Here is a 92,325-nt window from a genome sequence, read left to right on the forward strand (position 1 = left end):
CACACGCGTTCCCATACCGAACACGACCGTTAAGCCTTCCAGCGCCGATGGTACTTGGGGTTTTACCCCTGGGAGAGTAGGACGTTGCCGGGCAAACCAAACGACTTCAATTGAGAAGTCGTTTTTTTGTTGGCGAAAACTCTAAGAAGGACGTCCACTCTCGACATTCACTGGGAGAGTATGCGGAACCTGAATCGCAGCAACTCGAGAAGGGCATCCATGATTAGAGGAAGGTTCCGATGCCGACCTCGGAGCGTGGACAGGGGAAGTGTCGCTCGGTGCGGGAGTACGTTGCCGGGCCAACCAAACGACTTCAATTGAGAAGTCGTTTTTTGTTGGCGAAAACTCTAACAAGGACGTCCACTCTCGACATTTACTGAGAGAGTATGCGGAACCTGAGATTAGAATATACATAAAGAAATATTAAGAAAGGGGAAGGAAATTGACTAATAAAAATAGAACATATCTAATATAGAATATATCTAATAAGTAAAATCATATTTTTTAAGAAAATCATATTAATTTCATTTGTTCCACCATTAAACGTAAAGAATTTTCTTGAAAAGTTCAATGAATGACTGAGGAGGGTAAACCAAAATGAATGCATTAATGTACATGATCCCAAAGGAAAAGCTAGAATTAGCCAAACAAACAGACTCAGTAGAAGATATTTTAAAAAGAATGAAGGAAGGATCGTTTAAAACATTACCTGTTATTGATGAGGCCAAACATTTTGTTGGCGTCATTCATGAAAGTAGTATATATGAATCCTTTTTTTATAACGAAGTAAAGAAGGAAGAATTTCTACAAGCTGAAATTAGGCCTTTGGTTAAGGAGAATGTGCTAACTGTTGATAAAGGCACAGACTTTTTTGAAGTTATTTTGAGGATGGAGAAGCTAGACATTCACTTCTTACCGATTGTTGATAGTGCCCAACAGTTTATGGGAATCGTAACTAGAAATAAAATTTTTGAAGCGTTTGAATCCGCTTTTGGACATAATCGTGATGGATATCTGATTGAGGTTGTATCCATTGATGCTAAAGGGCAGCTGGCTCGTTTAGCTAAAGCAATCTCATCCACTCATTCTAATATTGCAAGTATGGTTCACTTTGATGTAAATGTTGCTAGCCTAGAGCGTGTCATTGTAAAAGTAGAGACTGAAAAAATTGAGGAAGTGTTAGAGAACATTTCTAATGAAGGCTTCAGAGTAACAAATCATCGATTTGTTCAAAAAGTGAAGCAGTCTTAAAGTTCCTCTTGAACTATATTCAAAAAAATTTCTTATGTTTGGTATAAAAAAAGCTAAGTTATCAAATATTAAGAATCCACCTGTTAAACAGGAGGAGATCATATTACTACTTACAATGTACGTACTAACGTGATCTAAAAGAATATAGCATTGGAGGAAATAAAGACATGGCTCAAAACAGAAGCAACAACAGTAATCAATTATTAGTTCCTGGTTTTCAACAAGCTCTAGATCAATTAAAGTATGAAATTGCTCAAGAGTTTGGTGTACAATTAGGCCCAGACACTACTTCTCGCGCTAACGGTTCTGTTGGAGGAGAAATTACTAAGCGTCTTGTTCAAATCGCTGAACAACAACTTAGTGGTCGTTACCAATAATCCATAACGCAACAAGCGCAAAAAGTCCTCACTATTGAAATTAGTGAGGACTTTTTGTATGAGCTTTTTCTTAATACTTATAAATAAAATTCCAAGAGGATCAATCGTATGGTAAACTATTGAATAGTACATAGTTGTGTTTGGGGGATAGAGAATGCCGAAGAATAAGTTCTTTTTAGTTTGCTATGGGATTATTTTAATCCTGCTTATTATCTGGTTAATGACGAAGGTAAGCTTTATTTTTTATCCGATCGTCGTGGCCATCCAGAAGTTGTTTTTCCCATTTTTAATTGCGGGAGTCATGTTTTACTTGTTTAGACCGCTAATAGATTTCTTAGTAAGTAAAAAAGTTCCACGAGTGCTTGGAATCTTACTTTTATATGCTTCATTTATTGCTGTTTTAGTTGGAATTGCCTTTATGATTGGACCTATTCTCCAAGCGCAGGTTAATCATTTGATTGAAAACACACCGAATATGGTTAGAGCACTGAGTGCTGAGTGGGATGCATTCCAAAGCAATAGAGATTCTTTTCCTCCTTATGTAGATGATATTATTGATAGTGTTATGAGCTCCGCAGAAATGATTCTTAGCTCAATAGGAAAAAATTTAGCTAATGTCTTTGGTGTCATTGCTAATGTGGTTATTATAGCCGTCATCGTTCCGTTTATCTTGTTCTATCTTCTTTTAGAGGGAAATAAGGCTCCTCAGCAGGTTTTAAGATTCCTTCCAGAGAGAAATGCAAAGGAAGGTAAAACAATCCTTGGAGACATGAATAAAGCGCTAAGCACGTATGTACAAGGTCAATTCCTTGTTTGTCTTTGTGTCGGAATAATGGTGTATATTGGCTACTTGATTATTGGTATTGAATACTCTTTAATTTTAGCTTTGGTTGCCATGATTACAAATGCGATTCCTTTTGTGGGGCCTTTTATAGGGATATTTCCAGCTCTTATTGTGGCGTTTTTAGATTCTCCAAGCATGGTGTTTTGGGTTATTGTGGTCGTAGTGATTGCCCAGCAAATCGAATCTAATCTTGTTACACCACAGATTATGGGGAAAGCGTTAGATGTACATCCCCTAACAATTATTTTGCTCTTGTTAGTGGCAGGTACGTTAGGCGGGATCTTAGCCCTAATTATTGCTGTACCTACGTATGCCATCGTTAAGGTTATTGCCAAGCACAGCTACAGATTATATCAGCTTAGGGGGCAAAATAAGTAGTAACTAATAAGGGTTACTAATAAGTTTAGGTGTAGCATTATGTTAATTGTCTAAAAGAAACCTTCATATATTTCTAAGTCATATAAAAAAAGAGCTGGGAAAAAGCCCAACTCTTTTTTTATTCAAGCCGTTGTTCAACCGTTCCTTTAATCATTGGAAGGATGATTCCATCAAATAAGCTTAAGCAGCAGGAGCCTGGTAAAGTAAGTTCGATACTTAATTCTATGATAGTATATGTGTGCATCTTCATTTGGTGACTATATAAGACATGTAGAAGCAGGATTCGCTTAGTAAGCCTAGAATGTTTAATACATAAGGTTCTTTTTGGGTTAATGCTAAAAATTCGACTAAAGAGGTGAGCAGATATGAGATCTATAAATAGTGAAAAAGAGCTTACAAGCTATCTTGATGAATATGAAGCAAAGCTGGAGAAATTAGCGACACGTATTGGTGAATTGAGCTATCAAAGATTTTTAGATAAAAAACCAAACCCTGCTCTTGTGGAGTTGAAGAAAGAGAGAGGAAGACTTGCGCTAGATCCTACTTTTCATGAAATCATTCAGAAATGGTCAGATAAAGAGATGGACTTACTTCTTCAAAGAAGGGTAGAGGTTTGGAATAGCCTGAATAGACAGGCAAAGGTTTCAGCTCATCCTGAGGTGATGGACTTAGTTCAAGAGCTGGATGAAAAAATAGTGACTCACAAATATAAATATGGGGAAGAAAGAGTTGAGCTAGGAGAAATCCGAAACCACATAAAAGGGAATCACGATACAGAGCTGCGTAAACAGGCTTGGCTTGCTAATCAGGAGTTATCTGAGCAGATTGAACAAAAGATGCTTGCACTGTTTAAGCTAAGAAATCGCCTTTCTCGCGACCTAGGTTATGAAACATATGTGGATTTAATTCTTGATGGTGCAGGGATGACCAAGCAGGAGGTTACGGGGATTCTCACTGAATTAACGGGTGAGACACAAAGGTATTATCAGGACTACTTAAGACAAGGTGCAGATAGCTTAAACATTGAACAGATTCAGCCTTGGGATGTACAATATATCTTAGATCAACAAGCTGGAGATACAACAGTTGCATTTCCACGAGAGAAGATTACGTCATCAGTTTATGATTGGGCCAAAGGAATGGGCTACGATCTTAAAGAGCTTGGATTAGAAATGGTTTTTGTAGATATTCCATATAATGGGCTATGCATGGGGATTGGTCGTCATGCCGTTAAGGTTTTAGGGAATCCTAAGGATGGATACAGCTATTATCGGACATCCTTTCATGAGATGGGACATGCGTTGCACCACTTATTAAATGGACAAGAGCATTTTGGTTTGAGAAGAGAGCCAAGTGTCTTTAACGAAGGAATGGCAGAAACATTTGGATATATTACTCATCATCCAGATTGGATTAAGTCGTTTGGTATACGGGAGCAAGAGGTAAACCAAATCTTAAAAGGTGCAATCGGTCCTCAGTTTCACTATCTAAGACAAAGAACGGCATTTTGTTTATTTGAGTACGCCTGCTACGAAAATCCAGATCAAGACTTAAACAAGCTTCTGGCTGAGATAGAGAGAACAGTTCTAGGAGTCGAGTATGATGAGACACCACGCTGGGCGGCTAACGCTTGGTTTGTGAATTATCCTGTTTATTGGCAGAATTACGTATTAGCGGACGTTATTGCTAGTCAGGTGCATCATGCTATTGAAAAAGATTATGGTGCTTTGTACCAATCGAAGGATGCATTAGAGAAAGTAATTGATACGTATATTAAGCCTGGTGCTTCTATACCTTGGCAGCAAAAAATCCTCCAAGGCACAGGTAGCTATTTAAAGGCAACTGCTCTTATTAAGGATATGACCCCAAGCGTTTAGATGAAATAAATGTTCCTGTTGATTTGTATTTTAAACTTGCTAGTAAAATCGATACTTTTAGCAGGTGATAGCGTGAATAACGAAAAGAGCAAGGAGAACAAGTTGATGAGCAAGCCTATGAGTATTGTCCAATTAAAACAGCAAATTCGTTTAGAGATGATACAGAAAAAAAAACAACTGCCCAATTCTATTTTTGAGCAATATAATAGCCTGCTTCATGAGTGGCTGTATATGAGTGAAGCTTGGAAGAAGGCTCCTCATGTTGCCTTATATTACTCCGTCGAAAAAGAAGTAGATACACTCAAGATTATTAAACAGGCTTGGCTTGAAAATAAGCCAGTGTATTTACCGAAATGCAATAGGGAGGATAAAACTCTTACTTTTTATAGAGTCGATTCCTTTGAGCAGCTGGAAACTGTTTTTTATGGGATTCCCGAGCCTATTCCCGAGCAATGTGAGTCGATTTCTGTTGAGGAGCTTCGTTTCATCATTGTCCCTGGATTAGCATTCGACCATGCAGGGTTTAGAATTGGTTATGGGGCAGGCTACTATGATCGTACCTTGGAACAGACTGATCCAGCGGCGTGCTTGGTTGGCTTAGTTTTTCCGTTTCAGCTTTACCTTAATCGATTGCCCATTGATCAGCACGATAGATCCGTCCAATTGATTTATACGATTGATGGAGTGATCCAATGTGACCATAAGGAAAGCTAGGTGACAAAAATGGAGCAACAGGAATTTGTAAGTGTTCTTTTAGCAGGTGGAGCAAGTAGGAGAATGGGGCAGTCAAAGGCTCGACTTAGGTTGGAGGGAAAGACTCTAGTGGAGAGACAGTTCGAAGTAGTCTCTCCTTTCTCATCTAGTATTGTCATTGTTGTAGCACCTGAGGATTACCCCTTCTTCGTTGAAATGTTTAAGGATTGTTTTAAAGTACTGATCGTTATGGATCAAGCTAATATCCGAGGATTTGGTCCGTTAGCTGGAATCTATACAGCAATGAATAAAATAGAAGCACAAGCTTATTTTGTTTTAGCTTGTGATCTTATTTATTTTCCTAGTGAGTTATTAGCCAAGCTTAAAGCGTATAGCTTGAATCATTTGGCTCACGAAGCGTTTGTTCCTAAAGAGGGTACATATAATCAGCCATTAGCGGCGATTTATCGATGTGGACCTAGTGTTCTGTATACCTTATTACAAAATAACAAAAAGCGTTTAGCAGACCTCCTTGAAGTATTAAAAGTACATGAGATTAAGGAAGATCAGTGGAGGGGCTGGACGGAGGTGAAAGACCCTTTTTATAATTTAAACCATGCTAAGGATTATGAAGAGATGATACGGAAAGAGAATCTTTAACTTTATTAAAGTTTACAGGAAGGAGCTGAAGCTAATGAGTACGAGAACACCCATCCCTGTACCAGAAGCGATTTCCCGGGTTATAGAAAAAAGTAAAGCAGGTGGAACGGAGAGGGTTCAGCTTAAGGATACAATCGGACGTTATTTAGCTGAAGATATTGTGGCAGACCACCCTATTCCACACTTTAATCGTTCAGCCTTTGACGGATTTGCGATCCGATCTGATGATACGCTAGAGGCTAACTTTGAGAATCCAATTGAATTAAAGCTAATTGAGTCTATTGCCGCTGGACAGGTTGCTACTAAAGAGGTTGGAAGTCATGAGGCAACTCGGATTATGACGGGAGCGCAGGTTCCTATTGGAGCAGATGCCATTCTTGCTCTTGAATTAAGTGAGACGTTGGAAAAAGAGGGAGAGGTTTGGGTTAGACTGAATCGCCCAATTCCCAAGGGGACGCATATCTCCGAAAAAGGGGAGGATGTTCAAGAAGGGGCCATCTTAGCACACAAAGGGAGAAGGATTTCTGCTGGTGAGATGGCTATGCTTGCGATGTTTGGCTATCATGAGGTGCAGGTTTATAAGCAGCCTATCGTCGGGATTTTTGTAACCGGTACTGAGCTGTTACCGGTTGAAGCAGAAATTGAACCTGGTAAGATTCGCAATAGCAATTCCTATATGTTAGAAAGCCAGATCAAGGCTCTAGGAGGAATTCCACAATTTTATGGACTATTGCCAGATGATTTTGAGCTTTGCTATAGGGAGATCAATGAAGCTTTAAAGAAAGTGGATTACTTGATAACGACTGGCGGGGCATCTGTAGGTGATTTTGATTATGTACAGGACATTGTAGCTAAGTTAGGGGCTGACACCCTTTTTAATAAAATTGCTATGCGTCCAGGGAGTGTAACAACGGTAGCAACGTTAGGAGATAAATGGATCTTTGGCTTGTCTGGAAATCCGGCAGCCTGTTTTGTAGGATTTGAGTTATTTGCTAGACCTGTTTTACGTACCTTTAGTGGCTCAAAAGCTCCCCATTTACCTCGCTCAAAAGCAAGGCTTAGCCATGCTATAAAAAAACCAAATCCTTTCACTAGATTTACTAGAGCAAAGGCAGAGCTACAAGGCTCACAGGTTGTCGTTAGCTCCATAGGGGTAGACAAATCTGGTATAGCGTCAGCGTTAGTTGAAGCCAATGCATTACTGGTTGTCCCTGGAGGAACACGAGAGCTTAAAGAAGGGGAAGAGCTTGAAATTATTTGGTTAGATCGGTATGAGGAAGGCTATAAGCATGTCTGAAAGTGGGATTAATGCCCCGGACTTCGTAAATGTTTTACAGGTGGTGGGCTATAAAAATAGTGGGAAGACTACATGGGTATCCTTTCTTGTGAACTGGTTAAGTCAAAAGGGGAAAAAGGTAGCAACCATTAAGCATGATGCCCACGGTTTTTCTTTAGATCAACCCAATACGGATACTTGGAGCCATCAACAGGCCGGCGCTGCCTTAACACTTATTCAATCACCTAATGGGATGGGAATTATTTCTAACCATAAACAGGAGCATCCATTACAGCAACTGATCCACTATATTTCTATTATTGATCAGTATGATATGATAATAGTTGAAGGGTATAAGCTAGAGAGCTATCCTAAGATGCTCCTTATCCGTAATCCAGCTGATTTTAAGCTATTGTCTCTTTTAGAAGCTATTGAAGTCGTCCTTTTTTGGAATGAAGAGGACTTAAAGTATTATAATGAGCGAGATAATGAGGATAAAAAGGAGCAAAATGGTTTGCGAGACGAAGAAATAGGATCTTTTTTCCCCACTTGTCCTGCGTTTCTAATTGAGGATGAAGAGGGAATTATGAGCTGGATGGAGAGCTACCTTTCAAAGGAGGGAAAGCATGGATAATCTGTTTACAATAACAGCAGAAGCCATTTCAATTGAACAAGTTATCGATAAGGTTGTTCATCCACATGCTGGTGCAATCAATACATTTATCGGAACAGTAAGAGAGCTAACATATGGCAAACGTACATTATATTTGGAATATCAGACGTATGAAAGCATGGCTGTGAAAAAGCTGAGCCAAATTGGAGCTGAGATTCAGCAGCGTTGGCCGGATACTAGAGTGGCTATTACTCATCGTGTAGGTCAATTGGCTATTTCAGATGTAGCCGTTGTTATTGCCGTATCAACACCTCACAGAGCAGATTCCTATGAGGCGTCTAGATATGCTATAGAGCGAATTAAGGAAATTGTACCTATATGGAAAAAAGAGCATTGGGAGGATGGAGAGGTTTGGGTTGGAAATCAGCTTGAAACGATATCCTATCCAACAGGGAAACCGGAGCTAGACTGGAGGAGGCTATCATGATTCGAGTTTTACTATTTGCTGGAATTCAAGAGAAATTACAAACACATCAGCTTACCGTTCCATTTGAAGAACTGACTGTACAAGAATTAAAGAGCTATCTAATTGAGCAACACCATGGCCTTAAGCTTGACTTAAATCAAGCTTTGTTTGCTGTTAATCAAGAATTTGCTGACGAAGAGCAGCTAATCAAGGCACAGGATGAGGTAGCGATTATCCCACCAGTGAGCGGAGGATAAAGATATGATGCAGAGCAGATATTCAAGACAGATATTGTTCCCACATATCGGAGAAAGCGGTCAGAAAAAGCTTGGAGAAAGTAAGGTTCTGATCGTTGGGATGGGGGCCTTAGGGACCGTATTGGCTAATCATATGGTCAGAGCAGGAGTGGGGTTCGTTCGCTTTGTTGATCGTGATTTCGTCGAAGCGAGTAATTTACAGCGTCAGATGCTCTTTGATGAGGAGGACGTTAAGGAGCGTTTGCCTAAAGCCGTTGCAGCGGAAAGAAAACTTAGGAAGATAAATTCATCCGTACAAATAGAAGGTATTGTTGGAGATGTTACCGCTTTAACCATTGCCAAGTATGCTGAAAATGTTGACCTTATTTTAGATGGGACAGATAATTTTCAGACACGATTTCTTATTAATGATTACTGCTTTAAACATAATATCCCTTTCTTTTATGGAGGGGCAGTCAGTACAAGAGGCATGCAAGCAACGTTTATTCCTCATGAAACCCCTTGTTTACGTTGCTTATTTGAGGATGCAGGAGGGACGTCAGAAACCTGTGATACAGTAGGGGTGCTTGGATCGATCATCGATGTAATTGCTTCCTTGCAGGCTTTAGAAGCGATTAAATGGATGACTGGAAATAAAGCGGCGATTCGCAAAAGTATGCTTTCAATTGATTTGTGGCATACCCATCAGCATTTCATAAAATGGGGCAAGCCGAAGCATGCTTGTATTACGTGTCAGCTTGATCGCTATCCAGCATTAGCCGTACAGGAAGAGGATCAGTTTAGTACTTTATGTGGTAGGGATACGATTCAGATCACCCCTCGTCATGTGGAAAAAAGAGATCTTGTGGAATGGGAAAAAAGGCTAGAAAAAGCGGGCAAGGTAGAGAGAAATCCATTTCTTCTTCGCTTTCAAACGGATCCGTACACGATGGTGCTCTTTTCAGATGGAAGAGTTCTTGTACAAGGGACAGAGGAGCTCGCGACAGCCAAGTCTCTTTATGCGAAGTATATTGGTATGTAGGTGTGCGTAAGTATAAGGTCAATAAGCACTGGAATCAGCTATAAAATAAAGAACCTTGGATCTAAGCTATCTATGGATGTAGTCCATGAAGCAATAGAGCCAAGGTTCTTTTGTTTTTTACAATAATTGCTAAAGACCTTATTACAAGCTTAAAAAATCATCTAAGATGTCTGAAATACTTTGTACTTTAATGCCGTCATATTCTGGATAATCTAGCTCATTTATATCAATAAACACGGTCTTTATTCCCAAACGAAGGGCAGGAGCAATCTCATTAATGAAGTTGTCCCCAATTGATACGCATTGCTCAGGAGAATAGTTGTGTTTTTTTAGCAGGCTAGAAAAGTGATTACTTGTATATTGAGGCTTCCGTGCTTCTGTAATAATTTCGTCGAAAATGCCTTCAAGGTCCAATCTATTTAAAAGTCTTTGTACATCATCCTCTTGGCTGTTAGTTAGTAAGCAAATTTGCTTCTTACCCTTAAGGTGAAGTAATGCCTGGCGAAGTCTTGGGATGCGAGTAAGCTGAAAGTCGCTTCCAGCCATGTATTCTTTTGTTTTCTCATACGCTGAGTAAGTATCCACTACTCCAAAGTGCTTAGCACAAGCGTTTGGCAGCCACCAGCCGTCTCCTATAGCAATCATTGTTTCAAAGTCACATGTAATAGGAGCTGGATAATCTGAACTGATTTGATCTTGATCTAAAGCTTCTCCCTGCCATGTCCACGCCTCTATAACTTTCATACTGCTAGAATCTACTCTGACGATTTGATCTCTAACTACATCATAGATCCTACCAATTGCCACGGCATGATCGCCGGAAATAATGAGATCGTATTCCTTCTCAAAAGCGTCCCAGTGCTGTTTATCGAGCTCATTTTTCAGCTGTTCAGCATAATAGGAAAAATGATTTGTATCCTCATACAAAGTCCCGTCCAAATCAAAAATAAAATACTCATTTTGGTTAAACATGCTAGTACCTCCCTGTGTTCACTAAATCTTAAGCTATAGCAAAAAGAGGATTTAGTCAACATATTCTGTTTAGGATTTATTGAGATGGGATTTGAGTCTCAGTGAGTAAAAAATATAAATAAAGGAAAGACTACTGAAAGAAATCCTATCTGAACTATTGACGAACATTGTTGAATAGTACATAATAATTTTTGTGTTTTAACTTCATTCTTCACTTTATTAGCTGTCTGTTTCCTACATAAGTTGCAGTAGAAAGCGAACATTATACTTGTGAGCTTTACAAAGATTAAGATTTTGTAAATTAAAGACAACTAGTTGAAAAATGTGTTAAAATATCACGTGCAGGACAAGCATGGTTTTTAAAAACAATTAGGGGGAAAAATTGTGAAGAAATCGTTATTAGTTGTGCTTTCTTTAGCTTTTGTATTTGTTTTAGCTGCTTGTGGTAGTAGCTCAGGTGATGGTGATGTAACGTCTCTAACAATGGGTTTTGTTCCTTCACAGGACGCTGATAAAATTGCAGATACTGTTGAACCGTTACAAGAAAGATTAAGTGAGATTCTTGATGTGGACATTGATGCTCGTGTAATGACAGATTTCGTTGGTCTTGTTGAGGCTATGAGAACGGGTCAGGTTGATATTGGTTTCCTACCTCCATTTGGATTTGTTCAAGCAGAGGAAAGAGCAAACGTTGAGGTTATTTTAAAAGCTGTGCGTGACGGTGAAACTTCTTACCGTGCTCAATACAGCATTCGTAATGACGCTGATCTAGAACATATTCAGAGCTTAGAAGACCTTGTAAACGAAGAAGGAATTCGTTGGGCATACGCTGACCCAACTTCTGCTTCAGGATTCTTATTCCCAGCGTCACAATTATTAGGTCTTGGAGTGGAAGACCTAGACGCTCACTTCTCCCAGCTTGTAGTGGGTGGACATGATACAGCTCTTATTGCACTTCTAAATAACGATGCTGATATTGCTACTACGTATGAGGATGCTCGTGACCGTGTAGAGCAGGACTATGCTGATGTAAAAGAAAGAGTTCGTGTTCTTGGATTCACTGATCCAATTCCTAACGATACAATTTCTGTACGTGAAGGCTTAAGCGATGAGTGGACTCAAAAGATCAAAGAAGCTTTCTTAAGCTTCAATGATGATGAAGAAATGATTCAGGTTATGAGTGATGTATATAACTGGACAGGTATCGCAGAAGCAAAATCAGAGGACTACGAAATCGTTCGTGAAACATATAGAAACTTCGAGGAGCAACTTGCAGAATAATCTAATAAAAACTCAATAGAATATTGAGGAAAATTGCAGATTACTGTATCTTTCTTGGAGATTAGCTGATAAAATAAATAAAAATTGCTGTATAGGGGGAGGATTAAAATCTTCTCCCTATTTTAACGAAAGTTGAGGGGTACAATGATTGAGTTTAAGAATGTTTCACTAACTTATCCAAACGGTCACCAAGGCTTAAAAAATGTAAACCTGAAGTTAAATGATGGTGAATTTGTGGTCGTTGTAGGTCTGTCGGGTGCAGGAAAATCAACATTAATCAGAAGTATAAACCAACTGGTCAAACCTAATAGTGGAGAGCTGCTTATTGATGGTGAAAACACCCTTAAATATGGAGAAAGCCAGCTACGAAAGCTTAGAACTCAGATTGGTATGATCTTTCAAAATTATAACTTAGTTAAAAGAGCTTCCGTGCTTAGAAACGTGTTGTCAGGGAGACTTGGCCATACTGGAACGATTCGTAGTTTACTTGGGCTTTTTCCTAGGGAAGATGTTCATCTAGCTATGGAGAGCCTTAGACGAGTGGGAATTGAGGAAAAGGCATACGTTCGTTCAGATCAGCTAAGTGGTGGACAGCAACAGCGTGTAAGTATAGCCAGAGCTTTAACACAAAAGCCTAAGATTATTTTGGCGGACGAGCCTGTAGCGAGTTTAGATCCTCCAACGTCTCACATTGTTATGAAAGATCTTAAGCGAATTAATAAAGAAGATAACATGACAACGATTGTTAACCTGCACTTTATCGATATGGCTATGGAATATGCTGACCGTATCATAGGAATGAGAGCTGGAGAAGTTGTTTATGATGGACCAGCTAGTGCTGTAACGGAGAAAACTTTCGAAGAAATCTATGGTAGACCGATCAAGGAAGATGATATTCGTGGGGGAGTTGAAGAGTAATGTCTAAACACTCTAATTCTCATAACAGCTTAGACAAGATTCCTATTGTAGCTCCTAAAGCAAAGAGAACTTTATTCATTATTTTAACAGTAGTTATCGGGCTATATGTGATATCTGCAATATTCACTGAAGCATATCCTGACAAGATTGTTACTGGATTGCCCATTGCTGTGCAGTTTGTTGTCCAGGACTTATTTCCACCTAATCTTAGTTATTATAAAACAGTTTTTACTAGAGTTCTTGAAACATGGAATATTGCTTTACTGAGTACGACCTTAGCCGTTATTTTCTGTCTACCCTTTAGTTTCTTAGCGGCTTCTAATATTAACAGAAGCAAAACTTTATACAATGTTGTGCGTTTTTTCTTAAACGTCCTACGTACAATTCCAGAATTAATTATGGCCGTTATCCTTGTAGGTATTGTAGGTATTGGAGCACTTCCAGGGATTGGGGCATTATTCATCTTTTCTTTGGGAATTTTGGCCAAGCTAATTAGTGAAACGATAGAAGCGATAGATCCAGGACCACTAGAAGCAATTAAAGCAACGGGAGGTAATACTCTCCAAGTCATTTGGTATGGCGTAATGCCACAAATTCTACCTCATTATGCTTCATATAGCTTGTATGTTCTTGAAATAAATGTCCGTGCGTCCGTTGTTCTAGGTTTTGTTGGAGCTGGTGGAGTTGGACTGATTTTAAAGCAGCAATTAAGTTTATTTAATTACGGAAATGTATCGATGATTATTTTGATTACTTTTGTTGTAGTAACAATTATTGACTTCATTAGTAATCGATTAAGGGAGAGGTTGGTATAATGAGTAGTCAACGAGAGCCGATTGAGCTCCAAAAACCTAATCGATCCAAATATTGGATACGTTTCTTTATCATTGTAGGTATCATGGGTGTCCTTTATTATATCGCTTTAAGTCAAACCAATATTGTACTTAGAAATACAGAGACATCTATTTTAGGGATGTTGGACCGGCTTTTCATCCAACCTTTTCTAACAGAATCGATAACAAGTAGGGTTCCTGATTATATAGGCTATATGATTGAAACTTTAGCTATTGCCTATGCGGGGACACTAATTGGGGCTATCCTTGCGATTCCTTTTGGCTTTTTAGCCGCTAGAAACATGGTTGGAAAAAAAGCTCAAATTGGAAAATCTATATCTAATGCTGTACGAGCTTTCCCAGAAATTATGTTTGCCATTATTTTTGTTATGTCTGTGGGCATGGGACCGTATGCTGGTGTTCTCGCCATTGGTATTAATTCCATAGGGATGCTAAGTAAGCTATACTCAGAGGTCATTGAGTCTATTGATATGAGTGTCGTTGAGGCCCTTAAGGCAAGTGGGGCTAATAAAATTCAAACGATTTGGTATGGTGTTATCCCTCAAATTATTCCTGAGTTTTCATCTTACGCGATTTATCGTTTTGAAATTGATGTTCGTTCTGCAACTGTTCTTGGAATTGTTGGTGCAGGAGGAATTGGAGCACCACTTATCCTAGCTGCTAACCAACGTAACTGGGAAGCTGTAGGAATGATGCTTATTATTATAATTGTTGTGGTTACCTTAATTGATTATTTAAGTGCATTTATTAGACGAAGAATCGTATAGGTTTAGGACTGGACCCTTAGTAATAAGGGTCTTTTCTTTTCTTGATTTTTTGTCCGAGTAGGTTTAAGGGACGTAGAATATTGGGTATATAAAATTTGGGTATATAGACGTATTGAAGAGTGGTTGGAAGACAGGTATTCTTTTAGTATACTTCTTCAACTTTTTTAGTTAAAATGTGTAGTTTTTGTGACATCATGAACTAAAAGATAATGAAAATCATTCTTTGTACTTTTTCTTACTTTTGTTTCATGATAAAATAATAATAAATATAAAAAAGAAGGTGGAGCACGTGATAGAGTTATATACGTTTTCTAGCTGTACCTCTTGTAGAAAAGCACGTGAAATTTTAACAGAACATCACATCCCTTTCAAAGAACGCAACATGAATACTGAACCTTTGTCAAAGGATGAAATTTATCATATTCTAGCGCATACTACAAATGGTACAACTGACATCATGTCTAAGCGCAGTCAAGACGTGAAGGAATTAGAGGTAAATTTCGATGAGATTTCTCTAAATAAGTGGGTTGATTTAGTTCATAATAACCCAGGCATGCTTCGCAGACCTTTGCTGCTAACGAATGATCATTTGATTGTTGGTTATAACAAGGAAGAATACGAGGGTATTGTTAAGAAATCAAAGCTAAAGCAAAAGAAGCATATTGCTCGTAAAGCAATGTGTGTATAATTAAAGTCAACTAGAGCGTCCGATCATGTGAATCAGGCGCTTTTTTTATGGTTTGAATAGTAGTTGTCCGCAATCCAGGTGATTTAAATTATTGAAATATTCATTGATATGTGTATCTTTGCTTTATTGAAATAATCTGGTCAGACGGTTTTTTGGCATCTATAGTAATTTGCATTTGCGCTCTTAGACTATCTGTTATATACTATATATAACAGATAGTTCAAGGGAGGTGTTCTTACGCTCATTCTATTAACTCTCAGCTAAAAACACCAAATTCTGCAACCAAACTAGAAAAGAGTCGTAGAAGTAAATGAAGAACAATAATTGGGAGAGGTGAAGTATGAAGAATAATTTTGGTAAGAAACTAGTTGTAGGTTCATTAGTTGTTGCTCTAGCAGTTCCAGCGGCTACAGGAGTTGCTGCACAGGCGTCTGAGGTTAGTTCACAGGAGAATGTGGACGTTGTTGCAGGGCAAATTGTACCTATTAGGCAGGCGTTACAGTACATAGGAGCAAGCGTAGATTGGACGAATGCAGAGCAAATCGTAAGGGTTCAATATCTAGATAGAACAATGGATATTGATGTACATGCAGGCACAGTTACAGTTAATGATAGGCCAGTTCCTTTTAAAGGAGAAATTGAATATCATTATGACGTCATACACGTTCCTCTTGAGCTAATTAATGAGGCACTTGGTCTACAATTGGGTTGGGATGCTGCTGAGCAAAAACCAGTTATTGCAGAGGATGCGTATGAGGTTAGAGCGACATCCTTTATCTCCCAGTGGAGGAGTGGAAACGAAGAAGAGGCTTATAGCTTCATGAGTGCTCCTTTAAAGAATGTATTTCCAATGGAGCTGCTTCAAGCACAATGGGGAGGTTTTGCTGCATACTATGGTGGGCATATAGGTGACATAATTTCTATAGACCACGATGAGAACAGTGTACATCATAATGTCCATTTGGTGTTTGAAACGGAGCAAGTACCTGCTGCATTAAGCGTTCGTTTCGACCACAACGGTAATGTAAATGACTTGTATACACCAATAGGTGCTCAAGGCATTAATGAGCCACCAGTGTATGACAATCCTCAAAGCTATACAGAACAAGAAGTAACGATTGGCGAAGGAAATCTTGCTCTATCTGGAACATTGACTTTGCCTCAAGGCGAAGGACCATTTCCAGTCGTAGTCCTTGTTCACGGATCTGGACCACATGATAGAGATGAAGCTGTTGGTGGGGTTAAGGTATTCCGTGATTTAGCGGTGGGACTTGCCGACCAAGGAGTAGCGGTTTTGCGTTACAATAAATTGACCTATGAGCATCCAATTAAATCACACACTGTGGCTACTACCATGCAGCGTGAAACGGCTGATGATGCTTTGCTAGCTGTAGAGCTACTACGTGGAATAGACAAAATTGATTCAGGGCATATATATATTGGCGGTCATAGTCAGGGGGGGCATATGATCCCGAAAATGCTGGAGTTAGACACTTCAGGACATATTGCAGGAGGTGTGCTACTAGCTAGTCCAGCTGTAGCGTTACAAGATATCTTATTAGAGCAGCAGCTTTATGTAGTTGAACGTTTAGAGGAATTAGGAATTCCTGTAGGCGACACTTCCGAGTTGGATGTATTGGCTAGACAGGTAGAGATTCTTAACGATCCACAATATGATCATACAAATGTCCCTGCTGATTTCTTTTTGCCTCCTTCGAACTTCTACTGGTTTGAGCAAAGAGATTATGTACCTGTAGAGGAAGCTAAGAAGCACAATGTACCTTTACTTATTTTGCAAGGCGAAAATGATTGGCAGGTAACGATGAATCAATTTGAAATGTGGAAAAAAGATTTTGGATCGAGTAGCCATGTTCAGCTTAAATCATACCCTAATGTGAATCATTTCTTAGTTGAGTATGACGGACTTTCTGTGGGTATGGAGTATGGACAGCCTGCTAACGTTCTTAAAGCTATTATTGATGATATTGCTGAATGGGTAAAAAATAGATAAACTAGATGTTTAATGGCCTTACGTTATCCTGTCGGATGATGTATGGCTTTTTTTATATTCGTTTTTTTAATGGGTCTAAGAAACTATAAATGTAGTTTTGTTTAAATATTGTTCATAAAATGTCTGCAATTTAATACATTTAAAGGATATTTAAGGTAAAATATACATGTCTGAGTAGTTAAAAATGAGGAGTGAGATTCTTGTCGATTATTGAAATTAGTGAATTAAATAAATCGTATGGTCCGAATGATGTACTTGAAAATATTGATCTAAGAATTGATAAGGGAACAATATTCGGGATTTTAGGTCGGAACGGAGTTGGTAAAACTACTTTTTTAGAATGTCTTGTTGGATTACGGAAGCCTGATAGTGGAACGATTAGAATATTGGATTTTGATGTATTAAAAAATAGGAAACAGGTCCTCGAAGAAATTGGTGTACAGCCTCAGGAGGCTTCGTTACTAAATCATTTGACTGTGTATGAGATTTTGAAATTATTTTCAAGTTTCTATAGAAAGTCAAATTCTGCTGATCAAATTTTGTCCCAGATGAGCCTTGAAGATATAGGTGAAAAAAAAATTAATACTCTATCGGTAGGGCAAAAACGAAGACTACTAGTTGGTCTTGCGTTAATACCAGACCCTCAAATTGTGGTTTTAGATGAGCCAACTAGTGGTGTTGATCCTCAAATCAGAGTCCTAATTTGGGAAGCGATAAGAACATTAAAGAACAACGGTAGGACAGTAATTCTTTCTACTCATTTTATGGATGAAGCGAATCAATTATGTGACACAGTAGGGATTCTTCATGAGAAGAAGTTTATCGTTTGTGGCTCACCTGAAGACATTATCAATACATATTCAACAAATGAAAAAACACTTGAAAACGCTTTTATAAATATAACTGGTCATGATCTGAGAGGAGGATTAGACTGACTATGGAAAAAACACTCGAGAAACCGCAAGTTAATAACTATTTCAAGCAGTTAGTACAGTCTTTGCTTTTTGAAATCATACGGAACCCAAAGCTATTATTTCATATTATGATTTTTCCTATAGCCCTGTTAGGACTATTCTGGGGGATGGGTGCCCTAATCCCAAGTTCTGGAGGAATGGATCAATCTTTTAATGAGTTTATATTTCCAGGTATGCTCGTCTTTGCTCTAATGACTATTGGATTGCTAGGTACATCTGTTCCAATCATTGAAATGAGAGAAAAAGGTGTATTGAAGCTATTCCAAGTTACTCCCCTCTCTACCTTTCAATTTATACTTTGTAACATCGTTGTTCGAATTATTTTATCTTTCATCCAAATTGGTATTTTTTTGCTGATAGGATTGGTGTTTGGTATTATTAAAGTAGGTGTTTTTATTCCAGTATTATTATTATGTCTTTTGGGTATTCTTTTGATGTTAACTCTCGGCTTTTTCTTTGGAAGTGTGTTTAGATCAGCAGAAATAGCATCAGGAGTTTTAAGCTTTCTTATTGTACCTATTTTATTTATTAGTGGAGTGTTGCTTCCATTTAGTATAATTCCAGAATTTATTAAGACAGTATCTATGATTCTTCCCTTTGTGTATTTAGGTGATGCTCTACGCCAAGTCATGCTATCAAGCGATGGTGAATTTCCGTTATATTTAAATATATTGATGCTGTTTTCGTTTAGTCTAATCTTTTTATTATTGACAATAAAAGTATTTAAGTTCCACAAGGAATAATCGTTAGATTATATAAAATAGCCACAGTAAATTGTTCTGTCTTCCGATGTGAATAATATTATGAGCAATGCTAGGGAAGTCTAACAGATATCGAAATAATGAAGTAACAGGATTTCCACTCACAAGGAAGGAGAAGTCAAGGTATGGATACAAGATGGAGTAGAATCATCATGATCATTCTAGGGTTTGTAGCTTTGCTCATTCCAGGTGTAAGAAGATTTGTGTTTTATCGTTTGTTAGGGAATCGATTTATTCGAAATACCGGATTAAAGCTGATTCTAGCCACACCGTTCTTACGTCAGCGGATGATTGCCCGCATTTTCCCGGCACAGGAGGATCAGACAGAACCAAGCACGTGACCTGCTTCAAAAACCTCCTCGGGAATAGGGAGAGTCACGCTGAAGGCAAGAATCTATGATATAGCCTATGTGCACCAATTGTTTGGATCAAATGAATGTGAAAGCCAAGCAGCAGAAAATTGGTGCACTTTATGATTTGGTTACTAACCGTCTAAACACGTCTAATTGAATAAATCCATGATTATTAAAGGCGAGAAGACTCCTTCCTAAATGTGGAACTATAGGTGGGGGATGAATCGCTTTTTAATATTCAAAACCACCTTGCAGCTTTGATACAGGTGGTTTAATAGTTAGGCAAGTCTGTTTTCAAAAAATTCTCGATTGTAAAAGCAGAGACCCCTAGGGCAGCTGAATATGTGGATAAGTTTGAGAAAGTAATCTTCAGGTGTTCTTGGTGATAAGGCAATGTACGTTGTTTTATCACTTGATGTAATGAATCTTGCAGAAAATCCTTGGCCATAGCTAGTCGATTGCCAATAATAATTTGCTGCGGATTAAACGTGTTAATGATATTGCTTATCCCGAAGCCAAGGTTTTCTCCGATGTCATTGAATAGTTCTAGTACGCGTTCATCTTTATCCATTGCTAGATTTATCAAATAGCTTAGTTTTTCTTCATTAGCAACAGGTAACGGGATGTTTAATTGCTCAGCCTTTTGAATGACCGCATGCTCAGAGGCATATAGCTCCCAACAGCCATAGCTTCCACATCTGCATTGAATCCCATTCTCTTTGATCATCATATGTCCCATTTCGCCTGAGAAGCCGTCAGTTCCTCGATATAGTTCATTGTTTAGAATAATACCTACACCTATCCCGATCCCTGCACTAACGTAAATTAAATCACTATGCTCCTGTCCCACACCAAAGCGTTTCTCACCATATGCTCCAGCATTTGCTTCATTTTCAATGGTGACAGGGATGTTGAACTCATTTTCTATCTCATCCTTAATTGAAATGTCTTTCCAGCCAAGGTTAGGGGCGAGAAGGATGTTGCCTGAATTATTGACAATACCAGGTACACCAATTCCAATACCAACGACACCATAATGGCTTTTTGGGGTTTTACTTAACAAAGTTGAAATCATTTCCTTAATGAATTTTGTCACTTGACTATAATCGGTTTGATCTAGCAATGTAATTTTTTCTTCAATGATTTCACCCTGCAGGTCTGTCAATAGTCCTAGAATGTAATTCACACCAAGGTCGATGCCGATCGTAAATCCGGCTTTTTGGTTGAATAATAACATCACGGGTCGTCGTCCACCGTTCGATTCACCTGGTCCAACCTCAAGACATAAATGCTCATCTAGCAATTCTTTAACCAAGGAAGAGACGGTACCCTTATTTAATTGGGTTCTTAAAGAAATATCAGCGCGTGAGAGGGGGGCTTCATTGTTGATGATTTGTAGTACTAGTGATTTATTACTTACTTTAACGAAGTGTTGATTCCAAGTCATTTTCATATACTAAAACTCCTCTTACTATAGACAGTAGTATGATATATCAGAAGATAATTGAATTTACAGCTAGTATAGCACAAACGATATTCTAAAAACATTTAGTTTAACCATTAGATAAACAAAGTCGTAAGTATAAAGGAAATAATGACTTAGAAAGGATGTTTTCAAACTATAAATACTTAGTTCGTTCGATAGACAAACAAGGAATTATCTGATATTCTTAAATTGTCAAATTATTAATTATTAGGGGGTTTAAGTATGTTAAAAAAGAAAGCGGTTACAAATTATTTTATTGTAATCATTTCTGCATTGTTGCTGCTTGCTGGCTGTTCAAGTGCTGGGAATAATGAAACGTCTGGTCGTGCGAATGGGGAAGCGGGGGAAGTAGTCATTAATTTTATGCACCTCTGGCCAGAAGGCAGCTCAAAGGATCATTATGAAATTGTAAACAAGATCATTGCTCAGTTTGAAGAAGAAAACCAGGGAACCACAGTAAAGGTAGAGGTACTTGGAAATGAGCAGTACAAGGAAAGGTTAAGAGTGATTTCTTCCGGAAACCAGCTTCCGGATGTTGGGATGACATGGGCAGCAGGATTTTTGACCCCTTATGTTGATGGAAACATGTTTACTCCCTTAAATGACATCTTAGATGCTGGTTTACAAGAGAAATTCGTTTCCGGAACAACAGAAGCCTACGGGATCGATGGGAATATATACGGTCTGCCATTAGAATTGAACATTGCCCCTATTTTCTATAATAAAGAGATCTTTGAAGAATACAATCTCGATGTGCCTACAACTTATGAACAATTCAAACAAGTAATTCAAACGTTAAATGATAACGGTGTAGCTCCAATTGCTTTAGGAAATAGAGATCGCTGGACAGGATCATTGTGGTATATGTATCTTGCGGACCGAATTGCTGGAGCAGAAACGTTAACAAATGCGATTCTTCGTTCAGATTCTTTTGAAAACGTGGCGCTTACCCAAGCGGCTGAAGAAGTTCAAAACCTTGTAGATTTAGGAGCTTTTGCTGCGGGCTACAATGCTTTATCCGATGAAGAGGCTAAGAGCTTGTTTATGAACGGTCAGGCGGCGATGTATTTAATCGGGTCTTGGGATTTACCTAACTACACAACAAATGAAGATGTTCCTCAAGAGTTTCGAGATTCTATTGGTTTTTTTAATTTCCCAACTGTTGATGGAAAGGGAGATTTAAATAGCTGGGTCGGAGGACCGGGCGTTGGCTTATTCGTAGCAGAGAACTCTGATGTGAAGGAGGATGCCAAAGCGTTTGTCACTTACTTTATAGAAAAGTGGGGGCAGCAGGCTGTAAGCGATGCTGGTGTAATACCCGCGACGATCGTCGATACTTCTGCTGTACAGCTTCCAGATCTATATATTGAAGTGTTGGATGAGTTAACACAAGCTAGTAATATTACACTTTTTGCTGACGTGCAGTTGAATCCAGACGTTGCACAAGTACATTTAGATGCCATTCAATCATTATTTGGTGGGCAGATCACACCTCAAGCATATGGACAGCTACATGAAGAAGCCCTTTCCAAATAGGGTGGATAAGAGTGTTCTAGACCTCTTTCTCTATCTCAACGCAGAAAACTCGGCTGTCGTCGAGTTTTCTTTATAGGATAAGATTCAATATACGATAAGAAAGCATTCAATTTGTCACTATGTTTTTTTCAAAGCTAATACTTTCTAATTGCAGGAGATAGGACGTCAACAAAGATTGGAGGTGCTGGTTTGAATAAAGTAATGTCTAACAAGCTCTACATTGCTTTATATACTCTCCCAGCGTTAATCTTTATAGCAGTTATGATTTATATTCCTCTAGTACTGACAGGTTACTATGGACTAATGGACTGGGACGGAATAGGGGCAATGCGTTTTATTGGCTTAGAAAATTATATCAACGTTATACAAGATGGTAAATTTTGGACCAGTGCTCATCATTCTTTTTTACTCGCTATATTTTCTACGCTAAGTTTAGCCATCTATTTAGCCATATCCTTAGTCTTAGCATCAAAAATAAGAGGCGCTGACCTACTTAGAAAAATCTACTTAATTCCAATGCTGCTATCCTCTGTAGCGATTGCCCAGCTGTGGATTAAAATTTATAATCCTGCAAATGGTGTACTAAATAATATACTTAGAGCCATTGGGATTGATAATCCACCAGTTTGGCTAGGTGATCCCAATATTGTTTTATACGCCATTTTCATTCCAATCTTATGGCAATACGCTGGCTTTTACATCCTAATCTACTTCGCAGCGCTGAAGAATATTCCTGAACAAATCGTAGAAGCAGCAAAAATCGATGGTGCCTCAGCCCTGCAAATTGCCTATAAGATTAAGCTTCCGTTGATTATGGGAGTTGTGAAAGTCACCATCGTATTAGCGATCGTTGGTTCTATGAAGTATTTTGACTTAATCTATGTAATGACAGGTGGAGGACCTAGTGGAGCAAGTGAGGTTATGGCTTCTTATATGTATAAAATGGCCTTTTCAAGCTATAACTTTGGCTATGGAAGTGCGATTGGCTTCATGCTTCTGCTCATTACACTTTTTGTGACCATCATTATCCGAAAGATAACATCAAATTCTAAAGAAATCCAATATTAAGGGGGGTTCATGGTGAAGAAAATGGGCTACTTTATCCTTTACATAGGTCTTGGACTTGTAGCACTGCTTCAGATTTTCCCGTTGGTGTGGCTCGTCATCTTTTCTTTAAAAGATACGAGAGAAATATTCTCGTCTCCTCCATTTTCGTTGCCCCAAGAGCTACGCTGGGAAAACTATGTCCGCGTATTGGAGGGTGGAATAGGTACGTATTTCTTTAATAGTGTCTTGTATACAGCTGTTGCTATTATTTTGACTGTATTACTTGCTAGCATGGCTACTTTTGCTATCACGCGAATGCGGTGGAAGCTGAGTGCATTTGTACTAGGATTATTTATGGTTGGTCTTATGATCCCTGTTCATTCGGCCCTAATACCGCTTTTCAAAATGTTTGTAAGTGTAAGTTTGATTGATCATCCACTGTCTATTATTCTGACTTACACGGCGTACAACCTACCCATTACGATGATGATATTGCTTGGCTTCTACTATACCCTGCCTCGGGAAGTAGAGGAAGCGGCCATCATAGACGGTTGCTCCATTAATCAACTATTTTTCCGAATAATTTTGCCCATGACTGTTCCTGTTATGGTGACGACAGTAATCATTAATATGATTTATAACTGGAATGAGTTTGTGTTTGCGAATACTTTTATTAGCTCAGATCATTACAAAACCTTAACACTAGGCATCCAAAATTTTATCGGTCAATACATGACAGATTGGGGGGCCATTGGGGCTACACTAATCATCAGTATTTTACCTATCCTGATAGCATTTTTATTCTTCAGCAATAAAATTGTGGAGGGCCTCTCTGCTAGTGCAGTAAAAGGATAAATGAAAAAATGGAGGTGGATGACTATGTCTATCATACAAAACCCGATATTAACAGGCTTTAACCCAGACCCTAGTATTTGTCGTGCTGGAGAAGATTACTACATTGCCGTTTCAACGTTTGAATGGTTTCCAGGAGTAGGTCTGTATCATTCAAAGGATTTAAAGCACTGGCGACTTGTTTCAAGACCACTCGATAGATTAAGTCAATTAAATATGCTAGGAAATCCGGATTCAGGCGGTATATGGGCCCCTCAGCTCTCCTATAGTGATGGAAGGTTTTGGTTGATTTATACGGACATAAAGGTAACTGAAGGACAGTGGAAGGATGGACATAATTATCTGGTAACCTGTGATGTGATTGATGGTGAATGGTCAGAGCCGATCTATTTAAACAGCTCTGGCTTTGACCCGTCTCTCTTCCATGATGATGATGGAAAAAAATACTTAGTGAATATGCTCTGGGATCATCGGGTCGGAAAGCATAATTTTTATGGGATAGTTCTACAGGAATACAGCCACCAAGAGCAAAAGCTTACTGGTACAGCAGAGATTATTTTTAAAGGTACGGATGTCAAACTTACGGAAGCCCCTCATTTATATAAAATAAATGGCTATTACTTTCTCTTAACAGCTGAGGGAGGTACAAGATACGATCACCAAGCAACGATTGCCCGTTCAAAATCCTTGAAAGGTCCATATGAAGTACATCCAGAGAATCCGTTACTTACATCCATGCTGTATCCCAGAAACCCATTACAGAAAGCCGGGCATGCCTCTATCGTTAAGATGCATACAGAGGAATGGTTTCTCGTCCATCTAATAGGCCGACCACTGCCTAGAGGTGAACATCCCCTGTTAAGTCCCCGTGGATTCTGTCCGCTTGGAAGAGAAACGGCTATTCAGAGATTAGAATGGAAAAATGATTGGCCATACGTGGTAGGTGGGAACCAGCCATCTGTTGAGATCGAAGGGCCAAAGGTCGCTGAAGTACAGTGGGAAAAGGATGTTCCAGAGAAGGATGAGTTCGACTCAGAAAAGCTAAACCTTCATTTTCAAACTCTACGGATTCCATTAGGAGAAGATACCCTTTCACTGAAGGATAATCCAGGGCATTTACGCTTATACGGCAGAGAATCCTTGACCTCAAAGTTTACTCAAGCGTTTGTTGCGAGGCGCTGGCAGCATTTTAATTTTAGTGCAGAGACAAAGGTTGCCTTTAAACCGGAAACATTTCAGCAGTCCGCAGGTATAGTAAACTATTATAATACACAGAATTGGACAGCCTTGCAGATCACTTGGGATGAAGAGAAGGGAAGAATCCTTGGGTTGACAGCTTGTGATCATTTTACATTTACTCAGCCCCTACACGGAAAAGAAATCATTATTCCAGAACATGTTGAATACGTTTATCTCCGCGTACAAATAAGGACAAATCGTTACCAGTACTTCTATTCCTTTGACGGAGAGCAGTGGTTAGAGATACCTGATGTATTTGATTCCTATAAATTGTCTGACGACTATATTCAGAGCGGAGGATTTTTTACTGGTGCCTTCGTTGGTATGCAATGTCAGGATACATCGGGCCAGAGGATTTATGCTGATTTTGATTATTTTCTATATAAAGAGGAGGATCAAGGATAACAGGTCGCACTTCACATAACGTATAGGGTTAATTCAATAAGTGATTGGACGGAACAACGAAGCACATGACCTGCTCAGTGAGCAGGTTTCTTTTTCATTTATTCACTTTTCTTTATTAAATCCGTAAAGAATTGGTATAATGATAGGGAACCGGAAAAAAGGGGTCATTCTTATGTATTGGGAGAGCATCTTTTTTGATTTAGATAATACGTTATACAGCCACGAGTATGCTTTTGAACGAGCGATTCAGGATTGCTATCAGGAGCTAGTGGAGGAGTGGGATGCTGAAGGACTTACGGTTCCGTATGTACCCATGGAGGATTGGTTTGATGTGTTCAAATTCTATAGTGATTACTTTTGGAAGGATTATGAAACGAAAAAGCTAACACAGGTGAAGTACCGACGAAAACGCTATGTATCTACAATGGATCACTTCCAATTACCTTGTAGCCTTGAAGAAGCGGATCGTTTTCATGAGAAGTATTATGAGCAGGCTACGCAGTATGTACAGCCTTACCCTGGTCTGTATCCACTTCTCGAGTATCTCAAGAGTAAGTCCGTAAGACTTGGAGTAATTACAAACGGGAAAACGGACGTACAAATAGCTAAATATAAGAAGCTTAAGCTTTATCGATACATACCGAGGGAACGATTTATTGTTTCGCAGCAGGTAAAGCTGGAAAAGCCTGATCCTGCTATTTTTCAACTGGCGCTAGAGCGTTTAAATCCGAATAAGGCTTTATTTATTGGTGATACATGGGAGCATGATGTTGTAGGTGCATTAGAAGCAGGCTGGGGTGCCATCTATTTGAACACTCAAGGTAGGCCAAGAACGACTCAGCACCAGCCAAATGCTGAATTTTCACAGTTTATACAGTTGAACTCTTTTTTTCTACAGTAAAAGAAGAGTAAAGGTAGGGATAGTATGCAATTGAGGGATAAATGGTTATGGGCTTACGTTTTGAGGCTCATGAAAGAAGAGGATTACCAGCTTATTAAGTTTCCTGTTGAGGAGCAAAAGCAACAGCTACAAAGCAATGAGCAGGAAAATACAGTAACTTCAGCAGTGTTATTGCGTAATGATGGACGTTCCTTTCAAATGTTGCGCTTACAAGCTGTGGATTCCGTTTGGGGAGCAACCTTAAACCGCGATATCCGTTCATTATCTGACCAGGCTAAGGAAATTAAAAAACGTCTAAAAGCTAAAGAGCTTAGCATTTTAAATGTGTATGTTTTCCCCTATGAAAAGGACGCATATCTTCTAGAGCCTATAGAAAAGCTTAACCGATTAACGGAGGACAAAATAACTGTTATCAGTAATGCTGTTTTTATTGATACGGAGCAAAGTTTAACGGAATGGGGGATCCCACAGAATGATCTAGCTTCTTTTGGCTTAAATACTGAACAGGATAAGATCAATCTCCAAAGGCTGGAATGGATTTCGACAGAAGAAATTTTAAAAGAAGTTAAGGCAGAGGAAAAAAAGAAAGAGAAGGAATTCCATTCTACATTTAACTATGGGAAACCTAAGTTTACGTACCTCTTTTTAATAATTAACTTTATTATCTTTGCCTTTATTGAATGGCAGGGCTCTAGTACCGATCCAGAAACATTGATTCAATACGGAGCAAAATGGGCTCCAGCTATTCTTGAGGGGGAATACTGGAGGTTTATCACTCCTGTTTTTCTTCATATTGGATTTATCCATATTCTTATGAATAGTTTGGCACTTTATTTCCTAGGTAATTTAGTAGAGAAAATTTATGGCTCTTTTCGATTTTTATGGATTTATCTGTTTGCTGGTTTTACAGGAACGGTAGCTAGCTTTGTGTTCTCATCCAATATTTCTGCTGGTGCCTCTGGAGCCATTTTCGGTTGCTTTGGTGCGTTGCTTTATTTTGGTTTACAGCGCCGTAATCTATTTTTCAGGACACTAGGGAACGATGTTATTATCATTTTAATCTTTAATCTAGGAATTGGTTTTATTGTTCCCGTGGTAGACAATTATGGTCATATTGGTGGACTAGTTGGTGGATTTTTAGCGGCGATGATTGTTAGTCTTCCGGCACAAAATAAGAAGCGGCTAGAAAAAATAGCTTCAGGATTGGTGGCTATTGTTCTAGTTGTATCGATGCTTGGAATCGGATTTACAAAGGACCATGAGGATGACGTTGCATTACTCATTCAGGCTACGATAGAAATTAATCAGGAAAATTATACGGAAGCTAGGGATTTGTTGGAAAGAGCGATTGAATTAGGTGATCAGCGTCCAGAGGTATTTTTGCAGCTTGGTGCCGTTTATAATCAAGTTGAACAATTTGATGAAGCGATTGAAGTTTTTAATCGTGCACTGGATGGTGGGGCTACTCAGCCTGAGCTGTATTTTCAGCTTGCTTATGCTCAGCTGAAGCTAGGTGATTACGAAAATGGAGAAAAAAACTTACTAGAAACGATTTATCGTGATCCTGATATTGTTGAGGCTTATTATAATTTAACACTCATCTATATCGATCAGGAAGAGTATGAAAAAGCGTTTGAGGTACTTGACCGAGCGGCAGAAAGAGAAATAACAGATGAACGTACTGATGAATTATATGAACGGCTAAATGATTTTTATGAGGAGCTTCAAAACGGAGCTTAAGATATTTGTGGACGATGATATAATTGATGTGGTAAGTTGTATAATCTTGCTAATGTTTACGTATAAAAAATGAAGTAATGAAGTTAAATAATGAAATATTAAATAAAGAGGGGAAGTTGAACGATGGCTGGAGTAAAACAAAAAGTAAATGTAGACCATATGATAGAGCTTATTGAGAAGCTGGTGAACATTCCAAGTCCTTCAGGAAATACAGAGAAGGTTATTCAGTTTGTAGCTGACTATCTAAAGGAGCTAGAGATTCCTTACTATCTAAATCGTAAAGGTGGACTAATTGCCACATTGAAAGGACAGAACGAACAGGAGCACCGGATGCTAACGGCCCATGTGGATACCTTGGGAGCGATGGTCAAGGAAATTAAAAGCAATGGTAGATTAAAGCTCACGCTTATCGGAGGCTTTCGTATGAATGCTGTTGAAGGGGAGTATTGTGAGATTGAAACAAGTACAGGGAAAATGTACACCGGAACCATTTTACATACGAAGGCTTCCGTTCACGTATACAGAGATAAGGATGAAAGAACCGAGGATAATATGGAGGTTCGTATTGATGAGGTTGTCCGCTCAGCGGATGATGTTCGAAAGCTAGGAATTTCAGTAGGAGATTTCGTTTCCTTTGCTCCACGCTTTGAGCAAACTCCTGCTGGCTTTATTAAGTCCAGACATTTAGATGATAAAGCGAGTGTAGCTATTTTATTATCCTTACTAAAAACGCTAAAGGAAGAAAACACGACTCTTCCTTACACCACTCATATTTTGATTAGTAATAATGAAGAGATTGGATATGGTGGAAACTCAAACATTACGCCTGAAACATTTGAGTACCTAGCCGTTGATATGGGTGCAATTGGAACGGGGCAGACAACAGATGAGTATTGTGCTTCAATATGTGCCAAGGATTCCAGTGGGCCGTATCATCCACGCTTGCGCAAAAAGCTTGTTCAGCTTGCTGAGCAGGAGGACGCTTATTATCAGGTGGACATTTATCCGTATTATGGCTCTGACGCAAGTGCAGCGATTCGTTCAGGACATGATATTGTCCATGGTCTGATCGGTCCAGGAATTGATGCTTCTCATAGTCATGAAAGAACTCACCGAGATTCTTTATTGAATACAGGTGCTATTCTTTATGCATATATGTTATCTGAGGCTTAATTAATGGCAAAAGAAGCTACGTCAATGAACTAGAAAATTTACACTTATTAAACCATCTGTATGCTACAGATGGTTTTTTGGTGATCGGTTACTATCGTGAATTCTCATTTTTAAAAGCATTTTTAACTAGCTTTCATATTTCCCTATGCCTGTCATATGTTTTTAATGTAAGGGGGAAGAGGGATGGAGCTTTTAACATGGGTCTTTTATGTGATGCTTTCGGCTTTTCTTGCAGCAGTAGTAGGCTTTGGTCTAATAACTAGAAAGGTACTACTATCATACTCCCACTTTATCGGGCTCTCTTTACTTCTGGCCATTTCTGGCTATGTTAGCTCCTATATGGGAAGCTGGATGGGAGAATTCCTCTCAGCACGTATACTTGAAATCATGCTAGGAATCATTTTAATGGGCTGTGGAATCTATTTGCTTAAAGTAAAGCCTATCTATCCTGGCTATCAGGATATGTTAATCCTGTTTGCTGTGCTTTTTTTAGAGGGGTGCTGGATATCCTATCGATTTGGGAGTCTTCATTCAGGCAGTCTAAGCTTTGTCCTATTTATTATGGTTATGCTATCAGGTGGAATAGCGGTAGGCTTTCTTCTTGGGTTGCGAAGGTGGAATCATTGGCGGCTAACTCTAATTCTCCCTCAGCTATCAGGTGCGCTCTTAGTTGTAGTGGGGTTTATCAAGCTATTTTGACTAATATGTACGGTTTTCATGATATACTACACATAGAAAAGACTTAGACAAAGGAATCGATGATCAGTATGCTAACAACTATTCAATCCATGCAGGACGTTCGAAATTTGCTTAAAAAATACGGTACATTTATTTATACGAAGGACCCTATTGCCGATCTTGAGCTGATGGATGAAGAGTGTCATGAGCTATATCAGATGGGCATGCTAGAGAAGGAACAGTATGTTCGAGCAAAAATGTGCATTATGCAGGAAATAGGAAGACTAAAAAAAGAGAGCTAGAATGGATGGGTACGGATATGAGCTTTATGAACGACGTTTATTTATACCAGCAATTCAAGCAGATTTTTGGAGAAGAAAACCTACAAGTTGAATATAACCACCCGCCAGAAAGTGAGGAGTTCACGTATATTCCAATACGGAGCGGAATCGACTTTTTGGGCTGGATTGGAGTCCGAAATGAGAAGCTAACGGAGGAATCAAAGCAGCTTATTCAGTTGTTTGATGCTTCTTCTGCTATAATGTATTCTCCTGACAAGAAGGAAAACACGTTTTGGCAAAGAGCCATTCAAGAGGAAATGGAAGATTGGATTTCAGCGTGGGAAGGCTTAGAATATTCCGCTGATACGGAGTTTGGTTTAATTTTTATTACTATCGATAGTCAAAAAGAGGACTGGACTTCAGACGTGCACAAGCAGTTTCAAGAAATGATTGAAGCTGTTGTGGAGCAAAGTACATTTTTAATTCCTTTAAAGCAAGGGCACTTTCTTTGGATTCTACCGCATTACTCTGAGATAAAATCGGAATTAATCGAGGTTGTAAAGGGACTTGTGGATACTCTTGCTGCTGAGCTTGTGTTAAAAGCTAACTTCTTCATTGATCAACCAGTCACGATGCCTATGGAACTGAGGGAGTATGTTCAGAATCAGCTTAGTATTGTACAAGCGTGTAATCAGAGTCATGTTCGAGGCGGAGTCGTTTTCATTCGAGATGTCCTTCATCTGTATTTGCTTAAGCAAAGCTCTAACATGGATCGTAAGAAATATGTACATCAAATTATGGGACAAATTTTACATGACTCAGAAGCTATAGAGACGGCCCGTGTTTACTTCCAAGAGAATCTGAACATCTCAGAGGCTGCCAAGAAGCTTTTTATTCATAGAAATAGTATGCAATATCGCTTAGATAAGTTTGCTGAAAAGACAGGATATGATCTACGGAGATTTGAGCATTCAGTGGTTGTTTACTTAGCGATACAGGCTTTGGGCATGTTGAACAAAGAATGAGGTGTTTTTTCTAGCAGTTTGCCTAATAGTTTTTGCCAAATGAAAGCGCTACAATAGATATAACAGAAAAAGAAAGAATTTGAGGAGGAGTAGCGCATGGCAGGTATTAAATTAAATCATATTTTCAAGCGTTATAGTGATACGGTAACAGCGGTTAAGGATTTTAACTTAGATATTGACGATAAGGAGTTTATCGTTTTTGTAGGTCCATCAGGTTGTGGTAAATCTACTACATTACGTATGGTGGCTGGATTAGAAGAAATCTCTGAAGGGGATTTGTATATCGGTGATCGTCGTGTGAATGACGTAGCGCCTAAGGATCGTGATATTGCGATGGTTTTCCAAAACTATGCGTTGTATCCACATATGAATGTGTTTGATAACATGGCTTTTGGTCTTAAGCTCCGTAAGTTCAAAAAGGATGATATCAAAAAGCGTGTTGATGACGCTGCAAAAATCCTAGGAATTGAAAACCTATTAGAAAGAAAACCAAAAGAACTATCTGGGGGACAACGTCAGCGTGTTGCTTTAGGACGTGCTATCGTTCGTGAGCCACAGGTGTTCTTGATGGATGAGCCTTTATCTAACCTTGATGCTAAGCTTCGTGTACAGATGCGTGCTGAAATAACAAAGCTACACCAAAGACTACAAACAACAATTATCTATGTAACACATGACCAAATTGAAGCGATGACGATGGCAGATCGTATCGTTATTATGAAAGACGGTATTATCCAACAAGTGGGTTCACCTAAAGAAGTGTATGATTTTCCTGATAACGTGTTCGTTGGAGGCTTTATTGGATCACCAGCAATGAACTTCCTAAGTGGTAAGCTTGGTGAAGGTAAATTTACGATTGGAGATCAAGAGTTGCATGTTCCAGAAGGAAAAATGAAAGGGTTAAAGGATTATATAGGCAAGGAAGTGATCCTTGGAATTCGTCCTGAGGATATTCACGATGAGCCTGTATTTATCGAATCTTCAAAGGGTACAGTGATTAATGCCCTAATTGAAGTAGCAGAGCTAATGGGTGCGGAAACTTATCTATACAGTAAGATCGCAGGAAATGACTTTATTGCTCGTGTAGATTCTCGTACAGATATTAAGAATGGTCAGAAGCTAGAGCTTGCCTTCGATATGAGTAAGGTACTATTCTTCGACCCTCAAACAGAGGAAAGAATCAGAGGGTAAGTTTAGTTAAAGATAGATAAAGAATGTTTATTTGAATAAAAAGTCACACTGAGATAGCTAAAGGGGCTCCTTTTCTCTCTAGTGTGGCTTTTCTCACGTTATATCTAGCTAATCATGGTATGATATGAGAGAGAAAACATAATGTAAAGGATGATAATCATATGTCACAAACTATGTATGTTGGGATAGATTTAGGTGGAACGGCGATAAAGCTTGCTTTCGTTTCACTAGAAGGTGAAATTGTGCATTTAATGAGTGCCCCTACGAATGTTGAGGACGGTGGGGATGGTATCTTACATACTATGGATCGCTTGATCTCAGAAGGTCTTGAAGAGCTTGGGAGAGCAAAAGGAGATATTAAAGGTGTTGGAATTGGAGCTCCTGGATTTATCGAAATGTCCACAGGGTTTGTTCATGAAGCTGTTAATTTGGGGTGGAAGAACTATCCCTTGAAGGAAAAGCTAGAGGGAATGACGGGGCTACCAGTTTATGTAGATAATGATGCTAATATCGCAGCACTTGGAGAGATGTGGAAGGGTGCTGGTGAAGGAGCAAAGGATCTACTTTGTATTACATTAGGTACAGGTGTAGGTGGTGGGGTGATCATTAATGGAACCATTCATCATGGGGCAAAGGGTACAGCTGGGGAAATCGGCCATACAACTGTTATCGCAGATGGGGGCTACCGCTGTAACTGTGGGAAGCTAGGCTGTCTAGAAACGCTTGCCTCTGCTACAGGAATTGTACGCTTAGCTAAGGAAGCCCTTATAAGTGACTCGCAGCATACGAGCTCATTAGCTAAGGTATTGAAGGAGAATGGAAATGTTGAAGCGAAGGATGTTTTGGATGCTGCTAGAGAAGGGGATCAGCTAGGGAAAGAGATACTAGGACAGGTTGCCCACTACTTAGGAGTAACACTAGGAAACTATGCCGTATTAATGAATCCTGAGAAAATTGTAATCGGTGGAGGAGTTTCTAAAGCGGGGGATGTGTTGTTTGAGCCTATTCGAGCACAATATCAGAAATATGCTCTTCCTCACTTAACGGGGAATGTAGAAATTGCTCCAGCTACTCTAGGAAATGATGCAGGAGTGATTGGTGCGGCATGGCTCGTGCATCAGGGTGAACAAAATCACTAGATCACAGGCATAGGTTTTTTACTGGACCTCTGCTATAATAGTACAGACAAAAAAGAACTAGATCAAATGAGAAAGGGCTGTTAGATGTGGCAGGGAAAAGCAGAGAAGAGCTTCAAGACGTTTCTCGCGAAAATATAGAATACATCTTTGACTATATGAAATCTAAGCTACAGGTCGTCAATACGGCTGCTGTTAGTGCGAAAAGCTTTGATACGGATCAATACGAGGAGCTTTTGGATTTATATGAGTTTCTATGTATGAAGGAATCCTTCTCCATGAGTGAGATGCAATCGATTGTTTCCGAGCTAGGTAAACTCAGAAAAAAATCATAGCGTTGACGTATAATCTAGAGCGTTTGGAGCTAATCCAAGCGCTTTTTTCATTAAGTTACAGCTCCCGTTATTTACCAGCCACAGCTCCTACTATATACTTCTTCCAAGTTTTTCTTGTACGTCAATTATGTGAATTCTTCTTCAATAGCTTGTGACAATTTCTCACGCATGATAGAATGTAAAAATATAATTTTCTGAAAAATAGGATAGTAGGAAGTGGAGGAGTTTACATGTCTGAGAAACAAAAAGACTTAAGAATTAGAAGTATTGTCATTAGTGAAGGAGAAAATAGAGCCCCAAATAGAGCCATGCTTCGAGCCGTTGGCTTTAGGGATGAGGATTTTAAGAAGCCAATGATTGGAGTAGCCAGTACGTGGAGTGAAGTAACACCATGTAATATTCACATCAATCACCTAGCTGAAAAAGCAAAGGAAGGTGTTAAGCAGGGTGGAGGTGCCCCGTTAATTTTTAATACGATTACCGTGTCTGACGGAATTTCTATGGGAACAGAGGGAATGAATTATTCACTTCCTAGTAGAGAGGTTATTGCGGATTCCATTGAGACGGTAGTGGGAGCAGAAAGGCTTGACGGAGTTGTGGCTATTGGTGGCTGTGATAAGAATATGCCTGGTTGTATGATGGCACTTGGCCGGTTAAACCTACCTTCTGTGTTTGTGTATGGGGGAACGATTCAGCCAGGGAAACTAAATGGAAAGGATATTGATATTGTTTCTGCCTTTGAAGGAGTAGGAAAACATAATCAAGGGAATATCGATGATGAACAGCTTCATCAAATAGAATGTCACGCCTGTCCGGGACCTGGCTCCTGTGGAGGAATGTACACCGCTAACACGATGGCCTCAGCGATTGAAGCGATGGGAATGAGTCTACCGGGTAGCTCCTCAAATCCAGCGATTAGCTCCTTGAAGCTAGAGGACTGTGACACAGCAGGACAAGCCGTTGTTGAGCTATTAAAGAAAGAGATTTATCCGAAGGACATTATGACCAAGGAAGCGTTTGAGAATGCGATAACGGTTGTAATGGCTTTAGGAGGCTCAACTAACGCAATTCTTCACCTTCTAGCGATTGCCCATTCCGTTGATGTAGAGCTTACTCTTGATGATTTCGAAAAAATCCGTGAAAGAGTTCCTCACATTGCTGACCTTAAGCCTAGTGGTAAATATGTGATGCAAAACCTGCATGAGGTTGGTGGTGTACCAGCTGTAATGCGTCTATTGCTGAAAAAAGGTTTACTGCACAAGGACTGCTTAACGGTGACGGGTAAAACTATCGAAGAGAACCTAGCAGAGTTTCCAGATCTCTTAGAGGGGCAGGATGTAATCAGATCGTTTGATCAAGCGTTAAAGGAAACAGGTCCATTGGTTATCTTGAAAGGAAACCTAGCACCAGAAGGGGCCGTAGCGAAAATGTCTGGTCTTAAGGTGAAAAATATAACAGGTCCAGCTCGTGTGTTTGATTCTGAGGAGGAAGCCACTGATGCCGTAATTAAGGATAAAATTAATCCTGGGGATGTACTTGTGATTCGCTATGAAGGTCCTAAGGGAGGACCAGGAATGCCAGAGATGCTATCTATTTCAGCTATTATTGTCGGTAAAGGGCTGGGAGAGCAGGTAGGGCTACTGACAGATGGTAGATTTTCTGGTGGGACACATGGCTTGGTTGTTGGACATGTGTCACCTGAGGCTCAAATTGGTGGGCCAATAGGTTTGCTACAGGAGGGAGACCTTGTTACAATTGATAGTGAGACGCAGGAGCTAACGATGCATGTTTCTGATGAAGAATTAGAGAATCGTAGGAAACATTGGCAGGCTCCACCACTAAAATATACAAAGGGCGTATTGTATAAGTACGCCAAGCAAGTATCCTCAGCGTCAAAAGGAGCGGTTACAGATTGAAAGCACTAATTATTAGTGATACACATGGATTGACGAAGGAAGTCAATCAGGTGGTAAAAAGGGAAGCGTATAAAAAAGGGTTTCATTGCGGGGACTATTGCACCGATCCTACACAGTATCCGTTTAATAAGCTGGAGCTAGTACGAGGAAACAATGATTTTCAAAAAGACGTCCCTAATGATAAGCTAATAAAATGGCAAGGCTCTACCTTTTTTTTAACACATGGACATTTATATCAGGTAGATTATTCCTTACTTAAATTGAGATACAAAGCGGAGGAAGTAGGGGCAGACATTGTTCTTTTTGGACATACACATTATCCCGTCTGCTTTGAAGAGGACGGCATGATTTTCTGTAATCCAGGAAGTCTTAGACAGCCCCGGGGTTTCTCTACACCGACCTATGTTACTCTAGATATTTCAAAGGGAAAAAACTCTGCTGATAAGACCAAGCTTGCTTTTACTTACTATGATCCAAAAGGGAAACAAGTAGATTCCTTAAGTCAGACATTTTCAAGGTGAGTAGCAGTATAGTAGTAGTAAGGTGATAGAGTAAGATAGCCAAGAAGTTACTAGTTAACAGGAATATGAAAAAGCTCTTAGCGAACGCTAGGAGCTTTTTTAAGTTCAAATTAAATGGCAACTTTTTTAGATTACATATGAACTTTCGTATCGGTATCCTGCTGAATGCGAAACCAGAGGTTAAGATCATTAATGGTGCTTGCTAGATCAGCAATCTCATGATTTAATTCACAGGAACGAATGAAGTTTTCCTCAATGTTAAGCTTTTCCTGCTTGGCATTAATGATGGCTTCAATCTGTTTAATTCTTTCTGGAATGTCTGAACGATGGGCTTCCCATTCGACTAAGATCGTTGCTTGTTCACGTAAGCTATACTCTTCCCAATCTCGATCTAGGACAGGGAGAGCGATCCCTAAACGATTGTCATATTTGAATTCATAACTCATGTTTACTCATCCCCTCATATCTATTGTATTATAGGTAGAGGATAGAGACAAATTTAATTTTGTACCCATATTTAAAACAGGTACTTGTCCCCGTAATAACATAGGAAAAGGAGGGCGGGCATGGAGTGGCTTATCGCTTTATTTTGTAGCACATTGCTTGCATTAATCGCTTATTTTAAAAGGAAATTATCTTTTAGTGGTTTATTTGCTGCTATAGCTGTTGGAACATCCATTTTCGGTGCAACCGGGATTTACGGATTTATTGTACTCTTTTTCTTTTTCGTATCCTCTACCTTGTTAGGCATGATTAAGCGTGTAAGTCATTCGGCTGTAGAACGTGTTGTAGAAAAGGGGGATCGTAGAGACTACCTTCAGGTTTTCGCTAATGGTGGGCTGGCTGCTGCTAGTGCTTTGGCTTACGCGCTATTAAATGACGCTGTTTTTCTTGTTGTCATGTGTGCCTCTTTAGCAGCCGCTACAGCAGATACCTGGGCATCAGAGCTAGGGCGATGGAGCAAAGCAAGACCTATACATATTCTAACTAGAGAGAAAGTAGAGCCTGGAACATCAGGGGCTATAACAACATTAGGAACGTTGGCTAGTGTAAGTGGTGCTGTATTCCTTGCCCTTGTTTCTATTCCATTAATCCTTCAGGGTAAGGGGAATCTAGGCTTTGAGAGCTATATGGCAATCATGTTAATTGTTGTTGCAGGTTGGTTAGGGAATTGGATGGATACTTATGTAGGAGCGAAATGGCAGGTTCGTTACCAATGTCCTGATTGCTTAGCTTTTACAGAAAAAACGGTTTGTCATACTCAGACGGTACAGGTGGCAGGGATACGCTGGATGAACAATGATATGGTCAATGCGATCTGCACCGTTTCTGCTGGTTTTTTTGCTGTATTCCTTACCTTGATGTTTCGTTTTTTATAGGCTAGATTATTTTGTCTGCACCAGTCTAGAGCTATATTTTTGGCAGAGCAGAGGGAACATGGTATGATGAAAGCAAAGGAGGGAGTTTCAGTGGATTCATCTGTACATAATGACATTATTCATAAAATTAGGCAGCATCAATCTATTCGGAAGTTCACTTCTGAAATTGTTCCAGAAGAGCACATTAGACAAATTGTAGCTTCGGCGCAAATGGCTTCTACATCAAGCAATATGCAGGCTTTTTCTATTATCGGTGTTACGGATAAGGAAAAGAAGAGGGTGCTTGCAGAGCTGGCAGGGAATCAAGCGTATATAGAGGAATGCTCACATTTTCTTGTGTTCTGTGCCGACACGCATCGCTTAAAGCACTCAGCAGAGCAGGAAGGGGTAGATATTACTCCTGCCCTAGAGCATGTAGAAATGTTTCTCGTCTCTACAATTGATGCAGCGTTAGCTGCTCAGAATGCGGCTTTAGCCTCGGAAGCATTAGGATTGGGGATTGTTTATATTGGAGGAATTCGTAGCCGTATTGCGGAGGTAAGTGAGGTCCTTAATTTACCTGACCATGTTTATCCTGTGTTCGGGATGTGTATTGGCTATCCAGATCAAAGTCCAGGTGTAAAGCCTCGCTTACCCTTGGAGGCTGTTTATTTTGAAAATGAGTATCAGCCATTTGAGCAGGTAAAGGACAAGGTAGCGGCCTATGATCAAACAATGAGCCAGTATTATGAAGCTAGAACAGCTGGAAAACGAACAGACACATGGTCTGAAATGATGAGCAGAAGCCTAAAGGATCCGAAACGAACTCATTTAAAGGATTTCTTGGCGGAGCGAGGCTTTTTATTAAAATAAGAGCTAATAAAGTTGAGTAGCTTTTTATGAAAAAATTGTACTAACTAGCTGTAACTTTCATGTATAATAAATAATGAAAATCTAAACGTAGAGATGAGTGAAACCAATGCTTTAAAATTACGTAGAACATACGTAGATAGGTGAAAGGATTGGCAGATAAAAAATATCTTTCATCTCATAGCATTAAGAATGAAGGTAGGAGGCAGGATACATGTTTAGACGAGTTGGTTTATTTATCTTAACAAACATTTTAGTTATTGCTACAATTTCAATCGTCCTTACGATTCTTCCGATTGGTAGTTATATAACAGAGAGTGGGAATTTAAATCTAGTCACATTATTAATTTTTAGTGCTGTTATTGGTTTTACGGGAGCATTTGTTTCCTTAGCTATGTCCCGTTGGATGGCTAAAATGGCGATGAAAGTACAGGTGCTAAAGCCTGAAGATCCGAATTTAAGTCCTTTTGAAAGAGATCTAGTTGACAAAGTACATCGCTTATCTCAAAGTGCTGGATTAACCGTTATGCCAGAGGTAGGAATTTATCATTCTAAAGAGGTAAATGCCTTTGCTACAGGTCCATCTAGAAGACGTTCACTAGTTGCTGTTTCTACTGGATTACTAGAAACGATGGATGCAGATGCCGTTGAAGGGGTTCTGGCTCATGAGGTTGCCCATGTCGCTAATGGAGATATGGTCACAATGACTCTTTTACAGGGTGTTGTAAATACGTTCGTTGTATTCTTTGCTCGTATCGTTGCGTTTGCCGCTTCTCGTTTAGTTAGATCTGAGCTACAGGGAATTGTTCATTTTATAGCAGTTATCGTATTCCAAATCCTATTCTCTATCCTTGGAAGCATCGTAGTTATGGCGTATTCTCGTTACCGTGAGTACCATGCGGATAATGGAGCAGCGGATTTAGCAGGAAAAGATAAAATGATTCATGCTCTTCAATCCTTAAAGCAGTATGTAAATCGTGTTGATGATGAGCAGAAGTCCTTATCTACTTTGAAAATTAATGGTAAAAGTAACTTTTCTCGACTGTTCTCCAGTCACCCTGAATTGGATGATCGTATCAAACGTTTACAGTCTAGATAATAAGAATAAATATGATTAAATAAAGACGAAGGATTAAGTCATAGTCGATGACCTAACCCCTCGTCTTTTTCTTTAGAGAATTTCTAAACGGTGGTGTAAGATTTCTTTAATTTTAAACAATGATGGAATATTAAAATACGACCTAGGGCTTGTAGGAAGGTCTATAAAGAAATACCCTTACGTTCACGGAAATCTATTCCCCGATAATACGTATCGGCAACTATAATATTTGGACCAACACAGCTAGACTGTGGACAGTAGCAGTTAAACGGCTGAAACAGAGAGTGCTTTTGCCAGCGTTCAAAGCAATCATCTAGTCGATCTGTTCTGAGATTTCCTAATGGCTCCACATCACCAAAATCTGTAACGATGACTTCGCCAGTGAAGATGTTTGTGTTTAAACGATTATGCCCATCTGGGTCGTTTCTAACAGTCACATTGTGGCTGTCCTTCATTCTCTTAACTAGAGCCAGGTCTTCTTCACTGCTGTTACACGCGTAGAAGGGTAGAGTACCAAATAGAATCCAAAGGTCGGGATCGCGTTCATCTAGAAGACGATTGTACACGCCTCTCAGCTCTGCTAGAGATAAGATTTTCATATGCCTAGCAAAGTCACTTGGATAAAGTGGATGAACCTCATGTCTCTGACAGCCTAATTCTTTAATGATATGGTGAATACGTGAAAGCTTGCCTGCTGTATGCTCAGAAATTAAAGATTCTGCAGAGACAAAAACGCCTCTTTTTGCTAATTCTATTGTATTTTCAACCATTGTGTTGAATGTCTTTTCCGCTTGGCTAAAGGAAACGGGGTGCATTTTATGGACATAAGCCGTTCGATAAAAATCCTGGGCATCCACATAGTTAAAGGAAATATGCAGAACATCCAAATAAGGTAGGATAGCCTCGTAACGATCTAAATCTAACGTTAAATTAGAATTGATTTGTGTCTTGGCTCCTCGTTCATGAGCATAACGTAGTAATGGAACGATATAATCGGTAATAATCTGTTGATTAAACATCGGCTCTCCACCTGTAATGCTCAATGTATCTAAGTGTTCGATCTCATCTAAGCGTTGGAAAATGAGAGGAAGTGGAATTCTCTCCTCTGAATCCTTCATGGTAAGCACGTCTCCTACAGCACAGTGCTCACAGCGTAAATTACATAAATTTGTTACAGTAAACTCTATACTAGTTAACTTGTTTGATCCAAATTGTTTCCGACGATCTATCGCTTCCCATGGGTCATTTTGTGGACTCATAGGTGATTTAAGCTGAGTAAGCATATAACTTAATCCTCCTTTAGTTCAATCCTTACTATAGCTCTATGGGGAAAGCTTCGTCAATGAGATTGTTCATATTTCTTGTATAAATTTTTATATATTTGATTATGGACGAAGGCTCTTATCCTAAGCAGACGATGGCTATAGAAATTACGGTTCTAAAGTAATGTTCTTTATAGATGGTTTAGTAGATGTTCTAATAGATGTGACCTTTCAATGACATCACTATATAAACGTTACAGGTACGGAATCAGACAGCGTAATTAGTTTTCTTTACGTGATTTCATATGTTATACTAGTACCAAGAAGATCGTTGAATTCTATTGTTCATAAATCATTTTAATGAAATGACTAGGGGTGCCTTTTGGCTGAGAGAAATTTTTCAACCCTTAACCTGATCTGGGTCATGCCAGCGTAGGGAAGTCACAGATGAATAGATAAGTCTGGCTTCCTTTCCTGAGTGAAAAGGGAGTTTTTTATGTTTAATCAGAGGCTTTTAAGGCTACACGGAATAGGAGGATGAAAGATGTTTAAGGAGTTTCATTTATATGTGATTACGGGTGAGCAGTTTTACCCGAACAAAAACTATTTAGATGTCATCGAGCAAGCGATATTAGGAGGAGCTGATATTGTTCAGCTGCGTGAAAAGAATAAATCGAAAAAAGAGCTGTTAGAAATGGCTAAGGAGCTTAAAGCGCTAACGGCAAAATACAACGTTCCGTTTATTGTGAATGATCATATGGATATTGCTTTAGCGGTGGATGCTGACGGCATTCACTTAGGACAAGATGATCTACCTTTAGAAGAAGCGAGAAAAATTTTGGGGCCAGATAAAATCATTGGCATCTCTACACATGCTTTAGAGGAGGCATTGGAAGCAGAACGCAATGGTGCTGATTATATAGGAGTAGGACCAGTTTTTGAAACAAAGAGTAAGGTTGATGTAGTGGACCCGGTTGGACTAGAGTATGTACAGGAAGTGGTTGCGAACACGACCATTCCATTTGTGGCTATTGGTGGAATCAAGCAGCATAATGTACAGCAGGTATTAGATGCAGGAGCAAAAAGAATTTGTGTGATTAGTGCAATTGTGGGTGCTGAGGATGTTCAGGAAGCAGCTAGAGCACTCAGTGTAACGATTCAAAAAAGCTAGGAGTGAAGCAAGCACCATGAAGACATTACTGATTAATGGTAGGGAAGAGGAATTAGAGGTCACTACGTTAGACGAAGTAATTCAGCATTTTCAGCTTAAGCCTGAGCATGTGGTTGCAGAGGTTGATGGACAGATTGTTGATCGCTCTGAGTGGGCTAACTATGAGCTGAATACGGGAATGAAATTAGAGCTTGTTCATTTCGTAGGAGGTGGCTGATATGCTAGGACAGGATCGTTTAGAGATCGGGGGGAAATCCTTTTCCTCTCGTTTTATGATAGGGACGGGAAGATACCCGAACCCATATATTCAGCAGGAAGCGATTAAAGCTTCTGAAGCAGAAATACTAACGTTTGCCATTCGAAGAGTGAATCTAGATGCGCCTGATGAGGATGCTATTCTACAGCATTTGGATGGAATGAACTTTACGTATCTACCGAATACAAGTGGAGCGAAAACAGCGGATGAGGCGGTACGTATTGCTCGGTTAGCTAAGGCTTCCGGAATTTCAAACTGGATTAAGGTGGAGATCAGTGTTAATGAAAAGACACTACTTCCTGATCCGATTGAAACGCTTAAGGCAACAGAGATTCTGGCTAAGGAAGGCTTTGTAGTGCTTCCATATACATCAGATGACCCTGTTTTGTGTAAAAGGCTAGAGGAAGCAGGAGCTGCTGCTGTTATGCCAGGTGGAGCACCGATTGGTACAGGGCTTGGCATTCTTAACCCATACAATCTAGGTTTAATTGTGGAAGAGGCGAATGTGCCGATTATCGTGGATGCTGGGTTAGGATCGGCGATGGATATTGCTCAAGCGATGGAGCTTGGAGCTTCTGGGGTACTAATGAATACTCCTGTGGCTAAGGCGAAGGACCCGATTAAGATGGCTAGAGCGATGAAATTAGCGATTGAAGCGGGACGCTTGTCTTATCTAGCTGGAAGAATTCCAAAGAAAAAATATGCAACGGCAAGCAGTAAGCTAGAAAATCTTTCAAGCAAGTAGGGATGTCCATTGAATACCCAAAAGAAACAAGTACCGATTGCTGTGCTTGGCGGTGGAGTGATTGGATTAGCGATTGCGTTTGAATTAGCCAAAAGAAAGCATAAGGTTACCGTGATAGAAAAGGGACTATGTGGTGGTCAGGCAACGGGAGCAGCTGCTGGGATGCTGGCTCCCTACTCTGAAATCGGTGAGGATCCTGACGATTTTTTTTCGATGTGCCATGAGAGCTTGCTGCTATATCCAGAGTGGCAGGCTGATGTTAAAGAGGTATCAGAGTTAGATTTTGAATACAATACGTCTGGAAGCTTACATGCGGTGTTTCATGAGGCGGATGAATTAGCCCTTGAAACAAGATTACAGTGGCAAAAAGGCTGGCAGGTACAATCTGAAATTGTAAAGGGTCAAGCCCTTCGTCATTTAGAGCCACACCTCACAGATGATGTTATTGCTGCCATGTATTATCCAGGTGAGCATCATGTCTACTCTCCAGATTATGTTGTAGCTTTAAAAGAGGCTTGTCTCCGCTTAGGTGTAGGGATTATTGAGAATGCTGGAGCAGTCAGCTTTGCTGATATAAGGCAGGATGGAGTAGCAATCGCTACGGAGCAGCAAGGAAATATTGATGCAGATACATGTATCGTGGCAACCGGAGCTTGGACCTCTGAGTATGAAGAAGCTCTCCAGATTCGATTACCGATCTACCCTATTAGAGGACAGATTTGTGCTTTTGAGCAAGGTATGGAAGAGGTTAAGCATATGGTATTTTCCAGCCAGGGGTATGTTCTTTCCAAAAGAAATGGAAGTATTGTATGTGGAGCATCAGAGGATGTAGCTGGATTTGATACGTCCGTGACCGATAAAGGGATTAACCGATTGTTGAAATGGAGTCATAAGCTGTTTCCTTTTACAGAGATCATGGAGCCCTTTCATAAATGGGCTGGACTGCGTCCAGCAACACAGGATGGGTATCCGTTAATAGGTAGATTAGGGCATTGTCCTTCTATTATTGTTTCCAGTGGGCATTATCGTAATGGAATTTTACTAAGTCCGAGAAACGCAAGGCTAGTGGCAGATATCTATGAAAACAAACCTGCAGGTTTGGATATGAATTTATTTAATCCGGTTAGGTTTTCATAATAGTATAAGGAGAAATGCTTCATTAGATGTGGGTTAGGCTTTGTTTGTTTTGTTTCTTAATAAAGTGATGAAGGGTTGGGAGCTAAAATGATTTATCGTGCCTTAACGATTGCTGGCTCAGATAGTGGTGGTGGAGCTGGAATTCAAGCAGATCTAAAGACATTCCAAGAGCTAGGAACGTTCGGGATGTCAGTCATTACAGCATTGACTGCCCAAAATACGCAGGGCGTTCATGGCGTTTATCCTCAAAGTATTGAGGCTGTAGAGGCTCAATTGGAAGCGGTTCTTAGTGATATTGGGGTAGATGCGGTTAAAACAGGAATGCTCTTTAATGCGGAAATTATTGAAGCTGTATCGAAATGTCTAAAGAAATATGGGGTAGAGAGAATCGTTGTCGATCCGGTTATGGTGGCAAAAGGTGGTCATGCTCTTTTACATCCAGAGGCTGTTGAAGCGGTTCGTAAACACTTAATTCCATTATCTATGGTGATTACTCCAAATATTCCAGAGGCTGAGGTGATTATTGGCGAGGAAGGTATCTCATCCTTAGCTGATATGAAGGAAGCCGCTAAAAAGATCTACAATCTTGGAGCGAAGAATGTAGTCCTTAAAGGTGGTCATTTGTCAGAGGAAGAATCGACAGATGTACTCTATGATGGCAACGAATTCACCTATTTTCCTGTTCAACGTATTCAGACCAAGCATACTCATGGGACAGGCTGTACCTTTGCTTCAGCTATTGCAGCAGGTTTAGCAAAAGGACTATCTGTTGTCGAAGCTACGAAGGTGGCAAAAGAGTTTATTACATGTGCTATTGAGGAATCCTTGGAGCTTGGAAAGGGCATTGGTCCGACGAATCATAGTGCTTATCGTTTGAGACAGGGTTCATAAATTCATATTGTGAATGAGGAGCAGACCTAAAAGTCAGGATAATGACTAAGGCTTCTCCTTTTTTATTTTAAGACTTCTTTAATTGAAGAGATAACTGATTACGTATTTCCTGAAGCCTAGTTAATGCATTTTCCTCTAAGACTGGCATCACTTTTTCGATAAGTTTACATAACAGTATGATTATTATATACTTTACTTGGAAATTTAACTAGAGGATGTGATTAAAATAGAAAAACTACCTAATATGGAACCAGTAATAGTAGAGCATGATGAATTGAAGTTGATAGGTATACCTTGTATAAGCTTAAAAGATATGAAGAATAAGTTTGTGCTTGCGAAGGAATCCCTTCTTTCATCAACTAAACATTTTCCTCAAGTGGTCAATCACAATATTCATTATGGAATATGGCCAATGGAAGAGTCTCAGAATAATCCTGAAACACATGCGTATATTCTTTGTGTGGAGGTAAGTACCTTTGAGCAGATACCTGAATGGTTTGTTAAAATTACGCTACCCAAACAACGTAATGTAGTCGTAGCCAATGAAGAAGGGAATTTTGACGCAGCTGGTGAAGTCATCCTTTCGTACATCCAAGATCATCACATAAAGCTATCCTCAGATAATCTTACTTATCGAATATGCGAAAAGTATAATTATGATGCCGAGGGCTTCTCACGATATTCGCTGCCAATTGCTTCTCATTCTATAGTATAGTCAATTCATCTGTACATCTGTACATCTGTATTGCTGATTCTTTAGTATAATTGAAGAAAGAACTAAATTGGTCGGCAAAAAAATTATAGATAGGAGTAGTTTTATGGAGTGTAAAGACACAAACCTTACATATCAAATTATTGGAACTAAGTATACAGGTCGATTTAATGACTATCCTGTTTTTATTCCTAATGCGTCAGAAGAATTTAAAACGAAGTATAAAGAAGCGTTCGGGGACGAATCGTTTTTAAGAGCTATCGTGTACGAACCGAAGAGAGAAGAGAGTCAAGAAACGGGATATTTTTATATTGGCGCAGTGGTTGAAGAAACCCCAAATCACATCCCCGAAGGTATGGAGCGATTACAGATACAAGGGAGCTATGGCTCAATTAGAGCAGAGTTAGACTTTAGTAAAATGGGTGAGTATTATAATACACTTATCAATTGGATTACAAATAAAGGTTTGAAGATGCATCCTACTGAGCATTTGATAGAGCTTTATCATCCAAATACAAATTACGAAACAGAGCTTGAAATCTACATTCCTCTAATGGATGAAGAAAAATAAGAAGAGAAGTAAGAAGAGAAACAAAAGAAAGCTAGAGGCGGAACCGAATGGTTATCCGAGTCTTAGTAAACTCATAGAATCAAAAAAGACAAGCAATTATTCGCTAACGGCTTGTCTTTTTTTATTTTCTTCTCATTTAGAACATGAATCAAGAAAAATTAGTCAATAATACGTCCAGCCCCTTTATAGCGCTTGGAGTAGTAATCACTACCTTCAAAATCCGTTACGGCTACACCGTTAGAGGTTGCGTGAAGAAGCTTGTCCTCCCCAATATAAATAGCAACATGACCAATTTGGTTTGGATTGCCTAGAGAGAAGAACACTAAATCTCCCTTACGGATCTCATTTCTTTCTATCTTTGTAGTAGCTTGATATTGTGAACGAGAATCTCTAGGTAGGTCAATACCATGGGCTTCAAATACGGTTTGTGTAAAAAGGGAGCAATCAAAGGAGCCTGATCCTTTCGTTGCCGCGTATTTATACGGTGAACCTACGTATGTATGACCTGTTTCAATAATTTCATCTATTAGCTCACTTCCAGCTAAGTTGGAAACGGCTGCCGGATTAATCACTCTTATGTATTCGGATGCTACATAGCCTACTTGATCTCCTGCTTTAACCTTCAGCCACTCACTATCTACTGTTTCAAGAATATCAACTTGGGTGTTATGTGGAATCACTTTATAACGTTCATGGTTGGTCGAAGGGCCCTTACGCAAATTAAGACCAGAGACAGCGGTAACTTTTCCCTTTTGAGAAGCGCTTTGAGTTTCTTGACTGCTTGAAGCTTCAACCTTATGTAGGGTGTCTGAACCAAATCCAAAACCAAAGACGAATGCTGTGGACAAAGTAGCTGAAACAATCAGCTTACTATACTTGCTAAACCTCTTGCTTTGCACGTGCATAAATGTCCTCCTTGTTAGAATATAAATAATAGGGTATATGTCTTATAGAGCAGTAATTAGACTAGTAAATATAATCTAGTGAAACAAATAAATCTAGTAAAACGTCTATAGTCTATAACACTAGTACAACTTAAAAACCAGTCGTAAAGATAGTCTAGTACAATGGTTCTACAATATTAGATGCTTTCTAGGCTTATTTGTTGCTGGAAAAATTTACACTATAAAAATATACTCTTATAGAATAACACAATTCAAGACAGAATGTTACACGAAATAAAAGAAAGTTGAAGGATAAATTAGATGAACATACAAATACATCCATTAGATTTATACACAGCTAATCTAGTTAATTTTTCCTATTAAACATCTAGTCATTCAAATTGGTTAATAGAATTAATTTTAATAGTAGAAAATTGTAGAAAGGTCGTCAATGAGGTGCATCACATCTGCTCTAGAGAATGCAACTTTAGATTTATAATTGTGGTAAAAAGGGATATACTCAAGTTATAGCAACGCAGAGATTAAAGGAGGTCAAGACAAATGATTAAAACGGTTTATGTGTATTTGGTATTATTCGCTACACTTATGATGACCATTGGTGGGAGTGTCGGGGTTTTTATGGCTATTGCTGATTATGTATCACCACAGCCATACTACCAAAGCTACGAGGATTATAGACAAATGAAGCTAAATAATAAATTTGTTGGTGAGGAAGGCAACGGAACAACGGAACAAACAGAAATAGATGAAGAGCAAATTAGAGCGGAATACGAACGTGTCGTTGCAAATGAAAGAGATAAGGAAAAACAGCGCGGGCTTAATAGGTTAATTAAGAGCTTTGGCTGGATTATTATTCCTCTACCAGTGTTTGTTTATTACCAACGTAGATTATAAAAGGGTTTGAAACCAAGCTGCTTTTCATACGTTATATTGTCGTATACGGTCTTTAAACGGTAAATAAACAGAAGGGAGAGATATGTTCGTGCAAACAAAAGGTGACTGGCAGGGAGTATTGATTATTGAAGAAGGGGAGCTTGAAACAATAAAGGTAGGAGGATTTCAGATTGATCCAATCTTTCACTTTTTAGTGGGGAAAAGGATTATTCTGAATATAGAGGTAATAAAGGAAGACGATGAAACTGGTCAAGGACAGTTTTCGACGACAGGGAAACTAGAGCGACATGAAAAGAAACGAGTTCTTTTGTTAGACAATTACCCTTTCGTTCAAATCCTTAAAAGCTTTGAGAATAAAAAGGTAAACATTAAGGTAGAACTTGATCAATCCGTCCTTTCTTCACGTATGTATTAAAATATTATGAATTAGGCAGGGCGTCAAAGTACACTTCTAAACTATAGAGTATAACTTCATCTATGCCTGTTAGTTTGCCCCTTCAACTGTTCCTGTTGTTTCAACAGTTGAAGGGGTATTTTATTGTCTAACATACTGTGAGTGTTTAACATAATTTTTGATTAATATACTCTCAGCTGAACATTTCCTTGCTTGGTGATCATATCTAGAGTAGCGTTTGACTCCACTTCAGATGTGCGTTCAGCTTTCGTTTGATCTTCATTGATACTATTCCATAGCTCAGAAGGCTGAATATAGCCGTCTAACGCTCTAGCTAATATATTGAGGTTTACCTGTGGAGATAACCAAGCTGTTGTCGTACCATAATCATTTTGAACGCTTAGCTTTTCTTCTAATTGTTCAATATCTAAAGATAAATTGGCATGCTTCAGGATAACCTCTGCTTCAATATCACTAGGTAATTCTACATCAAAGTAGCCTATGAGATTATTACTAAAGTTTGAATGATTGGACAGTTCATGAAGAGAAATGTAAAGACTACTATCTTCTTTTCTCATTTGAATTAACTGATCTACCTTTTGCTGAGCATCCTCATAGTTTTGGCCAGTAACATGCCGCCAATCTGATCGAACACTAACCTGACCTGTGTTGTTTTCTTTATAAGCCACATTTACATGTCTTGCCTGACCCGTTATGATTATATAATCAACATCCGTTAGGTCGGAAATAGTTTCAGGCGATAGGCTGATGTGATAGCCATCTGATAGAACCTCTTCTTGTAAGTATTGCAATAGACCAGTTTCTTTTATTGAGTATATAAAAAGGCTGGCAAACGTAAACATGACAATAATAATAATACTTATAATGTCATAGCCTATGCGAGATTCCTCATCATTCTTCAGCTTTTTCAGATAGACTAAGATTTCTACACCCAATAAAATTAGCAATAGAGGCCACCAGGTAAATAAAAGGGATGAGAAAGAAATATTCATCCATTGATTGAGGAGAAGAAATAGACCAAGAGCAACAAATAGTAGGCCTGCACTAAAAGACCCTACACGATATTTACTTTTCATACTGATCTCCCCTTGTTACCTCTATAGTTTCTACATCATCTGCTTCCTGTTGCTGTTTAGATGGGTTTTTTTTCATATTTAATAGCCTAATACCAATAAAGACGAAGATAAAAGCTACGACAAAAGTACGAAGTTCGTGGAAATAGAACGTGTAAATGCCAAAATATCTTCCCAATATATAGACTACTCTTTCGGCCATAATAAAAAGCCCTGACCCAATGAGAAAATAAGCGATCCATTTATGACTGATAAGGAGCTTATTTAATAACGGAAGTGGATGATCTTCGAAAATACCATCCTGTATTAGCTGGTGGTGCTGAAGAGCATCGAACATACTGTAGAACCAGATGATCGGTAATATTATAGCAAAAGCTCCGATATTAGAAAGGGTAATAAATAGGATTAAACCACCAAATAATAACATGATCTGTAATCCGCGGTTCATTAACCCAAGGTATAAATGTCCAAGACCTGGTACAGCAGAGAAGCATATGGTAAGAAATTTACTTTTCATGATTACCTCCAATACAATGATTAGCGAAACATTTTGCTGATTTGTGAAACCCAATGACTTGTGGATTGTTTGATTTGTTCAAGCCATTCGGTTGAGTGAGTTGTTGCCACTTGATAATGCTCCGAATAGGAAAAAATATGATTAAATATACCTGCTTGGTAGAGTAGAAAAGCAATCGACGCTGCAAAGACATAATGAAACATAGCTGATTTGGTGAGGGTATGATGAGACTTTTGACGAACGATTTGCGGCGATTTCTTCAACGACTGCTTAGATGAAGCTTCGATCATAGTCATAATGTTTGCTGAAAGGTCTGGAGATTGCCCATACAAACTCTCGAGCTCTACATATGAATTTGACAAAGCCTGCTCGTATTTTTTTAAGCATGCAGGACAATTTGCTAGATGCTGCTCTAGCCTTTTATCATTGAAGTTAGATGACTCTTGGCGCACAAATTCTTCCCAATCGACCAAAGATTTATTACATTTCATGCTTTTGCTCCTCCTTCCATAAGCTTCTTAATCGATTCCTAGCCCGATAGAGTCTTGATTCTACCGTTTTTACCTCCACGTTTTCCAGAGAGGCAATTTCCTTATAGCTTAAATGCTCGTAGTAATATTGCTGAATGACAAGGCGATACGTTTCAGGAAGCTGGTTAATTAATTGTTCCATATACAGGCTAGATTCCTGCTCAACAATTTCCTTAAGCGGGTCATGATTCTCCAATGGTATCTGATCAATTACACCTTCATCAGGAACGAGATAGAGCTGCCTTTTCCTTTTATAATCAATCGTTTTATTTGTGGCTATACGCATCAGCCAAGTAGATAAAGCTGACTCCTCTCTAAAACGATGAATGGAGCGGTAAGCTGAAAGAAAAACCTCCTGAGTTAGATCCTCGGCTTCACTCCTTTGACCATGAAGCATTTTAATGATTGAGAAGTACACGAGCTTTTGATATTTTATAATGATTTCATTGAAGAGGTGGGCTTCGCCTTGCTGGATTTTATGAATTAATTCACGATCTTCAATCATATGCCCCCCTTTCTCCTCAACTATATAGACGTAGCTGTGTGGATGACCCCTGCATCTTTTTTTTATTTTTATCAAAGATGTTCATTTGCTTGCCAAACAAAACATTGATATAGTCAAAGTATATAGTGAATGTGTAGGAGTTGGGTCATGTTTTTTGCCTGGATTTTTTTGTTAGGAGTTGTGGCTTCCACGGTTGGAAGCTTAGTTGGATTAGGTGGAGGCGTATTCATAGTTCCGGTCTTGTTGTTTTTAAGACCTGTGGTCGATGAGCTTGCTACCATTACCCCGCAAATTGCTGTTGGTACTTCACTGGTAGTTGTTTGTTTTACAGCATTAGGATCAACACTGACTTATGCAAAACAGAAGAAGGTCGATTTTAGCAGTGGGCTTTTTTTCTTTTTGGCTTGTGGTCCTGGTTCGATGTTAGGGGCTTTTTTGAATAGAGGTTTAAATGAACAAGAGTTTCAATTATTCTTTGGCTTTATGATGCTTCTCATCCTTTACTTATTGATTAGAAACAAGAGGATTAAACCCAAAAATATTAACTGGCATGTTGAAAAAGAATATATAGATAGTAACGGAAAAAAGCATAGCTACGGCTATCATCGGTATATAGCTTTTTTTATTTGTTTTTTTATTGGAGTTGCCCAAGGTTTACTTGGCATTGGTGGGGGAGCATTATTAGTTCCAGCTCTTATTTTACTTTTTTGGTTCCCTGCTCATTTAGCCATAGCAACAACGATGTTTATTGTTCTACTAGCATCAATTGCTGGAAGTGTTAGTCACTTCTATTTGCAAAATATTGATTGGCTTCTGGTCCTAATATTAGCACCTGGTGCTCTATTAGGGGGGCAATTGGGAGCTTTTATTAGTAGCAGGTTATCTTCAACTAGGTTAACGGTTCTTCTCAAAGGGATGCTGCTTGTAATTGCCGTATTTTCAATATGGAAAGGCTTGTCTTCTTAGAAGCATCACCACTGTATTCATAGAAATGCTTACAATAGGAAATGCCCTACAAGGTACAGTATGCACCATGTAGGGCTGGACATCTAACAGCTATATCATTTTCGGTCATGCATGACCAATAAACAAGTGTCTTAAAATAAGATATTAAATTAAGCTACGCCGCCAAATAGTCCACCAGCACCAACGATAATCAATAAGACAAACAGGACAACGATCAGCGCGAAGCCGCCGCCATACCCACCGCCGTATCCGCCACCGTATCCTGGATATCTAGAATATCCGCCACATCCACAAGACATATGCTTCAATCTCCTTTCCGCTAGTTAGGACTAGTAAATACCACAGCTACATCCAATAATAATTAGAAGGATAAACAGCACTACTATTAAAGCGAAACCTCCAAAGTATCCTGACATTCCTGTATCCCCCTTTCCATCTTAGCTAATGTATCTTATGACAAGTTGCTGTAATCAGACAGGGTATACGTCTAGATGAAAGAAAAATGGTTATTCGCCTTTTCTGGAATGGTATGTATGCTTGCCTTGTCAGGCAGGAAGAGGAGAACATACTATATCTTACGATTAATGAAAGCGCATGACTCTTTCACAATCCTCCTTCATTTGAGTAGCCGTGATTCAGGGCTACTCTTTTTATATAGGACGATTAAAAAACTATACATATTGTGTTGCAAATAATTAAAATATTAAATATAATCAAATTAGTGGGATATACCCAGGCCTTCTTCTGCCAATCAAAAGCTAACAGCTTTCTTTCATTAACGAATAAATCGATTAGCATAATGATTTGATAATTGTTTCGGAATGTTGATAATAATTTGACAACATGTTTTTGAGATGGTAGTATATTTACAAATACTTAGTGGCAAATTAAGTATGGTTACAAAGCTGGATTGTGGATTTTGGTGAAAAGAAAGGCTTTAAAATTTAGGAGGTTTTTATTTATGCAACAAGGTACTGTAAAATGGTTTAATTCAGAAAAAGGTTACGGGTTTATTGAGGTAGAAGGTGGAAATGATGTGTTTGTACACTTTTCTGCAATCCAAGAAGAAGGATTTAAGACGTTAGAAGAAGGACAAAAGGTTCAATTCGAAATTGTTGATGGAGACCGTGGTCCTCAAGCGTCAAGTGTATCCAAAGTTTAATACTATTTATAAGGATAAATATTCAAACACATATGAAAAAATTAGCTTGACTCATCGATTGATGCAGTCAAGCTTTTTTGTTGAAGCTTATTTTAGTTTTCTACTTCTTCAATAGATACGGTCCCTTCTACAGAGCAATGAGGGCAGGAAATATAGTGCAAGCAGGACGAAACGGAAGAGGTGGCTTCTAAAGCCGGTTCAGTCATTTTGATATGATCTACTTCTCTATATGGGCTATATGGAGCATAATAGTCTGAAATTCTTCCATGATCAAGCATAAGAGTGTTGCACTGGGGACAGGGAATATGAATAGAAACCATACCGTTACAAGTGGGGCACATGGACATCCTTTTACCCCCTTTACATGATCTAAATTTCTAAAAAGCTTTTACCTGAGCATTAGGATGTAAAGATAGTGTTTACGAACGGGATAATGGTTATGCAAGAGTTAGGCTTTGCTTTCCTTTTTCTTTCGTGCTATGGTGAGTAGGAATACTTTTGAATAAACGGAGTGGACTTAATGGGTAAATATACATTAACAAAGCATTTTTGGATCTCTTGTGCACATCAGGTTATGGGAGCAGGTAAGTGCGAAAGGGTTCATGGACATAATTATAAAGTGACTTTTTGTGTACAGGGCACTGAGCTTGATGACAAGCAGATGCTTATTGATTTTAGAGAAGTTAAACACGCTATTGAAAAAAAATATGATCATCACTTGCTAAATGATTTTCCTGAATTTAATCTTGAGCTTGGAGGGGCTAACCCGTCCACAGAAAAAGTGGCTGAGGTTTTCTATACACAAATTAAGGAATTGTGTGTAGCTAAAACGAATCGCCCTTCTCTCCTTTGGGTAGAAGTACAGGAAACAAATGAAGCGTTTGCTCGTTATGAGGAGTAAGAACGAAAAAGAATAAAGGACATAAAAATGAAAAAGTGGCTATCTGCTCATATAGAGATAGCCACTTTCATATTGGATTGATTCATTTATCCTTATATGTTAAGTACCCCAAGGATCAGCTTGAGAAAAATGTTTCCATGAAACTAAACCATCCGAATATAGCGAATGAAACAAAGCTAAATCCTGCAGCGAGTAGGTTCTTTTCCTTTAGCGATCTTAATAAACCAAATAAGCTTAATAGGGCAATTAGAAACGTAACTATGATAAAGATCATCGCGCACAACCTCCTTACAGCTAGTATGTATCCTTGCGTATTATTTTACTCTTATTTATCCCATTTGTCGAGATGAAGCATATAAAAGGTAGTAGACATTTGAATTTTTTGTGAAGGAGGCAAAGAGGTTGCAGAGTACGATCATTAAGCTTAATGACAGTTATTATACCCAAGCCCTACTTTTATTAAAAGAAGAAGAGTTGTGGAATCTGATTCCTTATGATGCCTTTTTACGTTATGGCTTACAGCATCCTGAGCATGAATGGTTTGGGGAAGTTGAGCAAGGAAGTCTCGTAAGGCTATTATACAAAACAAAGCAGCTTATACATCTTGTTTCCCCTAAGCCTTTTCACTTGTCACGCTTATCAACGCTTATTCGGTCTTCAAAAGCTCCTATCATAATGCATGGAAAAAAGGAAACCGTAGAAGGTTTCCTGTTCGGAATGCGTAACCGCCGCCTAAAGAAAATGGATGATGCATTATTTGTCCAGCAATCTGTCCATACATCCCGTATTATAAGGTCAGTCCCAATAGATGCAAAGAACTCAGTTCATCTTCGTCCTGCTGAAGAAAAGGATTATCTCAATATCCTTGAGCTTTATAAGAAAAGTGATATCGATCATCTTGTTGACCCGGTTTTAATTCAGCAGCTGATTCAGCTAAAAAAAGTAAAAATTGCTGAAAAAATAAATCATTATGGACACAATTCTTCTTTTGACACTCGTTCTAACCCCAAGCTTCTAGGAACACTAATGTGTTTAAAGGAGTCCAAAAGATATGTGCTACTTGGGGGATTGCTTGTTCATCCAGAGTATAGACATCATGGCATTGCCTCTAAGCTAGGGCGCGACGTTATTTTAGACGCTAACTCTAGAGGCAAGAAGATCTGTTTTTATTATAATGATAAATCTCTAAAAAGATTTTATGAAAAAATTGAGCTAGAACCATTAGGCAGATGGGTTTCCTATGTTATTACCTCAAAAGCAACAACCTGAGGAATGGGCTCTTTGCTTTGATGATCATGATAGAAAATAATGGGTCCACTGCTTTTTAATGCTTTGCCTTGCTCAGCAAATCCAAGAATACCGTTAGCAGCTTCGGCAAGAGTTAGAACCGTTTTTTCTCCATTGGCTTGGACAAGCTGAACAGCTGTACTGTTTGGTAGAGGCTCAGCATGGTTCAAAAAAGGCTCAAATGGAATGCCATAAGATCCTGATGCTTCTCTTTCAGGCACTTCTGCACGCTCTCCAGATGCGAGGAATAGCTCAAGGTTTATTTTTCTCTTATCAAAGATCCATACGCTTGGATCTAGATTTATGGTGTATGCTGTGTTGCCTCTAATCGGCACAATAGTAGTACTCATAAAAACATCCTTTCTAGTAAAAGTTTCAAAATAGAAATGCATAGTGTGTTTTGATGGATTCATTATAAGCTTTTTTCTTGGTGATGTCATTTTGGTAGCTTACGTGTTTTAAATGATAAGTGTTCGGATATCAATTCATAAAGGAAGTTATCCAAAGGTGGGTGACCCTCTGAATAATTGAAAAACTGTCGGTCATCATAATAAAAATAAGGTTTGTAAGGGAGCTGAGCTTTCAAATGAATGTCCTGTTCACTCAAAATGAATCAGAGTTAAATGAAACTGAAATTCAAAGCATACTAGAAGATATGATTACGACGCATAAAGCCAAATGCTGCACAGGAAAAGTAGCGGATTACATCCCTGAGCTAGGAAAAGCTAATGAAAACCAGTTGGGTATTAGTATTTGTACGGTGCAGGGACAGCTTATCGAAGCTGGAGATGTGGATTCCCCCATTACTCTGCAAAGTATCTCTAAGGTCATAACGCTTGCTTTAGCGCTAATGGATCAGGGCGAACAGAAGGTTTTTGAGAAAATAGGAATGGAGCCTACCGGAGACCCGTTTAACTCCATTGTGAAGCTCGAAACGATTTCTCCAAACAAACCATTGAATCCTATGATTAACGCAGGAGCTATCGCGGTTACATCTCTGATTAAAGGGGCAGATGTGGAGGAGAAGCTAGAGCGGATTCTCTCTTTTATTAGAAAGCTAAGTGGTAATTCAAAAATAACTTATAATAAAAAAATGGCTCGATCTGAGGAAGAAACGGCTAATTTAAATCGAGCTCTTGCTTTTTTTATGAAAGAGCATGGCGTGATTGAAGGAGAGGTTGATCACATTCTAGAACTGTATTTTAAACATTGTGCTATTGAAGGCTGCTGCAAGGATCTGGCCCGTATCGGGGCTGTTTTAGCAAACAATGGAAAGGATTTGCAAACCGGCGAAACGATCATCCCTTTACATATAGCTCGAATTTGTAAAACATTTATGGTGACGTGTGGGATGTATAACGCATCTGGTGAATTTGCTATTCGTGTTGGTATACCAGCTAAAAGTGGTGTTTCAGGTGGCATACTAGCAGCCCTTCCTTTTAAGCTTGGGTTAGGGGTAATTGGTCCAGCCCTTGATGAACGTGGGAACAGTATTGCTGGAGTCGCCTTATTAGAGGAAATGTCTCAAAGATGGAATTTCAGTATTTTTTAAAGGGTGAACCCTTCTATTCCTTGCAATTTTCACTAATACGTCTTATTATTGAGAGTAGGACAGAAGGAACGGAGGGATATCGATTGTCAACAGAAACCTTGCTTGAATCTAATGAAAAAGCGTTAGCGTTGTTAAAGGCTGATGCAGATAAAATTTTGAAATTGATTGCTGTTCAAATGGAACATTTGACAATGCCTCAATGTCCTTTATATGAAGAAGTGCTAGATACCCAAATGTTTGGACTATCACGTGAAATAGATTTTGCCATCCGACTAGGACTTATATCAGAGGTTACTGGGAAGGGCATATTATCTGAATTAGAGCGCAAGCTTGCTGAATTACATGATAGGTTTGAGAATATTCAAGATCAGCAAAACCGTTCAGGTGAGTAAATTTCATACACTTCAAGATCATTGAGATTTAGACTGCCTTTGCTTATAGGGATATAAGCTTACTGGACCTTATGAGGTCCTTTTTTCATAGTTTGTAATTAAAACGATCAAAATGAGAAAGAGGAAATTGAATGGATTATATGGTCATTATTAGTTTATTTATTATTACTCTTCCCGTTGCTTCTATTATACATGAATGGGGGCATTTCATAGGTGCTAGGTTGCTCGGCGTGCAAGTGGAGCGAGTTCATATAGGAACAGGCGCACATTTTTTTAAATGGAAGCAAGGATCTACGGAATTCCAGTATAATTGGAACTGTTTTCTTGGGGGATATTATATTTTAGATAATGAAGAGTCTTATCCAAGATGGAAGAGAATGATAATTATTTTTGCAGGATCGACGACAAGCTTACTTGTTTATATAATCGCATTTTTAGTTGATTATTTTTTCATTACTGTTAATGGTACATTTTGGGGCAACTGGTTTTACATATTTATGGTGGTCAATGCCTATATGGGAGTGATACAGTTATTCCCCTTTCGAAAAGATGTTTCTCTTAAAGAGGCAGGTCATCCGTCTGACGGATTAAATTTGACTCGATTGATCGTGAATAAAAAGGGTGGTGGGAATAAATGAGAAAGTGCTTAATAACGGGATTTGAACCCTTTTTAGACCATCCGATTAATCCAACTGAAGAGATCGTTAAAGCTCTAAATGGACAGCAACTTGGGGAAGTACAGGTAATTGGAAAAATTCTTCCGGTCTCCTTTAAAGAAGCCGGTCAAAGGATCGTTACCTACATTAAGGAACTGCAGCCCGATATCGTTGTATGTTTGGGTCTATCTGCTGGTAGAACCTCTATATCTCCTGAACGAGTAGCCATTAACTGTATGGATGGAGCTAGGGATAATGATGGAACAAAGTGGGAGGATGAGAAAATTGCTCCTACTGGTCTAGCCGCGTATTTCTCCACATTACCTATCCGTACGATGGTTAATCAATTGCATGAAGCAAGGCTCCCAGGAAAAATATCGAACACCGCAGGGACTTATGTTTGTAATCATGTGATGTACAGTGTCTTACATCATTTAAGCACTCAAGGACTTGAACATATTCCTGCTGGTTTTATTCATGTTCCAGCCAGTCATGAGCTAAGTTTTCATCAGCCTAAATACCCCAGTATTTCAACGGTTGATTTAATTAAGGGTATACAGATTTGTATAGAAGCAATCTAAATTAAAGAAGAAAGGAAGATGATCAATGAAAAATACTGTATCTATTATTGAGCAAACAGAACAATATGGAGCTAGGAATTACCATCCCCTTCCTATTGTTATTTCTAAGGCAGAGGGTGTTTGGGTAGAGGATCCTGAAGGAAATAAATATATGGACATGCTTAGCGCATATTCTGCTTTAAATCAGGGTCACCGTCATCCAAAGGTGATTCAAGCCCTGAAGGATCAGGCGGATTTAGTAACATTGACATCTCGTGCCTTTCATAATGATCGTTTAGGCGAATTTTATCAAAGGCTGGCGCAGGTCACAGGAAAAGAAATGATTTTACCAATGAACACAGGAGCTGAAGCGGTAGAAACGGCAATCAAGACGGTAAGACGCTGGGCTTATGATATTAAACAAGTTCCTGAAAATCAAGCTGAGATTATTGTTTTTGAAGGGAACTTTCATGGGCGAACGGTTACGGTGACTTCGTTTTCATCAGAGGAGGAGTATAAGCGGGGGTTTGGACCATTCACTCCGGGCTTTAAGCTCTTACCTTATGGGGATATCGATGCTCTTAAGCAAGCGATAAATCCGAACACAGCTGCAATTTTGATAGAACCGATTCAAGGAGAAGCGGGTATTATTATCCCACCAGAGGGATTTTTAAAAGCGATTCGGGAGCTTTGCTTGGAGCACCAAATTTTGTTTGTTGCTGATGAAATTCAAACCGGGTTTGGACGAACAGGGAAGATGTTTGCCTCCGATTGGGAACAGGTTGTGCCAGATATCTATATAATGGGGAAGGCTTTAGGAGCAGGTGTGTTTCCAATATCAGCTATAGCGGCTAATCGTGATGTTCTTGGAGTATTTGAGCCAGGATCTCACGGCTCTACATTTGGCGGGAACCCGCTAGGCTGTGCCGTAGCGATTGCTGCTTTGGACGTTCTAAAGGAGGAGAGTTTGGTGGAGCGCTCCTTAGAGCTAGGTGAGTATTTCAAGGCTCAACTTAAGGAAATTAATAATCCAACGATTGTAGACGTTCGGGGTCGAGGGCTATTCATTGGTGTGGAACTGAAGGAAAAGGCTCGTCCATACGCTGAGAAACTGAAAGAAAAAGGGCTACTCTGTAAAGAAACGCATGAAACTATTATCAGATTTGCTCCACCTCTAACGATTTCGAAAGAGGATTTAGACTGGGCCATTGCAAAAATCAAAGAGGTACTAGCCGTATAGAGTGAACTGAAGCTTTATAAGAATAGCTGAATAAATGGGATACATTAGGAATAAGATGAGGAACAGCCATAACTTGGCTGTTCTTTTTTTGATCTAAGTTGTACGCTAGTTACGGATTTGGCTTAAGTGACAGCTATTAAGGAATAATCTTTGGGGAAAAATAAGTTTTTTATAAAAAGTAGTTTAGGTGAATCTTATTAGGGGTACGTACAATTTGTCCTGTTTTGTATATCCTCTAAGTTTCCCCTGGCAAGACCTCTTTTCTATAGATTGGTGAGGTGATGGTAATGATACAATTTCAACAAGTTTCCAAGGTTTTTGAGGACGGATTTCAAGCGCTCAAAAATATCAACTTTGAAGTGGAGGAAGGAGAGCTTCTCACCCTAATAGGTCCATCAGGCTGCGGAAAAACGACAACCATGAAAATGATTAATAGACTGATTGATCCTACCGAGGGTGAAATATTAATTGAAGGAGAAAACATCCTGCATAAAAATCCTGTTCAACTGAGAAGAGATATTGGTTATGTGATTCAACAGATCGGGCTGTTTCCACATATGACAATTGAAGAGAATATTTCAATTGTACCTAAGCTTAAAAAATGGCCACAGCAAAAGTATATGAAGAAGGTTGATGAGCTGTTGGATTTAGTTGGATTAGATCCAGAAATCTTTAAGAAAAGGTATCCTAGTGAGCTTTCAGGAGGTCAGCAACAGCGTATAGGAGTAATTCGTGCATTGGCTGGTGATCCACCGGTCATTTTAATGGATGAGCCCTTCAGTGCCCTGGATCCAATAAGTCGTGAACAGCTTCAGGATGAACTACTTCGATTGCAAAAGGAAATCAAAAAAACGATCGTGTTTGTTACTCATGATATGGATGAAGCGCTTAAAATCGCTAATCGTATGGCCCTGATGAAGGATGGTGAAATCATTCAATTAGATACTCCATCTACGATTCTTCAGTATCCAGCAACTAGCTTTGTTAGAGATTTTATAGGGAAAGAACGGATGATGCAGGCACAGCCTAAGGAACTACGGGCAGCGGATTTAATGCAACAAGATAAAGCTAGTGGAAATGAAGAAGCTTTACCTGCCGATTTTGTCCGAAGTGAGCAAAGCATTGAAGAGGTTGCTCAAAAATTTACTGAAGCTAATGTAGCGAGTCTACCTGTCTACAGGGAGAATAAACGAATAGGGCAGATAACGATGTCAAGCGTCATTCAATCTGTACTTAAGCTGCAAGCAAAAGGGAGGTAAGGTATGTTAGAGGCAATTGTCAGGCAGTATGAAATGTTTGTGGATCGCTGGGATATTGTTGTATTAGCGACTCAGGAGCATCTATATATGGTCATTGTGGCGATGGTTTTTGCTGTTGGGATATCTGTACCGTTAGGCATTGTCCTTTCCCGTTGGAACCGCTTTGCTGAACCGATTATCGGTGTGGCTGCCGTGGCTCAAACGATCCCAAGCTTAGCATTAGTCGGCATTATTATGATGTTTATTGGAATAGGAAAGCCTCCTGCTATTATGGCTTTGACTATCTATGCAATCTTACCGATTCTACGAAATACGTATACAGGCATTAAGGGAATAGAGCCTTCAGCTATTGAAGCTGGAAAGGGATTAGGGATGACCAATCTACAAATTTTATATAAAATCCAACTACCTCTGGCATTACCGGTCATTATGGCTGGAATACGGACAGCAACGGTTATTACAGTTGGGATTGCTACGTTAGCTACTTTTATCGGAGCAGGTGGGTTGGGTGATCCAATTATGCGAGGGATTGATACACGCAATAATTATTTAATTTTTATCGGAGTAATTCCTGCCGCATTATTGGCGATCATTCTGGATGTATTAATTAAAAAGATAGAGCATTGGGCTACACCACGAGGAGTACGTCAAAATACCTAAAGTGGTAAATCTAATAAAGAGGTGTCGAGAAAAAATGAAAATTAAAGGATTAAGTTTAATAATAATGATTTTACTTATAGGGCTCCTAGCAGCTGCATGTGGGCAGTCTAATTCTGGTGCTGATACAAGTCCAGAGAACACAGTTGTAGTATCGGGTAAGAAATTCACCGAGCAGGTTATCCTGGCTAACATGATCTCTATTCTACTAGAAGAGAGAACGGATATTAATGTGGTCAATCGTGCCGACCTAGGAGAAACAGATGTGCTGCATCAAGGAATGCTTGATGGAGATATTGATTTATATGTTGAATATACAGGGACAGGCTTCTCCATTGTTCTGAAGGAAGAATTAGACACGAATGATGCGCAGGAAATTTATAATCGCACAAAAAGTGGCTATGAAGAAAACTATAATTTCACCTGGTTAGAGCCATTTGATTTTGAAAACACCTACGCCATTTCCCTTCGTCCTGAGCTAGCTGAAGAGCTGGGTGTTGAAACGATGTCAGATTTAGCTGAGTATACTAACGAGCTGACATTTGGAGCACCACCAGCCTATTACGAAAGAGAAGATGGCTTCGATGGAATGAATGAAACGTATGAGTATTCATCATGGGCTGGATCGAATCAGATGGAATTTGGCTTAATGTATACGGCAGCAGCCAATGGAGAAGTTGATGTTATTTCTGGATTCACTACTGACGGGCAAATTACTAGATATAACTTGAAGGTGCTTGAAGATGACAAGAAGTTTTTCCCACCTTATGATGCTGCGCCAGTCGTCAGACAGGAAACGCTCGATCGTCATCCTGAAATAGCTGATATTTTAGCAGAGCTAGGCCCTTATTTAACGGCTGAAACGATGTCTGAGTTAAATGGCTTAGTTGATGAAGATGCGCAAAGAGAAGATCGTGTTGCTAGAGAATTTTTAGAGGAAAATGGGTTGATTGATTAACATAGTAAAAGGTCCTTTTAGGCTGTCATCATGACGGTTCTTAAGGACCTTTTATATTTTCACTTTATATTTCACTCTGCAAAGAATTGAGGTTTGTCTTACATTTTATAGAGTAGGAGCCTTATTCTTAGTAGAGGAATGTATTGATAAGGCTTCATTAATATCCTCTGGGTCAAAGGCAGCCAAAAACTTCTCCGTTGTGTTGTAATACAAACGATTAGCGTCTACAAAGCCGTTATTTTTCTTCAAAATTAATAAGGCAGCAATTTCGTAAAAGGGCACACCTGTCGCTTCACCATCATAAATAGACTGCTCCTGTAGATATTGATCGAAATAGCGAACATAGGTCACGTTAAGCCCTTTATTTTTTCCCTGATGCTCATAAACTACATCAGACTGGTTAAACAAATCCTCCAGAGTAGTGGATAGTTTTTTTTCGCATTCAAATCCAGAGCTGCTCAAAATTTTCATCAGTTTTCCTCCTTACATCTTCATGCTATAAATTTTATCATATTTTTGGCAAAAGACGAGTGATGAGATCGTGCTTTTCGTTCATTTAAAGGAACTTTTATTGCTAAGTGTGTGATATTTGTCATAAAAAAATTGAGAATACTCATAGTATTTGGTATACTATCGTTTAAGCATTGTTTTGAAATGGCTTAAGGATAGCGATTGTTGTGTAAGCGCTTTAAAATTTACTGATGTCACTAACTTTTTATAGTGATGTAAGGAAAAGAGATGTAAAAAATTTTATATTGTGTGCGGAGAGGAGTGTCACGTCGTGAAAGTAGAGAGCCTAACAACAGTAGCGGGAAGCTACAATTTAGCTAATTATCAAGAGACTAATACATCCTTTAATTGGGGAGATGTGGAGAAAAGTTTTTCTTGGTATGATACGGGAAAGATTAATGTAGCCTATGAGGCCATTGATCGACACGCTGAGGGAGCAAGAAAGCATAAAATAGCTCTTTATTACAGTGATGCTACTAGAGATGAAAGCTACAGCTTTCAGGATATGAAGGAAAAAACAAATCAAGCCGCTAATATGTTTAAGCATATAGGGATTGAAAAAGGAGAAAGAGTATTTATCTTTATGCCTCGTTCTCCAGAGTTGTATTTTGGATTACTAGGAGCAATTAAGGTAGGGGCGATTGTTGGTCCTCTGTTTGAAGCTTTTATGGAAGGTGCTGTCCGAGATCGTTTAGAAAATTCAGAGGCCAGTGTGATTATGACAACACCAGAGCTGCTTAGAAGAGTCCCTCTTCAAGATTTGCCAGCGTTAAAGCATGTAATTTTAGTAAATAATCAGGAGGTAGACTCTCAAGAGCTTGCTCAGGCGTTTCCAAATGTACAGTTTTACGATTTCAATAAAACAGTAAAGGAATACTCAACGAGCTTAGAGGTGGTTTGGGTAGACAAGGAAGACGGTCTGATACTTCATTATACCTCTGGCTCTACAGGTAAGCCTAAGGGTGTTTTGCATGTGCATTATGCGATGCTCCAGCATTATCAAACAGGAAAATGGGTGTTGGATCTGCAGGAGGATGATGTCTATTGGTGTACCGCTGATCCAGGCTGGGTTACGGGGACATCTTATGGCATATTTGGTCCTTGGCTGAATGGAGCCACAAACGTGGTCCGTGGAGGAAGATTTAGTCCCGAGGACTGGTATCAGACTATTGATAAGTACAAAGTAACCGTTTGGTACAGTGCTCCTACAGCGTTTAGGATGCTAATGGGAGCTGGTGATGACGTGGTTAAACAATATGATTTAAGCTCGCTACGTCATGTCCTAAGTGTTGGAGAGCCATTAAACCCTGAGGTAATACGCTGGGGTGTGCAGGTTTATAACAAGCGTATTCATGATACGTGGTGGATGACGGAGACAGGAGGAATGCTGATTTGTAATTACCCTTCCATGGAGATTAGACCTGGTTCTATGGGTAAGGTTTTCCCTGGTGTTGAAGCAACTATTCTTGACGATCAGGGACAGGAGCTACCTCCAAACCAAATGGGGAATCTAGCGATTAAGACGGGCTGGCCATCAATGATGCGAAAGATATGGAGAAACGATGAAAAATACAAGGAGTATTTTAAATGGGAAGGCTGGTATGTTTCAGGAGACTCCGCTTATGTAGATGAGGACGGTTATTTTTGGTTTCAGGGCCGGGTAGATGATGTGATCATGACAGCTGGAGAGAGAGTAGGTCCTTTTGAAGTAGAAAGCAAGCTAGTAGAGCACCCCGCCGTAGCAGAAGCAGGTGTGATTGGTAAGCCTGATCCTGTGCGCGGAGAAATTATTAAAGCTTTTGTAGCTTTGCGAAGAGGATATACAGCTTCGGAGGAATTGATTGAAGAGATCAGACAGTTTGTTAAAACTAATCTAGCGGCGCATGCTGCTCCGAGAGAGATAGAGTTCAAGGATAAGCTACCAAAGACGAGAAGTGGCAAAATCATGCGACGGGTATTAAAAGCCTGGGAATTAGATCTACCAACGGGTGATCTATCAACAATGGAAGACTAATAAAGGTTAAAGAAAGAAAAAGTAACTATTGAATATTGTCATTGTTGAGCAAAGGTGTAGGATGTAAAAAGTTGAGGAAGACATATGATTTATCTTAAGCTGACTTTTGTTTATTCGAAGTCAGCTTTTTGTATGGTGCCTAATTGTAGAAGTTTAATGGTAACACGTATTAGTAACATAACTAAATGTTCTACAACATACTTGACTTTACCAAAAAGTTTTATTAATGTATTAAGTGTACTACACTTAATAGAACACTTGAGTGAAGAAAAATGAAATGCTTCGTTCAAAACATAAGAACCTTGTTGGAGGTGAATCGTTTGAACTTTAATCTAAATCCTAGAAGTCATGTGCCTATTTGGGAGCAGATTGTTCATCAAATGAAAGAAATGGTGATGAAGGAGATTTTTAGCCCTCAGGATAAAATCCCTTCTGTTCGTGAGCTTTCCTCTCAGCTAGTGATTAACCCTAACACAGTAAGTAAGGCTTATCAAGAGCTTGAACGTCAGGGGGTTATTGAAACGATAAGAGGGAAGGGAACGTTTGTAGCTGAACGATCTGTGGAGGTACAATTCAGCGAACAGCAGGCTGAAAAATTAAGAGACGAGTTGAAGAGAACGATTATTGAAGCGTCATATATAGGAATAGAAAGTGATATGATCCTTCAATGGACGAAGGAATTACTCGATGAATTTGGAGGTGAGCCTAATGCTAAGCGTTGAGAATTTGAGCAAAAAAATAGAGAATCAACAGGTATTAGACCATGTATCCTTCACGATTAAGAAAGGATCTATTACAGCATTGCTCGGACGAAATGGAGTGGGGAAAACAACGTTATTACAGACGATAGTCGGGATTTTGGATGCAGATACAGGAAAAGTGCTGTATAACGATCAGAGCATTCAGGCTAACCCTGGTCTTAAACAGGATATTGTTTTTATTCCTGATTCTAATGCCCTGTTTAAAAATTACAGTGTTAAAGAAATCATAAGCTTTTATGATATGATTTATCCCAATTTTAATCAAAAGAAGCTTTTCGAATTGCTTAATAAGTTCAATCTACCTCAGCAGGGCATGTTTAGAAGCTTTTCAAAAGGAACAAGGGCTATGTTTTTTATCGCCGTATCTTTTTCTACTCAAGCTAAGGTCATTATTTTGGATGAGCCTACAAATGGATTAGATCCCATTATTAAAAAACAGATGCTACAGCATGTGATTGAAGAAGTGGCTGAAAACGATATCGCTTTGCTTTTATCTACTCATCACTTGAATGAGGTGGAGACGATTGCCGATCATGTTTTATTTATGAAAGAGGGCAGGATAGCAGAGCAGGTGTCACTTGAGGAATTAAACCAGAGGATGAAAAAAATACAAATTGCCTTTAAGGAGGTTCACTTGTTGCAAATTACGAACCTCAAAGGAGTTAAGCTATTACAGCAGTCCGGACGTGTGTTAACACTACTTCTTGCGCAAGATACTGCTAACGCCATGGAGATTTTAGAGAGCATGAATCCTATTTTATTAGAAGAGCTACCACTTACTCTTGAAGATTTATTTGTTCATACACTAGGGGGTGAGCTAGATGTGGTCTAAAGCATTGTGGTACAAAAATTATAAAGAAACAAAGCCTTATGCGTGGGGATTCTTGATTGTTTCGCTGTTAGTTCCCTTCCAATTTTATTCCGAGGAGACACGTTTAGCTGACTTTGCTGATAGAGGAATACTTATAGATGCAGTAAGCTTTGATTTTTTTACAGCAGCAGCTGTATTTCAATTGTTTGTTTTACTCGTGTTAGCTGTTAAGCTAATGGGCAGTGAGAGAAGCAACTATCACTATGCATTCAGTTTGTCTCTACCATTTAAAAGAGAGGATATTTTTCAGGCTAAGTGGATGTATGGATGTACGGTGATTGGTATAGGGGTTACGATAAGTGTTTTAATATCGTTGCTGATTTATAGTGGCGGAGACTTCTTAAAAGATTTAATCCCTTTGAGTATAATCTTTACTTATATGTTTTTAATCGTTTTGCTTTTACTTGCTTTTTATTCTTTTGCTTTAATGCTAGGCTATCTTACTGGCAATGCTGTATCTCAGTTTATTTTAACTGGAATTACCTCTATTCTGCCCGTTGGTTTTACCATGTTACTATTTGAGTTTCTAAGAATTCATGGAATAAACGCTCATATTTTTGACAGTAGATTTATTGATTCCTTTACGATGGTGAGTTTGCCTGTACAGTTAAGCATTATGTCAGTCTTATCTAGAATAGGGCAACAAATTGAAGGGAATTTAATTCTAGTTTGTGCATCTGCCTCAATAGGGTATATACTTATTACCTTCCTTGTCACTCGCTGGATCAGTAGGTATTCCAAAGCTGAGCATAATGGGAAAATTCTATTATACCAACCTCTTGTGAAGATCTTAAGAGTAGGAGTGTTTGTGTGTTTCTTTCTATTCGGAGGTTTGTTTGGTTCAGGATATTTCACAGCTGGAGGAGGCTTACTAGAGTACTATATAGGTGGAATTGTTTTTGCTCTATTAGCAACAATAATCTTGAATAAGCTTCTGAGAGTTAAGCCCGGTTTTAAGTTAAGTAGGAATTAAAATAAGCCTACTATGTAAATCACCTCCAATTGCTAAGTCATAATGAGGCTTCGACAATTGGAGGTGTTCATTATCATCTAGACTTTTTTAAACGTATACTCTCTTCACGCTCTTCTATAACATCTGATCGATCTCTTAAAGTATGCTTGTTAATCGTAAATTGGTCGGTAATGTTCTGATTAGAGCACCATTCCACTTCATTTAATTGACAGTGCTTCACACATTGAAGGACTACATCCTCCTGTAACGGTAGGTCGAAGCTAGTATATGGTGTTTGTTCAACTATTTCAAGATGCCGTTTCTGTAACAGGCTAGTCAGCTGAATATGGTCTATACCTAGCTGAGTAAGCCTATGGCTTTGATCTTCTAGGATGCGTATCGCACTAGAAAGCATTTTTATGGCACCTTGGAAGTTAGAACGTCGCTGATGATAAAGAGCAACGGCAATTTGGATCAATCCAACCCATGTGATATCCTTCATGCCTTCTTCCTTCCAGTATTCTTCAAGAACTTCATGACATTCAAAATAATCGCGATGAACGTGAAAGTGAATAAGGTATTCAATATAGGCTTTAGGGTACATAAAAACCTCCCTTGTGTATTAAGTATAGCCAATGTTTTAATTATAGCATGCCTACCCCCACGATTACGGATAAAGTTACGATATTCTTCAATAGCCTGTCATTTTATATACATAAATTACTTTTATATTGGGGCAGGAAAAAACGAACAAAACAAGAATATATTCTTTAAATATGCTTTTTAGAAGGAAGGTACTGCAATGGAAGAGCAGCAGCTTAGAAAAGGACAGCCAGATTTTATCATCTTAATTCTAACCTTTATTCTTACTGGAATAGGGCTTGTCATGGTGTATAGCTCAAGTCAGATACATGCTTACACGGGTTGGGGAGACAGCACTTATTTTATTAAGCAGCAGGTTCGAAACGGTATGCTCGGGCTTGTTGTTATGTTTGTTGTGATGAATATACCCTATCGAATATATAGAAAATTTATTCCGCTTATCCTACTTGGTCTCTTAGTTCTTATGACCTTGGTTTTTATCCCTGGATTAGGAGTGGAAGCTAAAGGTGCACAACGGTGGCTATATATTGGACCAATAAATTTGCAGCCATCGGAGCTTGTTAAAATAGGCTTGGTAATTTATCTAGCCTCCATTTATTCAAAAAAGCAAGAGTACATTAGTGACTTTAAAAGAGGGGTTGTACCCCCTCTAGTAGTTGTTGCGATCTTTTTTACTTTAATTCTTATGCAACGAGATTTAGGAACGGGAATGTCTGTTATCTTTTTTACCTTAGTGATGATTTTTTGCTCGGGTGCACAATTTAAGCATATTCTAGGCCTGGGTATATTGAGCGGAATTATTGGCAGTATTTTTATCTTTACACAGAGCTATCGGCTTGAACGCTTTACCTCGTTCTTAGATCCATGGAGTGATCCTCTAGGATCGGGTTTTCAACTGACACAATCCTTAATCGCTATTGGAAATGGTGGATTTTTAGGTAAAGGATTTGGCAACAGTATTCAAAAATACATGTATTTACCTGAAGCTCATACAGACTTTATTTTTGCTATTATTGCAGAGGAATTAGGGCTTCTAGGCATTAGTTTTATCTTACTTTGCTATGTCCTATTATTGTTGCGTGGGATAAGAGCAGCTGTTAGATGTCCAGACTCCTTTGGGACTCTGTTAGGTATCGGTATTGTGGCCATGATCGGTGTACAGGTACTCATTAATATTGCCGTTGTAAGTGGTCGTCTTCCGGTAACGGGGATTACACTTCCGTTCTTAAGCTACGGAGGAACCTCTTTAATCCTGACCTTATCTTCAATAGGAATTCTATTAAATGTTTCCAGATATGCTGTGGAAGAAGAGGTACCCAATCAGAGATCAGTGAATTGATTCCAAACGTATGTAGAATAAGTAAAGAGCGAGTTTGCGCGGCCGCGTTAAGCTCGCTTTTTTGTGAATGGATTTTATCAAGCTATACCTTGCAACTCTTGACACATATTACAATTTAATTTAAAATTATTTAATTGTCTTACAAATGAATAGGCGGATATAGACTAGGGTGGTGATTCCATGAGCAGTGGGAAAGAGCTTGAAGTAGGCATAAAATCAGTAAATCGAAAAACATTATCTCAGCAAGTGACAGATGAAATTATTGATTTACTTACGACAGGTCAATTAAAGCCAGGGGACCGTATCCCTTCTGAGCTAGAATTGATGGAAATGTGTAATGTGAGCAGACCTGTTATTCGCGAAGCATTGACATCGTTAGAGGTTTTAGGAATTGTAACTAGAAAGACTCGGAGTGGTACGTTTATTTCAGACAAGATAGGGAGCAAGCCATTTTCCATGATGCTGGCTTTAGCCGTGGGAGATATTCCTTCTATGATAGAAACGCGAGTAGCTTTAGAATTGGGTTTAGTCACTTTAGCTGCAGAGAAAATAACGGATGAGGATTTAGTCAAGCTTTGGCATACGATTGAAATTATGAGGGACCTACCTACTGAGGATTCAACGGAAGTGGACAAAGAGTTCCACAAAATTATTGCTCTAAGTGCAAAAAGCCCCCTTTTTGAAGGGATTATTGAGCCTCTACAGAGCTTTCATTCCAAAGTATTAGAACAAATTCCTTTAGATGATAGAAGCTTGGAGGAAACCTTAAATTATCATCTTGAGATTTATCATGCACTTGAGCAACGTGACCCCATCAAAGCATACACTAGCATGTACAAGCATCTTGATTTTGTGAGACGAAAAGCAATGAAGGCATGGGAAAGTAATCAGTAAATCTTTATAGATGATAATCCTATTAAAGAATAGCAGGTCGGATAAAAGGGCAGGTTCCTTTATTCGGCTTTTTTTTATAAATTAGCACATTCCTTGTCTTATTGATAATAGAACCATAACATGCTTTAAAATTTGGAATAAGTTAAATAGATATTGACTCGTTTATTTAATTGTCTTACAATAAAATTGTTCTAATTTTTAAAAATCAAATGAAAACGCATACAATTAATAATTATAAAAGCGGTGAAGGGATGGGAAACATGACGATTGTGAGAGAAGCGCCGAAGGGCATTTTAGGCTTTCCAACAGCACCCTATGATGAGCGAGGGAACATTGATGAGAACGCGTTAGGAGAAAATATTGATTTTTTAATTCGTGAAGGTCTTACTGCGATTTTCATCGCCTGCGGATCAGGAGAATTCCACGCTATAAACAATTATGAATACCAAAGAATGGTTGAAATTGCCGTCTCTGTCACTGGAGGAAGAGTTCCTGTTTATACAGGAGTGGGAGGAAACATTACCCATGCTGTTGAAAAAGTAAAACTATCTGAAGAGCTAGGTGCAGACGGGTATCTTATCCTACCACCTTACCTAATAGAAGGAGAACAAGAAGGACTATACAACTATTATAAAACAATAGTGGAATCCAGTAGTCTTAATGCCATCTTATATCAAAGAGACAACGCTATCCTACAGCTACCAGCTCTAGAGCGTTTAGTTCAGGAATATCCTCAAATTGTTGGGGTTAAAGATGGATACGGAGATATGGAGCTAAATTTAGAGATGATTCAATCCCTAGGAGATCGTCTGGAATGGTTAAATGGGATGCCTTTTGCCGAAATCACTATGCCAGCGTATGCCGGAATAGGGTTTTCTTCCTACTCCTCAGCTATCTCAAATTACTTACCACACCTGTCTCGTCAGTATTACCAAGCCATTTTATCTGGAGATCATGAGCTCGTAAGAAGAATCTATGTAGATGTTTTTCTGCCTATTAATCGTATACGTAAGTCACAAAAAGGCTATGCCATTTCCTTAATTAAAGCAGGAATGCGGATCAGAGGATTTAATGTGGCCAATACCGTTCGTCCTCCAGTTGTTCCGGTGTCCAAAGAGCATTATGAGGACCTTGAAAAAATTATTAATCTTGCCCTTGAAAAGTATCCATTACATCAAGAAGAGAGTACTCATTCATAAAAATTCTAACTCTGAAAAAAAGTATGATTTACTCAACAAATCATAGAGGAGGACTAATGGTGACACTAGAAAAAAAGGAGAACACCTATTTAAACTTTATCAGCGGAGCTTGGGTAGCGTCAGCAAAGGGAACAACGAAAGCCAGCTCAAACCCATTCAACCCCGAGGATATTGTTGGACATATTCAAATGTCAACAAGTGCTGATGTAGATCATGCTGTTTCCGCAGCCAAAGCGGCAAAAAAGTCATGGAAAAAGTTATCTGGACAAGAGAGAGGTCATTATTTATATAAAACAGCTGATATTTTAGAAAGTAGAATCGATGAAATCGCGGAGTGTATGACTCGTGAGATGGGGAAAACGCTACCTGAGGCCAAAGGGGAGACCGCAAGAGGAGTAGCTATTCTTCGCTATTATGTGGGTGAGGGAATGCGTAAAGTAGGGGATGTAATTCCATCAACTGACCCTAAGGCGTTAATGTTTACCACGCGTGTTCCATTAGGTGTGGTTGGGGTTATTTCACCTTGGAATTTTCCGGTAGCGATTCCTATTTGGAAAATTGCACCTGCGCTTATTTATGGAAATACAGTAGTCATTAAGCCTGCCTTTGAGACGTCGGTAACATGTGTCAAGGTGATACAATGCTTTGAAGAGGCAGGAATACCTGCAGGTGTATTGAATATGATTACTGGTGCCGGATCTGTGGTAGGTCAAGGACTAGCCGAGCATCAGGATGTAAATGCAATTACATTTACTGGGTCGAATGAGGTAGGAAAAAGAATCGGTCAGCAGGCCCTAGAGCGAGGGGCAAAATACCAGCTTGAAATGGGCGGAAAAAATCCTGTTATTGTGGCTACGGACGCAGATTTAGATCTTGCTGTTGAATCGACGATAAGCGGTGCATTTCGCTCAACTGGTCAAAAGTGTACAGCGACAAGTCGTGTTATTGTGCAAGGTGCTATTTACGATGAATTTAAAAACAAGCTTTTAGCTAAGGTAAAAGAAATTACGGTCGGGGATGGTCTACAAGAAGGAATATGGATGGGACCATGTGCAAGTGAAAACCAGTTGAACACCATTCTGTCATACATTGAGAAAGGTAAAGAGGAAGGGGCAACACTGCTTTCAGGTGGTAAACGTTTGACCAATGCTCCCTATGATAAAGGTTTTTTTGTTGAACCAACGATCTTTGAGCATGTTACATCAGATATGAGTATTGCACAGGAAGAGATTTTTGGACCAGTGATTGCCTTGCTACAAGTAGAGCATTTAGAGCAGGCTTTAGATCTGGCTAATGATGTTCAGTTTGGGCTAAGTGCTTCTATATTCACTAGAGATATTCAAAACATCCTCTCCTTTATTGAAGAAATGGATGCTGGACTTGTCCGTATTAATGCCGAAAGTGCCGGGGTTGAGCTACAGGCACCGTTCGGAGGTATGAAAAACTCAAGCTCACATTCACGGGAGCAAGGAGAGGCAGCAAAGGAGTTTTTTACAGCTATCAAGACCGTGTTTGTAAAGTAAAGTTTTCATCAAAGGAGCGAGCTGTATGTCTTTAGAAACGCACCAAAATGAAGTGCCTCGTTATATTAAAGTTAACGCTGAAGATAATGTGGCCATTATCGTGAATTCTGGAGGGCTTAAAGCAGGAGCAGAGTTTCCTTGTGGTTTAAAGCTAGTTGACGATGTTCCTCAAGGACATAAGCTGGCTTTAACAGATATTGAACAGAATGAGCAGATTATACGATACGGGGAAGTAATTGGCCATGCGTCAGTTTCAATCTTGAAAGGAAGCTGGGTGAAGGAATCCTACGTCATACTACCAACTCCCCCTGAGCTCGACACACTACCAATCGCAACCAAACATGTTGATCCCCTTCCTCCACTTGAAGGATACACTTTCGAGGGATATCGAAATCCAGATGGAAGTGCAGGGATTAAAAATATCCTTGGCATTTCAACAAGTGTCCAATGTGTGGTAGGTGTATTGAATTTCGCTGTAGAACAAATTAAGGAAAGGATCTTACCGAAATACCCAAACGTCGATGATGTAGTAGCTATTAATCATGCGTATGGCTGTGGAGTAGCCATTCAAGCTCCAGATGCTCAAATCCCCATTCGTACCCTGCAAAGCCTTGCTTTACACCCTAATCTGGGGGGAGAGGTTCTTGTCGTAGGTCTAGGTTGTGAGAAGCTACGTCCTGAGAGATTGGTTCCAGATGGACAAGAGAATCATATCCTTTCGTTGCAGGAGCAACAGGGCTTTGGTGAAATGGTTCAGAAAATCATGGACATGGCTGAGGAGCGTTTAAAGAGATTAAATAAAAGAGTACGTGTCACCTGTTCTGCTTCTGATTTAGTCATAGGGCTACAATGCGGTGGTAGCGATGCCTTCACAGGTGTTACCGCTAATCCAGCAGTAGGTTATGCGGCAGACCTATTTGTTAGAGCAGGAGCAACTGTGCTATTTTCCGAGGTGACAGAAGTACGTGATGCTGTTCATCTATTAACGCCTCGTGCTGTTAATAATCAAGTGGGTCAAGCCTTGATCAGCGAAATGGAATGGTATGATAATTATTTGAAGAAAGGAGAGTCTGACCGTAGTGCTAATCCTTCACCAGGCAATAAAAAGGGGGGATTGGTCAATGTGGTAGAAAAATCTCTTGGCTCTATCGTCAAGTCTGGTAGTAGCCTGATCTCCGGTGTTCTGTCCCCTGGAGAAAGAGCTATTCAAAAAGGCTTGCTTTTTGCCTCAACACCTGCAAGTGATTTTGTTTGTGGAACACTCCAGCTTGCATCTGGTATGCACCTTCAGGTTTTTACTACTGGTAGAGGTACTCCTTACGGATTAGCGATGGCTCCAGTTATCAAAGTATCAACACGAACTGATCTAAAGGAGCAATGGAGTGATTTAATAGACATTAATGCTGGAAGTATTGCGACTGGTGAGGCAACTATTGAACAGGTTGGTTGGGAGCTCTTTCATTTTATCTTAGACGTGGCCAGTGGTCGAAAACAAACATGGGCAGAGGCATGGAAGCTGAACAACGATCTAAGCTTATTTAATCCCGCACCAATAACTTAGTTTATCTCAAGTCAAATGAAAGTTTTACCAGAGTTAGAGCCAACTTAAACGTTAGGCTCTTTTTCTTTGATTATTTTACTTGCTATAATGGGATAAATTTGGTAGTAATTTTTGTAAGAACATTATGAAAAGGGAGATGATTCTATGAGACGGGCTATTTATGCTTAGGTGGATGCTGTTGCCGTTCTCGAGTAAATTTAAATTAGGAGGAAATTATAATGAAATCATTATTTAGTAGAATTAATGCTGTCTATCTACCTGTCACACAATTGGAGCACTCAATAAAGTGGTATGAGGATGTTTTAGGGTTTGAGCTAGAGCACGTTTGGGAAAATGATAGAGAAAGAGGAGCCTTTTTTAAAATATATCGTGGGGATGCTCAGTTAGGTTTAGTACAATCTATGGTGACAAATAACGAATTTAAGAGCAGCAAATACATAAATGCTTCTTTAGGAACAGCAGCTTTTAATCTATATTGTGTGGATGCCAAATATACATATGAGCAATTGAAAGAAAAGGGTGCTCACCTTACCACATTTAGAGAGGAGGAGCCGACTCACTGTTTTGTTGTCATTGATCCTGATGACAACTATCTTGGTGTGGTGCAGGAAGTGAACCTTGCGGAAAATGTATATTATGGAATATATGAAGAAATCTATCCTCGATTAAGAGAGATGGAATTATTTGATGGTGTTGCTGCTAAATTTTTGCCTGTACATGATATAGAAGCCGCCATAGATTGGTACACGAACTTCTTTCAAATGGGACTTATAGATCATTGGAAGCTCGGGGCAGATTTAAAGCTTGAATCTAAATCAGGCTGGTTAGGTCTTGTTTCACTTGAGGATAGTGAGCCGATACGTTATACGAATTCAAATGACTTGACTCCATTCGTTGGTATAGAATCTCCTGCATTAGACGAAGCTTATCAGTGGCTAAAAGAAAAGGGAGTGAAAGTTACTCAAATAAGTGATCAAGCTCCCAAGCACTTTGACTTAGAGGATTTAACCGGCAATGTGATACGAGTTACTGAGGCTTGATCTAGCCAATGAACATTTACTCCAAGTATGCTATAATTAATTCAATTTTACATTTATTAAAGCCTATCATAGAGGGAGGGTAACACGGAGATATGAATGAAGTCCAAACATTTTCAAAAGTATTAGTGGCGAATCGTGGAGAGATAGCGATTCGTATCTTTCGTGCATGTACTGAGCTAAATATCCGTACAGTGGCTATATATTCCGAAGAGGATGAAACGAGCCTACATCGATTTAAAGCGGATGAAGCTTATTTGGTAGGCAGAGGAAAAAAACCAATTGAGGCCTATTTAGATATTGAAGGTATCATTGAAATTGCTAAGCGTAATGAAGTTGAGGCAATCCATCCTGGTTATGGGTTTTTGTCTGAAAATTCAACCTTTGCGAAAAGGTGTAAGGAAGAAAACATAACGTTCATTGGTCCGGATGAGACACTTTTAAATAAATTCGGAGACAAGGTGGAGGCTAGAAAACAAGCCTTAGAAGCGGGCCTTCCAGTCATACCAGGGACGGATGAGCCTGTAGATTCGTACCAAGAGGTTGTATTATTTGCCAAGCAGTATGGTTATCCCTTTATCATAAAAGCCGCTTCTGGTGGTGGTGGACGTGGGATGAGAATTGTACGTTCTCGTGATGAGTTGGAGGAAGCATTTGGAAGAGCTAAGTCTGAAGCACACGCTTCCTTTGGAAATGCTGCTGTATATGTGGAGAAGTATATTGAAAACCCTAAGCATATTGAAGTTCAAGTGGTTGGAGATACACATGGACATATTCTTCATTTATTTGAACGCGATTGCTCTGTTCAAAGGAGATATCAGAAGGTTGTGGAGGTTGCCCCTAGCGTTTCTTTAAGTGAGGAGCTAAGAGAGCAGATCTGTGAAGCTGCTGTACAATTAATGAAGCATGTGCAATATGTAAATGCCGGTACGGTGGAGTTTTTAGTCACTAAGGATGAGTTTTATTTTATTGAAGTTAACCCACGGATACAGGTTGAACATACTATTACAGAGCTTATTACAGGTTATGATATTGTCCAGACTCAGATCTTAATTTCAAGTGGCTATGAGTTACATGGTGATGCTATTGGGCTCCCCACACAGGATAAATTGGATTGGCGTGGGTATGCCATCCAATGTCGTGTAACCACAGAGGACCCTGCTAATTCCTTTATGCCTGATACAGGGAAAATTCTTGCCTATCGGACAGGCGGTGGGTTTGGAACGCGTTTAGATGCAGGAAATGGCTTTGCTGGGGCTGTCATTTCTCCACATTATGACTCTTTACTCGTTAAATTATCGACCTGGGCGATGTCCTATGACCAAGCGGCCAAAAAAATGCTACGCAACCTGAAAGAGCTCCGTATCAGGGGAGTTAAAACAAATATTCCTTTTCTTGAAAATGTGATTCAGCACGAAAACTTTTTGAGTGGAAAGTATGATACATCATTTGTTGATGAGACGACATCCCTATTTGAATTCCAGAAGAAGCGTGATAGAGGAACAAAAATGCTTCAATTTATAGGGAATACGATCGTCAATGGCTACCCCGGGCTAGAGCATCAGAAGAAGCCAGCCTTAAAGCCACCACGGAAGCCTATGATTCCTTATCAGCAATCTGTTTCAGATGGAACAAAGCAGATATTAGACCAACAAGGTCCTGAAGGTCTAGTTAACTGGATTAAGGAACAAAAGCAGGTACTTCTAACAGATACAACATTCCGCGATGCTCATCAATCGCTTTATGCTACTCGTTTTAGAACGTATGATTTAGCACAAATAGCAGAGGCTACAAGTCTTTATGGAGCTGACCTGTTCTCCCTTGAAATGTGGGGAGGGGCTACATTTGATGTGAGCATGAGATTTTTGAAGGAGGATCCTTGGGAGAGGCTTGATACATTAAGACAACGTATTCCTAATGTTCTTTTTCAAATGCTGTTACGTGGAGCGAATGCGGTAGGGTATAAAAACTACCCTGACCAAGTGATTAAAGAATTCGTAAAGGAATCTGCTGCTCATGGAATTGATGTATTCCGTATTTTTGATAGCTTGAACTGGATAGAAGGAATGAGGCTGGCTATTGAAGCTGTTCGAGAGGCAGGGAAGCTTGCTGAAGCGTCAATTTGCTATACAGGTGATATTCATGATTCATCACGTTCAAAATACAATCTACAGTATTATGTCAACATGGCTAAAGAGCTTGAGCAAGCAGGAGCCCATATATTAGCGATTAAGGACATGGCTGGACTGCTTAAGCCTTATGCGGCCTATGAGCTTATTTCAGCGTTAAAGAATCATACAGATCTTCCAATCCATTTACACACGCATGATACTAGTGGAAATGGGATAGCGATGTATCTGAAAGCAGTTGAGGCAGGGGTTGATATTGTCGATGTGGCGATAAGCTCCTTGTCAGGATTAACCTCACAGCCTAGCTTAAATGCTTTGCTTGCTAGTATAGGGCCAGATAAAAGGAGTTCAGGTTTAAAGCTAGATGAAATGGAGCGTCTCAGTCAATATTGGGAGGATGTTAACCAGTATTACTCTGGATTTCATTCCGGCATGAGTTCTAGTAGCACGGAGGTTTATCAGCATGAAATGCCTGGTGGACAATATAGCAATCTTCAACAGCAGGCTAAAGCTGTTGGCTTAGCCTCACGCTGGGAGGAAGTAAAGAAGATGTACCAAACGGTTAACTTTATGTTCGGAGATATTGTAAAGGTTACGCCTTCCTCCAAAGTGGTTGGAGATATGACTTTGTTTATGGTGCAAAATAATTTGACGGAGGAGGATATTTATGAGCAAGGTTCTTCCTTAAGCTTTCCAGACTCCGTGGTGGAGCTATTTCAAGGTTATCTAGGGCAACCACATGGAGGCTTCCCTGAGAAGCTCCAAAAGATTATTTTAAATGGCAGAGACGCAATCACATGTAGACCAGGAGAGCTATTAGAGCCTGTTAACCTAGAGGAAACTAAGAAAATGCTTGAAAAGAAATATGAGCGAGATATGAAAGAGCACGAGGTACTGTCCTATCTTTTGTATCCTCAGGTTTTTGAGGAGTACCAAGAACATTATGCTACGTATGCAGATGTTTCAGTTATTGAAACGCCAACCTTTTTCTATGGTTTAAAGCTAGGGGAAGAGATTGCTGTAGAGATGGAGCAGGGGAAAACACTAATTATTAAATTAGTATCTGTTGGACAGCGGCAGGCAGATGGAACAAAAATCATATACTTTGAGCTCAACGGTCAGCCACGAGAGGTTACAATTGTCGATCAAAGTGCGCCACAGGATACAGCAGTGAAGCAAAAGGCGGAAAAAGGCAACCCTAATCATATTGGAGCAACTATGCCAGGAACGGTCGTGAACGTGCTCATTCAAGAAGGGGATACAGTTAAAAAAGGTGAGCATTTAATGGTAACAGAAGCCATGAAAATGGAAACAACTGTTCAAGCTCCGAAGGATGGGAAAGTTAGTCGTGTACTGGTTAAAGAGAGGGAAAGTATTACGACAGGAGAGCTTTTGATTATTCTGGAATAATGCTAGAATTGAATGAGAATATAGATAAAATGTATAGCAAATGATTTCATGAACGAAACTTGGTATGTAATGAAGTGTAGGAGGTCCAGATGGGCATTATATATGGTGTAGCTGCGGTGGGATTTATTCTCTTTCTGCTTGTTTTAACCCGAACGGTAAGCTGGAGTTCTCAATCTGAGTGGACCAGTCTAGAAGGGGCAGAGGGAGAGCATGGAGAAGTTCGCCAGTGGGCTGCCATGCTAGAAGGAAAGCAGATTCAAACACGAGTAGAGTTAAAAAGAAAAATGACAACCCTGCGACTGCTATACTCAAATAAGGATGAAGCCATGATTAAGGTTCGTCTAGCTGATCATCAGAAAGCAAAAGAATTATTTCAAGTGTATCAGCAACAACAGGAAAATAAAGCTAGCCATTAACTCTTTACAAAAATCCCCCAATCACTTTAAGTCTAAAAAGTGTATTGGGGGATTTTTTAACAGATGAGAAAGTATAAAATTTGAAGTAAACATGGTATCAAATTTTATCAGGTGGAGGGACGATTTGGTCCACTAAGCTTTTTATCGGTAGTAGTCACAGTACGATCATGGCCTCTTTTATTTTGATTTTCTTGTTGAATCTGTTCTTTGGAAGAATTGTTGTTTGCCTTGGACATGCTATCATCTCCTTTACTTTTTTAATTAATACTATTTAGGCTCGCTTTGGAGAGATGGCCCTCCTATTACTATGTACATTTTTAATAAATTTAAAAGGATATTAGGGAAATTTGTCGAATATAATACGTAACCTAAAAAACATCACTGTGGAACATGTATTTTTTATTCAAAAAGGGTATACCAGTAGTATAGAGCTGATATGTATAATTATACGGTGTAAGCGCTTTAAATTCTTGCTTTTCAGTGGGAAAGAAGCATAAAATAAGAGTAATAAAGTAAATGTCTGAAAATGTTGTTGCTTTTCTGAGTACGACGTAAGTTTAAGAAGAAAGGTGGTAAGCAGCATGAATGAGTGGAAGGGACATGGAATGATTAGAATTGCTGACGAAGTGGTAGCCGTTATTGCTCGAATTGCTACGCTAGAAACGGAAGGAATTGTAGGTATGTCTGGAGGGATAGCGGAAGGGATTGCTAAAAGAGTGAGTGGTAAATCCGTTCAAAAGGGAGTTCAGGTTACAATTGATGAGGATCGAGCGTATATTGATTTAAGGGTATCTGTAAGCTTTGGGCAAAGGATTGACAGAATCTGCAAGGAAGCACAAAGAAACGTTAAGGACATGGTTGAAAACATGACTGGTATTGAGGTGCAGGTTGTCAATGTACGAGTTGAAAGTGTTGATGTATCGCAGGCTAAGCAATCTTCTGTTAAGCTTGAAGCCGTTTATCTTTAACAAAAATACAGATGATCCACTAGCTAAGATGTCTTAGTTATGAAATTATATAACAGACTAGATAGAATATAGCAAAAGAAAAAGTGAGGTCTAAAGAACCTCACTTTTTCTTTTGCTCTTTTTTAAATCATTTCCTGCTCTACCGTTCAGGTAGAACATAAGTCAAATTAAATAGATGAGCTTAATGTAGATAGGACTTTTTTAGCATGGTCTAAAATATGCTTAGGAAAATCATACTCATAGTCCATACCATGTGGATGTGTGTATCTTCCGATGTATGGAGTTCCTAGTTTAAGCATACTGTCTCTGTGTCCATCATCATGCACCTGCCCTTTAATTGACTCAGCTGGGACACGCAGATAATATCTTTCTTTCGTTTGTCTATCATCATACTTTAAATCATAAGTTGCTTTGCTGTAATCCCAAGCCCAACGAACAAAACCTAATTCCTCTGTAGCGTGATCCAACTCAAGCAATGTGGCCTCTTTAGCTTCTAATCCTGTTCCTTCTATTTTCATATTACGATTGCCTCCTTTGCCCAAAAGGTCCATGTTCAACATCTTCATAACATATTAATAATAGTAAAAAAAAAGCTTCGTTGCAATTAAATTCACGTATTTTTATGATTTAGACACAAAAATATGAATAAATTACCAGTTATCCTTAAGTAAGGAAAACTCCTTCTTAACACATTCTATAAAAGAAGGAGGAATTGATTATGAACACACGTATACAAAAACTTCTGTTAAGTATGGTTATTTTTTGCCTGATAGGCTTAGTGTATCCAATCTCTAGTTTAGCACAAACTTCTACAACTTACACGGTTCAGCCTGGGGACTCATTATGGAAGATCTCAGTCCGCTATCAGATCGGCTTGACCGAAATTATTGAGGCAAATCCCCAAATACAAAATCCAGATTTGATTTATCCTCAACAAAAAGTAAATATTCCCGTTATTGATCGTATTAAAGCCATAGAGCATGATGTGATCCAACTTTGTAATCAAGAACGGGCTAAGCACGGACTTGCTCCATTAAGAGCTGATTGGGAGCTCTCAAGAGTGGCAAGGCACAAATCGCAGGATATGAGGGATAAGGGTTATTTCTCTCATCAATCTCCAACGTATGGGTCACCTTTTGATATGATGAGGGCTTACGGTATTACGTATAGAGCTGCTGGGGAAAACATAGCAATGGGTCAAAGAACAGCACAACAGGTTGTTCAGGGCTGGATGAACAGTCAGGGACACAGGCAGAATATTTTGAGCCAAAATTACACGCATATAGGTGTTGGATTTGTGGAAGGTAGCTCTGGTCCTTATTGGACACAGTTGTTTTTAAGCAAATAGCAGTCACATACTGGGCTCACTATTCATAACACGGTTCTATTGAAGTGTAGATTAACATATTTAAGTAAATTCTATGTAAGAAATAGTAGGAGGTATTAATCATGCAAACATTAAGCGATATTCTGACAAGAGATGTGAAAAGCTGTATAGCAGAGGATAACATTTACGAAGCAGCCGTTAAAATGAAATCGTGGGATATTGGAGCGATACCAGTAGTTTCTAACGGTCAACTGATAGGTATTGTAACGGATAGAGATCTAGTGATTCGAGCCATGGCAGAAAAAAGACCTAATTCCACACAAATTACTGAGATTATGAGTCATGAACTAATAACAGCAACACCAGATATGAGTGTTGATGAAGCGGCACAGTTAATGTCTCAAAATCAAATTCGGCGCTTGCCAATAGTAGAAGGCTCAAAGCTCGTGGGAATGTGTGCCCTGAAGGATTTAGCTGTAAGGAAAAGTTATGATGAAGAAGCTGAAGAAGCTTTGTCTCACATATCAGAGGATAAAGCAGGTCATCAGCATCCTACTGCTCATTAAATAATAGTAAATTCCATAGCTAATTTGAAAAGAACAAGTACACCGTAGAAAGCTGTTTATTAAATCGGCCAATACGGTGTTTTTTTGTTTGGATATAAGAAGCTGAATATCCTGCGTAAAGACATGAAAGCTAGTCCAATCAGGGAAGAAAATAAACTACAATAGAGAGTCGAGCATAAATGACAAAATCAGACGAATGTTTATGATATGCTTAAAGAAGGCATAATCATGTTTAAGAGCAGTAGGGAGGTACGATAGTTGTGAGAGGTTGGAAGTGGCTGTTAATCGGAATGCTCCTAGCATCAGGCCTTCATATTTATATATTTGGTTGGAATTCCTGGACAGATGCTATTCAAAATAAGTGGATTGAATTACGTTCGGATGAGCCTACTTCCTTAGTGGAAATAGATCGGTACATGCCTGATGATTCTTCTCAAGCAAACGATACAATGCAAGCTAGGCATAGCTTTGTAGAAGAGGATCAACAGTTGTTTTTAGAGGAGGATGGAGAAGAATCAAAAAGTGTTTATCTAGGTATGAAGGAGCAAGAAATACTAAATACCTTAGGTGAACCTCAGCGTGAGGAGCCTAGTGCTTATGGCTACACGTGGTGGGTATATAATGATGATTGGGAAACTTACATTCAGGTTGGAGTAAAGAATGGTGAGTTAGTTACCTTATATACGAATGCACCTAAATGGTCCTGGAATGAACTATCACCTGGCCTTAATAGTGAACAATGGGAAGAAGCTTGGGAGCAAAGGGAGAGTGTCTCTTTTAACCATAAGCTAGGTTATTACACCTTCGATTTAACGTCTACTGATATAGAAGAGAGGCCTTTAAGCATAGTTGGTGACACCGCTATCCAGTTATATATAGACATTCATAACAATCAGCAAATATCTGCTATACGATTGATGGATACAGAAACTCTTTTGTTACATCGTCCGTATGCCCTAAAGTATATTGGGCAGCTTCCAGAAGCACCTTCTCCTTCTGAGCAGGAGTGGAAGGATATAGAGCAAGCGAGCGAAAGGCAAATTTTTGATATCATTAATATTACTAGGGTTTGGTATGATTTAGATCCTTTCGAGTGGCATGGAGAAGCGGCGGAGGTGGCTAGAGGGCATAGTTCGGATATGGGAGTGAATGATTATTTTGATCATGTTTCACCTACCTTTGGTGACTTGGGTGATCGACTTCAAAGAGCGAATGTTGCGTATAGTAGTGCGGGAGAAAATATTGCTTGGAATTACGTTGATGGACCAGATGCTCATCAGGGGTGGTTAAATAGCTTAGGTCACAGGAAAAATGTGATGGAGGAGCAATTTACACATTTGGGTGTTGGTGTGATTGAAAAGCATTTCACACAAAACTTTTTGCGTCCTTAAAGCAGGTGCTAAGCATGTCTAAAATTTGTTATTTATAAAGCCTTTAAAGTCTTCGACGCCACTTTACACGGGTGGTGTCGAAGACTTTTTTACAGTCTAAGAATTTATAATTATAATTTATAAGTTCAGAGGTAGATAGTATAAGAAAAACTAAGGCTTTCGCCAGGGCTTGGCGACAAGCTAAGTTTTTCTAAGAAATTTATCGAGTGTTTCATATGGATGATCTTGTGTTATGTGGTTGTCTCACGAATGATCTGTTTGGCTTTGTTTGGAGATCCTGTAAATATCCCATCTACTTGATAGCGTAAGCATTTTTTAAGCTCATGTTTCCTTTGGATAACGTAGGGGTAGATACGATAGCCCATATTTTTAAGCAGAGTCACTTCATGGTCTAACAAAGAAATATGAGGGTGAATGGAATCAAGGTGGAGATAGTCCCATTCACTTTGCTCTAGCAACGGAAGTAAAGTACTCCAGCATAAGTAGCCTGTGCGGATTGTAGGGTGAATCTTCCTACAGATTTCGAGGCTTTCTCTTCTAAAGGAAGAAAGAACAGCTTTTTTTTCAAGGTTATGTTGGTTTAGTATTCGTATGACTTTCTCCTCCATACCCTTATAGGGTAAGAGGTTATTTTTCAACTCAATATGCAGTTCTAGAGAATAAGGCTTTACCCACTCCAAAACCTCTTCTAGCAGAGGGACTGTCGTCCCTTTATACTTTTTATTAAACCAGCTTCCAGCATCAAGCTTTTTGATTTGAGCAGACGTTGTATTGAAAACAAAACCTTTCCCGTTCGTTGTCCGATTTAACCACTCATCATGAATGACGACTAGCTCTTGGTCCTTTGTTAACTGAACATCTATCTCAATTCCGTCAACATGATCTTGAATAGCACGCCGAATAGCTGGATACGTATTCTCTGGAGCTACTTGAGATGATCCTCGGTGAGCAATGACTTTCATTTTCGCTCCTCCTTAAACTGATCAGATATAAATAGTTTATGGAACATCTAGTTGACGCGTTCCATACTATGAAGGAAGAGCTTAAAAGCGCTGCACATGATTTATTATAGATATAATACATCGCCACACTAAAGAGATCCGACAATATGTAAGGGGGTGTTTCTTCATTGAGCGCTAAATTATCAAAATTATTTCAGGACCTGAAGCAGAGTATCGTCTCTATTGAAGGAGTAAAGGAAAAAAGGATGCTGGGAAGAAGAGGATTATCTCCGTTTTCTCCTCCCCAGGTTGTCGATGAAAAGAAGATTAGCTATGGAAGTGGAGTCATTATTCATCCTAAAGGACACATTCTTACTTGCCATCATGTGGTTGATGGAATGAACATGATTCGAATAAAATTAGGTTCAGAGCAGCAGCTTTACCAAGGAAAAGTAGTCTTGGAGTATCCAGAAAAAGATATTGCAATTGTCGAGATTCAAGCAAAAGAGCGCTTTAAGGAGGTCAAATTCGGATCTTCTAAAAAGGCCACAGTTGGAGAAAATGTATTTGCCATAGGCAACCCCTTTGGCTTTGATTACACACTTACAACGGGAATCATAAGCGGAAAAAATAGACAAATATCCACCGAGGAGCATGAGTATAATTTTGTATTGCAAACGAACACAGCTCTAAATCCCGGTAATAGTGGTGGACCACTTTTTAATTCAAAGGGAAGGGTAATCGGAATTAACGCTGTCATCATACCTAATTTTCAAAATATGGGCTTTGCTATTCCGACAGAAGAGATTTTACCTCATATCAAAAAGTATACCCTTTCTCCTCCGAAGAAAAAGTCTACAAAAACAGGCACGTAATTTTTGAACCTAAATATTCATTATTTAGAAATAAATGGTGAATCATAACTTTGAAGCCGTGTGCTGCCTCCAGCATACGGTTTCTTATTAAAGTGGGGTCACTGTCGGTGTAATCCCCTGAATTTTGTGATGGAGCGAAAAATATGCTTTAATGATACTATCTATCCTATTTAAACCTGACCCACTCTATTCTTATTGGTAAAGTGGTATAAGGAATACGGTAGACAAGTGTAGGATAGGTGAAGGCTTGAGTGACGAAAGCGTCTGGGGCAGGCTTTATTTCCTTTGCTTTTACTAAAATAAAGGAATTTACTGGACCAGCTTGCTCAGTTATATCTACGACCTCAATTGCGTATCCACCTGTTCTTCTTTCACCTAACCCTAAAATGATATAGGTGCTGCCTTCATCAGAAACAATCTTTTCACCACCGGTGTGTGTGATACGTTCAAGCTCCTTTTGGACAACTTCTGGATAATGAAAATGGGTCATTTAAAAGCCTCCTTTTTTAATCATTTTATATGTTTTAAAGCTGTTTAACTTTAAACTGTGGACGATGTAGGTTGTATGGGTAGTGACTAACACGTTTATACTTAATGATAAATACTACAAAGATACTTATTTTTGAATGCTTAGAAGGAGCTAATCATGCAATATAATCCTGAAAATCCTGTAGTTGTGCAAAGTGATTTAACTTTATATGTGGAGGTTCAACACCCTCTGTATGAAGAGGTAAGAGATGTGCTCCATCACTTTGCAGAGCTATTAAAAAGCCCTGAGTATATCCATACCTATCGAATGACGCCTTTAACGTTATGGAACGCCGCATCCAGTGGAGTAACTCCTGAGGAGGTCATTCAACACTTACGAGCGTATACAAAATTCCCTTTGGGCTCACAGGTAGAAGCATCTGTTTATCAAACTATGCAAAAATATGGGCGTTTGTGCCTAGTTAAAGAGAAATCAGAGCTCTATTTACAATCTACAATTAAAGAGTATCTTGAAGAATTAGTCAGCTACCCATCAAATTCCTCTTTTTTTTCTGGAAAACTATTTGAGTTTGAAGAAAACGGGAGCTTATTGTGGAAAGTATCTATTCATTCAGATAAACGTGGTGAGCTTAAACAGGAAGCATTGCGTATTGGTTACCCTATTAAGGATGAAGCAGGATATACATCAGGAGATTACCTAAAATTGTCTTTAAGGGATGTGTTAGAGTCTGGATCCACTTTTTCTCTTAGGGATTATCAGGTGGATGCTGTAGAAGCTTTTTATCAGGATGGGCAAACACATGGTGGACAAGGGGTACTAGTTCTACCCTGTGGGGCAGGTAAAACGATTATAGGGATTGCCTCTGTCAACAAGCTACAATGTGCAACACTCATTCTGACTACAAATCATGCCTCTGTCAAGCAATGGAAGAGAGAGCTATTAGAAAAAACGACATTAACGGAACAGGATGTTGGAGAGTATACAGGAGAGATGAAGGAAATTAAACCTGTGACGATTGCTACATACCAGGTTCTAACGTATAAAGCAGAACAAGAATTTATCCATTTAGATGTGTTTCAGCAGAAAGAGTGGGGGCTCATAATTTACGATGAGGTACATCTGCTACCGGCTCCAATTTTTCGAGCAACAGCAAGCATACAATCAACACGTCGATTGGGCTTGACGGCTACACTCATTCGTGAGGACGGAAGAGAAGAGGATGTGTTTAGCTTAATTGGCCCAAAAATTTATTCTGTCCCATGGAAAAAGCTAGAGCAACAAGGTTATATTGCGACAGCCTTCTGTACGGAGGTAAGAGTTAATTTTGATGACTTTATGAAAGAGCAGTATTTTTTAACGAATGCGAAAAGACAAGCGAGGATTGCGCAAGAAAATCCAAATAAGATTGACGCTGTTAAAGTATTGTTAAAGAAACATGAGGGGGAGCCTACGTTAATTATTGGGCAATATGTAGAACAGCTAGAGCAGCTTGGCGTCTTGTTGGACATCCCTGTCATTACAGGCAAGATGAAGCATGCTGAACGGGAGGACTTGTACGACGCTTTTAGAAAAGGGGAGATACCTATATTGGCGGTATCAAAAGTTGCTAACTTTGCTATTGATTTGCCAGATGCTACCGTAGCGATTCAGGTTTCTGGCATGTTTGGATCTAGACAGGAGGAGGCCCAGCGTTTAGGCAGAATCCTACGTCCCAAAAAAGGAAATAATACCTGCTATTTTTATCATGTGGTGACGAAGGATTCTAAGGATCAGGAGTATGCGTTGAAGCGACAGCTTTTTTTAATCGAGCAGGGCTATCGCTATCAATTAGTGGAGGAGTAGATGAGGATCATGAGGCAGCAATTACAATCATGCCTAGAAGGTATATCAATATCGAATCTGTTAGCTATGGTTCAGGAGCTGCCTCCTATTTTTCATGGGCTAATGGATGAAGAGGAGAAGAAACTGAGAGGTGTTCTGCAAGAAAAGCTACAGGAACAGACGTATATCCAGGAAATTTATAAGAGCTTATCTCCTTACGAAAAGGATGTACTCCGCTTTTTTATTTTTCATGTAGGTCGGGACTTTCTATCTTATCGTCAAATTGATCAAGAAGTGCAGGGGATAAAGTCTAATTTATTCCGCCTTGGCTTGGTCGGATTACGACAAAAGGGTTTAATATATAGCTTTCGACGTCAATGGGGGGAGGAGGCTTATATTTTTCCAGTTGAACTTGAATTAGCTTTCTATAAGTATCTTATAGCTACTTCTGGCATCCAATCCGAGCCGGTACTTTCTACAGATACTGTACACTTCTCTGTTTCAAGAGAGAGGGAAGATGGTATTAAGCCCCCCGTACCAGCCTTCCAATGGATGTTTTCTATTCTCGATGATTTAAGACAGACCAAGGAAGGGAAGATCACGTTAACACAAAAAGGAACGTTGCATAAGCGCGTGATTAGACGATGGGAGGAATTATGGGATCAGCAGCCCTTGTCACTAAAAGCGTTTGATTTGTCAGTGGATCAAAGAGAGGTATATTCAAACCAGTTAGCTGTGCTGTTAGATTATTTTACGGTGAGAAAACTCATATATTGGACGAAACATGAGTTACATGTACAAATCACCCAAATTGATGCGTTTATGCAGGGTTCAAGAGCTAAGCTTATGGGTGATTTCAGGAGCTATTTTTTGGAAAGATTTAAGCCTAAGACTTCATGGATGTATAGCTATTTAAGAGACGCAGGATTAGCTGTGAACGAGCAGCATTCATTCCCTCTTCTCCAGTTTGTTGAACAATGGGAGGAGCATTATCCGTTACCCCCTGTCTCTGAGCTTCTTAGCACAATCAAAGAGGAGCTTATTGATCCTTTACATATGTTAGGCCTTGTGGAGTACAGAGAATCCAAGAAGCAGGAGCTATGCTGGCGCTGGCTGTATCCTGTAGAGGGACCAGCAGAAGTGTGGGTGCAACCTAATCTAGAGTGCTTCTGCTCTGCTTTAACCCCACTTCCTGTACTTTGGAGGCTAACGGACTGTTTGGAAATGCAAGGATGGGACTCCATGATTGTGCTTAAGCTATCCTTATCAAGACTATCACAGGCGATTGAACACGATCTTTCTATCCCAAAATGGTTAGATTGGTTAGCTACCCATTCCAAGCAGCCTATTCCTGAGGCATTCCTAAAACAGATGCAGGAGTGGGCAAAAAAAACGAGACAGGTCAGTGTGTCAACGATTGCTTTGTTTCACATACAGGATGCTCAGCTTCTTCAAGCTGTTCTTCAATTTTGTCAGAATGAGCAAATTAAAGTTCATGTTTCCACGACAGCCTGTATAGGGATTGATAAGCTAGTCGAAGAGCGGGTACAGCTATTTCTAGCTCAAAACCAAATTTCCGTGTATCGAGCTGACGAGAAAGGGAAGCAGTTTAGTCACGAAGAGAAAGAAGAAAGACCTTCTCTCATTAACTTTGGAGGCTCTTATGCCGGTCAGCTAAGAGTTGAAAACGTGTTCCCTGATCTTACAGAAGCGATTCCAGGATGGAAGCAGCTTCCTGAGCTATGGAGAAAGCAAATGCTGCCTTATCATGATCAAACAAAAAAGGAAATCGTAGAAAAAGCGATTCAGCATCAGCTGCTTGTTCAGTATGAAGCGGCAGACGGTGAAATTGTACGCATACACCCTGTTACGAGCCAAACGATTGCGGGAGAATGGGTGTGTGTCGCTGAAAAAAGGGGAAAAATACCTCTTAGAGAAATGCAAAGGATGCAGCTTTTATTTCCTGTACTTCAGAAAAAAACATGATACAATGAATAGCAAGAGGAGGTGCTTCTTATGATTGCCTCACTAGAGCTTTCACATTATATGGATGAAGCCTACCAATTAGGTGAATTGATTATAGATTCAGATGTTATGCGTGAATATACTGATTCACGTACGGAGTTAAACGCCGATCCTGAAGCACAACTGTTAATCAGGCAGTTTGTGAAGAAGAAGGAGGACTTTGAAGAGGTAGAGCGCTTTGGAAAGTATCACCCAGATTACGACGCGGTGAAGAAAAGCATGCGTGAAATGAAGCGAACATTAGATCAAAATGAACTGGTGGTTCGTTTTAAAAAAGCGGAAAAAGAGCTGGAGAAGCTATTAAATGAAATTAGTCAGCTGATTGCTTTTTCTGTTTCAGAGCAGATCAAGGTACCTACTGGAAATCCTTTTTGGGATCAAGGAGGCTGTGGTGGAGCAGGCTGTGGTTCTGGAGGTTGCTCCGGGGGCTGTGGCGTTTAATAAGGGTCAAAGGAAGCTAGGAGAGGGAGAGAGAATCCCTTTTCTAGCTTTTTTGCTTATGATTTTTCATTGGACGTTTTTTTTGCAAAACTAATGGTAGACTAATGCGTATAAAAGGATAACAGAATAAGAAAGGTAAGTGACTTTCTTTTTTAACTGCATTTTATGATATTGGAGGTTTTTATGATAAGGCAGGATCGTACTAAGCAGAATATTGTTACAGCCCTTATTTTAAGCTTATGCATTGTTTTTATCTTTAGTGGCGGCCAGGCTAACGCTAATTTAAACCAATTTCTAGGATTTAATACAGCAAAAGTTGAAGTAAATGGAGTTATGCTGAATGAGGATGAAGTTCCCCCGATCATTGTGAACAACAGAACGATGATTCCAATTGGTCAGGCAGCAGAGCTTTTAAATGCCTATACAGAATGGGATAATGGTCGGAAATTAGCTATGATTAAAAAGCCAGTTGTGAACATGACGATCATTAATCGTAATAAAACGTCCTTAGAGGTAAATCCGACGTTTCGTGCTGGAAGCACACATTCCTTTCAAGTAGCTACCCAGGTAGCTAAGGTTCCAATTTCTAAGGAGCTAAAGACGCGTTTTGTCGTGGTGGACAGCAGCAATAGCACAATCTATACAGGAAACCCTGTAACGATTGATACGTCTCAGTACAACGGGAGCTTTATTGGGAACCTTAATGTGGCTAATCTTCGTCTAGGGTCTAGGGGAGAATACACGTTAAAATTGCAAATGGAGGATCCTAATGATAGCTCAAGATACATCACGATCGGAGAGTATGTGATGGTAGCGAACTAAGGCTCCGAGGGGCTTAGTCCAAAATACAGGATAACAACGTTTAAAACAATCTCCGAAATTTAATAAAAAGAGCTGTGCTCATTCAGATATGATATGCTCCCCTTGTGGTAGACAGTTTAAATAATAAAAACTGTTTACGACTAGGAGGAGCATTTTTTATGTCCCACAAATCAAAAATATCAAG

The 92,325-nt window shown here is 39.3% G+C and carries 100 protein-coding genes, 1 rRNA gene and 1 riboswitch; of the genes, 81 read left to right on the plus strand and 20 right to left on the minus strand.

Features of this window, described 5'->3' with window-relative positions:
* From rrf to J2S11_RS18120, 12 genes are all read left to right on the plus strand, one after another.
* Positions 1-93: ribosomal RNA gene (gene rrf / locus J2S11_RS18065) — 5S ribosomal RNA — on the plus strand; the annotation flags it as partial.
* A gap of 504 nt (positions 94-597) precedes the next feature.
* Positions 598-1,251: a CBS domain-containing protein gene (locus J2S11_RS18070; protein ID WP_307396947.1), complete on the plus strand. Its 654-nt coding sequence runs from the start codon at positions 598-600 to the stop codon at positions 1,249-1,251.
* A gap of 167 nt (positions 1,252-1,418) precedes the next feature.
* Complete coding sequence (locus J2S11_RS18075) at positions 1,419-1,628, plus strand: alpha/beta-type small acid-soluble spore protein (protein ID WP_307396949.1); 210 nt, start codon at positions 1,419-1,421, stop codon at positions 1,626-1,628.
* A 154-nt stretch (positions 1,629-1,782) separates the two neighbouring features.
* On the plus strand, positions 1,783-2,850 hold the full coding sequence (locus J2S11_RS18080; RefSeq protein WP_307396950.1) for an AI-2E family transporter: 1,068 nt from the start codon (positions 1,783-1,785) through the stop codon (positions 2,848-2,850).
* Positions 2,851-3,215: 365 nt separating this feature from the next.
* Positions 3,216-4,727: a M3 family metallopeptidase gene (locus tag J2S11_RS18085; RefSeq protein ID WP_307396952.1), complete on the plus strand. Its 1,512-nt coding sequence runs from the start codon at positions 3,216-3,218 to the stop codon at positions 4,725-4,727.
* A 105-nt stretch (positions 4,728-4,832) separates the two neighbouring features.
* A complete protein-coding gene (locus J2S11_RS18090; protein WP_307396954.1) occupies positions 4,833-5,441 on the plus strand; it encodes a 5-formyltetrahydrofolate cyclo-ligase in 609 nt (202 codons plus the stop codon).
* A gap of 9 nt (positions 5,442-5,450) precedes the next feature.
* Positions 5,451-6,080 (plus strand): molybdenum cofactor guanylyltransferase, encoded by a 630-nt coding sequence (locus J2S11_RS18095; RefSeq protein WP_307396956.1) that lies wholly within the window; start codon positions 5,451-5,453, stop codon positions 6,078-6,080.
* A gap of 34 nt (positions 6,081-6,114) precedes the next feature.
* Positions 6,115-7,377 carry a molybdopterin molybdotransferase MoeA gene (locus J2S11_RS18100; RefSeq protein WP_307396958.1) on the plus strand — a complete coding sequence of 421 codons (1,263 nt, stop codon included), beginning with the start codon at positions 6,115-6,117 and terminating at the stop codon, positions 7,375-7,377.
* Positions 7,370-7,990 carry a molybdopterin-guanine dinucleotide biosynthesis protein B gene (gene mobB / locus J2S11_RS18105; RefSeq protein WP_307396960.1) on the plus strand — a complete coding sequence of 207 codons (621 nt, stop codon included), beginning with the start codon at positions 7,370-7,372 and terminating at the stop codon, positions 7,988-7,990. Before J2S11_RS18100 ends, mobB begins: the two co-directional genes overlap by 8 nt.
* Positions 7,983-8,456: a molybdenum cofactor biosynthesis protein MoaE gene (locus J2S11_RS18110; protein WP_307396963.1), complete on the plus strand. Its 474-nt coding sequence runs from the start codon at positions 7,983-7,985 to the stop codon at positions 8,454-8,456. Before mobB ends, J2S11_RS18110 begins: the two co-directional genes overlap by 8 nt.
* The gene (gene moaD, locus J2S11_RS18115; protein WP_307396965.1) at positions 8,453-8,692 is read left to right on the plus strand and encodes a molybdopterin converting factor subunit 1; all 240 of its coding nucleotides are present in this window, start codon (positions 8,453-8,455) and stop codon (positions 8,690-8,692) included. The genes J2S11_RS18110 and moaD overlap by 4 nt, the downstream gene beginning before the upstream one ends.
* A gap of 4 nt (positions 8,693-8,696) precedes the next feature.
* Positions 8,697-9,713 (plus strand): ThiF family adenylyltransferase, encoded by a 1,017-nt coding sequence (locus J2S11_RS18120; RefSeq protein ID WP_307396967.1) that lies wholly within the window; start codon positions 8,697-8,699, stop codon positions 9,711-9,713.
* 141 nt (positions 9,714-9,854) lie between these two features.
* Here the strand turns inward: J2S11_RS18120 and J2S11_RS18125 are convergent, their stop codons facing one another.
* The gene (locus tag J2S11_RS18125; RefSeq protein ID WP_307396968.1) at positions 9,855-10,685 is read right to left on the minus strand and encodes an HAD family hydrolase; all 831 of its coding nucleotides are present in this window, start codon (positions 10,683-10,685) and stop codon (positions 9,855-9,857) included.
* A gap of 384 nt (positions 10,686-11,069) precedes the next feature.
* Here J2S11_RS18125 and J2S11_RS18130 point away from each other — a divergent pair, with 384 nt between their 5' ends.
* The 9 genes from J2S11_RS18130 (at position 11,070) to J2S11_RS18170 (ending at position 19,280) form a co-directional block, all read left to right on the plus strand.
* A complete protein-coding gene (locus J2S11_RS18130; protein WP_307396970.1) occupies positions 11,070-11,966 on the plus strand; it encodes a phosphate/phosphite/phosphonate ABC transporter substrate-binding protein in 897 nt (298 codons plus the stop codon).
* Positions 11,967-12,110: 144 nt separating this feature from the next.
* Positions 12,111-12,884, plus strand: coding sequence for a phosphonate ABC transporter ATP-binding protein (gene phnC / locus J2S11_RS18135; protein ID WP_307396972.1), 774 nt, complete (start codon positions 12,111-12,113; stop codon positions 12,882-12,884).
* Complete coding sequence (gene phnE, locus J2S11_RS18140) at positions 12,884-13,699, plus strand: phosphonate ABC transporter, permease protein PhnE (protein ID WP_307396974.1); 816 nt, start codon at positions 12,884-12,886, stop codon at positions 13,697-13,699. Before phnC ends, phnE (J2S11_RS18140) begins: the two co-directional genes overlap by 1 nt.
* Positions 13,699-14,505, plus strand: coding sequence for a phosphonate ABC transporter, permease protein PhnE (gene phnE / locus J2S11_RS18145; RefSeq protein WP_307396976.1), 807 nt, complete (start codon positions 13,699-13,701; stop codon positions 14,503-14,505). The genes phnE (J2S11_RS18140) and phnE (J2S11_RS18145) overlap by 1 nt, the downstream gene beginning before the upstream one ends.
* Positions 14,506-14,794: 289 nt before the next feature.
* Positions 14,795-15,193 carry a Spx/MgsR family RNA polymerase-binding regulatory protein gene (locus tag J2S11_RS18150; protein ID WP_307396977.1) on the plus strand — a complete coding sequence of 133 codons (399 nt, stop codon included), beginning with the start codon at positions 14,795-14,797 and terminating at the stop codon, positions 15,191-15,193.
* 340 nt (positions 15,194-15,533) lie between these two features.
* The gene (locus J2S11_RS18155) at positions 15,534-17,204 is read left to right on the plus strand and encodes an alpha/beta hydrolase family protein (RefSeq protein ID WP_307396979.1); all 1,671 of its coding nucleotides are present in this window, start codon (positions 15,534-15,536) and stop codon (positions 17,202-17,204) included.
* Positions 17,205-17,404: 200 nt separating this feature from the next.
* The gene (locus J2S11_RS18160) at positions 17,405-18,139 is read left to right on the plus strand and encodes an ABC transporter ATP-binding protein (RefSeq protein ID WP_307396980.1); all 735 of its coding nucleotides are present in this window, start codon (positions 17,405-17,407) and stop codon (positions 18,137-18,139) included.
* A gap of 2 nt (positions 18,140-18,141) precedes the next feature.
* Complete coding sequence (locus J2S11_RS18165) at positions 18,142-18,921, plus strand: ABC transporter permease (protein ID WP_307396982.1); 780 nt, start codon at positions 18,142-18,144, stop codon at positions 18,919-18,921.
* A 143-nt stretch (positions 18,922-19,064) separates the two neighbouring features.
* On the plus strand, positions 19,065-19,280 hold the full coding sequence (locus J2S11_RS18170; RefSeq protein WP_307396984.1) for a hypothetical protein: 216 nt from the start codon (positions 19,065-19,067) through the stop codon (positions 19,278-19,280).
* 283 nt (positions 19,281-19,563) lie between these two features.
* Here J2S11_RS18170 and J2S11_RS18175 read toward each other — a convergent pair whose 3' ends face one another.
* Complete coding sequence (locus J2S11_RS18175; RefSeq protein WP_307396986.1) at positions 19,564-20,745, minus strand: ROK family transcriptional regulator; 1,182 nt, start codon at positions 20,743-20,745, stop codon at positions 19,564-19,566.
* A gap of 255 nt (positions 20,746-21,000) precedes the next feature.
* Here J2S11_RS18175 and J2S11_RS18180 point away from each other — a divergent pair, with 255 nt between their 5' ends.
* From J2S11_RS18180 to J2S11_RS18250, 15 genes are all read left to right on the plus strand, one after another.
* A complete protein-coding gene (locus J2S11_RS18180) occupies positions 21,001-22,314 on the plus strand; it encodes an extracellular solute-binding protein (protein WP_307396988.1) in 1,314 nt (437 codons plus the stop codon).
* 189 nt (positions 22,315-22,503) lie between these two features.
* Positions 22,504-23,382 carry a carbohydrate ABC transporter permease gene (locus J2S11_RS18185; RefSeq protein ID WP_307396990.1) on the plus strand — a complete coding sequence of 293 codons (879 nt, stop codon included), beginning with the start codon at positions 22,504-22,506 and terminating at the stop codon, positions 23,380-23,382.
* A gap of 12 nt (positions 23,383-23,394) precedes the next feature.
* On the plus strand, positions 23,395-24,216 hold the full coding sequence (locus J2S11_RS18190; RefSeq protein ID WP_307397128.1) for a carbohydrate ABC transporter permease: 822 nt from the start codon (positions 23,395-23,397) through the stop codon (positions 24,214-24,216).
* A 24-nt stretch (positions 24,217-24,240) separates the two neighbouring features.
* Positions 24,241-25,857 (plus strand): glycoside hydrolase family 43 protein, encoded by a 1,617-nt coding sequence (locus J2S11_RS18195; protein ID WP_307396992.1) that lies wholly within the window; start codon positions 24,241-24,243, stop codon positions 25,855-25,857.
* A 172-nt stretch (positions 25,858-26,029) separates the two neighbouring features.
* Positions 26,030-26,758 carry an HAD family hydrolase gene (locus J2S11_RS18200; protein WP_307396994.1) on the plus strand — a complete coding sequence of 243 codons (729 nt, stop codon included), beginning with the start codon at positions 26,030-26,032 and terminating at the stop codon, positions 26,756-26,758.
* A 24-nt stretch (positions 26,759-26,782) separates the two neighbouring features.
* The gene (locus J2S11_RS18205; RefSeq protein WP_307396995.1) at positions 26,783-28,498 is read left to right on the plus strand and encodes a rhomboid family protein; all 1,716 of its coding nucleotides are present in this window, start codon (positions 26,783-26,785) and stop codon (positions 28,496-28,498) included.
* A gap of 123 nt (positions 28,499-28,621) precedes the next feature.
* Positions 28,622-29,671, plus strand: coding sequence for a M42 family metallopeptidase (locus J2S11_RS18210; RefSeq protein ID WP_307396997.1), 1,050 nt, complete (start codon positions 28,622-28,624; stop codon positions 29,669-29,671).
* 183 nt (positions 29,672-29,854) lie between these two features.
* Positions 29,855-30,370, plus strand: coding sequence for a hypothetical protein (locus J2S11_RS18215; RefSeq protein ID WP_307396998.1), 516 nt, complete (start codon positions 29,855-29,857; stop codon positions 30,368-30,370).
* 68 nt (positions 30,371-30,438) lie between these two features.
* Positions 30,439-30,651, plus strand: a complete 213-nt coding sequence (locus J2S11_RS18220) for a YqgQ family protein (protein ID WP_307397000.1) — start codon at positions 30,439-30,441, stop codon at positions 30,649-30,651.
* A 5-nt stretch (positions 30,652-30,656) separates the two neighbouring features.
* A complete protein-coding gene (locus tag J2S11_RS18225) occupies positions 30,657-31,655 on the plus strand; it encodes a PucR family transcriptional regulator (RefSeq protein WP_307397004.1) in 999 nt (332 codons plus the stop codon).
* A gap of 96 nt (positions 31,656-31,751) precedes the next feature.
* A complete protein-coding gene (locus J2S11_RS18230; RefSeq protein WP_307397006.1) occupies positions 31,752-32,846 on the plus strand; it encodes an ABC transporter ATP-binding protein in 1,095 nt (364 codons plus the stop codon).
* A gap of 161 nt (positions 32,847-33,007) precedes the next feature.
* Complete coding sequence (locus J2S11_RS18235) at positions 33,008-33,985, plus strand: ROK family glucokinase (RefSeq protein ID WP_307397008.1); 978 nt, start codon at positions 33,008-33,010, stop codon at positions 33,983-33,985.
* Positions 33,986-34,071: 86 nt separating this feature from the next.
* Complete coding sequence (locus J2S11_RS18240; RefSeq protein ID WP_307397010.1) at positions 34,072-34,317, plus strand: DUF1128 domain-containing protein; 246 nt, start codon at positions 34,072-34,074, stop codon at positions 34,315-34,317.
* Between the two features lie 230 nt (positions 34,318-34,547).
* Positions 34,548-36,233: a dihydroxy-acid dehydratase gene (gene ilvD, locus J2S11_RS18245; RefSeq protein WP_307397012.1), complete on the plus strand. Its 1,686-nt coding sequence runs from the start codon at positions 34,548-34,550 to the stop codon at positions 36,231-36,233.
* Complete coding sequence (locus J2S11_RS18250) at positions 36,230-36,754, plus strand: metallophosphoesterase family protein (protein WP_307397014.1); 525 nt, start codon at positions 36,230-36,232, stop codon at positions 36,752-36,754. The genes ilvD and J2S11_RS18250 overlap by 4 nt, the downstream gene beginning before the upstream one ends.
* A 131-nt stretch (positions 36,755-36,885) precedes the next feature.
* On the opposite strand, the gene J2S11_RS18255 is transcribed toward J2S11_RS18250, so the two are convergent.
* A complete protein-coding gene (locus J2S11_RS18255) occupies positions 36,886-37,200 on the minus strand; it encodes a hypothetical protein (RefSeq protein WP_307397016.1) in 315 nt (104 codons plus the stop codon).
* 120 nt (positions 37,201-37,320) lie between these two features.
* Between J2S11_RS18255 and J2S11_RS18260 the strand changes: the two genes are divergently transcribed.
* From J2S11_RS18260 to htpX, 3 genes are all read left to right on the plus strand, one after another.
* Positions 37,321-38,133 carry a DUF92 domain-containing protein gene (locus J2S11_RS18260; protein WP_307397018.1) on the plus strand — a complete coding sequence of 271 codons (813 nt, stop codon included), beginning with the start codon at positions 37,321-37,323 and terminating at the stop codon, positions 38,131-38,133.
* 63 nt (positions 38,134-38,196) lie between these two features.
* The gene (gene nfsA, locus J2S11_RS18265; protein WP_307397020.1) at positions 38,197-38,985 is read left to right on the plus strand and encodes an oxygen-insensitive NADPH nitroreductase; all 789 of its coding nucleotides are present in this window, start codon (positions 38,197-38,199) and stop codon (positions 38,983-38,985) included.
* A 211-nt stretch (positions 38,986-39,196) separates the two neighbouring features.
* Positions 39,197-40,081: a protease HtpX gene (htpX, locus tag J2S11_RS18270; protein ID WP_307397022.1), complete on the plus strand. Its 885-nt coding sequence runs from the start codon at positions 39,197-39,199 to the stop codon at positions 40,079-40,081.
* Positions 40,082-40,242: 161 nt separating this feature from the next.
* Here the strand turns inward: htpX and yfkAB are convergent, their stop codons facing one another.
* Complete coding sequence (gene yfkAB / locus J2S11_RS18275; RefSeq protein ID WP_307397023.1) at positions 40,243-41,364, minus strand: radical SAM/CxCxxxxC motif protein YfkAB; 1,122 nt, start codon at positions 41,362-41,364, stop codon at positions 40,243-40,245.
* A 340-nt stretch (positions 41,365-41,704) separates the two neighbouring features.
* Positions 41,705-41,799: riboswitch (TPP riboswitch) on the plus strand.
* 88 nt (positions 41,800-41,887) lie between these two features.
* On the opposite strand from yfkAB, the gene thiE reads away from it, so the two are divergent.
* The 7 genes from thiE to J2S11_RS18310 all read left to right on the plus strand — a co-directional run bounded on the left by thiE (position 41,888) and on the right by J2S11_RS18310 (position 46,826).
* Positions 41,888-42,514, plus strand: coding sequence for a thiamine phosphate synthase (gene thiE, locus J2S11_RS18280; protein ID WP_307397025.1), 627 nt, complete (start codon positions 41,888-41,890; stop codon positions 42,512-42,514).
* 16 nt (positions 42,515-42,530) lie between these two features.
* On the plus strand, positions 42,531-42,731 hold the full coding sequence (thiS, locus tag J2S11_RS18285; protein WP_307397028.1) for a sulfur carrier protein ThiS: 201 nt from the start codon (positions 42,531-42,533) through the stop codon (positions 42,729-42,731).
* Between the two features lies 1 nt (position 42,732).
* On the plus strand, positions 42,733-43,515 hold the full coding sequence (locus J2S11_RS18290; RefSeq protein ID WP_307397029.1) for a thiazole synthase: 783 nt from the start codon (positions 42,733-42,735) through the stop codon (positions 43,513-43,515).
* Positions 43,516-43,524: 9 nt separating this feature from the next.
* Entirely contained in the window at positions 43,525-44,652 is a 1,128-nt protein-coding gene (gene thiO / locus J2S11_RS18295) for a glycine oxidase ThiO (protein WP_307397031.1), read from the plus strand.
* Between the two features lie 87 nt (positions 44,653-44,739).
* A complete protein-coding gene (gene thiD / locus J2S11_RS18300; protein ID WP_307397033.1) occupies positions 44,740-45,543 on the plus strand; it encodes a bifunctional hydroxymethylpyrimidine kinase/phosphomethylpyrimidine kinase in 804 nt (267 codons plus the stop codon).
* A 244-nt stretch (positions 45,544-45,787) separates the two neighbouring features.
* Positions 45,788-46,258 (plus strand): effector binding domain-containing protein, encoded by a 471-nt coding sequence (locus J2S11_RS18305; protein ID WP_307397035.1) that lies wholly within the window; start codon positions 45,788-45,790, stop codon positions 46,256-46,258.
* Between the two features lie 103 nt (positions 46,259-46,361).
* Positions 46,362-46,826, plus strand: coding sequence for an effector binding domain-containing protein (locus J2S11_RS18310; RefSeq protein WP_307397037.1), 465 nt, complete (start codon positions 46,362-46,364; stop codon positions 46,824-46,826).
* A gap of 158 nt (positions 46,827-46,984) precedes the next feature.
* Here the strand turns inward: J2S11_RS18310 and J2S11_RS18315 are convergent, their stop codons facing one another.
* Positions 46,985-47,731: a C40 family peptidase gene (locus J2S11_RS18315; RefSeq protein ID WP_307397039.1), complete on the minus strand. Its 747-nt coding sequence runs from the start codon at positions 47,729-47,731 to the stop codon at positions 46,985-46,987.
* 540 nt (positions 47,732-48,271) lie between these two features.
* Here J2S11_RS18315 and J2S11_RS18320 point away from each other — a divergent pair.
* Positions 48,272-48,625: a hypothetical protein gene (locus J2S11_RS18320; protein WP_307397041.1), complete on the plus strand. Its 354-nt coding sequence runs from the start codon at positions 48,272-48,274 to the stop codon at positions 48,623-48,625.
* An 88-nt stretch (positions 48,626-48,713) separates the two neighbouring features.
* The gene (locus J2S11_RS18325) at positions 48,714-49,040 is read left to right on the plus strand and encodes a hypothetical protein (protein WP_307397043.1); all 327 of its coding nucleotides are present in this window, start codon (positions 48,714-48,716) and stop codon (positions 49,038-49,040) included.
* 161 nt (positions 49,041-49,201) lie between these two features.
* Here J2S11_RS18325 and J2S11_RS18330 read toward each other — a convergent pair whose 3' ends face one another.
* Genes J2S11_RS18330 through J2S11_RS18345 form a run of 4 tightly spaced genes read right to left on the minus strand, consistent with a single transcriptional unit; the run spans position 49,202 to position 51,665 of the window.
* The gene (locus J2S11_RS18330) at positions 49,202-50,116 is read right to left on the minus strand and encodes a LiaF transmembrane domain-containing protein (RefSeq protein WP_307397045.1); all 915 of its coding nucleotides are present in this window, start codon (positions 50,114-50,116) and stop codon (positions 49,202-49,204) included.
* Positions 50,106-50,630, minus strand: coding sequence for a hypothetical protein (locus J2S11_RS18335; RefSeq protein ID WP_307397047.1), 525 nt, complete (start codon positions 50,628-50,630; stop codon positions 50,106-50,108). Before J2S11_RS18335 ends, J2S11_RS18330 begins: the two co-directional genes overlap by 11 nt.
* 20 nt (positions 50,631-50,650) lie before the next feature.
* Positions 50,651-51,121, minus strand: coding sequence for an anti-sigma factor (locus tag J2S11_RS18340; protein ID WP_307397049.1), 471 nt, complete (start codon positions 51,119-51,121; stop codon positions 50,651-50,653).
* The gene (locus J2S11_RS18345) at positions 51,111-51,665 is read right to left on the minus strand and encodes an RNA polymerase sigma factor (protein WP_307397051.1); all 555 of its coding nucleotides are present in this window, start codon (positions 51,663-51,665) and stop codon (positions 51,111-51,113) included. Before J2S11_RS18345 ends, J2S11_RS18340 begins: the two co-directional genes overlap by 11 nt.
* 147 nt (positions 51,666-51,812) lie before the next feature.
* Here J2S11_RS18345 and J2S11_RS18350 point away from each other — a divergent pair, with 147 nt between their 5' ends.
* On the plus strand, positions 51,813-52,631 hold the full coding sequence (locus J2S11_RS18350) for a sulfite exporter TauE/SafE family protein (RefSeq protein ID WP_307397053.1): 819 nt from the start codon (positions 51,813-51,815) through the stop codon (positions 52,629-52,631).
* A 149-nt stretch (positions 52,632-52,780) separates the two neighbouring features.
* Here J2S11_RS18350 and J2S11_RS18355 read toward each other — a convergent pair whose 3' ends face one another.
* Together J2S11_RS18355 and J2S11_RS18360 are read right to left on the minus strand one after the other, a co-directional pair.
* Positions 52,781-52,930: a YjcZ family sporulation protein gene (locus J2S11_RS18355; protein WP_307397054.1), complete on the minus strand. Its 150-nt coding sequence runs from the start codon at positions 52,928-52,930 to the stop codon at positions 52,781-52,783.
* A gap of 30 nt (positions 52,931-52,960) precedes the next feature.
* Entirely contained in the window at positions 52,961-53,047 is an 87-nt protein-coding gene (locus J2S11_RS18360; RefSeq protein WP_307397129.1) for a YjcZ family sporulation protein, read from the minus strand.
* Between the two features lie 545 nt (positions 53,048-53,592).
* Between J2S11_RS18360 and J2S11_RS18365 the strand changes: the two genes are divergently transcribed.
* Positions 53,593-53,793 carry a cold-shock protein gene (locus tag J2S11_RS18365; RefSeq protein WP_307397056.1) on the plus strand — a complete coding sequence of 67 codons (201 nt, stop codon included), beginning with the start codon at positions 53,593-53,595 and terminating at the stop codon, positions 53,791-53,793.
* A gap of 92 nt (positions 53,794-53,885) precedes the next feature.
* On the opposite strand, the gene J2S11_RS18370 is transcribed toward J2S11_RS18365, so the two are convergent.
* Positions 53,886-54,140, minus strand: a complete 255-nt coding sequence (locus tag J2S11_RS18370) for a hypothetical protein (RefSeq protein ID WP_307397058.1) — start codon at positions 54,138-54,140, stop codon at positions 53,886-53,888.
* A gap of 173 nt (positions 54,141-54,313) precedes the next feature.
* On the opposite strand from J2S11_RS18370, the gene J2S11_RS18375 reads away from it, so the two are divergent.
* Positions 54,314-54,694 carry a 6-pyruvoyl trahydropterin synthase family protein gene (locus J2S11_RS18375; protein WP_307397060.1) on the plus strand — a complete coding sequence of 127 codons (381 nt, stop codon included), beginning with the start codon at positions 54,314-54,316 and terminating at the stop codon, positions 54,692-54,694.
* 115 nt (positions 54,695-54,809) lie between these two features.
* Here J2S11_RS18375 and J2S11_RS18380 read toward each other — a convergent pair whose 3' ends face one another.
* Positions 54,810-54,968: a DUF2759 family protein gene (locus J2S11_RS18380; protein ID WP_307397062.1), complete on the minus strand. Its 159-nt coding sequence runs from the start codon at positions 54,966-54,968 to the stop codon at positions 54,810-54,812.
* A gap of 128 nt (positions 54,969-55,096) precedes the next feature.
* On the opposite strand from J2S11_RS18380, the gene J2S11_RS18385 reads away from it, so the two are divergent.
* Positions 55,097-55,963, plus strand: coding sequence for a GNAT family N-acetyltransferase (locus J2S11_RS18385; RefSeq protein WP_307397064.1), 867 nt, complete (start codon positions 55,097-55,099; stop codon positions 55,961-55,963).
* Here J2S11_RS18385 and J2S11_RS18390 read toward each other — a convergent pair.
* Complete coding sequence (locus J2S11_RS18390; RefSeq protein WP_307397066.1) at positions 55,933-56,331, minus strand: hypothetical protein; 399 nt, start codon at positions 56,329-56,331, stop codon at positions 55,933-55,935. The two genes, J2S11_RS18385 and J2S11_RS18390, sit on opposite strands and share 31 nt — an antisense overlap.
* A 236-nt stretch (positions 56,332-56,567) precedes the next feature.
* Here J2S11_RS18390 and glsA point away from each other — a divergent pair, with 236 nt between their 5' ends.
* From glsA to J2S11_RS18430, 8 genes are all read left to right on the plus strand, one after another.
* Entirely contained in the window at positions 56,568-57,533 is a 966-nt protein-coding gene (gene glsA, locus J2S11_RS18395) for a glutaminase A (RefSeq protein ID WP_343834809.1), read from the plus strand.
* 83 nt (positions 57,534-57,616) lie between these two features.
* Positions 57,617-57,925 (plus strand): Fpa/YlaN family protein, encoded by a 309-nt coding sequence (locus J2S11_RS18400; RefSeq protein ID WP_307397133.1) that lies wholly within the window; start codon positions 57,617-57,619, stop codon positions 57,923-57,925.
* 131 nt (positions 57,926-58,056) lie between these two features.
* The gene (locus J2S11_RS18405) at positions 58,057-58,563 is read left to right on the plus strand and encodes a site-2 protease family protein (RefSeq protein ID WP_307397068.1); all 507 of its coding nucleotides are present in this window, start codon (positions 58,057-58,059) and stop codon (positions 58,561-58,563) included.
* Positions 58,560-59,162 (plus strand): pyroglutamyl-peptidase I, encoded by a 603-nt coding sequence (gene pcp / locus J2S11_RS18410; RefSeq protein WP_307397070.1) that lies wholly within the window; start codon positions 58,560-58,562, stop codon positions 59,160-59,162. The genes J2S11_RS18405 and pcp overlap by 4 nt, the downstream gene beginning before the upstream one ends.
* Positions 59,163-59,187: 25 nt before the next feature.
* A complete protein-coding gene (locus J2S11_RS18415; protein ID WP_307397071.1) occupies positions 59,188-60,381 on the plus strand; it encodes an ornithine--oxo-acid transaminase in 1,194 nt (397 codons plus the stop codon).
* 287 nt (positions 60,382-60,668) lie between these two features.
* Positions 60,669-61,640, plus strand: a complete 972-nt coding sequence (locus J2S11_RS18420; protein ID WP_307397073.1) for an ABC transporter ATP-binding protein — start codon at positions 60,669-60,671, stop codon at positions 61,638-61,640.
* 3 nt (positions 61,641-61,643) lie between these two features.
* Positions 61,644-62,300: an ABC transporter permease gene (locus J2S11_RS18425; protein WP_307397075.1), complete on the plus strand. Its 657-nt coding sequence runs from the start codon at positions 61,644-61,646 to the stop codon at positions 62,298-62,300.
* Between the two features lie 34 nt (positions 62,301-62,334).
* On the plus strand, positions 62,335-63,255 hold the full coding sequence (locus tag J2S11_RS18430; protein WP_307397077.1) for a glycine betaine ABC transporter substrate-binding protein: 921 nt from the start codon (positions 62,335-62,337) through the stop codon (positions 63,253-63,255).
* A 105-nt stretch (positions 63,256-63,360) separates the two neighbouring features.
* On the opposite strand, the gene J2S11_RS18435 is transcribed toward J2S11_RS18430, so the two are convergent.
* Positions 63,361-63,726, minus strand: coding sequence for a hypothetical protein (locus J2S11_RS18435; protein WP_307397079.1), 366 nt, complete (start codon positions 63,724-63,726; stop codon positions 63,361-63,363).
* Positions 63,727-64,036: 310 nt separating this feature from the next.
* On the opposite strand from J2S11_RS18435, the gene acsA reads away from it, so the two are divergent.
* From acsA to J2S11_RS18455, 4 genes are all read left to right on the plus strand, one after another.
* On the plus strand, positions 64,037-65,779 hold the full coding sequence (acsA, locus tag J2S11_RS18440) for an acetate--CoA ligase (protein ID WP_307397081.1): 1,743 nt from the start codon (positions 64,037-64,039) through the stop codon (positions 65,777-65,779).
* A 320-nt stretch (positions 65,780-66,099) separates the two neighbouring features.
* The gene (locus J2S11_RS18445) at positions 66,100-66,501 is read left to right on the plus strand and encodes a GntR family transcriptional regulator (RefSeq protein ID WP_370875564.1); all 402 of its coding nucleotides are present in this window, start codon (positions 66,100-66,102) and stop codon (positions 66,499-66,501) included.
* Complete coding sequence (locus J2S11_RS18450) at positions 66,488-67,372, plus strand: ABC transporter ATP-binding protein (RefSeq protein ID WP_307397083.1); 885 nt, start codon at positions 66,488-66,490, stop codon at positions 67,370-67,372. Before J2S11_RS18445 ends, J2S11_RS18450 begins: the two co-directional genes overlap by 14 nt.
* Positions 67,362-68,384: an ABC-2 transporter permease gene (locus J2S11_RS18455; protein ID WP_307397085.1), complete on the plus strand. Its 1,023-nt coding sequence runs from the start codon at positions 67,362-67,364 to the stop codon at positions 68,382-68,384. The genes J2S11_RS18450 and J2S11_RS18455 overlap by 11 nt, the downstream gene beginning before the upstream one ends.
* A gap of 73 nt (positions 68,385-68,457) precedes the next feature.
* On the opposite strand, the gene J2S11_RS18460 is transcribed toward J2S11_RS18455, so the two are convergent.
* The gene (locus J2S11_RS18460) at positions 68,458-68,967 is read right to left on the minus strand and encodes a DUF309 domain-containing protein (RefSeq protein WP_307397087.1); all 510 of its coding nucleotides are present in this window, start codon (positions 68,965-68,967) and stop codon (positions 68,458-68,460) included.
* Between the two features lie 198 nt (positions 68,968-69,165).
* Here J2S11_RS18460 and ftsW point away from each other — a divergent pair, with 198 nt between their 5' ends.
* The 8 genes from ftsW to J2S11_RS18500 all read left to right on the plus strand — a co-directional run bounded on the left by ftsW (position 69,166) and on the right by J2S11_RS18500 (position 80,474).
* Positions 69,166-70,305 carry a putative lipid II flippase FtsW gene (ftsW, locus tag J2S11_RS18465; protein ID WP_307397089.1) on the plus strand — a complete coding sequence of 380 codons (1,140 nt, stop codon included), beginning with the start codon at positions 69,166-69,168 and terminating at the stop codon, positions 70,303-70,305.
* 180 nt (positions 70,306-70,485) lie between these two features.
* The gene (locus J2S11_RS18470) at positions 70,486-71,199 is read left to right on the plus strand and encodes a FadR/GntR family transcriptional regulator (RefSeq protein ID WP_307397091.1); all 714 of its coding nucleotides are present in this window, start codon (positions 70,486-70,488) and stop codon (positions 71,197-71,199) included.
* Between the two features lie 260 nt (positions 71,200-71,459).
* Entirely contained in the window at positions 71,460-72,398 is a 939-nt protein-coding gene (gene kdgD / locus J2S11_RS18475) for a 5-dehydro-4-deoxyglucarate dehydratase (protein WP_307397093.1), read from the plus strand.
* Between the two features lie 59 nt (positions 72,399-72,457).
* Positions 72,458-73,921, plus strand: coding sequence for an alpha-ketoglutaric semialdehyde dehydrogenase GucD (gene gucD / locus J2S11_RS18480; RefSeq protein WP_307397094.1), 1,464 nt, complete (start codon positions 72,458-72,460; stop codon positions 73,919-73,921).
* 25 nt (positions 73,922-73,946) lie between these two features.
* Entirely contained in the window at positions 73,947-75,482 is a 1,536-nt protein-coding gene (gene garD / locus J2S11_RS18485) for a galactarate dehydratase (RefSeq protein ID WP_307397096.1), read from the plus strand.
* Between the two features lie 218 nt (positions 75,483-75,700).
* Positions 75,701-76,522 carry a VOC family protein gene (locus J2S11_RS18490; RefSeq protein ID WP_307397098.1) on the plus strand — a complete coding sequence of 274 codons (822 nt, stop codon included), beginning with the start codon at positions 75,701-75,703 and terminating at the stop codon, positions 76,520-76,522.
* A 92-nt stretch (positions 76,523-76,614) separates the two neighbouring features.
* Complete coding sequence (gene pyc, locus J2S11_RS18495) at positions 76,615-80,058, plus strand: pyruvate carboxylase (RefSeq protein WP_307397100.1); 3,444 nt, start codon at positions 76,615-76,617, stop codon at positions 80,056-80,058.
* 89 nt (positions 80,059-80,147) lie between these two features.
* Complete coding sequence (locus J2S11_RS18500; RefSeq protein ID WP_307397102.1) at positions 80,148-80,474, plus strand: hypothetical protein; 327 nt, start codon at positions 80,148-80,150, stop codon at positions 80,472-80,474.
* Positions 80,475-80,581: 107 nt separating this feature from the next.
* On the opposite strand, the gene J2S11_RS18505 is transcribed toward J2S11_RS18500, so the two are convergent.
* Positions 80,582-80,710 carry a spore protein gene (locus J2S11_RS18505; protein WP_307397104.1) on the minus strand — a complete coding sequence of 43 codons (129 nt, stop codon included), beginning with the start codon at positions 80,708-80,710 and terminating at the stop codon, positions 80,582-80,584.
* 345 nt (positions 80,711-81,055) lie between these two features.
* Here J2S11_RS18505 and J2S11_RS18510 point away from each other — a divergent pair, with 345 nt between their 5' ends.
* Complete coding sequence (locus J2S11_RS18510; protein ID WP_307397106.1) at positions 81,056-81,442, plus strand: Asp23/Gls24 family envelope stress response protein; 387 nt, start codon at positions 81,056-81,058, stop codon at positions 81,440-81,442.
* A 167-nt stretch (positions 81,443-81,609) separates the two neighbouring features.
* Here the strand turns inward: J2S11_RS18510 and J2S11_RS18515 are convergent, their stop codons facing one another.
* Entirely contained in the window at positions 81,610-81,960 is a 351-nt protein-coding gene (locus J2S11_RS18515) for a YugN family protein (RefSeq protein WP_307397108.1), read from the minus strand.
* Positions 81,961-82,160: 200 nt separating this feature from the next.
* Here J2S11_RS18515 and safA point away from each other — a divergent pair, with 200 nt between their 5' ends.
* The 3 genes from safA to J2S11_RS18530 all read left to right on the plus strand — a co-directional run bounded on the left by safA (position 82,161) and on the right by J2S11_RS18530 (position 84,726).
* Positions 82,161-82,790 carry a SafA/ExsA family spore coat assembly protein gene (gene safA, locus J2S11_RS18520; RefSeq protein ID WP_307397109.1) on the plus strand — a complete coding sequence of 210 codons (630 nt, stop codon included), beginning with the start codon at positions 82,161-82,163 and terminating at the stop codon, positions 82,788-82,790.
* Positions 82,791-82,891: 101 nt separating this feature from the next.
* Positions 82,892-83,335 (plus strand): CBS domain-containing protein, encoded by a 444-nt coding sequence (locus J2S11_RS18525; protein ID WP_307397111.1) that lies wholly within the window; start codon positions 82,892-82,894, stop codon positions 83,333-83,335.
* Positions 83,336-83,595: 260 nt separating this feature from the next.
* Positions 83,596-84,726, plus strand: a complete 1,131-nt coding sequence (locus J2S11_RS18530; protein ID WP_307397113.1) for a CAP domain-containing protein — start codon at positions 83,596-83,598, stop codon at positions 84,724-84,726.
* Between the two features lie 230 nt (positions 84,727-84,956).
* On the opposite strand, the gene J2S11_RS18535 is transcribed toward J2S11_RS18530, so the two are convergent.
* Positions 84,957-85,688, minus strand: coding sequence for a glycerophosphodiester phosphodiesterase (locus tag J2S11_RS18535; protein WP_307397114.1), 732 nt, complete (start codon positions 85,686-85,688; stop codon positions 84,957-84,959).
* A gap of 167 nt (positions 85,689-85,855) precedes the next feature.
* Here J2S11_RS18535 and J2S11_RS18540 point away from each other — a divergent pair, with 167 nt between their 5' ends.
* Positions 85,856-86,542 (plus strand): S1C family serine protease, encoded by a 687-nt coding sequence (locus J2S11_RS18540; RefSeq protein WP_307397115.1) that lies wholly within the window; start codon positions 85,856-85,858, stop codon positions 86,540-86,542.
* 166 nt (positions 86,543-86,708) lie between these two features.
* Here the strand turns inward: J2S11_RS18540 and J2S11_RS18545 are convergent, their stop codons facing one another.
* Positions 86,709-87,032, minus strand: a complete 324-nt coding sequence (locus J2S11_RS18545; protein ID WP_307397117.1) for a protease complex subunit PrcB family protein — start codon at positions 87,030-87,032, stop codon at positions 86,709-86,711.
* A gap of 156 nt (positions 87,033-87,188) precedes the next feature.
* Here J2S11_RS18545 and J2S11_RS18550 point away from each other — a divergent pair, with 156 nt between their 5' ends.
* From J2S11_RS18550 to J2S11_RS18565, 4 genes are all read left to right on the plus strand, one after another.
* Positions 87,189-88,874 (plus strand): DNA repair helicase XPB, encoded by a 1,686-nt coding sequence (locus J2S11_RS18550; protein WP_307397119.1) that lies wholly within the window; start codon positions 87,189-87,191, stop codon positions 88,872-88,874.
* Positions 88,875-88,883: 9 nt separating this feature from the next.
* Positions 88,884-90,839, plus strand: a complete 1,956-nt coding sequence (locus J2S11_RS18555) for a hypothetical protein (RefSeq protein ID WP_307397121.1) — start codon at positions 88,884-88,886, stop codon at positions 90,837-90,839.
* Positions 90,840-90,869: 30 nt separating this feature from the next.
* Entirely contained in the window at positions 90,870-91,319 is a 450-nt protein-coding gene (locus J2S11_RS18560) for a YlbF/YmcA family competence regulator (protein WP_307397123.1), read from the plus strand.
* Positions 91,320-91,502: 183 nt separating this feature from the next.
* Positions 91,503-92,141 carry a stalk domain-containing protein gene (locus J2S11_RS18565; RefSeq protein ID WP_307397125.1) on the plus strand — a complete coding sequence of 213 codons (639 nt, stop codon included), beginning with the start codon at positions 91,503-91,505 and terminating at the stop codon, positions 92,139-92,141.
* Positions 92,142-92,325 lie beyond the last annotated feature (184 nt).

Origin of the sequence: Bacillus horti (assembly GCF_030813115.1) — a bacterium.
Classification (GTDB): Bacteria; Bacillota; Bacilli; order Caldalkalibacillales; family JCM-10596; genus Bacillus_CH; species Bacillus_CH horti.

Excerpts from the sequence above, each read along its gene's own strand:
- J2S11_RS18405 (WP_307397068.1), top strand. The coding sequence starts at position 58,057 with ATGGATTATATGGTCATTATTAGTTTATTTATTATTACTCTTCCCGTT.
- htpX (WP_307397022.1), top strand. The coding sequence starts at position 39,197 with ATGTTTAGACGAGTTGGTTTATTTATCTTAACAAACATTTTAGTTATT.
- J2S11_RS18110 (WP_307396963.1), top strand. The coding sequence starts at position 7,983 with ATGGATAATCTGTTTACAATAACAGCAGAAGCCATTTCAATTGAACAA.
- J2S11_RS18455 (WP_307397085.1), top strand. The coding sequence starts at position 67,362 with ATGTGGTCTAAAGCATTGTGGTACAAAAATTATAAAGAAACAAAGCCT.
- J2S11_RS18085 (WP_307396952.1), top strand. The coding sequence starts at position 3,216 with ATGAGATCTATAAATAGTGAAAAAGAGCTTACAAGCTATCTTGATGAA.
- J2S11_RS18435 (WP_307397079.1), bottom strand. The coding sequence starts at position 63,726 with ATGAAAATTTTGAGCAGCTCTGGATTTGAATGCGAAAAAAAACTATCC.
- J2S11_RS18370 (WP_307397058.1), bottom strand. The coding sequence starts at position 54,140 with ATGTCCATGTGCCCCACTTGTAACGGTATGGTTTCTATTCATATTCCC.
- J2S11_RS18340 (WP_307397049.1), bottom strand. The coding sequence starts at position 51,121 with ATGAAATGTAATAAATCTTTGGTCGATTGGGAAGAATTTGTGCGCCAA.
- J2S11_RS18545 (WP_307397117.1), bottom strand. The coding sequence starts at position 87,032 with ATGACCCATTTTCATTATCCAGAAGTTGTCCAAAAGGAGCTTGAACGT.
- J2S11_RS18210 (WP_307396997.1), top strand. The coding sequence starts at position 28,622 with ATGGCTGGAGTAAAACAAAAAGTAAATGTAGACCATATGATAGAGCTT.
- J2S11_RS18235 (WP_307397008.1), top strand. The coding sequence starts at position 33,008 with ATGTCACAAACTATGTATGTTGGGATAGATTTAGGTGGAACGGCGATA.
- J2S11_RS18450 (WP_307397083.1), top strand. The coding sequence starts at position 66,488 with ATGCTAAGCGTTGAGAATTTGAGCAAAAAAATAGAGAATCAACAGGTA.
- J2S11_RS18080 (WP_307396950.1), top strand. The coding sequence starts at position 1,783 with ATGCCGAAGAATAAGTTCTTTTTAGTTTGCTATGGGATTATTTTAATC.
- J2S11_RS18165 (WP_307396982.1), top strand. The coding sequence starts at position 18,142 with ATGGAAAAAACACTCGAGAAACCGCAAGTTAATAACTATTTCAAGCAG.
- J2S11_RS18180 (WP_307396988.1), top strand. The coding sequence starts at position 21,001 with ATGTTAAAAAAGAAAGCGGTTACAAATTATTTTATTGTAATCATTTCT.
- J2S11_RS18355 (WP_307397054.1), bottom strand. The coding sequence starts at position 52,930 with ATGTCTTGTGGATGTGGCGGATATTCTAGATATCCAGGATACGGTGGC.
- J2S11_RS18070 (WP_307396947.1), top strand. The coding sequence starts at position 598 with ATGAATGCATTAATGTACATGATCCCAAAGGAAAAGCTAGAATTAGCC.
- J2S11_RS18350 (WP_307397053.1), top strand. The coding sequence starts at position 51,813 with ATGTTTTTTGCCTGGATTTTTTTGTTAGGAGTTGTGGCTTCCACGGTT.
- kdgD (WP_307397093.1), top strand. The coding sequence starts at position 71,460 with ATGACGATTGTGAGAGAAGCGCCGAAGGGCATTTTAGGCTTTCCAACA.
- J2S11_RS18515 (WP_307397108.1), bottom strand. The coding sequence starts at position 81,960 with ATGAAAATAGAAGGAACAGGATTAGAAGCTAAAGAGGCCACATTGCTT.
- J2S11_RS18460 (WP_307397087.1), bottom strand. The coding sequence starts at position 68,967 with ATGTACCCTAAAGCCTATATTGAATACCTTATTCACTTTCACGTTCAT.
- J2S11_RS18195 (WP_307396992.1), top strand. The coding sequence starts at position 24,241 with ATGTCTATCATACAAAACCCGATATTAACAGGCTTTAACCCAGACCCT.
- moaD (WP_307396965.1), top strand. The coding sequence starts at position 8,453 with ATGATTCGAGTTTTACTATTTGCTGGAATTCAAGAGAAATTACAAACA.
- yfkAB (WP_307397023.1), bottom strand. The coding sequence starts at position 41,364 with ATGCTTACTCAGCTTAAATCACCTATGAGTCCACAAAATGACCCATGG.
- pcp (WP_307397070.1), top strand. The coding sequence starts at position 58,560 with ATGAGAAAGTGCTTAATAACGGGATTTGAACCCTTTTTAGACCATCCG.
- thiD (WP_307397033.1), top strand. The coding sequence starts at position 44,740 with ATGATTTATCGTGCCTTAACGATTGCTGGCTCAGATAGTGGTGGTGGA.
- J2S11_RS18420 (WP_307397073.1), top strand. The coding sequence starts at position 60,669 with ATGATACAATTTCAACAAGTTTCCAAGGTTTTTGAGGACGGATTTCAA.
- J2S11_RS18230 (WP_307397006.1), top strand. The coding sequence starts at position 31,752 with ATGGCAGGTATTAAATTAAATCATATTTTCAAGCGTTATAGTGATACG.
- J2S11_RS18525 (WP_307397111.1), top strand. The coding sequence starts at position 82,892 with ATGCAAACATTAAGCGATATTCTGACAAGAGATGTGAAAAGCTGTATA.
- J2S11_RS18095 (WP_307396956.1), top strand. The coding sequence starts at position 5,451 with ATGGAGCAACAGGAATTTGTAAGTGTTCTTTTAGCAGGTGGAGCAAGT.
- J2S11_RS18490 (WP_307397098.1), top strand. The coding sequence starts at position 75,701 with ATGAAATCATTATTTAGTAGAATTAATGCTGTCTATCTACCTGTCACA.
- mobB (WP_307396960.1), top strand. The coding sequence starts at position 7,370 with ATGTCTGAAAGTGGGATTAATGCCCCGGACTTCGTAAATGTTTTACAG.
- J2S11_RS18345 (WP_307397051.1), bottom strand. The coding sequence starts at position 51,665 with ATGATTGAAGATCGTGAATTAATTCATAAAATCCAGCAAGGCGAAGCC.
- J2S11_RS18335 (WP_307397047.1), bottom strand. The coding sequence starts at position 50,630 with ATGAAAAGTAAATTTCTTACCATATGCTTCTCTGCTGTACCAGGTCTT.
- J2S11_RS18175 (WP_307396986.1), bottom strand. The coding sequence starts at position 20,745 with ATGAAAATGACTTGGAATCAACACTTCGTTAAAGTAAGTAATAAATCA.
- J2S11_RS18220 (WP_307397000.1), top strand. The coding sequence starts at position 30,439 with ATGCTAACAACTATTCAATCCATGCAGGACGTTCGAAATTTGCTTAAA.
- J2S11_RS18120 (WP_307396967.1), top strand. The coding sequence starts at position 8,697 with ATGATGCAGAGCAGATATTCAAGACAGATATTGTTCCCACATATCGGA.
- J2S11_RS18555 (WP_307397121.1), top strand. The coding sequence starts at position 88,884 with ATGAGGCAGCAATTACAATCATGCCTAGAAGGTATATCAATATCGAAT.
- phnE (WP_307396976.1), top strand. The coding sequence starts at position 13,699 with ATGAGTAGTCAACGAGAGCCGATTGAGCTCCAAAAACCTAATCGATCC.
- J2S11_RS18100 (WP_307396958.1), top strand. The coding sequence starts at position 6,115 with ATGAGTACGAGAACACCCATCCCTGTACCAGAAGCGATTTCCCGGGTT.
- J2S11_RS18255 (WP_307397016.1), bottom strand. The coding sequence starts at position 37,200 with ATGAGTTATGAATTCAAATATGACAATCGTTTAGGGATCGCTCTCCCT.
- J2S11_RS18225 (WP_307397004.1), top strand. The coding sequence starts at position 30,657 with ATGGGTACGGATATGAGCTTTATGAACGACGTTTATTTATACCAGCAA.
- J2S11_RS18470 (WP_307397091.1), top strand. The coding sequence starts at position 70,486 with ATGAGCAGTGGGAAAGAGCTTGAAGTAGGCATAAAATCAGTAAATCGA.
- J2S11_RS18550 (WP_307397119.1), top strand. The coding sequence starts at position 87,189 with ATGCAATATAATCCTGAAAATCCTGTAGTTGTGCAAAGTGATTTAACT.
- ftsW (WP_307397089.1), top strand. The coding sequence starts at position 69,166 with ATGGAAGAGCAGCAGCTTAGAAAAGGACAGCCAGATTTTATCATCTTA.
- J2S11_RS18415 (WP_307397071.1), top strand. The coding sequence starts at position 59,188 with ATGAAAAATACTGTATCTATTATTGAGCAAACAGAACAATATGGAGCT.
- J2S11_RS18290 (WP_307397029.1), top strand. The coding sequence starts at position 42,733 with ATGCTAGGACAGGATCGTTTAGAGATCGGGGGGAAATCCTTTTCCTCT.
- glsA (WP_343834809.1), top strand. The coding sequence starts at position 56,568 with ATGAATGTCCTGTTCACTCAAAATGAATCAGAGTTAAATGAAACTGAA.
- J2S11_RS18505 (WP_307397104.1), bottom strand. The coding sequence starts at position 80,710 with ATGTCCAAGGCAAACAACAATTCTTCCAAAGAACAGATTCAACAAGAA.
- J2S11_RS18375 (WP_307397060.1), top strand. The coding sequence starts at position 54,314 with ATGGGTAAATATACATTAACAAAGCATTTTTGGATCTCTTGTGCACAT.
- J2S11_RS18155 (WP_307396979.1), top strand. The coding sequence starts at position 15,534 with ATGAAGAATAATTTTGGTAAGAAACTAGTTGTAGGTTCATTAGTTGTT.
- J2S11_RS18075 (WP_307396949.1), top strand. The coding sequence starts at position 1,419 with ATGGCTCAAAACAGAAGCAACAACAGTAATCAATTATTAGTTCCTGGT.
- J2S11_RS18090 (WP_307396954.1), top strand. The coding sequence starts at position 4,833 with ATGAGCAAGCCTATGAGTATTGTCCAATTAAAACAGCAAATTCGTTTA.
- J2S11_RS18215 (WP_307396998.1), top strand. The coding sequence starts at position 29,855 with ATGGAGCTTTTAACATGGGTCTTTTATGTGATGCTTTCGGCTTTTCTT.
- J2S11_RS18315 (WP_307397039.1), bottom strand. The coding sequence starts at position 47,731 with ATGCACGTGCAAAGCAAGAGGTTTAGCAAGTATAGTAAGCTGATTGTT.
- J2S11_RS18125 (WP_307396968.1), bottom strand. The coding sequence starts at position 10,685 with ATGTTTAACCAAAATGAGTATTTTATTTTTGATTTGGACGGGACTTTG.
- thiE (WP_307397025.1), top strand. The coding sequence starts at position 41,888 with ATGTTTAAGGAGTTTCATTTATATGTGATTACGGGTGAGCAGTTTTAC.
- J2S11_RS18390 (WP_307397066.1), bottom strand. The coding sequence starts at position 56,331 with ATGAGTACTACTATTGTGCCGATTAGAGGCAACACAGCATACACCATA.
- J2S11_RS18320 (WP_307397041.1), top strand. The coding sequence starts at position 48,272 with ATGATTAAAACGGTTTATGTGTATTTGGTATTATTCGCTACACTTATG.
- phnE (WP_307396974.1), top strand. The coding sequence starts at position 12,884 with ATGTCTAAACACTCTAATTCTCATAACAGCTTAGACAAGATTCCTATT.
- J2S11_RS18365 (WP_307397056.1), top strand. The coding sequence starts at position 53,593 with ATGCAACAAGGTACTGTAAAATGGTTTAATTCAGAAAAAGGTTACGGG.
- J2S11_RS18305 (WP_307397035.1), top strand. The coding sequence starts at position 45,788 with ATGGAACCAGTAATAGTAGAGCATGATGAATTGAAGTTGATAGGTATA.
- nfsA (WP_307397020.1), top strand. The coding sequence starts at position 38,197 with ATGATGAAAGCAAAGGAGGGAGTTTCAGTGGATTCATCTGTACATAAT.
- J2S11_RS18260 (WP_307397018.1), top strand. The coding sequence starts at position 37,321 with ATGGAGTGGCTTATCGCTTTATTTTGTAGCACATTGCTTGCATTAATC.
- J2S11_RS18560 (WP_307397123.1), top strand. The coding sequence starts at position 90,870 with ATGATTGCCTCACTAGAGCTTTCACATTATATGGATGAAGCCTACCAA.
- thiS (WP_307397028.1), top strand. The coding sequence starts at position 42,531 with ATGAAGACATTACTGATTAATGGTAGGGAAGAGGAATTAGAGGTCACT.
- J2S11_RS18330 (WP_307397045.1), bottom strand. The coding sequence starts at position 50,116 with ATGAAAAGTAAATATCGTGTAGGGTCTTTTAGTGCAGGCCTACTATTT.
- J2S11_RS18380 (WP_307397062.1), bottom strand. The coding sequence starts at position 54,968 with ATGATCTTTATCATAGTTACGTTTCTAATTGCCCTATTAAGCTTATTT.
- J2S11_RS18310 (WP_307397037.1), top strand. The coding sequence starts at position 46,362 with ATGGAGTGTAAAGACACAAACCTTACATATCAAATTATTGGAACTAAG.
- J2S11_RS18500 (WP_307397102.1), top strand. The coding sequence starts at position 80,148 with ATGGGCATTATATATGGTGTAGCTGCGGTGGGATTTATTCTCTTTCTG.
- J2S11_RS18200 (WP_307396994.1), top strand. The coding sequence starts at position 26,030 with ATGTATTGGGAGAGCATCTTTTTTGATTTAGATAATACGTTATACAGC.
- pyc (WP_307397100.1), top strand. The coding sequence starts at position 76,615 with ATGAATGAAGTCCAAACATTTTCAAAAGTATTAGTGGCGAATCGTGGA.
- J2S11_RS18360 (WP_307397129.1), bottom strand. The coding sequence starts at position 53,047 with ATGTCAGGATACTTTGGAGGTTTCGCTTTAATAGTAGTGCTGTTTATC.
- J2S11_RS18510 (WP_307397106.1), top strand. The coding sequence starts at position 81,056 with ATGAATGAGTGGAAGGGACATGGAATGATTAGAATTGCTGACGAAGTG.
- phnC (WP_307396972.1), top strand. The coding sequence starts at position 12,111 with ATGATTGAGTTTAAGAATGTTTCACTAACTTATCCAAACGGTCACCAA.
- garD (WP_307397096.1), top strand. The coding sequence starts at position 73,947 with ATGTCTTTAGAAACGCACCAAAATGAAGTGCCTCGTTATATTAAAGTT.
- J2S11_RS18425 (WP_307397075.1), top strand. The coding sequence starts at position 61,644 with ATGTTAGAGGCAATTGTCAGGCAGTATGAAATGTTTGTGGATCGCTGG.
- ilvD (WP_307397012.1), top strand. The coding sequence starts at position 34,548 with ATGTCTGAGAAACAAAAAGACTTAAGAATTAGAAGTATTGTCATTAGT.
- J2S11_RS18430 (WP_307397077.1), top strand. The coding sequence starts at position 62,335 with ATGAAAATTAAAGGATTAAGTTTAATAATAATGATTTTACTTATAGGG.
- J2S11_RS18565 (WP_307397125.1), top strand. The coding sequence starts at position 91,503 with ATGATAAGGCAGGATCGTACTAAGCAGAATATTGTTACAGCCCTTATT.
- J2S11_RS18205 (WP_307396995.1), top strand. The coding sequence starts at position 26,783 with ATGCAATTGAGGGATAAATGGTTATGGGCTTACGTTTTGAGGCTCATG.
- safA (WP_307397109.1), top strand. The coding sequence starts at position 82,161 with ATGAACACACGTATACAAAAACTTCTGTTAAGTATGGTTATTTTTTGC.
- J2S11_RS18170 (WP_307396984.1), top strand. The coding sequence starts at position 19,065 with ATGGATACAAGATGGAGTAGAATCATCATGATCATTCTAGGGTTTGTA.
- J2S11_RS18535 (WP_307397114.1), bottom strand. The coding sequence starts at position 85,688 with ATGAAAGTCATTGCTCACCGAGGATCATCTCAAGTAGCTCCAGAGAAT.